Genomic DNA, 111,956 nt, shown 5'->3' with positions numbered 1-111,956 from the left:
AAATTGACGGCACCGGGGATATGCCCATCAGAATACTCCTTAAATGATCTAGTGTCAACTACAATCAAATCATCGTCATTCAAAATTTGTTGCAAGTCATTTGTTTGGATAAGCATACAAAATGGAGAATTACTCTGAAATTAATTTGTTATAGGAACAACACTAGACTTTGTTCCACGATTTCCAACAATAAACAAAGTCTTTGTGGGGACAGTATTTTTCATTGTTCGTTCTATCTGAATGGTTTTTGTGCCTTTTGAAGCAACAATTCTGAGGTTCTTTGGAGCTTGACGGATTACTGTTCGATATTTTCTGTTATTTGTACCAATTAGAAGCGATTTTACAGGTACGGACATAAATGAATTTGTGCCTCTAAATGAGGACATTTTGATTGTTGTCATGCTAGATGATTCATATTTGAATATATAATGATATACATAGAGTATGAAATACATATTATGTAAAAAATTAGAGCAGTATAGAACGGTCTCAGATTAGAAGGTGAATAATAAAAAGAAGAAAAGAAAAGGGTTTTTCCTATTCGTTTACGTATGCTCTTTCGCCGTGCTGTGCCAAATCGAGACCAATCTCCTCTTCTTTAGGAGTGACTCTGATTCCGCCAGGCCATACTGCATCCATTACTTTGAGGATTACAATTGTTACACCAAATGCATATCCAATTGAGACTGCTGCACCGATGATACTGATTGCTTGTTGTTCGTATCCTTGTGGTGTTCCAGTCCATGCTCCCCAACCATCACCTGTATCCCAGATGTGTGGACTTGCTAATGTACCTGTCAAAACTGCACCTGTAAGACCGCCCATTCCATGTACTCCCCATACATCTAGTGCGTCATCCCACTTTCTTGCATTCTTGAATGCTACAGAACCATAACAGATTGTACCTGCTGCGATACCGATGATAATAGCTGCCATTGGGCCAACCCAACCAGAAGCTGGTGTGATTGCTACCAATCCGGCTACTGCACCTGATGCAGCACCTACAATGCTTGGTTTACCTGTATGTGCCCAGGACATTAGTACCCAAGTAATAGTTGCCATGCCTGTAGCTGTATTTGTTACAACCCATGCACTGACAGTAATACCGTCAACCATTACTTCACTTCCTGCGTTGAAGCCGAACCATCCAAACCATAGAATTGATGCTCCGAGAACAACCATTGGAATATTGTGTGGTTCCATTGGAACTTTACCATATCCAAGTCTTCTACCTAGGACTAAGGCTCCTGCCAATGCAGAGAATCCTGAAGTAATGTGTACTACAGTACCACCAGCAAAGTCAAGCGCAAATGAGGCTTCTTCGATTTCTGGATTTAGATCGAGTCCACCGCCACCGATGAATCCGCCTCCCCATACCCAGTGGGCAACAGGGTCATACACGAATGTACCCCATAGGAGAACAAAGATTATCAATGCACTGAATTTGATTCTGTCAATCAAACCACCAATAATTAGAATTGGTGTAATGATTGCGAAAGTACCTTGGAATGCTGCGAATAATGCATGTGGAACTGTACTTGGCCAACTATCACCACAAGCTTCTTCAGCTTTCATCTGCTGCATTTGATACGCATTTGACCAAATGTCGCCGTCACAAGCTGTTGGAGCTCCTATAGGTGCATAGCTTGACACCATGTTGAATCCTGCATAATCAAGGCTTCCCATGAACATGTTGGCTCCTTCATCGGCGTTTGGAGCAAAGGCTAGTGAGTATCCCCAAAGAACCCATTGCACTGACATTAAACCCATAACAATCAGGGTCATTCCAAGAACATTTGTGATGTTCTTTGAACGTGCCAGACCACCGTAGAAGAATCCTACACCTGGACTCATGAAAAGGACCATTGATGTTGCCATTAACATCCATGCAGTATCACCTGTATCGATGTAACAAGCAGTAAAGGATCCATCACCGTTGTCAACCCAACACTCGTTTGGGTTGCCAGTGTAAATTCCGTGATCATAGTATCCGTCCATACCATCGGTAACTTGCTGTGCGAATGCCTGAGACATTGCACCAGTTGCTGTAATGGTAACTGCGGCCACAAGTAATAGAGCATACTTGTGGTTCCTAGAATTCATTACGTTTATCGAAATTGAAAATTATTTAAGGGTTGGAGACGTCAAAATCACTGAAAAAGTAAATTATTATATTTTAGTATATTCTGATACTATCATAAAAAATGAATATTATGTCAGGAGTAAGCATATGAAAGTAAAATCAGATACAAGATTATCAATTTTTGACACATTTAAGACAAAAGGAGAAGAGCTTACAGGAGAGGCTAATAGACAAAGAGCAATCATTACAATTTTAGCAAGTAATGCAAATCCTGCAGAAAGAACAAGGACTGGAATTTCTCAAAAGATTGCAAAGGGACAAGGAATTGTATGGAAAAACATCTACTCAGGAATATTCAGAGATCTGGATGAAATTTTGATCCCTATGGGAATTGCTGAGGAAGATGGAAGGCTTCCATTAAAGCGTGGGCCGAAAGCACTACAGGAAAAAGGGATTCCATATTATCATTTGACAAAAAAGGGATTATTGATTGCGCTATCCATATCAGAGGTAAAAAATAGGGAGAAGTTACTTGATGCATTTTTTGCTGAAGCAGAACCGGATGAAAAAAAATTCGAAAAAATTCTCTCAAATCTTCTAAAAACAAGCCCAAATTTTACGTATTCAATTTTTCAAAAATACGTAAAGGCATTTTGTGATAACAAAATAGAAGAATTACTGCCATTTGACCTTTCAAAAATTAAGGAGATATCTGATGAATCCCTAGTGATTCAAAAGGAGATTTTGGAGGCATTTTTGAAGTTATCAAAACAAGAAAAAGAGAATGCCTTAAAATTCCTTAATGAAATCACGTAAAAATTGAAGTTTTTAGAAACAGATCGCCAAACATTAAAATCCGTTGCCCATCAAGTTTTGTCGAAATGGGTGGCTCTAAAAACGTCTATGCTTCTGTAAAGTCATACAGTCAAAGAGGCAAATTACTCAAAAGGGCTGATTTTCAAACACTGGCCGAATCAAGAGATCTTGAAGAATTGATGACCAGAATTAAAAATACGATTTATGGAGATGCAGTATCTGATGTTCAAAAACCCTATACATCTCAAGGTGTTGAATCAGCACTGAGAGGCCACTTAGCTGATGTGCATTACTCAATTGCAAAAACGGCAGGTGACTCAGATATTTTAGATGCATATTATATGAAATTTATCGTTTCAAATTTGAAATTAATCCTAAAAGGAAAAGTTCTTGGGAAATCACAAGAGGAATTAGAAGCTCATATCAATTTACATGCTGAAGAATTAATCAAGCAACGAGATATTATCATCAAGGCTCTTGTTGCAAAAGATCTTGAAGAAGCAGTAGCAAGTTTGAATTCTGTTCAATTTGGAGAAGAAATTGCAAAAGCAGCTGCATTGTACAATGAAAGAAAGAATATTCAAATCTTCGATACATATTTTGATAAAATTTTGTATCAGCAATTAGGTCGCGCTCTAAAGAATACTAGGGATAGAGATGTCATCAAGCTTGTAGGAATGGATGTAGATTTTTACAACTTGCTTAGTGTAATTAGAGGAAAGTTTTGGGGATTAGAAGAAGCACAAATTCAAGATTTAATCGTAACACAAACTCCTACTGTTCCAAGAGAATTGTTGGGAAGAATGATGGCAGCTGCATCTGTCAGAGATGCATTAAATGAGCTCTCAAATACAAAATACAAGAATTTGATTCCTCAAGTAGAAAATGAATTAGATGCTGTAGCCGAATTTGAAAGAGCATTTGAGATGTCACTTTATCATTCATCATCTAGAGCATTTACAAAGATGTTTAGTTTTGCTACAATTATTGGAATTACAAAACTAACTGCATTTGAAGTAAGGAATTTGGCAGCAATAGCTTATGCTGTAGAGCAAAAAATTCCAACAGACGTTACCATGTCAAAGCTAATTCTTGAAGAAGAATAGACAAGAAAGATGATCAGATTTCCAAAGAAAAAAACTGATATTTCCACTGAAACTGTAATCAACACTATTTGGGTCAGTAGTTTTATGGCTATGGTTTTCTCAATTCCACCATTAGGTATTTTCCTAGGAATCTATTTTGGTACCGGTAATCTCATAATTGGTGCAATCTTAGGATTTGGGGTTCATTTTGTCACATTAGCATTTTCTAGCAAAATTTCAAAATTTTTGACAAATATTATGAGTTAACCTATTAGGATGGATTAGATAAGTGAAGTACAATGATGGGAGACAGGGATTTTCGAAGTATTATCAAAAATGCAGTAGACTCTATAGGACGAGAGTTAGATATTGAAATTGATTCTAAGGACATTAAGACAATCCATCTAAAAGAGGTAGTTCAGTGTCTCAGACGATCATATTATGACAGAATTGATCCAAAAGAAATTGAGAGGAAAGGATTTAGTGATCTTTTAGCAGGATTACTTCGGAAATTACAGTACGGTAGTGAGCCAAAACAATTTGCAATCGAAGACATTAGTCTAAAGGCACAAGCAGATATGATAGTCGATGATTCCATAATTTTATTCAGACCAGCTCATTCCACACCTGAATCACCTGAAGCAAATGATTTACTGTATCTCAATGCATGTCTCTGGATATATGACAAAAAAGATGGAATGATCATCTATATTTCAGGAGATAGAGAAGAGTCAAGTTTTTCATTAATTAGAGACAAGAAGATGTTTGAAGAAGTAGTTAGGAGGGTAAGAGTACTAAATGATCTTCTAAAGGAGCAAAAAACCCCAATTGTTGAGCCATCAAAAGATTGTATGGAATGTCAATATTATCAAAAATGTTTCATTGCAAAAAAAGAAACCAAACAGACATCTCTTGCTGAAATGCTTGGGTTAGGTAAAGACAATTAGAAAATTTGAAAAATATTGTAAAGGAATGAATTCCTTTGTTTAGTCTAGTGGTTCAGGGTGTCCTTTTCCACGAAGTGCAAAACATACAACTGCTAATGCAATTGCAACCCCTATTGCTGAGCCATATGCGGCCATTCCTGCTTCTGCCATTTGATCAAAACCCACTTTACGGGCTTTTATAATTTTGCCAATATTTTTTCTCTAAAAACATATTATCATAATTTTTTATTTTTATGATACACTGATAGTTACTAAGCTGTAAGTTCAAAATGAAGTTCATTTTCCTGTCCGCTAGTCATTGAACTTAGATTGTAAAAGACATCACCAGTAATTTTCCAATTTGCAGTGTTACTTTCAAGTGAAGACCACAGTTCTGGAATATTTCCATTATTTTTTAAGATCACCTTGTCTTTTAGAATCATTTCAGCCCCACCAAGAAGAGTATAATAATTTGAACCAAATTCTACCATTCCTTCAGGCCTGCTTCCAAGTTGACCACCGGAGATTTGTTTATTTTCAGAAAAATTAGTTTCATACAATTGGTAATCAACTACTTGAACAATCATAGAAGCAGGATTTGGATTTGTAAGTTTGAATTTAATCTCAATTGTAGCAGATCTTTCAGAAATATTAGTTACTGAAATATCATCTAATGCAACAGCTATTGGTTCAACCTTAATAATTTCTTTTTCGGGTTGTGAAGATGCCAGATTTTCTATTGTTGAACCAGATGTAAGAACTACAGCAATAATTGCACCTAGTCCAATTATGGCAGCTATTACAAAGATTTTGGGATTCATCGTATTTTCAAACTTCCTAGATATCTTAAATGTTAAGATGTAAAAGGAGTTCGTCTCAAAAACATAGTTATTTTAAGGTCAATAAGAAGATCAATGTAAAATGGTAGAACAAACTGTACACGGTTCAGGAGGATATGTTGTTGCTGAACTAACTGAAGACCAATTGAAAAAAGCGGATCTTGGAGTGGGTAAATTGTTTCTAGCACCAATTGGAAAATTAGAACAAGAAAAAATGAAAAAGCATTTTTGTAAAAATTGTGAATCAGAATTTGATAGCTCACCAAATATCAAGCTTGAAGAAAGTACAAACGAAGAAGTAGCAGATAATCTAATCCTAGTAGAAAGAGGTCAGTATACATGCCAAAAATGTGATTCAATAATTGGTGAATACAGAGTATTTCAAAAGAAAGATGAATCCAGTGAAGTTGGCAACGCAAAACCAATGGATTAGATCTAATCTGAAAATAGTTATTATATCATAAAAACGGGAAAAAAACATGCAATATTTCCAGGCAGTACAACAAGGAAAACAGAGAGCAAGTAAATCTCAAATGAAGATGTTTGATGCTGCAGGATTTGGAATGCTAACACTTACAACAAAAAAAGTAAATGGGCAATTTGTTCCAGTTGGAGAAGAAGACCTGACCGCTGTAATAAACTCCCTAGATGGATTTGTTGCAATTATTGTAGATAATGACGGGTTTACTAAAGCACAATCTAAGGCCGTAGAAAAAGAAGAGGCATTCAAAATATACAAAAAACTAAGAGATTCTGGAATGCCAGAATTTCCTGGAAAAGAAATTCAGATATGGTCTGAGACACGACCAACTATTCAAAACGAAATTTCAGAATAATCATTTTGATGCAAGAATTATTTCAGTTCCAACATCTGAGCCTTTGATTGCTTTTTCAATAATTTTTGGATCTGCCTTGAGAATTCTGGTTTTGATTTTTGAGCGTTCTATAATTTTCAATGCAACAATATCCATCAAATCATAACCACCTGCCACAGAATCCTCATGGACCAACATTGTTTTCAAATGTTTTAGATCAATTCTTTTGAATTTCTTTGCTTTTTTGAATTTGTTTGGATCCATATCATATACTCCATCAACATCAGTTGCATTAAGGAATTGTTCAGCTTTGACTTTTTCGGCAATTAGAGCTGCTGTTCCATTTGTGCTTTGTCCTGGATGTAGTCCTCCTGCAACCACAATCAGACCATCATCAACTGCATGTCTTACTTCTTGAAGTGTAGTTGGAGGATGGGAATACGCTTTGTTTTTTAAAGCGTAAATCAAGAGTTTTGCATTTAATCTAGAAATCTCAATACCTAATTCGTCAAGTGTAGATTCATCAGCGCCAGATGATCTTGCATGTGAAATATAGTGTCTTGCAATATTACCACCGCCTGCAATCACAATTGGTTGGCAAACTTTGCTGATTTTGACCAAAAATGATGCATAGTCTTTAAGCATTTTGACATTATCCATGCCAAAAACTCTACCAGATAGTTTGATTACAATTCTTTTTTTCATTATTTTAATCCATCAAGTATTGATTTTGCGGCAATTTCAACTTTGTTTCGATTCTTTTGGTGTGTGTAAATTCTCAAGATATTCATAAATCCAGATATTGCTGAAACTACAGGGATTTTTGAAATAGATAGTTCTTGAGCAGATGATTTTCCATTTTCTTGACTAATTAGAATAATTTGTTTTGATTCCTTCTTTGAAGGTGCAAGAGGTATAGATGGAGTAACAGAACTGTCAACAAAAATTTCAGTTTCATCAATTTTAGATTTTTTAGAAATTGAGGATCTTAATTCGTTTGTTTTGATCTTTCCCAAATTTCTTGTACTAGTTAGAATTCTTTCATAAACGCATTTGAGTAATTTCCTATTTTGATAATCTATTGCAAATTGTTTTGCTCTCTTTAATTTTGAAGATTTTGATGAGATTAGTTTTGATAATACATACTCGTCTGTTAATTTTACATATTCATCAAGATTAAAGGACGTAAAACCAAATTCATCATCAGATAAGCGTAATGCTTCCAAAAGCATTACTTCTGCTGCTCTAACTGTTTTATGAAAATAGACTGCCTTAAACATTTGATATCTAGAATGCATCATTGATTCAAATGAATACAAGGCAGAACGTTCTAAAGCAAGTTTTTGTTTGTATACATCTAATGATTGAGTTAATCGTTTGTGATCAATCTTTGCATGTTCTGCTCCTGTAAAATAACCATCTCTTAGCAAATAATCCATCATATCAGCGCTTAATGCTCCAGAAACAATTTCATTCAAATACTGAAATTTAGAATCGCCAAAGGCTATCTTTGTTACAAGTTTTTTATCAAATCCGTTTTTTGAAATACTATCACCAATTTCAGATTTTAGAATTATTTCCTTACCAAAATCCTCATGTGACACTTTCTTTTTTTGTATGATTTCTTCAAAAAGATGAGAGAATGGACCGTGTCCAATGTCATGTAAGAGTCCTGCAAGTCTCAAAATTTGAATATCCTCAGATTTTATAATCCCTTTTTCAAATAATGCATTTCCCGCCTGCCCAGAGATATGCATTACACCTAATGAATGCTCAAATCTTGTGTGTTGTGCCGCAGGATATGTCAGGTGAGCGCCAGATAATTGTCTAATTCTTCTTAGTCTTTGGAAAATTGGATTATCAATTAATTTGAGTTCATGATCATATACGCGAATAAAATCGTGAATGGGATCTATTATGTCTAGATAATTTTTTTTCATAATCCTATTTTTTTTGAAAATGTTTTTAGAATTTCTTCATGAACTTCTTGTTTTGATTTTGAGGCATCTATAATTTTCCAGTGTTTTTTCTTTGCAGTCTTTCTATAAAGAACTGAGATTTTTCTTAGGAATTCTTCATTTTTTTCAAATTTATCTCGGTTTGCCTTTTTTCTATTAAATGATTCAGTTTGAGTAACATCTAGTAAAACAACAAGATCAGCTTTTGGAAGTCCCGTATCTAGATTTTCTAGCCATTTTTGCTTCATGCCATTTGCCAGACCATATACTAAATTTGATTGATAGTACCGATTCATTATCAATACTGAATTTTTTGATTGTGCCTTGATAATTTCATCTAATTTTTCCCATCTATTTGCAGCAAGAAGGCAATGAATTACTTGTGGGGGAAATTTTCTTTTTCCTGCTAGATATTTTGCAATCTCTTTGCCAATTGGTGTTTTGTAATCAGGAAAGCTAAAGGTCTTTGTTTTGATCTTTCTTTTTGTAAGAGCCTTGGCAAGCATTGCAGTTTGAGTTTTTTTGCCTGCCTGATCTCCACCCTCAATAACAATAATCATAGTCAATTGAACAGAGAAATTGATTGATTAAAAATCTATCAAAGTTTATAACCAAAAATTAACCACATATCACAAAATGGGATTAGTGAAATCTATGGCTAAAGAAATGATGAAAGAAATAGGAAACAAATCAAGAGAATTTTATGAATTTGTTTTACCGCCTGTTGATATACACCTAGATGATGAAAAATTGACATTAATTGTAGATATGCCTGGATTTCAGAAAAAAGATATCAAATTATCGCTTGATGGAAATATTTTGTCAATTCAAGCATGTAAGGAAATTTCTGATGATAAAAAACACAACATGGTATGTAATCAAAGACCAAACATTATTGATAAAAAAATGAGATTGCCAATTGAACTTAAAGAAGAATCTGTAACTTCAGCAAAATACGAACAAGGTGTTTTAACAATTACTATTCCTGTTCAAAAGCGTGGAAAAGATATCAAAGTAGAATAACTAATGATTCCTAAAAACTGCAAAAATTCCCATTGTTATTAGTGAGCCAACCATTCCAATTGTACCAATTGATTCGTCAGATGAATACAAAAGAGCAGATCCAATAAACATAGAAGCTGAAAGTATACTACCAGAAAGTAGGATATTTGATTTAGGTTTTGCATTAAGCAATTGAAGAGATCTTTTTTCATCTAAGAATTTTTTTAATTCTGGTGCAATGGAAATAGTTGCATCTATGGATTTTGCAAATCTTTCAAATGAGTACTTCAGTTCTTCGATATACGCATCCTTTATCAAACTCTCTTCTTCCAAAATTTCTCTAACAACTTTGACAAATTTGAAATCAACTTTGTGTGTTTTGTAAATTCCCTCAATAATAGATGCCATTCTCATGTATAGTGCCAAGTTTTTTGGAAGAACAAATGGAAATTTGCTCATAGTTTTGTTTGCAAGTTCCATCAAGCTTTCAACTTCCATTTCATCAGGTTTTTTTCCATGCATTGCTCTAACTGTAAGCTCAATTCCTTTTTCAATTACTGAACGATTAAAATCTGGAGTAAGCATTCCAAGATCATTCATTGCATTTACTGTTCTAGGAGGATCTTTTTCTACAAGAGCAAGATAGAGACGAATTAGTCTGAGTCTAGTTTCATTATCAAGTCTTCCAACCATTCCATAGTCATACAAAATCAGTTTTCCATTATCAGTAACTGAGATATTTCCAGGGTGAGGGTCAGCATGAAAAACAGAATGTCTAAGGAGCATCGTAAAGAAGACTTTGTGTACATCAACGACTAGTTTCTGCCTATCAATCCCTTTTTCATTGAGTGCCTCAACATTTGTTACTTTGATTCCAGGCAGATATTCCATCGTAAGGACATTCTTAGAAGAATACTTGTCATATACCTCGGGAACAACAACTTTATCGTTTTTTTCCATGTCATGCTTTATTTTTTTTAGATTTGTGGATTCATTCGTATAATCCATTTCTTCATGAATGGTTTCAATAAATTGAGACAGCATAGCCTTTGCTGAAAAACGTAAATTTGGATCAACGAATCTTAATGCTAGGGGAAGAATTTTTTTTAGAACTTTAATGTCTTCTTTAACAACCGTTTCGATTCCAGGTCTTTTAACTTTTACAACAATCTCTTGTCCAGATAGTGTTCCACGATAAACTTGCCCTAAAGATGCACCAGAGACAGGATTTGGATCAATATTTTCAAATGTTTCATCGATTGGACCAATATCATTTTCAATTATTGGTTTTACCTGATCAAATGGCGCTGCAGGAACGTTATCCTGAAGTTTTGCAAGTTCTTCTAAGTATGGCTGTGGAAGTATATCAGCTCTCGAGGATAACCATTGTCCAAGTTTTATGTAAACAGGTCCCAATGAAATGAATGTGTTTAGAACTTTTCTTGCATTTTTTCTAAATCTTTCTAAATCAAGTTCTTTGCCTTCTTGATTAACCCATTTTTTTCTATCCTTCCTTAAGGCAAAAATAGATGGCAAAAGCTTTACCAATACATGTATAGTTCTAACAGTTGACATTTCTACTCCAAATAATTTTTAATTTTTTTAGTTGCAATATATCCCATGTATCCAGAAATTATAGAAGATGCCAATCCTGTTGTAATGGATGATTTTTTTGAATTGTTTTTGTTAGATAATGCTTTTCCAATTTGAGAGCCTCCAAATATAGCACAAGCTAATCCAATCAAAACTTCTGGTGCATCATGTACCAAGTGACCAAGAGGATCTATTCTTGGATCAATTTTATCAGTATGAACTAGAAATTTATCATCATATTCTCTAATGTGTAAATTTCCATAACGATATTGTTTGTTTGCACCATTTTTTTGGCCTAGAACTGTTTCTTCTGCTCCATCTAACATAAATTCACGAAGTTCTTTAGGAACTTCTATTTCATCAAACGACATGATCGCAAGATCTAGTAATTGCTTATAATCTTAAGGTCTTTTGGAGGTATCTGAGAAGAAAATTACTAATTTTTTGATTTTTCTTTAAATTTTCCTTTATTGACAATTGCAAGACTAGCTAAAAATACAACTATCATTGAAATTCCAGTAACATATGCAAAACTAAATTCATCTTGGGGTTTTTCCTCATCAAGATAAAATATTGCAATAGTGGCAATCAACAAAACAACGCCAAGAAGAGTAAGAAGCCTATGGGTTTCCAATAAAACTAATTTAAAAAATTAGTATATGAATTGAGTATTTTCAAATTCTACCTCATAGTAATGGTGTTGTGACAAATCCAACAACAGCACCAGCTAGAAATAGAAACAGAGTTTTTCCCATGCCCAATAATTATACTACAAAATATGATATAATGTTGGCGTTTTTTTCCCAAAAATGGAATTATGCGATCTAAGGAGTCGATTCCATTTTTGAGAGTTTTTGTATAACTTGATCTAGTTCTACCTTGTTTTCATCAATAACCCGTTTTAGAACTTGAATCTCTTGTTTTAGTTGTTCCAAGTTTTCATCATCAGAATCACTGATTTGTTGTTGAAGATCACTCAGAATTTTCTGATTGTACTGATTAATTTTTTCTAATTCTTCTTTGTAGTTTGTTAGTTTTTCATAGGGTGTAGATTTTTCTACAACTTCTATTGGTTGTTGATTAGTCAAATATCCATATGAAATAATTGAACCACCAATTACTAGTGCTGCAATCAGAATAATTAAAGTAAGTTTCATTTTAAAATTAGCACATAATTTCTATATTTCTAATTTTAGTTTGTATTGGTTTTGGTACTTTTACGCTTACGATACAAATAGAATCCAAGACCTGCAGCAATTATTAGAGGAATTATGAGCATTTGAGAAGTATTATCAGATTCTTCATCATTTGATGGTTTTTCAATAAAAATTGTTGTTTCATAAGGAAGAAAGATTTCATCTCTAGTATTATCTTTGTATCTAACAATAATTTTGATATCATGCGCACCATACTTTGGTTCACCATCAAATTCTAATGGAACATTAAATGGGACAGGTGCGTCAATTTCTATTTCATCAATAAACTGAGTTTTTGTTTTAATGTTTGAATCATTTAATCCTTCTAATGTAACAAACCCAAACAAACCATCTTCATTTCCTTCATTAATTATTTCACCAACAACCATTTGGGTTCCTGATAATTCAATTACTTTAACATCATATACTGATAAATCAATTAGACCTTTAATGTAAAAATCAACAATTTTAGAAATTGTTTGTTGATCACCATGTGCATTATAGTAGTTTATTGACAATGGGATTCTTAATGTATCTCCCTTTAGAGATTCTGGAACATATACTGTTGCAGTAAGATATCTGGAAGACTTTGGATTAATGTTACCAATATCCCAATTGGATTCCAAAATTACAACATTTTCAACATTTGTAGTTGATGATGCAGTTGATGCAATTTCAGTTTGAGTATTTGTTGCCACAATATCTACACTTGAAATTGGAGCAGTTCCATCATTTGATATTTCAATTATGACTTCATTTGTTCTCAATGATGTTAAAAATGGCTCAAGTGCCCTTACGTTGATAATACTATCACCTGTAACTTTGAAATCAAATTCAGAGAAGGAAGTTCTAACTCCCGACTCTCTTAATCTAGAATAATCTACCTTTACAGTTCCAGGATATTGTTGAATCTTTGCATTTTTGTCAATATTTACAAAAAATGTTAGATGAAAATTTTCTCCTGCAAGTGAATTGGAATCACTGTCAGCATAAATTGTAGAACTTGGACCATCTGCAGATGAAAATCCAAACGGTAATGATAATTGTCCTCTAATTCCTGTAATATCTTGTGTTCCTACATTTGCAAATACAACTGTAAATGGAACATTTAGATCACCGGGTTCAACTTCAATTTTGTTATTGATGGTTCCAAAATAGGCATCAAGAAACTTAACATCACCATAATCTCTTTCAAAAGGAGAATCACCAAATCCGCCTGATGAAATTTGAGCAAATGAGGACTCAATAAGTAAAGGTGATAAAAAAACCAATCCAAACAAGACTGTAATTTTTGAGATCATGCCACAACCTCCATTTGAGAAGGTAAGTCACCCTCAAATGCACGTCCATCTTTGATAGTAATTACCCTATCAACATCTCCAAAATGTTCTCTATCATGAGTTACAATTATGAAAGTTTGATTCAGTTTTTTTGCCATAGATTTTAGTAGATTAACAATTTTTTCTGAAGTCACTGAATCAAGATTTCCTGTGGGTTCATCAGCCAATACAATAGAGGGGTTATTTATCAAACCTCTCGCAATTGCTGCACGTTGAGCTTGACCACCAGAAATCTTATTTGCTCTTTTATTCATTTGAGATTCTAATCCCACTGCAGAAAGTAATTCGCTTGCATCTTTTTCTGATGTTTCATTGGTTCCAGCAATTTGCCTTGGAAGCAATACATTTTCAAGTACTGTAAGATCAGATAGAAGATTAGAAAATTGGAAAATGAATCCTAGTTTTTTATTTCTAAATGAAGAAACTTTTCCATCATCAAGAAGCGTGGTATCAGTTCCATCAATGAAAACTTTACCATTTGTTGGTTGGTCTAACAAACCAATCATGTTTAGCAAAGTGGATTTTCCTGAGCCAGAACTACCAACAATGAGAACAAATTCGCCTTTTTCAATTGAAAATGAAACATTATCAAGAGCTTTTACTTTATTTTCTCCTTCTCCGTAAATTTTACTTAGATTTTGGATTTCAAGTACCTTAGACAGTTCTCATCGCCTCCACAGGTAGAAGTTTTGTTGCTCTATACGACGGATATAATGATGCAATTATCGCTAGAATAAATGAAGTCAAGGCAGTTTGTGTAATTTTTACCCAATCATAACTTACTTCCAAAGGAAGACTATTGTTAAATGACATCTTTGTTTCTTTTGCATAAAATGTGTATCCCAAGCCTGCAGCAGTGCCTACACCAGCACCTATTGCACCAATAATCATTCCTTGGAAGATAAAGATAATCAAAATATCTTTTCTTTTTGCACCAATAGATCTCATAACACCTATTTCACGTGTTTTACCATTTACCAACATCATCTGAATTGTAACTATAGCAAATGCAGACGACATCATTCCAAAATATCCAATCATGTTGATCATTGCGATACCAGATCTAAATCCTGCAAGTTGTTCTTCAGCAGATTCTTCAATGGTTTCAGCTAAAAAATCATCATTAGGAAATGATCTCAAAAAGAATTCTTTTACTTCAAAAGCTTTGTTAGGATCATTTAGCTTTACCATAAAGGAGCCAGATTCGCCGTCTCGTTTCATCATATCACGTAATGTGTCAATATGTACAACTGCAGTATAATCAAATCCTTGTCCACCAGGAGATTTTGCAATTCCAGAAACTGTAAATCGTCTTATTTGATCTTCACCATATCTATCCACTACAAGAACTTTAACACTGTCTCCTACTTGTGCACCTCCCAGATCGTCTGCTATGTTTGAACCAAGCACAATGGAATTTCTTGAAAATACATAGCTTCCATCAGATATTGTTTCATGAACAGTAGATGCTCTAACATCTCTAAATGGATCAACCCCAACTATAGGTATTCGAGTTTCTTCAATTAATTTTCCATTTTTTGTCATGTTCATCTCGGCCGTTGATGAAAGCCGCGGAGTCGCAGCTTCAACATAAGGTATCCTTTCAAACCAATTGGCCAATGAAAGATCAGATTTATCGATATAGTCTGCCTCATCAGTAACAAGAATGTCACCGTTTCGATAGTTGCTAATGTCTCGGACTATTGCATCAAAAAGACCCTGAAAAATTACAAAGTTTACATGAATTACTAAAATGCCAATCGTAACTGCTAAGACAGCGCCGATTAGACTCCCTTTTTTGTTAAATAGCATTCTTTTTGCTAGAGTTAACCTATATTCCACAAAAATAATAAAATAGTCTATTATTTAATATCTATCATACATAGTGCTAACAGTATAGACAATTTTATATCAAATAGGTTTATTCCATATAGTAATAATGGTGTATAGGTGATAAATTGGACAATTTAGATATTAGAATTTTGGGTAGATTATTGAACAATTGTAGGGAATCAGACAGACAAATTGGAAAAGAATTAGGAATTTCAGGAGGAGCAGTTAGAGCAAGAATTCGAAAAATGCAAAATTCCAAAGTTATTGAAAAATTTACAATTCGAGTAGAGCCACCAGTATTAGGATATGGCGTTTTGTATTTTGTGGTGTCAGGCCAAAATACAAAAGAGATATTAGAGCAGGTAAGTCTAGTTGGTCAACCATTTTTTGTTGTACCATGTGTAGGTGGCGTTACAGTATGCAGCATTGTAGTTAAAGATAACATGGAGCAAAAAATTGAATTAGCAAAACAACTAATGAAAGATGTAAGAGTACTATCAATTTTTGAAGCTGAAAATCCTGGATATAGCACAAATCTTACAAAGACAGATTTAGAAATTATTGAAAAACTGTTGGACAATCCAAGAGAAAAGATTGAATCCATTGCAAAAAAAACTAACCTTTCTACAAAAACAGTCACAAGATGCTTAGAAAAATTGCAAGAAAATGACGGAATACAATTTACACTAATCTATGATCCTACGAAAATTGAAGGTTTTATTCCTCATGCAATACTGACATGGATTGAAAGAGACCTAAAAGAAACTTTAACTCAAATGAATGAAAAATTTTCTGATTCATATTTACAAATACCATTTATTTCAAAAAATCAAATTGTGTTATTTATGTATAGTAATGATATTTTTCAAATGGACGACATTACTCAAAAAGTAAGAAATGTAAATAATGTTAAAAGTGCTGATTTGTTTATTCCAAAGAAGATTACATTTTTAGAAAAGTGGCTTGAAGATAGCATTAAAGAAGCAAAAAAATCCCCTACTTTGCATTTATCATATCAAACAAATTAAATAATAACTGAATAAACGGATTGTGTGAAAAAGAAAAAGATCTATGAAGGAAAAATTTTAGGTCTTAGTGTTTATCATGGTATAATTGAAGGAAGAAAAGTAAAACGTGAAATGATAGAGCATAGAGGAGCTGCTGCTATGCTAGCGTTTGATGAAAAAGGCAAAGTGATTTTGGTAAAACAGCATAGATTTCCACATGGATACGTATTAGAAATTCCAGCAGGAACGTTGGAAAAAGGAGAAGAGCCAAAAAAATGTGCTTTTAGAGAATTAGAAGAGGAAACAGGCTATAGAGCCAAAAAAATGACACCTTTAATCTCATTTTATCCTTCAATTGGCTATAATTCTGAAATAATCTATTGTTATGTTGCTTCAGGTTTGAAAAAAATTGCAGAGTTGAAATTAGATGAAGATGAGATACTTTCTGTAGAAAAGATAGAACTACAAAAAGTTATGAGAATGATAAAGACTGGAAAAATCCAGGATTCAAAAACTATTTGTGCAGTAATGACTTATGCGGCAAAAAAGAAACTAAACTAGTCATTATAGATCGGTTTTACGAGATCAACTACATCAGCCCAAGATTTTGAAATTCTTTCAAAGCGATAAACAATATCAAGAAAATCAATTGGAATTTGTTTTTTATTTCCAAGTATAATTCTTAATTTGGCTAACTTTTCTTGAAATTCTTTATGTAATGAAATTGCTTCTATGGCTAACAATCTATCGGGTTTAGTAAATGCATCAATTGATTTTTCTGCAATAATATGAAAATTTTGAACAATACCATGTATTTTTTTGAGATTATCTTCAGATAATGATGAGTTGTAAATAAGATCAGATAGCTCTACAATTGTATCGCCAGCATTTTCTAAAAGATTTGCAGCGACTCTATAATCAAGTACATCAATATTTCCAAGATTAAATACATTTGCTAATTTTTTGTCAACAAGAGTACTTCTGATAAGTCTCACTAAAAGAAAATATTGTCTGTTAACTTCCACATCTCTATTTGATAATGTCTGTAGATTCGATTTGTCATTAGAAATTAATCCATTGCAAACATCTTCATACATACCAAGTGCAATTGAGCTCATTCTTTTGAGAATTTTTTCAGGGTTTAGTGTAGTGGAATCAAGTAAAAATTGCATGTTAATGTTTGATGCATCCTCTTCAACAATTTCCATACCAACCAAACGTCTCATAGAATTTCGAATTTTTTCTCTGTCTTCACCAGGAAGAATTGATTTTGAATTAATCTGAATAATATCATATCCTAGAAGATATGCACCGGTAATGTCTGCAACAATATTTTCTTCTTTAGGCAATGGATATGTAATTACTAATTCTTTAGTTGGTCTAGTCTCCTTATTTGCGGAAATGGAGATACTATCATGTCCTGTTTCAATCTCAACTTGGCTACTTTTATCCAAATTATTTGCATCAATCCATTCTTTTGGGAGTGAAACTAGAATGCTACTTCCAATTTTTTGTAGGCGTCGAATAAATTTAGTCAATTTATACTAATTTAATTAATTTAAGCCATATTCTTATATTTTGTGTAAAATTTAAACTCAGATCAATGGAGGCAACTGCATTTTGTCCAGCTCACATTACCGGATTCTTCAAAGCTTATCTTGATGAAGAATCAAGAATTTCAGAAAATCTTGGTTCGATGGGGGCAGGTTTTTCCATCAAACAGGGAGTAACAACGCATGTTACTATTACACCAAAGAAAAATGACTCAAGTTTCAAGATTTCTACTTACGGTTATAAGTCAGATAAAACCGATGTCTCTGAATTTGTCTTAAAAGAATTTTTGAAAATGGGAAATTTTGATGAATTATTCTTTGACATTATACATGAAATATCAATTCCAGTTGGATACGGATTAGGTTCTAGCAGTGCAGTTGCATTATCACTTGCTTATGCGCTTGATCAAGTTCTTCAAACAAAATTAGAACATGAGAAGATTGGAAAAATTGCACATAATGCAGAAGTAAATTGTAAAACAGGATTAGGTGATGTATTAGCATCATATCATGGTGGCTTTGAGATTAGAGTAAAACCTGGAGCTCCTGGAATAGGAATTGTTGAAAAAATTAACACAGAACCAATGTCAATCATAATGATTTGTTTTTCTCCAATTTCAACAAACAAATTTCTCAAAGAAAGACTTTCACAAATAAATGGTCTAGGTGGCAAAATGGTCAATAAATTATTAGAGTCAAGAAATTATGAGCATTTCCAAGACATGTCATTAGAATTTGCAAAATATGTTGATGTAATGACACCAAGAATGGAAAAACTGATCAAAGAATTAGAACTAAATGAAATCAAATGTGGGATTGCACTTTTTGGTGAGACGGTATTTTCAATGGTTTCAAAAGATAAAGAACAGAAAGTTTTAGATATATTTGAAAAATATGCTGAAGGAATTGTTTTAAAATCAGAATTAGATAAGCTAGGGGCCAGAGTTTTAGAAAATTAATTGAATTTTAATGACTGTAATTCCTAAATCTCATCCAAGAGCAAAATCACTTTTAATTAGAGAAAAGCTTGTCAATGGATTTGATAAAGGTCTAGTTGCAAAAGAAGGATTATTAGCACAAGGCAGAGGAGAAGCTTTTGATTATTTACTTGGTGAAAAAACGGGTAAAACAGCAAAGAAAGCAATTAAGGCTGCTGCAGCACAGATTATTTTAGCAAATACGCCTGTTATTTCAGTAAATGGAAACATTGCTGCATTATGCCCAAGAAAAATAGTAAAACTAGCAAAAACTACAGGTGCAAAAATTGAGGTAAATTTGTTTTATCATAATGAAAAAAGAAAGCAAAACATTGTAAATGCTCTAAAAAAGAATGGTGCAAGGGAAATTTTAGGCATAGATCAGAAATTCAAAGCAAAACTTCAGGGAATAGATTCTGCAAGAAGAATAGTAGACAAGAACGGGATTCTTGCAGCAGACGTGGTAGTTGTTCCTTTAGAGGATGGTGATAGAACATTGGCTTTAAGAAAATCAGGAAAAACAGTGATTACATTTGATCTTAATCCACTTTCAAGAACTTCACAAACTGCAAACATCACAATAGTAGATAATGTTACACGTGCAATTGATATCTTGATTAAAGAATGCAAGAAATTATCTGTAAAAAAACCTTCATCATTACAAAAGATGGTTGATGATTTCGATAACAAAAAAAATCTTTCAGAAAATATTATAGAAATTAAAAATAATCTTTCTAGGAGGTTAAAAATTGCATAAATTGGTTCAAGATATTATTAACATGAAAAAAGAAGGGAAAAAAATTTCAGTAATTACAAGTTATGATTATACGTTAGCTTCTCTTTGTGACAAAGCAGGAATTGATGTACTGTTAGTTGGAGATAGTGCAGGTATGGTAATGTTGGGATACGAAAATACCATTCCAGTTACAATGGAACAGATGTGTATGTTTACAGAAGCCGTAAGTCGTGCACGACACAATTCATTACTTGTTGCAGATTTACCATTCATGTCATATCAAGTCAGCATAGAAGATGCAATAAGAAATGCCGGAAAACTAATCAAGGCAGGAGCTGATGCAGTAAAACTAGAAGGGGGTTCTGTAATGGCTGAAACAATTAGTGCAATTGTGGATATAGGAATTCCAGTAATGGGTCATATTGGATTGCAACCACAAACAACAATGCTATCACAAGGTTACAAGGTTCAAGGAAAAACCAAAGATACAGCAATGAGGTTGATTCAAGACGCAAAAGAGCTCGAAGAAGCTGGTGTATTTAGCATTGCATTAGAAATGGTAAGCCATGAAGTTGCAGAAATCATATCAGATACTATCAACATTCCAACAATAGGCATTGGTTCAGGCGTTGGATGTAACGGACAAGTTTTGGTTGTTCAGGATTTGTTAGGCATGTATGACAAAATAAAGCCAAAATTTGCAAAAAGATACATGAATTTGTCTGAAGATATTGTAAAATCACTTGAAAATTACAGAAATGATGTACAAGCAGGTGTTTTTCCATCTGAGGAAAACTGGTTTTCTATGGAAAAAAAAGAGTTTGATAAATTAAGAGAGGAAATTGGTAGCTAAACGAAAAATTGCAAAAGAGGATCATCCATCATTAGATATTGTCTCCTCGTACGGCGTAGAACTGTCAGGCAAGAAAATTGTTCTTTGTGTTGCAGGAAGTGTTGCAGCGTACAAATCAATAGAACTAGCAAGGCTACTAATGAGACATGGTGCAGATGTAACGTGTGTTGCAAGTAATGCAGTAACAAAGCTAATCCAACCTGATTACTTCAAATGGGCTACAGGAAATGATGTCATTACAAAGCTTACAGGAGAACTAGAACACATCAGATTAGCAGACTATAATCAATCAGAACTTATGATTGTGTATCCAGCTACTGCAAATACATTAGGAAAACTTGCAAATGGAATTGATGATACACCAGTTTCTACAGTATTAACAGTTGGATTTGGCTCAAAAATCCCAATACTAATGTGTCTTGCAATGCACGAGTCAATGTACGAAAACTCTGCAGTTAAAAAAAATATTGAATTTTTAAAAAAGAAAATAGAGTTTCTTAGTCCACAAATGATAGAAGGTAAAGCAAAAGCTCCAGAGCCTGAAGATGTGTTAGAATACGTACTACAAAAATTTGGCTCATCACCAATTTTAAAAAATAAAAAAGTGTTAATGACAGCAGGTCCAACAATAGAATACATTGATCCAGTAAGGGTGATAACAAATCTTAGTTCTGGAAAAACTGGAGTGTTATTGGCATCAGAGTTAATTTCAGCAGGCGCAAAAGTTACCTTGGTGTATGGTCCTGGAAATGAAAAGCCGCCTAAGGGTTGTAAGTTAATTGATGTAAATACAAGCAAGGAGATGTATGATGCAACAAAAAAAGAACTGAAAAAGAAATTTGATATTGTAATTATGGCAGCAGCTGCATCAGACTACACACCAGAAAAATTTTCAAAATCTAAAATTAAAAGTGATAAAAAATCTATGACAGTTAGGCTCAAAAAGACACCAAAAATCATTGATCTTGTAAAAAAAATGCAAAACGATGTCATGTTAGTAGGATTTAAGGCAGAAACAAATCTTTCAAAAAATGCATTAGTTAAATCTGCTAAGAGAAAAATGAGAGACTCTAATGCAGACATAATAATTGCAAATGATATTGGTAGCAAATATCAAAAAAATACAAACAATAATGAGATACTGTTTATTGATTCAAGAAAAGTTGTTTCTTCTGGTAGAAAGAAAAAAGAATTAGTTGTAAAATTCATTAGAAAAGAATTAGAAAAAAGAATGAAATGAAAAACTCAGAACTTCGAAAATTAATTTCAGAGTACAGAGAAATTAAACAAAAAATAAAGAAGAAAAATGTAGATAGTATAAAATTATCTGAAAAGATAAAAGAAATAGAACACAGATACTTTCATGAAACAGGAAGAAGATTAAAATCAGATTTTACTCAGATTGGTTAAAGTGAATAAAGTAAGACACAGTGAATATAAAAAAAATAATATGGCAACTTGGAATGAAGTTGCACCTAGATATCACAAAAGATGGGCAAGCTCAAATTCAGGGCCGTTTCAAAGTACAAAAAAATTAGTTGATCTAGTCATGGTGGAAAAAGGAGACAAAGTTCTTGATGTTGCATGTGGAACAGGTGTCGTTACAAAGAGACTTGGTGAAAAGGTTGGAAAAACAGGATATGTAATTGGGGTTGATACTTCAATTACTGCAATAAAGATTGCAAAGAAGATCAACAATAAGCATAATCTACATTTTGTAAATGTAGATGCTGAAAAATTTTCATTTAAAGAAAAATTCGATGCAGTTACATGTCAGTATGGGTTGTTTTTCTTTCCAGATGCAAAAAGGGCACTCAAAAATATGAAAAATAGCCTCAAAGAAACAGGTACTTTGGGAATTTCTGTACATGGTCACAAGGACAGAGTACCATTTTTTGGAAACATCTTAGATGCAGTCACAAAGTATATTCCAGATTATATTCCTCCAGGTACGCCATCTCTTGACAGGTATGGAACAAAAAAGGCGTTAAGAGACGAGGTTAAAAATGCAGGATTTAAAAAAATTTCAGTGAGAGATTTTGTATTCAAGTTTACGCCAGGCAGTTTTGATGATTACTGGACAAATTATCTAAGATATGTTGCAAAGCCAATCAAAGAAAAACTAAACTCTCTTGAAAAATCTCAGAGAAAAGAGCTAAAAGAATCAGTTAGGGAAAATACCAAAAAACACACTAAAAGAAACGGAATTATTGAATTTCCTTGGGAAGTTTTAATTTTGACTGCAAAAAACTAAAGTAAGAAATGGTTCGAGACTCTAAAAAGAAAGAAGACAGACCAAAAGAATCAGAGTTTAAGAAATTTCTCAAAAAACGAGCTCCAGTGTATCTAGGTGTCATAACTTTAGTAATTGTCTTTATTGTACCTGAATTAACAAAAGGAGATCTACAAAGCAGTTTTCCAGAAGATCTTTCAGAACAAGAAAAACAAGCATTAGACAAAATAATGTCATATAGAGGTCCTAATGGGAAGGGATTAAGTGTACTTGATGCAATTTCAAATAAAATAGCAGAAGAATATCCAAATGAGAAGATCTATGACAACAAAAAGACAAACGTAGATGTTACAATAACAAATACAGATGTTGATGAGTTTCAGGTGATATTGGATTTTAAATCCTATAAAGGAGAATTAAATTATGATTGGAGTGTAAATGTAGAAACTAGTGATATTTCTGGAAATAATCAAAATGGAAAACACATTATTGATTTAGTAGATTTTTATGATTAGGCTCAAATTGTGACTAAATCTTTAGTAAATTTGTGCATGACTATTGGTCTTTCCTTTACTATCAACGAGTCTTCAATTCTAATTCCAAATTTGTTTTCGATGTAAATTCCTGGCTCTACAGTAATTGCCATATTTTTTTCCAATTTTGTATTACTTCTATATGAAACGGTTGGCAGTTCATGTACTTCAAGTCCTATTCCATGACCTGTTGAATGAATGAAATATTTTCCAAAGTTTTGATCTTCAATGTATTTTCTGCAAGCAAAATCTACATCTTTACAATTTACTGTCGGCGTTACTGCTTTTAACCCAAGTTTCTGTGATTCTTTAACAACATCATAAGCTTCGTTTGCTAATGGTGAAATTTTCCCCATTGCAAATGTTCTTGTTGCATCAGAAACATATCCTTTGTATCTTAATGTAAGATCAACAACCACAAGATCTCCTTTCTTGAATTTTCTTTGACTTACTTGTGCATGAGGTAATGCACCATTTGGACCACCTGCAATAATTAGAGGATTAAGTGTTGATTTGTAACCAGTGTCAAACATTTGCTGATTAATAGCATATGACATCAAAATTGCCTGAAGTTCAGATTCTTTTTGACCTACTTTCATCTTTTTTGAGCAAATTTCAAACATTTCATCAATAATTTTAGAAGCTTTTTTTAGAATTGCAATTTCATTGTCATCTTTTATAATTCGGGAATTGTAAAAGGGTTCAGTGGACGATTTTATTTTAGGAACAGATTTTTTGAGAGAAGTCATGATGGAGTAATTTTGACAATCAGTACAAACTTTGTTTTTCTTAATTCTAGATACAAGTGTGGATATCAGTCCAGTTCCTCTTTCTGCGGTTACCACATTGCAATCTATTGATTCTGCAGTGGCACGGCCAACTTCCAATTCGGGTGCAATTATTGTAGTTTTCCCATTTTTCTCCAATAATCCGATCGCCTCACCCCAAAATCCAGTCATATAGAACAGGTTCTCAGGCTCAAATGCAACTAGTGTATCACAGCCAATTTTGTGGGCAAATTTTAGAAGATTCTTCCTTCGTTGTCTCATGAAAAAACTTGCTGTTTTCTTAATTTATGTATGATGCAAAGTTTGTATATGCGAAATAAAATTTTTGAAATGTGACTGAAGAAAAGCAGAAGAAGAAAGTAGTTGCTCTGTTGTCAGGTGGACTAGATAGTCAACTTGCTGTTAGAATGATGCAAGAGCAAGGATTTGATGTTTCGGCAGTTGCAATAAAAACTCCATTTTGTGATTTTGATTGTGGAAGGGGGTGTGGATTTGAAATCAGGGAAAGAGCTGATGATCTTAATGTAAATTTGAAAACAGTGTATCTTGGTGATGAATATATTGAAATGTTAAAGCATCCAAAACACGGAATTGGTGCAGGGTTTAATCCTTGCATAGATTGCCGTTCAATGATGTTTGATGCTGCAAAGAAACACATGGATGAAATCGGTGCTGAGTTTATTATTTCAGGAGAGGTATTAGGACAAAGACCTATGAGTCAACATGCACCTGCATTAAGAACTATTGAAAAAGAATCAGGGCTTGTGGGAAAAATTGTTAGGCCACTATCTGCAGGATTACTTCCCGAAACAGATCCAGAAAAAGAAGGATTAATCAAAAGAGAAAATTTAGGAATGATTAGAGGAAGAACAAGAAAAAACCAATTGCAAATGGCAAAACAATATGGAATTGAAAATCCTCCAAATGCAGGTGGAGGATGTCTTTTAACAGACCCAGCTTTTGGGTTGAAAGCAAAAGATTTGTTTGAACATACAGAAAATCCAACAATAAATGATATTGATTTACTAAAGATTGGAAGGCATTTCAGATTAGATGAACAGACAAAATTAGTTGTTGGAAGAAACAAAGACGAAAATGAAATGATCAAAGCAATTGCATTACCTGGAGATATCTTACTTGAAGCTCGTGATCACGTAGGACCCATCTCAATATTACGTGGAAGGAATGCATCAGAACATACAAAATTTGCGGCATCTGTTACCCTAAGATATTCAGATGCACCAAAAGAAGAAGAGTTTTTTGTTGTTTCAAAAAGAGATGATTCATCAGAGGACATCTTAACAAAATGTGCCTCAGAAGAATCCTATATCAAGTTCAGAATCTAGGCGTGAAATTTTTAAAAAATTAGTTAAAACTAAGGAAGAGTTTTTGAGGGAGTAGATCGCATTTTCCTCAAGGATGCAAAAACAGGAAAATCCAACATATCTAAAGGCAATCACTATTCGTGATATTAGCGATGTTCACTCCATCAAGGAAGATATCAAAAAGGAAATGATTTTGATCCTTAGAGTAACTCCTTTGGCTCAAAAAGATGTTGAGCAATTACGAAAAGTAGTTGAAGAATTGTACTCTATTGCAAAAACTGCTGGTGCAGATATTGCAAGATTAGGCGAAGAGAGGATTATTGTAGCACCATCAAGCATTAAGATTTGGAAGCCAGAATACGATCTAAAATAATTTTATTGCTTCTTGAATTTGTGGATAATGAGCAGGGACTCTATACATTCTTCTAATATTCATTGCAAGATTTTCAGACTTCTTTCGTTCACCATGATTTACTAATACTCTACGTAATTTTGGCCTTAGTCTTTGAACAAATGACATTAATTGGTTATAATCACTATGTCCACTAAATCCATCTAATTTCTCAACACCACAGTTAATTGAAACTACTTCAACCTTGCCTTCTTTTCCCAACATAGAAACTTGTTTTGAACCATCTAGAACTCTTCTACCCAGTGTTCCATTTACTTGGTATGAAACAAAGAGAACTTTGTTCTTTTTATCAGGAGCAATATTTTTGAAATATTCTAGAACAGGGCCGCCTTCAAGCATACCAGATGTTGCTAAGATAATACATGGTGAATCATCCCTCATTGGTTCTTCTCTAGCATCAGCATGTTCAATATTCGTAAAGTATTCAGAATCAAATGGATTATCATCTGTTTCAAGTATTTTTTGTTTTAATTCTCGTGCAAGATATTCTGGATAAGCTTCATGAATTGCAGATGCTTCAGAAATCATTCCTTCAGTAAATACAGGAGCTTCAACCATTTCTCCAGATTTCATGTAATGATCAATTACCATCATAATTTCTTGTGCACGACCAACAGCTGGAATAGGAATAAGGACTTTGCCACCATCTGCAAGAGTATTATTTACTGCATTAATGAATGCAGATTCAACTTCTTGTCTTGATGGTTGAATGTCTTCTTTTGCTCCATAAGTGCTTTCTATCAACAAAGTTTCAACTCTAGGAAAATTCCAATTGGCTGCCTCAAATAGAATACTTTTTCCAAATTTGATGTCACCGGAATAAACAAAGTTATGATCACCGTTTCCAATATGAAAATGACATAATGCAGAACCTAAAATATGACCAGCGTTTGCAAGTACAAGTTTAATGTCTGGAGAGATATCTGTAACTGTTCCATAAGGCAATGTTATTGCCTGTTTCATAATTTGTTTAACATCTCTCTCAGAATACATTGGTGTTCTTCCTTGAGCAGCTGCTACTTTGATTGCATCTAATTGAATTAAATTCATCATTGGTAGTGTTGGTTCCGTACAATAGATTGGACCTTTGTATCCATATTTGCATAATGCTGGTAAAAATCCAGTATGATCAAGATGGGCATGACCAATAACTACAGCATCAATTTCATCAAGGGTCAAGTTTAACCAATCTAATCTTGGGAATGCATCCATCGGATGTTTAGCACCAGGATTTATTCCACAATCAACAAGGATTTTGCTTTCAGGTGTAGATAATAACATACATGATCTTCCAACTTGGCCAAATCCACCTAATGTCATCAGAGAAACTTCAGATTTTTGAGATAATCTAGGTCGGAAAATTTCATCCCCAATCTGTTTGAATTGTTTGCTTCTTTCAGCAGAAGATTGTTTTAGATTTGCATTGATTGTTTGAATAGTTCTTGAGGGAATTGTTGTAGCTTTTCTTATTCTTAATTTCCAGCCAATTTTTTCAGTTACTTCAGCATGATTGAACTCTTTTGCGTCTCTCTGAAGTAACCAAGGTCTTTTTGCTTCAATCGATACCTCACCTGTGGCAGTATCAAAGAAGGCTCCTTCAAATTTTGCATCTTTTGGGATACAGTCGTTTAGAATTTTTCTAGCATCTTCTTCGCTTTTTCTGATTGATTCATCTGTTCTAACAACAATTCTTTTTTTAATTACGTTAACAAGATTTGAAATTGTTTCATTATTTTCCATCAAATAACGAGGTGCATTAGTATACAGAGCTATTCGTGGTCCTTCATATTCAATTTTAGTTACATTAGCTTCTTTTGGAATACTTTGCAGTATGGTGGCCATTATGTTTTGGCTAGAAGGTATTTCTTTTTGTTGCTGTTTTCTTTGCATTAAATCACTAAAGTTCGATAATTGCTTTCTTTTGTTCACCAGTCAATAGACGGAATCCATCCTTATCCATTACGGCAATGTTAATTCCATCACCAGTACCAATGTTTCTTACAATTGCGGCTTTAACTGCACGAAGTGCAATTTTTTTTGCTTCTTCGACTGTTAGATCGGAGCGATATTCCTCTTCTAGTGTTCCGTATGCTACAGGAGAACCGCTACCTGTTGTAACATAGGTTTTTTCCTCTACTGAACCGAACATGTCAATATTAAACAATGCAGGGCCGTTTGAATCATATCCGCCTACTAAAATATCTGCCATAAACGGATAACCACGATTTTGATGGAAAATAAGAGAACATAATCTAGCAAGGGAATGAATTGCAATTGGTTCTTGTTTTTCAACTCGATGGATATTAGAATGATATCGGAGAATATCTACAATGTTTTGGGCATCAGCTACACCGCCTGCTAATGTTAAACCTGCATGATGATCAATTTTTTGAATTTTCATTGTGTTGTTATTTGCGATAAAATAACCTGCACTAGCTCTCATATCTGCACATAAAACAACACCATCTTTAGCCTTGATACCTACAGTGGTAGTCCCATGCAAAATTTTTTCTTCAACGTTATTCGACAAAAAATACACCTATAGAGATAACCTATGTGGCATGACACCCTTTTAAATAACTTTTTGATCCCTTGAAATGATAAATATTGAGAAAAAAGGAGGATCGCATGCAATCTCACACAATGGAATTACCACGGCTAATTGTTGTTGGTGAAAAGAATATTGGTGAATTTGGTGAATTTTTGCATACTTTAGGAAAACCAAAAAAAATATCGTTAATTTCTGGAATAAATGTCAAAAAAATTCTTCAGCAAAAAATTGAAAAATCATTAAAATCAAAAAAAACTTCCTTTGTTTGGCATGTAGCAAAAGATAACAAATTACAAAGTCTCAATAAAATCCAAAAAGATGTTAAAAAGGATCGTAGTGATATGGTTGCAGGTATTGGAGGAGGCCGCTCTGTAGATACTGCAAAAATGGTTTCTTTCAACTTGGATTTACCGTTTGTAAGTGTACCGACAGCGGCTTCACATGATGGGATGGCAAGTCCTTTTGTCTCAGTAAAAACAGATAAACCGCATTCAATTGTTGCAACGGCTCCCCTTGGTGTGTTTGTGGATATTGATATTATTAAAAAAGCACCAAAAAAACTTCTTGCAAGTGGTTGTGGAGACTTGATTGCGAATCTAATTGCAGTCAAAGACTGGCAATTAGGTCACAAAAAAACTGGGGAGTATTACGGAATGTATTCTGCAGAATTGGCAAAGATGAGTGCAAAGATAGTTTTTGAAAATTCAAAAAAGTTTGCAAAAACAGGGTTAGATGCAAGGGTTATAGTTGAAGCGTTGATCAGTGCAGGTGTTGCTTCATGTATTGCAGGGAGTAGTAGACCATGTTCTGGAGCAGAACATTTGTTTTCTCACGCATTAGACAAGATTGCTCCAGGAAGAGGATTACATGGTGAAAAATGTGGAATAGGCTCTATAATGATGGCAAAATTACAAGGACAAGATTGGAAAAAGATTGCAGGTGTATTAAAACAAGTTGGTGCACCAACAACTGCAAAACAAATAGGTTTGAAGAAAGAGGAAGTGGTAGATGCCTTGATTATTGCCCAAGAGTTAAGACCTGAAAGATATACAATTCTAAAACAAATTGAAATGACTGAAAAAATTGCATTTGATCTTGCTAAAAGTACTAAAGTAATTTAATTTATGCAGTCTTTTGTTCAGGAGCTTTTTCTTCTTTGTTCTCAGGCTTCTTTTGAGATTGTTTGTTGATGTGTGTTTCAACAAAATTAATTTTCTCTAAGGTTGGAACAAACTTGAAAACATCTAACTGAATAAAATGCTTCATAATTTGTAATCCATCAGCTCTCAGAATTTCTTCAGGGATTGTGATGTCAACTTCTTTGTCTTTTAATTCAAAATTAATTTTTGTGTTTTCTAGCGGTAATCTGTTTTGCAGTATTCCTTCAATTTTGTCATGTGGTGAATCAAGAGATTTTATAACATTTACATCATAAAGGATTGTTTTACCTGCATATTTGTGATTGTAATCAATTTGAACTCTTCCAGAACCAATGAATCTAATGATTCCTCTTTTGTTATCAATTTCTATTGTATCACCAACTGAAACTTTTTCTGCATCTTCACCAAGTTTCCTGATTGGAATCATTCTAACTTTGCTAGAATCTCTTTCGCCAAAGCCTTTATCAGGAGTAACTTCTACTGTGAGCTTATCTCCAACAGATGTTTTTGCTAATGCCTCATCAAGTCCTTTGAGAACTGGGTAAGATACTTCTCCAATTGAAACAAGTTTTGGTTGATATTTTACATTTGTTTCATGGATTGAGTGTTTTTTTGCTTCTTCTTCGATAGTGGTATCAAAAATTTCTTCACTGTCTTTTACCTTAGCAGTATAATCTACTAAAATTAGTGAACCTTTATCGAAAGTCAATGTGATCGGTCTCGAATTTCCTTATATTAAGTTAACAGGGTTTAGAGAGCTTTAAGTTTTTCTTCTGCAGTCTTGAGTCCTGCTTGAGAATCAATATCATAACCCATCATAGCTAATGTGGACGAAATTGCAGAAATAGTTCTCATTACATGGTATGGGCTAACTTCTCCCATACATCCAACTCGAAATACTTTGCCCTTAAGATTTCCAAATCCACCGGCCACCAATACTTTGAATTTGTTTGCTAATGTATTTCTAAATGTCTTGTCTTCAAGGCCATCTAGATAATTTAATGCAACAATAGAGATTGAACGATCTTCTTCTTTTGCAAATGGAGTAAGACCAATTGCGCTTAGTCCAGAGTATAATGCATCTGAACAAATTTTGTGACGGTTAAAGACATTCTGCAATCCTTCTTCAAGTAAAATTGAAAGGGCCTCTCTGTATGCATATAGCAAAGGCAATGCAGGAGTAAAAGGAGTGTGTTTTTCCTCATCATAATATTTGAAATATCTTGCTAAATTGAAATACATTGTAGGTGGTGGATTTTCAATCATATACTTTTTGGCTTTAGCACTAACTGAGATAGGTGAAATTCCTGGTGGTGCAGCAATTGCTTTTTGTGCACCAGTCATACATACATCAATATTCCATTTATCTACTGGAAGTGGTGCACCGCCTAACAAGGAAACTGAATCTACTACATAGAATGCATCGTTTCTAGAGGTCAGATCTGATACTTTATCAAGATAATTAACCATGGTTCCAGTCGAAGTTTCATTATGAACAACATAGAATGCTTTTACGTCTTTGTTATTGTCAAATGCTTCCTTTACTTGATCAAATGTTGCATTTTGTCCAGGAGGGGTTTCAAGCTTAACAACATTGGCGCCTTGTCCCTCAATAAGTTGTGATAATCTATTACTAAACTCTCCATTTACAGGAATAATGACTTTGTCTCCTTTTTTAATCAGGTTTACAACGCCAGCTTCAACTGCTCCAGTGCCGGATGCAGATAATGCTACGATATCATTTTGTGTTTCAAATACTTGTTGAGTTTTGTCAACTACATCTGTGTATAATTCAACAAAATCATCGCTTCTATGATTAATGATAGGTGCCAGCATAGCTCTCATTACTCGATTAGGAACATTTGTTGGTCCTGGAAGCATTGAAAGATATTCCATATTTATCTACCAACAGTACAATATGGGTTTTATTTATAATTAGAGATTTTTCAAACGTTCTTTGGCATTGGTTGATTTCAAAAAATTTTTTGTTCCGTCAGGTACAAGATGCTCCCATTTTTGATCGCTAATTATTAGATCCCTAATGTTAGTACCAGATAATTCGTCTCTTTTCAAAAATGGGATCGATATTACTTGAATATCTCGTTGTGAATACAAATGATTTGTCAATTCATCATTGGAAAATATAACATCAAACTTTGGAACAATTGTATCTATTTTTTCAATCCATTTTACATGATTATCTAAATCTGGAATAAAATAAATTGAAATTCTTTCTTTCATGTATTCGTCAATTGAAGAAAGGATCATTTCTTTGCGTTCCTCAGCTGAAAACGGGTTATTTTTTTCTCTAGGCTTGTTAGAACTGCCTAATCCAACCCATAATTTATCAACTTTTGATAAGGCGAATTTTAATGCATTAAGATGTCCTAAATGAAATGGTTGAAATCTTCCAATAAGTAAACCATTCATCAATTGTGTTAGAAAATTTCTTTTTAAAAAACTATCATAAAGAGTACAGTAAGGTTCAATGTATTGGATTTTTTAAAAATTGACGGTAATTTTGGGGAGGGAGGCGGACAAATTGTTAGAACAGCAGTTACTCTTTCATGTATTACAAAAACACCAATAATATTAGAAAACATTAGAAAGAATAGAAAAGATCCAGGATTAAAACATCAACATTTGACTGCAATTAAAATTCTCCAAAAAATTTGCAATGCTACAATAGAAGGAGCTAAAATAGGTTCAACAAATCTGAAATTTGCTCCAAAGGATGTAAAGGACGCAATATTAAGAGAAGATGTTAGAACAGCTGGAAGTATTCCTTTGATTCTTCAAGTGTTGATACCAATTTCTGCAATTAATCAAAGAAAACTAGAATTATCTATCAAGGGAGGAACAGATGTTGCATGGAGTCCAACAATTGATTATACCAATAATGTTCTAAGAGAAGCTTATGAAAGATTAGGAATAAATTTTTCAATTGAGTTAGTTAAACGTGGTTATTATCCTAAAGGAGGAGGAGAGATAAATCTCAAAGTTTTTCCATCAACAATAAAGCCAATATCTTTGACAAATAAAAAAACAAGAAAATTAAAAATTTTTTGTTCATATTCAAAATTACCTGAACAGCTAATCAAAGAAAAAATAGAAAAGATCAGATCAAATTTAATTGAAAAAAATTTTGATGTAAAAGTAGTAATTAAAAATCAAAATGCTATTGATTCAGGTTCTACTCTATTGATAGCAAGTGTTGATGAAGAATCAATTATGGGCATTGATAGTATTTTTGACAAAAGAACTAATGAATTTAGAATGGATTTGAAAAAAATTACAGAAAACGAGTTAGGTGTAGATGAAAATCTTGCAGATATGCTTGTAGTGCCTGCAAGTTTAGCTGAGGGTATGACTATTTTTAGAGTTCCAAAAATTTCAACACATTTAGAAACTAATCTCTACGTAACATCAAAAATTACTGGTTGCAAATACGGTGTAGGGAAATTGCCAAATGGTTTTGAGGTTAGAATAGAAGGTGTGTCAAACGCCAGCATCCAATAATGAGGCAAAAAATAGAATAGCTATAGAAATAACTACTGTGACTTCTCCTAAAATTATAATTTTCTTTCTCAATTTCTGAATTTGTTGTTCAGGCATTTGTTTTGACATAATTTTTTCTTCAACATCTTTTCTGATAACTCTAACATGTATGGCATAAGTGATTATCAATGAAATTACCAAAATTATTTTGATGATTAAGAATGTTCCATAACTTGTTGCAACTAGTAAATCAGGTTTACTTAGAAGTACATGTGAATTATACAATCCAGTTCCCATAAGAATTACCAAAGAAGGAATGGCAATTTTGTTGAATCTTTTTCCAACTTTAATCATTATTTGTAATCTTTCTTCAATTGAGTTGGACAGAGTTTTGAGTAATGGTGAAAAAACTACTCCAATGAATAATGAACCTCCAACCCATATTGCAGCTGAAATTAGATGAATCCATGTTAGAATAGCCTGTTCAATAGGTGTCACAATATCTTATTTCTAAGATCAAATATTATGTATTTGGATCTTGACAACCTTTTTTAGTTGTACAGAATTTGATACCAGTAAATTGGCACTACAAAGTAAGATGACAGTTTATGCTGCGATTGCAGGTCTCTTAGCATTAATGGGAGGGTTTGTATTTTATGCAAGTTTAGATAATCCACATTTAGAGCAAGTAGAAATCAAACTGGGCGAAGTTACTGTAAGAGATGTTAACAAAATTGAAAATACTGCAAAGTTAGAAGTTACATTTTACATTAGCAATCCAAGTGAAAAAACATTCACTGTTCCAGTAATTAGTTATCAATTATTTGCAGATGGTGTGTTATTGGGTTCTGGTCAATATTCTACTGAAGATATTGCAATGCCAGGAAGAGCAGTTTTTTATCCAGGAGCTGAAATTCCGTTGAAAAATACATTTGTTCTTGTAAAAGAAAATGTTGATTCCAACACATATGATTCAATTCTAAATGGAAATATCTCAAATTTTAGTGCGGAAGGAAGTATTACTAGTGAAACTTCTTGGAGTATAATTGAGAAGGATTTCACTACCAATCAAAACTAAAAAAAGTGGGCCGAGTGAGATTCGAACTCACGATCACCGCCGTGTCGAGGCGGTATCCTAACCAGCTAGACTACCGGCCCATTGAAGTACAAGACTAGTTACTGACATTATTAACGTTTAACAAAAGCATGAATAGAGATATCATAGGCTATAAGGAATGTCAGAATTTACAGATGAAGAAAAAAATGGCTTTTACAAGGCAATTTATTCAAGAAGAGACGTAAGATCTCATTTTACACCTAAGCCAATAGAGAATGAAATTTTATCAAAGATTCTAAATGCTGCTCATCATGCACCTTCTGTAGGGTTTTCTCAACCATGGAATTTTATTTTGATAAAGGATATGACTACAAAAAAGAAGATCAAAGAGTCTTTTGAAATTGAAAAGAATAGATCTTCACAATTAGTGGAGGAACCAAAAAGATCAAAATACCTATCTTTCAAACTAGAAGGGATTTTAGAATCACCTGTGAATCTTTGTGTAACTTACGATCCGTCAAAATTTGGTCCGTTTGTAATAGGAAGATCAAGTATTCCTGAGGCTGGATTGTATAGTGTTTGTTGTGCTATTCAGAATTTGTGGCTTTCAGCAAGAACAGAAGGTATTGGACTTGGTTGGGTTAGTATTTTATCAAATGATACACTCAAAGAAGTTTTAGAATTACCAGAACATGTAGTTCCAATTGCATATCTGTGTCTTGGATATGTAGATGAGTTTGCAGAAAAGCCAGATTTGGAAAAAGCTGGCTGGCTTCCTAGACTTGAACTTAGAGACGTAGTATTCTTTGAAAAGTGGAATGATAAAGGAAATTCCAATTGGAAAGAGATTCAAGAAATGATCAAAGAAAATCTTGATTACGCTTAAATAATTACAAAAGTGTTTTTTTCTGGGCTTGTGGCGCAGAGTCATTTTTTGACGCGAAACATGGATAGCGCGGTAGCCTCCTAAGTTACAGGTCGAGGGATCGAAGCCCTCCGAGCCCGTTTTAATTTTCATGGGAATTTAAATACAAAGCCAAGTAGCTGAAAATGTGAAAGTTGCAGTAATATCTGGAAGTCCAAGAAAGAAGGGAAATACTCAATTAATTATGAAATATGTTGTCAAATACGCAGAAACAAAAAATGTTGATGTGAAATTTGTTAATCTTTCAGAAGGTCAAGTAGAATGCTATAGAGGATCAGATGAAGGGTACAATGAAGCGACAAAAACTGCTGCAAATGATTTAATGGATGCAGATGTATGGCTTGTTGGCACACCAATCTATAATTCGTTTTTTAGTTCAGCATTAAAAAATCTGTTTGAATACTTGGATTATAAAAAAACACGAGGAAAAGTGGCAGGAATAACAATTATGGCCGCAGGAAATATTGGTTTTATTGATGTTCAAACACTTATCACACAATTATTATCATATTTTCAAATAATCACAAATCCTCAGGCTGTTTTTATTACTACAGAATCTATTTCTGAAGAAGAATTCTCAGACGAAAACGCCAAAGAAAAATTGAGAAATATGGTGGATAAAACATTAGAGATTGCATCAAAATTACAAAAATAATTTAGATTTTTGTAGAATTTAGTTTTGATATAATTGAAATAAAATTTTCTTATGAAGTTAAAAATTATACAATTTCATATAAAGTGTCATCAATGAAAGATGAAAAGGATTACTTTTTACAGTTAAAGCTCTGAAAAATTTGAAAAATAAATCAATAAGCAAAGATTACTTGTAAAAAGTCAAATATTAAGAATTTTTTATATTCTTATGAGCATAGAAAAGAAAGATCCTACAGAATTATGTTCATGTAAATGTCATTTTGGTGGGGCCGAAAGCTGTCCAGGTTGCAAAAATAATCATGGCATTGTTTGCTGCCATTGCAAGGATTGATCTTACTTTTTTTTTCCAGATGCAAGCATCTTTAAATTAGCAAGTTCGGTTTTTAGTGATTCAATCTGTACTAAAGTTTGAAGATTAGAAATTTCTTGATTTAGTCTTTCAATTTCGTCATCTTTTATTTTTACAGATTCTTTTAGCTGGTTTAATTCTCCAGTAAGTTGGTTTTGTGCCTCTTTAATTTCAGCATAACTTACTTGATTTGGATTTGATGCGTATACTTGTGTGGTTTGTGAGTTACTCAAGCTTTTTTTTTCGCTGTGTGTGTGACTAGCCTCAAATTTTTTCATGTAATCAGCACTTCTTTGTGATATCCAACATGTGAAAGTTAGGAACCAAGTGATTGGAACTGCCATGATGAATACGAAATGAAGTATTGGTGCAAAGTCTACAAAATAAGGCCAGAGTCCTGTCAAAACTGCTGCAAAGACTCCAGTTACCACTGTAGCAAGATGGTTTCCAAGATATCCCATAATTTATGGGAAAAATTCATTGTTTATAACAGTAATGCTGAAATCAAAAAATGAGATTAAAAAGAAAAAGGAGCCGAGTTTATTCGTCTTCTTCAGTAGTGTTTTTAGGCATATCAGATTGAAGGATCTGGATTTTTTGTAATAGCTCAGTTCTAAGATCTCTTGCAACTCTTCTGACTGTTGGTCTTGGAACACCTAGCTCATCAACAACTTTTGTGTAGATGTCTTGTTTGTCGGTAACACCCTTGTCAAGATAAGAATTAATTGCTTCTTTAATGATCGTGCTCTGATTTGTACGATTCAACGAATTCTAAATTTTAGTTGTTCTATATAAGACTATAACTTTTGGAAAAAGAAATTTTTGGATTTTAGAGTTTAGGAAATTTTAAGTAAATATTGATTCTTAATTCCGTAGAAAAAATATCTGAATGGAACGAAATGATGGATCTACGAAAACCGTACTCATAGTTATGGATTTTTCAAGATTCATTATAGAACTATGAGAATTTTAGGATTACAGAAAAAGACTCTTATGATGAGACGGTAAATGAGTTACATTGAGTACAGTAAAAATTGAAACCAATTTTGGGAATATCTCATTTAAGTTACTTCCAGAATTAGCTCCAGAAACTGTAAGAAATTTTGAAAAACTAGCTAAGGACGGATTTTATGATGGAACCCTATTTCACAGAGTCATTCCTGGATTTATGATTCAGGGAGGAGACCCAAACACGAAGGGAGGAGACAAGAGTACTTGGGGAATAGGCGGTCCTGGATATAATGTCAAAGCAGAATTCAATTCTAGATCTCATCTTCGTGGAATTGTCTCAATGGCTAGGGCACAAGATCCTGACAGTGCAGGCTCGCAATTCTTTATTGTGACTACGGACAGTACGTTTCTTGATAGACAATATACTGTTTTTGGAGAAGTGATTGAAGGAATGGATGTTGCAGACAAAATTGTTAATTTGCAACGTGACCAAAATGATTGTCCTCTAGAAGAGGCAAAAATGCTTCATGTTACAGTGGAATAAATGACAAGAAAGGTTTTTGGTTTTTTCCTAGTTTTATTATGTTTATCAGTAATACCACCAGCTTATAGCCAAGTTTCAGTTGGTGAATATGCAGTTCAAAGATATGTAGAAGTCGTCATAGGCTTAGAAGGAGAAATTCATGTCAAACACATTCTAGCATCTACAGGCATTCCAAAACAAGTAGAATTGATTAGCGGAACAGCTTCAAATGTAAAAGTAAGTAATGTTGATGGGCAGGAGCAGTTATTTTCCATGCTTGGAGATTATGGAGTTTTAGTAATGCCATCAAATGAAGAATTAGTTGTTGAGTATGATCTTGATGATGTACTTGTACAAAAAGATGGATTATGGACATGGGATTTTAGATATCTTCAAACAACATCTTTCATTTTTCCTAATGAAGTTGATTTGATCTTTTCTAACGGAAAGCCTGTATACTTGGCAGATAAAAAAGGAATTGCATGTCATGGCTGTCAAATGATTTTAGAATATTCTATAGATGAACCAACAAATCTTGAAAATGTAACTTGGGAAGACAAAGAATTTCATGTAGAGATGAGAAGTCATGCTGGTTTAGAAAATTTTGTTTTTGACCAACCATCCAAGAGAATAACATTTGATGTTAATCAAGAAAACAGAATTGTTACGACAATAATACCATTAGAATTATTGTGGGGACCATATGAAGTATTTTTAGAAGATGAAAAAATTTTTGTTTATGATCATATCAATAACGGAACACATTCTTGGGTGATTATGAAACCAGATATTTCCGGAGAGGTTTCAATTATAGGTACAACTGTTGTTCCTGAATTTCCAATTATTGCTCCTTTAGCAATAGGGTTTGTAATGATGATAATTTTGCCTATTATCAGAAAAGTCAATCTCCACTAGATCCACAAGAACAGAATCCATATTCGTCTATTCTCACATCACATACTGGGCATTTTTCTCCATAATCTACTTCCCATGGTTCTTTCCCATAGAGTTTGAAGTGATCATCTATTTCAAGAGGGATTTCACGTTTCTTTTCCAATGATTTGTATACATGATCAAACTATACATACATTGTCGAAAAATATGAAAGTCGAATGTGGATGTCACTGTATAAAATGCGGAAATACTGATTTAGAATCAAACAGAATTGGAGAAATAGAAAGTGACGGATATTTTGATATGCATCACACTTGCAAGAAATGCAACGCACATTTTGATCATCTAGAAGGAATAACTTTTGACAATTGTGAAAAGTGTAATTATAAAATCAATTTGTAATTATAGACTCTACGAAATAGTGGGTCCTATTATCATTTGAATTTCTATTAATCTCTCTATTTGATGCCATTTTTGCAAGAGATTTTGAAACATCTAATGGACTTGCAGCCCAACCATATTCTCTTAGTTGTTGCACAGTTTCAGTTACAGTTCTTGGAGAATTAAAAAATCCACTAGTTTCCAAAATTCTCAATTTTGATTTTACTTCATGAAAATCAATTGATTTAGGTTGTTCAAATTCAGATTCAAAGGCCTCTGCGTCATCCAAATATTCTAATCCATTTTGGATTGGTTCAGATGTAGAATGTTCTGTTTCTTGGGGAGTTTCTTGATAGATTATTTTTGCTTGATTTTCTTGCAAAAGATGTGAAACATTTTCAATTATTTGAGGCAAGCTGTCATTATCCACATAAAAGTCCCTAGACTCTATTTCAACTTCATTGTCGCCTAGTTTGAGCTTTATTCTTGCCATCTATCCATAATTTATGAAATTTTGATTTATTTTGTTAGCTCTAAGTAGGTTTAAGATTAGATCAAAACTTTTACACATATTATTTGGATTTTTTTCGTTTTTGGTTAAAAAGTAAATTTGGGATTTTAATGCATGGGAAAGGCAAAAAAGTTTGGAATTTTTGTATTTGTTATAGCATTAGGTATTTTTGGATTTTCTCAATACGCTTCAGCCTCACAAATTGGTGTAGAAATTACTCAAAGTGAGCTTGTTGAAAAAAAAGATGATGAGTCAAGATATAACGTAGAATTAAAATTTGAAAATCCATCATTTCTGGTCTTGACTGCAGGAGAAACTGAATTTTTTGTTATTGCCAATGATGACATTATTGGAAAAGGGAAGTTAGAACCGTTTATTCTTCCTTCATTAGGAAATAGTTTTGTGAAAGGAAGTTTTACAACAAATTATAATTCAGATTCAGAAGCACCAATTGTAAAAATTACAGGAATTACAAAATATGATATCATCATAACATCTATTGAAGTACCATTCGTATATTATCCAACAGAAGAGCAGGCAAGCGAATTTATACAGTAAAACTAATTTTTTTAAAAGAATGCTTACTGTTTTTGGTTCTACTGCATTAGATACTATTAGAACTCCAAAAAAAACATTAAAAGATGTTTTAGGTGGAGCAGCAACTTTTGCAGCTATCTCTGCAAGTAATTTTGTAGATACAGGACTAATTGCAGTTATTGGAAATGATTTTCCAAAACAACATCATAAAATTCTAGCAAAGCATCTAGATCTTAAAGGATTAACGATAAAACAAGGGAAAACATTTCGGTATGATGGAAGTTATGACAAAACACTAAGCACCAGAGAAACTTTGAAAACTGAATTGAATGTACTAGCTGATTTTAAACCTACAGTACCAGAAGAATACAAAAAATCTCAATTCGTATACCTTGCCAATAATGATCCTGATCAAAACATCGAATTGATTAAGGAATTTGATAAAGTAAAATTTTCAATGTGTGATACAATTGAGTTTTGGATTTCTACAAAGAGAGAGTCTGTAATTAATATGATAAAATCTGTTGATGCTGTTGTGATAAATGATGAAGAGGCAAAATTACTCACAAAGGAATTCAATTTGATAAAATGTGCAAAAAAGATGATGGAATGGGGAGCAAAATATGTAATTATTAAGAAGGGGGAGCATGGCTCGCTAATGTTTTTTGATGATGTAATTTTTCCATCTGCAGGATTTTCTCTAGAAGATGTAGTAGATCCCACAGGAGCAGGAGATTCATTTGCTGGTGCTATGATAGGATATCTAGCTAGTAAAAATTCAACTAGTTTATCAGAAATTAAAAAAGCTGTAGTATATGGAAATGTCTTGGGTTCTTTTGCGGTAGAAAAATATGGATTAGATGGATTGCTAAATTTGAAAAAAAATGACATTACAAAACGAGTAAAGTTATATGAAAAGATGATTCGCTTTTGAAAAAAACTTAAGTTCAATAATTTTTACTAAACATCAAGCATGTCTGAAAATAAAGATAGATTGGAAACAATTTTCAAATTACAAAAGGGATTATCAGAAATGATGAAACTTGATAGATATCCAAAAGATTCTGAAGGACGTGTCTCAGCATTGTGTACTGCAATTATGCATGAAGCAGTGGAGCTGCAGAGAACTACTAATTGGAAATGGTGGAAAACCCCTACTCCATTTAATGAAGATGAGGCCAGAGAAGAGCTTATTGACATATGGCATTTTGTTGTTCAAGCATCACTGGAATTGAATCTAAGTCCAGATGATATTGTTAAAGAATATAGAAAAAAGAATGAAATTAATCGAGAAAGACAAAGAAATGGGTATTAGAAGATTTTTTGTTTAATTTTTTCGAGATTTGTTTCATTAATCATATTTATCAATCTAATATTTTGTTGAAAATAGATTACTTCATCTTGTGATACACTAAGAAAAGGTTCAGGACTAGATGAACCAATTATTCGTCCATTAGAGTCAATTCCGTTTTGATGCAATTGGAACAATGAATGTCCTGCATTATGACCCCAAACTTCTTTTCCACATATGATAATAGTTTTGAGATTTTTATTTTGATTTGTATATCTTACAATTGAATCAATTCCCTTATTTTCAGAAAGAAGGCGTCCAACAATAGATACATTATTCAGAAAATCCGAATTTGCAATATTTTTTAGTAAATTAATACTAGAAAGAGTACATATAGCAATGCTTGATTGAATGTTTCCCATGTATGACTCCTCTGGAATAGGAAAAACTGCTTTGCAAATTTCACCAATAATATTTCCTATGCTATTCATTGAGGATTTCACGTAGGGATTTTGCTATAAATTCAATATTCTTTGAAGTTACTTTTGGATGTATTGGAAGGGATAAAACTCTAGATGCTGCCCATTCTGTAACATGCAATCGAGCTTTTTGTTTGTAATAAGGAGTTTTATGGACTGGAATTGGATAATATGATGCAGCTCCTATCCCTTTTTGATTTAATTTTTTTAAAATTTTATTTCTTTTTGAAGTTGCGATGGTATAAAGATACCAATTTACTTTTTCAAATGTTCTTTCTTGAGGAAGTTTAATTTGTAAATCAGAAATAAGATCTGACAAATGTTCTGCATTTTTTTTTCTTATTTTCAAAAAATGTGGCAGTTTTTTTATTTGAATGGAAGCGATTGCAGCACTAATTTCTGGCAAACGAAGATTTAATCCGAATGATTTTGTATCATAACCATGAACCATTCCGTGATTTCTAATCATTAGAAGTTTATCTCTAAGATTTTTGTTATTAGTAACAATAAATCCTCCTTCTCCTGCAGTCATTACTTTTGCAGGATACATACTGTAACAGCCTAAATCAAAAAAAGTTCCGGTATGTTTTTGTTTAAATGTGGAACCAAGTGACTGTGCAGCATCTTCAATTATTTTCAAATTATGTTTTTTTGCAACTTCCGAAATTTGTTTTAAAAATGCAACATTACCATAAAGATGAACAGGTATGATGGCTTTTGTTTTTTTGGTGACTTTCTTTTCAAGATCATTAGGATCCATCGTATAATTTTCTTCTAGAACATCAACAAAAACAGGTTTTGCTCCAGTAGATACAACTGCATTTGCTGTTGCAACAAATGTAAAGGATGGGATTAGTATCTCATCGCCTTCTTTGATACCAAGTGCATGAAGTGCTGCTTGTAAGGCAGCAGTTCCTGAATTTACTGCTATAGCATATTTTGATTTTACATATTTTGATGCTAATTTTTCAAATTCCTGAACATTTTTTCCTCCTTGGTTTGCAGCTGAAGTTAATGCACCATTCTTGAGGACAGATGTAACTGCACTAATCTCTTCTTTACCTACAAATGGTACATTGATTGCAATTTTCAATAATAGATTGTCCCTAAAACTAGTCTATAAATCTCTCATGTATACATGAATTTTTATATTTCAAAATTTGGCAAACGGCATAATGAAATCAAGACATCTAGAAATGACTGATCCGGCTTACAAAGTATATCTCTACATTTTCTATGTTTGTGGATTCATAATGGCTGCTTCATTGGTATATGGTGTTTATATTACAACATTAGAGTGGATTGAAAATGGAACATATGTTATGGGTGAAGCAATTCACAATACAGTAATTCCTTTTGAAAATTTTGCTAGATTATCAACGTGGATCTTCTTTTCAACGATAATTGGATGGTATTGTGTTTCTAGAATTGGATGGAGAAGAACAGCAGGAAACAAAATTGGCGGGTATAGAATGGCATTATTACAGTTAATGTTGTTAGGGTTTGTGATAATTACTTTCTATGAAGTTCTGTATAATTTTACAGTTCTTAATGCAACAATTGCAGCAAGTTATGTAGATGGTCAAGTACCTGACATTGATAGACTTTCAATTGCATATCCAGATCCTGACAGACCATGGAATCTAGTTTTTGCAACTAAAGTATTTCTTGCAGCATTTATCATAAGTGCTCATGCATTTTACCTTAGCACAAAACCAAGAAAAAGTCTTGATGAGTAAAGTTACAATTTTTTAATAAAAAGCTCAGAGAAATTAGAATAATTGCAAATTTGTTTTTTTATTAGATACAAGTAACTGTGTTATGGGATTATTTGGAAGTTCAAACAATACAAAGTGCAAACATTGTGGAACTGTTTTGCCAGACTCAGACAGATTAAAGAAACATCAAGAAAAAGCACATAATAAAAAAAATGAAAAATGTAGAGTGTGTGGAAAAGAATTTCATACTTCTGATGAATTAAGAAAACATAAGAAAAATTGCAAGTAAATTAATTCAAGCCAGATTCATATCTAGAAGGCCTTTTCAATGCCTTTTCAATTGCCTCAAGGTTTGCAATCTCATTTTTTGAATTCATTGTAAGTGTTTTGATCATTTCTGGGCCTAGTTGAACTGATTGTTCCGGTAATGTTTCCAGAAATTTTTGCAGACCTTTTTTGTAATTCTCAATAAGCTCAAGACCTTCTTCAAGTGTCATAATTCTTGTTAAATAATCTCCTATTCAAATCTTCCAAATTAGAATTTTCTTAATTTTCAAATAACTTTATAGGCATACATCTCAAAATTGTTTTGAATTGGATGTTACTGAAAAGGTTGATTTGATCGAAAGACCACCAACAGAAGAGATTGTTACTCGTGAGGAATTAATTGAATTGTTCAAAATCAATTCTTCACCTAATCACTATATTGGATTAGAAATTTCAGGTTTCTTACATCTTGGAAGCCTAATCAGTACGGGATTCAAAATTAATGACTTTGTAAAAGCAGGAGTTAATTGTACCATATTTCTTGCAGATTGGCACACACTAATCAATGATAAACTAGGTGGAGATTGGGAAACAATATCAAAAGTCTCAAAATATTATCAAGATGCTTTCAAACTAGTTTGTCCTGATGCAAAAATTGTCTTAGGTTCAGAAGTATATCAGGAAAAGAGAGAATATTGGTCTGAGCTTGTCAGATTTACAAAACACATGTCGATTGCTAGAACAATGAGAACGCTGACAATTATGGGGCGTTCTGAAGACGATAAAAAAATCGATGTTGCAAAATTACTATACCCTGCAATGCAAGCGGTGGATATTCATTCGTTGGATGTAGATATTGCTCATGCTGGAATGGATCAGAGAAAAATCCACATGTTAGTGAGAGAAATTTTTCCAAAAATGAAATGGAAAGTTCCTGTTGCTGTTCACCACAAACTTTTACCAGGACTCTCAAAACCAGCTGATGCAAATGTAGAAGTAACAAAAATGAGTAAATCTGATCCTAATTCAGGCATATTTATGCACAATTCTGATGAAGAAATTAAGAAAAAAATCAACAAGGCTTGGTGTGAAGAGGGAAATATTCAGAATAATCCATTATTAGAAATTTCAAAACATGTAATTTTCCATGAGTTCAAAGAAATGAGCATAGAAAGGCCTGAAAAATTTGGTGGTAATGTATCATATACAGATTATGAACAATTACACAAAGATTTTGAAAGTAAAAAACTACATCCAGGTGATTTAAAACAAACAGTTGGGAATTATCTTGTAAAGATTGTGTCTCCAATCAGAGACAAACTAAATCTTGATGAAGAATTATTCCAAGCAATAAAGAATAGTTATTAGATTTTTAGATTTGGATTAGTTTGTTCTTCTAAATTATATTTGGATTTGTAGCCTCTTGGATTTATCATCAAATCCTTGTAAGTATAAGTCGATGAGTTTCCAATTATTACAGTGCTAATCATTCCTAATTGTTCAGAATGGTTTGGCAGTTCTTCTAAATTTGTCATTACAATTGTTTGTGAATCTCTGTAAGCTCCTTTGATAATTGCAACAGGTGTAGTTGGTTTTCTGTATTTTAACAATATTTTTCTTGTATCTTGAAGCTGATGTATTCTTTTTTTGCTTGCTGGATTGTATATTACAATTACAAAATCACCTTGTGCTGCTGATTCTACTCTTTTTTCAATAATTTCCCATGGTACAAGCAGATCACTCATACTCACAACAGCAAAATCTGTCATTAGTGGCGAACCAATTATAGATGCACATGAATTCAGTGCAGAGACGCCTGGAATGATTTCAACTTTAAGATCATCTTGAGGTTTCCAACCACTTTCTGCAAGGGTTTCATAGATTAGCCCTGCCATTCCATAAATTCCAGGATCACCGCTTGAAACAAGAGAAACGATTTTGCCAGATTTTGCCAGATCAATACATTGATGAGCTCGCTCAACCTCTTGAGTCATAGCATAACGATATACAGTTTTTCCTTCAATTAGATCATTAACCAGATTAACGTAGGTTTCATAACCTACAATTGTATCACTTTCTGCAATTACTTCTTTAGCTCGAAATGTCATATGATCGTGATGTCCAGGACCAACACCAACAATGTAGAGTTTACCAGTCATTTTGCACTGAATTTAATTTTAAGTAATTTATCCCTTTAGTGAATTATTGAAATGGATCGATGAACGGACAGTTTACAATGTGTTCACTATTCATAGGACGTGCTATGCTTACTGTAATTTTGTCATCTTTTTTGAATGAATCAATATCAGACTTGGATTCTAGAATTTTTGCTGTTTCTGGATCATTCCATTCAACAATGTAGATACGCCACATAGGACTGTAATTGTCATCTCCGGGAGCAGCTGCTGCAATTCCAGGTTGGAATCCTAGTGGACCCGATCCGATAATACCGTTTTTGAATTGAAATAGATCAACTGCTGCAGAGTTTGAAATTAAGTTTGAGTATGTCGGGGAATGCAACACGCCCATGATTTCAGCAGGTGTTGAGGGGGTTGCATCAGTAACAATGTAATAGATTGTTTTTCCATCAGGGCCCCATCCGCGATGGGCAACAAAAGTGACAGTCATCTCTTCGGTATTAATTTCTGTAATTTGTCCTCCACCATATGGTAACTCATCTGTAATTTCTTTATCATCTCTAATTTTCATTTGTCCATCAGGCCAAACTATTTGTGGAGTGTTTAATACAATTCCAGTTTCATTAAATTCTATCCTACCGCTTTCATGTGCTTCAATCACATCATCTACGGATTCAAATGGAATCATGTTTTGGCCTTTCTTCCAAGTAACTTCAACAACTGAATTTAATGCACTGTATTCATATTCTTGATTTGGAGTACTTGTAAACAATTCTTCTTGAAATCCATAAATTCCATCTCCCTGAACGCCATTTTTGAAAACAAAGATTTTCTGTAAGGCTTCGTCGGGTGTTTTTGAAAGTGGTGGGGCAGTTTCTACCTTCCATTCTTGTAATTTTGAAAGTTTTTCTGCATATTCTTTATCACTTGAATCTGTAATAACGTAAAAAACAGGTTCAGTATTGTACAATCCTTTGTGCATCGGAATTGTTGCAGGTACATTTGTTCTTGATAGTAAAAGGGATGGCTCTTCAGGTTTTAACTCAATTTTTTGCATGATTACTTCAGTTGGTTGTCCTCTAATCCAACCATCAAGACTAACAGTTGCTGTAAATTCTTTAGAGTTGGGAGAATGCAATCCAAGCGCTGCGCCTGTAAACTCAAACGAATCAGATTTTTTGTTTACGTCGACAAGTGATAATCCGTAGAGTGTTTTTCCATCAATACTCCATGTAGGTTGTCCCTTGGCATCATTTTGGTTTATTTCATGTAAAACAACAATCTGAACTGGTTCGCTTGACGAAAATGTCATTGAACCATCATAAATGGTTCCTTGGTTAGGAGAAAGAATCATTGCCAGTTGATGACTTTCATGCCCCATTCCAGGATCTTGTGTAGATGTAATAGTTTGAGTAAAGTGTAATTTTTTTCTGGAACCTGCATCTACAAATTGATCAGAAATACTAGAAACAGTTAGCAATACAACAGAAATAATCCCTACAAGCAAAAAAATAAAGAACTTGTTCATTGTTAGCAATTATTTTTGTTCCTTTAAATTATTTTATTTAATTGATTTTATCTAGTTTGAACGCATCATGTATTGCTTTAACAGCTGAACTAGAATCTTGATCTTTAACTACAAATGCTAGATTCAACTCAGATGATCCTTGTGTAATCATTGCAACATTGATCTTATTTTTTTCAATAGCACTAAATACTCGTGATGCTACACCTACAGTACCACGCATTCCAGAACCTATCAAGGCAATTATAGCAACATCTGTTGTAACTTCCAATTTTTTGATAATTTTACCCAGCAATTCCATTTCTAATGCATTTACTGCTTTGTCTAGTACATCATTTTTTACAACAATAGTAATGCTTGATTCAGAAGGATTTTGTGAAATCATCATCACGTTAATTCCAGCCTTTGCTAACGTCTCAAATATTTTGGCTGCAGTACCAGGAGTCCCTACCATACTCCCTCCTCTAATATCGATTAGTCCATTATGACGAATATTGCTTACACATTTGACAGTATTTTTTACAGATGAAGATGGGGATGCAGTTACTAGTGTTCCTTCATTTTTTATGTTAAATGAGCTACGTATTTTCATCGGTATTTTTTTGGTTATCAACGGTTCAAAAGTTCTAGGATGAATCTGTTTTGCTCCAAATAATGCCATTTCAATTGCTTCTATGTAAGAGACTTCTTTGAGTAATTTTGCATTTTTTACAATTTTTGGATCAGCAGTCATTAAACCATCTACATCACTCATCAACCATATTTCATCAGCTTTAATGCATGAGCCGATAATTGTTGCAGTATAATCAGAGCCACCTCTACCAAATGTTGTTATGTGACCATGTTGATCTGCACCTGCAAATCCTCCTATTACAGGAACAGTATTTTTTGAGAATAAGAGATCTATGGTTTTAGAAACTCTTAGTCGAGTTGTATCCATTAGTGGTTTTGATTCGCCAAAGTTTGAATCAGTAACTATACCAACTTCTTTACCTGTTAATGATACTGATTTTTTTCCTGAATCGCTAATTGCTGCAGAGATTATTTTTATTGACAATCTTTCTCCAAAGGAATAAAGGTAATCAATGGATCTTGGAGTAATTTCTCCCAACAATACCATTCCATCTATTACTGCAACAAGTTCTTTAAAGTCGTCATCAAGTTTTTTGAGGAGTTTTTTTCGAAGTTCTTGTTTTTTTATGGCTTGTTTTGAAACTTGTTTGTGTCGATTAATAATTTTTGATGCTAATTGTTCAGCTTTTGCTTTGTTTTCTTTTTTGATTGATTGAGAGATTTCTATAAGATCATCAGTTGTTCCACTAATTGCAGAGCATACTACAGCAATTTTATTATTTTTAGATAAAGCATTTACATGTTTAGCAATTGATTGAATATCCTTTGCAGCAGATATGGATGTTCCACCATATTTTATTACTAGTCTCAATTCAAAATACCTGAATTATTTAATCTTTAAATGCTTTAACTTTCCACGCGTGGGGCCAAGTAAAAGTGAATTCTACCTATGTTAGCTACTTTAAATTCAATTCTCAAAGGTTTTGCACTAGAAAACTCGCATGTAATTTGGCCTGCAGTAGTCCCCACAGCTTTTACTACAGGGTTAAGATATTCTAGACTATAGGTACCAGTACTATCTTCTTTTGAAGAAATCTCATCAATTTCTTCAGTATCTTTTTCCAAGTCAATAATTACTTCTCCTGAATCACCTTTTCCTGAAAAATCTGCTTTTGAATCTGAGGTATGAATTGTCAGGTAATCAGAAACTACTTGAACATCACCTAAGATTTTGTCAAATTTTGATGAAGATAGTGTAATTTTTGAGTCATATGGGATTTTTGGAAGCGGAGTATCAGTTGCAGAACTTTCAATCAATCTCATTTTGTATTTTTTATTTTTTCCAACTGTAACAAGAAGCATGTTTTGTTCAGAAATACTAATTTCAATGCTATCTTTTTTCTCGGCTCTTTTGATAAGTTTGGAAAATTCATCAATTCTAACTCCAAATTTGATATCACTATCACATTCATATTTTTCAAATGCTGAATTTGGCCATGATATATCTATTAATGCAACATGAGACGGATCCATTCCTCTAAAAGTAATTCCTTCTGCAGTTGCAACAAAAGTAGCTTCTTCAACTAATGTTGATATTGCCGAAATGATAGCTTTAAGATCATCAGAACCACTAGTTTTTGCTTCGAAAGTCAAGCTAATACTGTTGAACTTAATGTTCCAGTTAAACGTTATGCGTAGTTACGCCATGTGTATCTACATTTTGTACATCTATAGAATTGGGTTGTAGGTTCATCTGCACTTCTAGTTTGCAACATCCACCATACTGCTTCATCGTTTCCACATTTTTCACATTCAATTTTAATTGTTGGTAGTGCTTCTTCTCCTTCATTTTCTGCTAATACATTAAATTCAGATTCTGTTTCTTCGATAACCTTTTTAGTTTTTTTAGATATTCCGCCTTCAACATAATCACATTTAGGGCATTGAAGTCCAGAATCACTTTTTTTTAATTTGACCTCACAGTTAGGGCAAAACTTCATCTATTTTACCTGAATTTTGGAATTAAATAATTGTTTAAACTCATCTGCCATTTTTATTGCTGAATCTGTTGCCTTTTTGATCTCACCCAGAGGTTTAGTACTCGAGCTAATTCGCATCCAGCATTCATTTGTCAATGGGTGTTTAACAATAACACCAGCAAAATCAATATTTGATTCCTTAAGAAGCTCATGCTGAATAATGTAAAGGATTCCAATATCAGTCTCCTTTATTGAAAGACTAATTTCTTTTGGTTCTGAACTAATTACTTGAGCTTGCATGTATTCGGAAAAAGCACTTATTGTGGATATAAATCATTATGAGCAGTCATGGCAGAAAGCAAGATTTCCAGCATAGAACTGGTAAAAAATAAGGATGAATATTCTATGGATGATACTGTAGAAATCACAGTCAATTTTTCAATAGAAGGAGATCTCAGAGATTCTTTTAATGAGACAAATTGGACTAATGCATATAACAAAAATGATGTTTCGTTTAAGCTAAAATACGGAATAAAACTCACATCAGGAGGTTTTAGGAAAAAAGAAGTTGGAAAAACTATTGATACGTATAGAAAAGCATCTATTTTTTGGACACGGAATCCAAAATTGGTAAACCCAATGAAAGATAGGCGAATTTGGGTTCAGGTAGCCAAAAATTTTGAGCCATTCATCAGACTTTCAGAAGAAGAAGTTAGACAGGAATTGTTTGATTTTAGTGAAAAAATCACATGTAAAGCATCAGAGTTAGGAAAAGGCAAACATAAGGTTTCAGCTGAGGTATTTGCATCTTGGCAAAAACATGAATATACAGAACCAGGAAACATCAAGAATAATTCCAAAGAGATTGAAATTACAATCAATTAGGGATATAAGGAACTTTTTTAGATAATCAGCATGGCAAAATACGATGGTCTATTAGGTCAACCAATACTTGAAGTCGAAGAACCTGACAAAGAAGGTGGGATCACTTTTATCTTTAAAGATAATAGGTTTTTGTTCATCAAGGTAGCTGACGGAAAAATAGAAACAGTTTCAATTCCAGAATAGGTGAAAATGAATGGGAAAATTTGATCAGATCAAAATGTTAGAACTTGTAAAAGTTGAAGATCCTAATTCTGAAGGCGGTTTGACTTTAGTATTTCAAGAAAATAAAACACTAAAGATCAAAATAGTAGATGGAAAACTAGTTTCAGAATTTATCTGAGTTTCAGCTTCCCACATGTTTTTCATAAAACCCAATAGCTAATTCTTGCACTTCTGACTGAATTGAACCGGGTCTTTCTTCTCTTACTTTTGTAATTGCATCTTGTGCTGAAAAGTTTTGATATTTTACCAAATAACATGCAAGAATAGTTCCTGCTCTCCCCATACCAGCAGCACAATGAACCATTACAGATTGATTTTCTGAAATTTGTTCATGTATAAAATCCACAGCCAAATCAATACGTTCCATATCTGGAGCGGTAAAATCAGGAGTTGGAACATGCAAGTAATCAATTTCTTTAACCCAGTTTTCTGGTAATGCGTTTTCTGTCATTGTTACAATGGATTTTACACCTTGGTTTAGAATCCATTCCAATTCATCATAGCTAGTAGGCATTCCAGAACCTGCTAATTTTTCTTCAATTAACCATGAGAAATTTGTTGGTTTTTTAGTAATTTTTCCGTGGACTTTTCTCCATAGATTACCTGGCTTGCTCATGTATCTACATGAACTTTCTATACTTTTAGGATTACGAATAAGGGATTCATCTTATATGCATAAAACGTGTATTGTTGATGATGGGCAAAGAAGCAATTCTATATGAAAAATTACCAGATAACAAGGTTCGTTGTACAGCATGTGCTAGATATTGTGAGATGAAAGAGGGGCAAATAGGATTGTGTGGAATTCGCGGAAATAAGAATGGAAAATTAGACTTGTTTGTATACGGAAAAGTAATTGCAGGACATGTTGATCCAATAGAGAAAAAGCCGGTTACACACTTTCGTCCAGGCTCAAAGGTATTTTCCATTGCAACTACTGGTTGTAATTGGCTTTGCAAGTATTGTCAAAATTATGACATCAGTCAAAGAAGAAAAATTGAAGGTGTGGATATGACTCCAGAACAGGTTGTTGAAACTGCGCTTAACAACAAGGCAGATGGAATAGCCTATACGTATAATGAGCCATCAATATTCATAGAATTTGCAAGAGATTGTGGTGTATTAGCTCACAAAAAAGATCTGTACAACGTATTTGTTTCAAATGGATATGATACGCCTGAATCTGTAAAAATGATGGGTGAATTCCTAGATTCAATTACGGTGGACTTTAAAGGAAATGCCGAACCAAGTTTTACTAGAAAGTATATTGGAGTTCCAGATGTAAAACCTGTTTTTGATACATTAATTGAGATTCGTGATAAGACAAAAATTCACGTAGAAATAACAGATTTGGTTGTTCCTGAAGTTGGAGACAGTTTAGAATATGCTGAAAAATTGTGTAAGTTCATTTACGATGAATTTGGTCCAGAAATGCCAATCCACTTTCTACGTTTCCATCCAGATTACAAAATGATGGAATTTGAATCAACTCCTGTCAAAACATTAGAAAAACATTATGAGATTGCAAAGAAAGTCGGATTAAAGTATGCATATATTGGAAACGTTGCAGGTCATCCATTAGAGCATACATATTGTTCAGAATGTAACAATATTGCAATCAAAAGATTTGGTTTTGATATTGAAGAATACAATCTTGATGAAGATAACAAATGTAAATCATGTGGAAACCAAATTCCTATAATTGGTAAACTATCAAAAAATTATAAGAGAAATAGATTTCATTATGCAAGTTAGATTGCCATAGCTCTTACCGGTGAACCTGTTGCATCCTTAATTTTCAATGGTAATATGACAAAATCAAAATTATTTTTTCTGATTTTATTTAGATTGGCAAGGTTTTCAACAATTAAGATGTTATACTTTGATAGAATTTTATGAACTATGAATTTTTTATTTTTTCCTAGATCTATACTTGGTGAATCAATTCCAACCAAATTAATTTTTTTTGAAGATAGATAATTTGCTGCTGATTCAGACAAACCTGGATTTTCTAAAAAATAAAAATCCTTTTTGATGTATTTTTGCCAACCTGTAAAGAATATTACTGATGAATTTTTTGGGATTTTTCCATTTTTCTTTTCAAATAAAAGAATATCATTTTTTGTAATGGCTTGGTTTTTTTTCTTTAGAATCTTTACAAGAACTGCATTTCCAAATAATCTACTTATTGGTATTTGGTGGATTTTAGTTCCATTTTGATCAAAATGATAAGGAGCGTCAAGATGTGTTCCTGTATGAGAACTCAAAAACAATAATTCAAGATTATAGCCATCTTCTTTGATAGAGGACCATGGTATGAATTGTGGTTTTGGGGAACCAGGAAAATTTGGAATAGATTTTGAAATAGTTAATGTAAGATCTAGTAATTTCATAATTGTCTATGTAGATAGTATTTTATCAGTTTTAGAGATCTGTGAAAGGTTAAATACTGTTCAATGAAAATCTGGAATGTGCCAACGGCTTATGTTCTTTTAAATTCTGATCTCGGTTCAGATGAATCCATCATAGATGAAGTAAAGAAAATTCTTTCTGATGAAGACATCAGATATGAAGTTCAAGGAGTTTATGGAGTATATGACATTGTTTTGAAGTTATCATCAGATGATGCTGAAAAGTTGAGAGCAATTATTACAAACAAGATAAGAAAAATCAGCAAAGTACAATCCACACTTACCATGATGGTAATTGAGGAACAAGAAAATCTATAGATTCTTTATTGCATCAACAACTGTCATAATTTCTGATTCTGAATTGTAAAAATGAGGTGAAGCTCGAACAATTTTTGTGTTAGAAATTTCCCTCACTGCAAGAATGATGTTCTGTTTTTCTAATTTTTCAACAATTTCTTGTGGTTGAGTTCCTTTGATATTAAATGATACAATACTTGTTCTGACTTCAGGATCATCTGGTCCATAAAGGATTATGTCATCAATTTTAGCAAGTTCATCTCGAAGGATTTTTGACAAGTAAAGATTCTTCTTTCGTATATTTTCAAAACCAAATTTTTCAAGATAATTTGCAGATGATTCCAGGCCTATTATTCCAACATAGTTTCTAAATCCTGTCTGAAATTTGTCGGGAAGATCTTTGAATGCAAGATTTTTTTCTTCATAAACCATAGCTGATTCTCCTCCGATAGAAGTAGGTTCAAGTAAATCACTAGATTTTCTACTGCAATAAAACAGACCAGTTCCCATAGGACCACAAAGCCATTTTGAACCATTAAAGGACATAAAATCACATTGGATTTTTTTTACATCAACATCACTAAGACATCCTACTGTTTGTGCACTATCAAGAAAAAATGGAGTTTTTTCTTGGGTAATTTTACCAATTTTTTCTACAGGCAAAATAGAACCAGTATTGTATAATGCATGACTTAAAGAAACAAGACTTGTATTTTCATCTAAAAAACTCTCAAATTCATTAAAATCAAAAAAGCCATTCTTATCTATAGATAGATTCCTAATTTCAGTTTTATTTTCAAGTCTTAGCCAAGGATACAAATTTGCATGATGTTCGTTAGAGAGACCTCTAATGATTAAATTTGAATTTTCATTAAATGAAAGTCCATTTGCTACAATATTAATTCCGTCAGTAGTGCTTTGTGTTAAAACTACTTCATCTGGTTGGGAGTTAATAATTTTTGAAATTATTTTTCTAACATTACTTAATTTTTCTGAAATAAATGGTTCAGAGTCAATAGAATCAGGACCAATAGAATTATAATCAATTAAAAAATCATGCATTGCCTGAATGCTCTGCATCGGCATTAATGAAACAGAAGCGTTGTTGAGGTAAATTTTTCCAGAATTTGGAAAATCTGATGAGATGTCTTTTGAGGCTAAATTCATTATTATATCTGTAATATGCTTAATTATTGTTGGATAAAAATCCTGAGCAGGTTTTAGATAATACTCTAGAAAAAATTTTCAGAGAATTTTCAAATAAAAATCCTAACATGGTTTTATCTTCTGAGCCATTTATGAAATCTCAATTTCTAAATTATCTTATAGAATCAACTGATCTTTCTGTAATTTTTTTGGATTTTGATTTACTCTATTCAGGATATGTTACTTCTAAAATGATTCCAAAAAATAACAAAGTGAAGATATATCAGCCAGTCAAAGAAAGTTTTAAGAGAATTTTTTCAGATGTTGCAAAAGAAATATCTAAAAAACAATGTTTAGTCATAATAGACTCTTTTAATGGATTAAACAACATGTTTGATGAAATTGAATCTGGAATTTTCATTAATGCAATTACAATGTTGTTATCATCGATTTCAAAACAAAAGAATTCCATAATTGTCGTATCTGCAATGGCAAGAAAGAAGGAAAATGAAGGGTGGGTATTATCACCTGGAGGAAGACACATTATTGAATCAAAAAATGCGGGAATCTTTTATCTAAATGGGGATGAAAAGGCATTGTTTCTCAAAATTTTGAATAAAAATCAAGGGAAAATTTTCAAGATTGAACAAAAGTGATTGCGATCAAAATTATAACACCGTTAAGAAATTGAAACGCCGTTATAATGACAATTTTTTGGGCAAATTATATTAAGATCAAAAGCGGACTTTATTTCGTTATGCCAGTAGGAATTATTCCAGACATCGGTGAACAAATGTGTATTGGATGTGCACTATGTGTAGAAATCTGTACTTCATTAGGACCAGATGTACTTAGAGTAAAACCAGTTGAAGGCTGGAAGAGAGGTAAAGCATTTGTCTTCTACCCAGAAAGATGTATTTCTGATGGTGCATGCATTGGTGTATGCCCAACAAAGGCAATCTTTTGGATGAGACCAATGGACTTTACTGTTGGACAACCAGTTCCACTCTACAAGAACTCAGTCTTCGTCAAAGGTTGGACCGAACTAATCGATTAGAAAAGTTCAATCATTTTTAATTTCTTTTTATTATTTTAGATTTTAACAGCACCAGGTTTGGTTTGTGTAGCATTTGGTTTCCTCTTTAACCAAAGTAATGCGCCGATAAACAATACACCCGGAACAAGAATAATGATTATCATTAATTCATAATAAAACTGGAGTCGTTGAGCAGGTTTGGTGTGATAAGTTTCATGACTGGTTTTTTCCGGATTATCATAAACTACAGCAGTAAAATCAACGGATCTTTGTGCCTTGTTTTCTATGACTCCAGAAACTGTAACACTTTCTTCAGCAAAAATCGAAGGAGAGTGAATTCCCTCTATTCGGATAATTATTGAACCAGATTCACTAAATACAAAATTTCGATAATCTCCACCAATTTGGTTTAATCCCTCATCATGAAAAACTTCTTTTCCATTCTGAAATATTATTATGTCATATTTCATTTTATCAAGATTAGAGTTTGTCATAGGATCGTAGAATTGATAGACAAATTGGATTTTTTCATGGGTTCTAATCACAGGGGGATCCCATGTAAGATTTACTTCAATGGCTCTGTCTGGAGTGTACATTAACAGTGGAAATGTTATTTCTTTTCCAGTTGCATCATGAGGATAATCAGGAATTTGTTCTTCAACAATTACAATTCCTGCCATCCATGGGTGTATTGTACAAAAATAAGAGAAAGAACCAGGTTTATCAAATGTATAAGACCATGATTCGCCTGGCATGAATCTATCACTATCAAAAAGACCGTCTGGAGTTCCAAAATTATCTCTCATCCACCCAAATCTTCCTGAATCTACTCCACTAGTTACAGTATGACCCTCTCTATCATCGTTATACCAAGTTACAGTATCACCTACTTTGACAAAAATTTGAGGGGGATTATACCACACTTCTGCTGGAGTGTTCAACTCAGGATTGTAAGCTCCAAATGGAATATCAATAACGTATTCTTCTGCAAATGCATAAGGAATTCCAATTAAGCCCATTATAGAAAGAATTAAGAGAATTTTCACTACAATTCTACAACTTTGGTTTTCATATAAATTAGATATGAATATCAAATTTGAAATTCAGTTTTGATATTTGAAAATATATAATGCATATTTTTAAATCGTCGATATTCAGATTCCAATTATGAAGCGAGTAGAAGCAATAGTTCAAAGTGAAATGTCAAAAAAAGTGGTAAATGCCATATCTAAAAAAGAAGGAGTAGGTGGTGTGACATTAATTCAATCTTTGGGACAAGGAGCTGGAGATAGACCTGAAATAGGAGGTCATCAAATTGAATTTAATTCAACTGATGTTATCGTGACTGTAGTACAAGATTCTGTAGTACAATCCGTGGTTTCTGCAATTATGGATACAGCACATACAGGAGCTAAAGGTGATGGGAAGATTTTTGTCACAAATGTGGAAGAATCATATGATATTTCTACAAAGGAAAAATCTACTGAATTAATCTAATTTTTGTTATTTTTTCTATTAACTAAATATCCTTTGTATCCATGTGCAATGGATACTTCATCAGTAACAATTTCTTTGAAATTGAATCCATCGATAGATTTTGCATTATTATAGAAATCTTGTCCAATTATTAATCCATTTGGAGGTGCAGCACGGTTAATTTTTGCACATTTGTTAACAGTAGTTCCAAAAATATCATTTACTGATGATGTTGAAGTTTTTGCAATTCTTACAATTCCATATGTGGCACTAATTCTATAATTAAACACAGGCAGTTTTGCTTTTTTTAATTGATTAGCAATATTATCATGAGATTCAGATATGGTCAAACAGCAATCCAGACATTTTTTCAAAGTATTTTTTTGTTCAGCGTAAATTACTGGGAAATAAAATAGTAATGCATCACCAATATTTTTTACAACTATCCCATCAAATTTTCTTACAATTATTGCTATAGAGTTAAGAAATATTTTGTAGAATTCACTGGTTTGGGTATCAGATAGATCTGAGGTGATCTTCGTAGAATTCATTATATCAACCATACATACGCAATAATTTTCACTATAATCCGAGAATTGTAAAAGAATGTCTTCTTGTTTCTTAATTACATCTTCTTTTTGTTTAATTTCAATTAACGAATCCTGTAATTTTTGTGCCATTGAATCAAATGCATGTGAAAGTTCTCCAATTTCATCACTAGTTGTAATATTTGTTCTGACATCAAAGTTTCCTTCTGCAACTTTGTTTGCTGCATTTTTTAGTTTGATTAGTGGTTTTGATAGTGTTCTTGAAATAACAAAAGCGATAATCGCCATTCCAGTTGTAATTAAAAGACCAGTTTGAAATATTCTATCTTGTAAAACCAATATTGGTTCTATTGTTTCAGCCTCATCAATTTCAGCCAACATTACAAATCCTAGGTCAGCTGCACAATATGATGAACCATAGATTCCTATTCCTCTATAATCTGGATAAAATCCAATATGATCCTCACCTTCTCTAAAGCATTTTTGAACGGGAACAGTATCGACTTTTTGTTTAAAGATTACATCATTAATAAATCGGGATTCAGATAACATCAAAAATCCATCATTTACCATGTAAACTTCGCCAGTTTCTCCTAGTCCGCTTCTGTTAAGTAAAATATTATCAATTGCCGTAGTACGCATTCTTGAAATAAGTACTCCTATGGGTTCATCACCTTTTTTATGATCTTCTGCAAAAATTGGAGAGACTACAATCATTTTTTTTCCTGTGGAAGTAGGTTCAAAATCAACAAACGACTTTTCTAATCCCTTTTTGAATAGTGGATCGTTTTGAAAATTAGTATTTGAAACTCTTCCAAGAGTAAACAATAATTTTCCGTCAGCAGACATAATCTTCACGTCTTCAAAACCAATAGAAAATCCTACAAGTTCCTGAAAAGCTTGAATTTGTGTAAGAAAAGCCCTACGACTAGATTCTTTTAGATTTTCAAATTCCTCGTCAGAAACTTGATTTAAATCACTGACAAGAATTTTTATCATTGGATCATTTGCAAGTATTTTATTTTGTTCAATTCTAGATTCAAGAAGTAATCTAAGTGTATCGCCTCTAACTCTTGACTCTCCAAAGAGTTGCTCTCCTTGTCTTTCTCGAAGAATTTGATCAGCATAATTGAAACTCAAATATGCAGTAATTGATAATGCAATTACTGAAACAACCATTACCAAAAGAATGAGTTTCTTATCAAGGCTAAATGAAATTGCCATTGATTTTTTGATATTTTTTATGAATATAATCTTCGTGGATTAAACTACTGTAATTGTGCCTGTTCTCCATGGATGAAGAGTGCACAAATAATCATATATTCCAGGTTTAGCAAATTCGTAATCAAATACATCTCCAGGTTGAAGAATATCACTATTAAACAAAGAAACAACATTTCCTTTACCATCTTGACTCTGAACAGTATGAGTTACAGAATCATGATTTACCCATGAGACAGTAGTTCCTCTAAACACGGTGGGTTTTTCAGGTATGTATGAAGAGGATTCTTTTTGATAGGCATTACCAGTTGGTATTACTATTGTAGATTTTAATTGTGGAGACGTTGATGAAAATCTGTCATCACCTGTGACAATAAATCTCAATGAATATTTCTCTCCATTTTCTCCTTGTAATTCACCAACTGATTCCCACATGGACCAGTTATTGGCAACAAATTTTCTATCTCCGGATATAGTCATATCATAATAGTTATTTTGTAAAGTTCTCACAGGGCCAGAACCAACAAAGCTTCCATCAGCATTGTATGAAATATGCCAATCATCAATCATCATTCTAGCTGCAAGAATATCTCCCTTAGATTTTAGAATGACAGAGCCCTTTGAAACTTCTGATAAACTAGTAAATTCTAATCGTAAACTAGATTTGTACAAGGTAGGATTATCAAGGTTTGAATCAAGAGAAATCCCAGTGCCTCTAAGCTCAAAAGTATCTACTGCATAAGAAGACATCGTAAACATTAGAGATACTACTATTACTCCTATGATAATTGAAAACATAATATTCATCTATTTTTTATTTACTTGATTTGCTAATATATAATGCGGTAATTCTTTAGTTTGAAAATTAAACCTGAGTAAGAGTTATGACTTTAGTTTCGTTATTTTTTTGAAAAACCAAATTTAGAACCCCAACCAGACTTTTGGGGTTTTGTTGGTTTTTTTGACAAATTATCAAGCATATCATATGTTATTGTAAATCCACCGCCAACCATAGTAGCATTCTTATCATAATTTTCTTTGTCAGGCACAAATTCATCAGCCAAATCCTTGATTTTTTTGGTCTTTATATCAAATAGAGGAATTACTTTTCCATTTTCAAGTTTAATCTTTGCATCATTACTAAGTCCTTGAACTGAAAATTTTTCAAAGAATCTAACAAAGCCGTCTTTCTTTAATTCGATTATTGAATCATAGGTAATCTTGCTACCATAAACTAGAATTTCACGTGCACGTATTATTACATCATCTTCCATATTCAAAATAATAATAGAGTCAGCATCAAGAAAAACTGTATTTACAGCATTTTCAGCAATAATTTTTCCGTTAGGAGCTATGATGCGTGTTCGATGTTCCCGAGTTTGAAAAACACCAACTTTTCCATCCGGATCTTGAACTTTGTATTTTCTTCCAAAAATATTTCCTATGACAACATTTCCGTTATCAACAATAATTTCTGCTCCATTTTCAATTTTATACTTATTTTCAAGAGGATCTATAAACTTGAAATCACCTTTTGTTAAGTGAATTTTTGTTCTAAACTCTTCAGTCCAAGATGGACTTGAAATATTTCCTTGCATAATAATTGGACCATCATAAGTTAAACTTCCTGCCATAAAATTTCCTTTAATTGATAATGCTCCATTGGCTTTTCTTTCTAATTCAATTTCTCCAAGTGTTTTTGAACCAAATAATCTTGATGCAGTTGAATTTGATCTATTTAGTGCAGCTGCCCATTCCTCAGCAGTTTGCATTTCTTTGGAAAGTTGTTGTCCAAGAATCTGGTTTTTTCTTTTAATATCTTCTTCAGATTCACTTGAATATACCCTAGAATTACGTAATTTGTCATAATCTGAATCAGGATATTTTTTGCCTATTTTGAGATCTTCGTATGCTTGTTTAATTTTGATAAATTGTTCATTTTCTCCACCTTTATCAGAGTGAAATTGAAGTGCCAATCTTCTAAACGCATCACGTATTTCCTTTTCTGTAGAACCGTCAACAATACCTAGAATATCATAATTACTTTCAACCATGTTAATCTCTCATTTTGTGATATTTTTTCATTTTTTTCCTATACTTCTAGGTTTTTACATAATAAAATATCAAGGATTCTTGTTTATTCATATCATATCTCTAAGAAATCCAGTAAATCCATCTGATGGAACTACTTCGACTGATCTAAGTTGTCCTAATAGTGACAATCTTTCTCGCTTGTCATAATAATTGAAAGTTCCTTCCTTATCTGGATAAATGGTGATTGTATCACTCTGTCCAGGTTCCAGTAGATCTGTTTGGACATTAAATCCATCAATATACAACCTATGATGTTGGTTTCCGTGATTTTCAACTGTCAGAATGTATGCAAAACTTGTTCTCATGATTAATGTGGGGTTATTATCCTCAGCAGTTCCCGAAATTCCTACAATCTTTACTTGTCCATCAATGTCTTTGAAGGCAACTGTTTGTTCAACTTTCTCTGGCCAAAAAATTGGAACATGTCTAACATTACCTTGACCAATAATTCCAATAAATGAAGCAAAACCTATCATACCAACTACAAGTCCAATAATTACAAAATGTCTATCTTTCAATTACAAAATAAATTACATTTCATAGTATTTTTACTAGACATATGATTTCCTTAGTTGCTAATGATATTAGAAAAATAAATGGGAAAATCCCAAATTTTTATTTGACCACTAATACAGGAACTTTTGATTTATGCATAACATAGTTTGAAGTACTGCCCATGAAGGTTTCTTTAGCAGCACCCATTCCTCTAGCACCAATCACTATCATGTCAAATTTGCCTTTTTCTGCAGCGTTGACAATTTCTTTTCCTGTGTGACCACCACCAGTTTTGTATTTGAAAGTGGCACCAGCCTTCTGAACTTTTTTCATAGCTGGTCCAATTGCTTTTACAGCCTTTTTTTGCGCTTCATCATGCATCTTTTTTGTATATTTTAGTCCTGCAACTAGTGGCAAATGAAATACGTAGAATCCAGTAATTTCTGCACCGCTTTCTTTTGCGATTTCGATAGCTCTATCTAAACCACGATTAGAATTTGCGGATCCATCAAGCGGAACAAGGATTTTTTTGAATTTTGCCATGTTTTCAGATAAAATTCTTCAAATATAAAAAAGATTGTGATTTCAAATTTTGAATTTGATGTTTGAGACTAAATTCAGATTCACTAATGAAAATTATACCGATTGCTTTTATAGAAAAATAATTTCGGTTAGATATTGTCTGTTTCAGATATTTCTAAAAAACCAATTTCCATTCTAAGTAGTTCAACAATTTCAGAAACAATTCAGAAATTATTAGAACATAATTTGAGTAGATTAATTGTTTCAGAAGGAGGAAAATCGATTGGAATAATTACAGAGAAAGACATTGGTTTGTTCTTATTTTCAGAAAAAACTAGGCAAGGATTGGATAATATTTCAATTACAAAAATAATGAAACCAATATTATTTGTAGATGAAACTCAATCACCTCAAAAATCAGCTAAAACTATGATTGAAAAAGGAGTAAGCTCTTTAGCATTAGGAAATAAAAATGAACTAAAAGGAATTTTTACAAAAAGCGATCTTGTGAAATACTATTTGGAAAACATTTCAAATGGAAAAAAAGTGGTAGACTATATGACTCATGATTATGTTTTTACACACACTGCTGCCCCATTGTATAAAGTTGTAAGAAAGATGTTTGAAAGTAAAGTTTCAAGAGTCATCGTAAAGGATCAAAATGAAAATCCTGTTGGCGTTATATCGTTTAGAGATTTATTTAGAATTTCAATAGAGTTAGGCAGTGAAGAAGACGATTCAGGATTTACTATTTCAGATCAAATTAGACAAGGGTTTCTTTCTGAGGAAGGATTTGGGAATATTTCATTAGCAAGAGATGTCATGACTAAGGGATTAATCACAATCAAATTTAATCAAAGTCTATCTGATGCGTGTAGTTTAATTTTAGAAAATAATGTAAGCGGACTAGTAGTTTTAGATGGAAATAGTTCAATAGCAGGAATAATTTCAAAAACTGACATTACAAAGGCCATATCTGAATAAATTTTTGAAAATACATTAAAACAACGTATTAAGGAAAATATTATGAAATGGCATTTTGATGATTTTATTTATGGTTCTATAGATGGGGCAGTTACAACTTTTGCAATTGTTGCAGGTGTAGTTGGTGCCTCACTGCCTTCTGGGATTATTTTGATTTTAGGGTTTGCAAATCTATTTGCTGATGGATTTTCAATGGCAGCTGCAAATTATCAAGCTTCAAAGGCAAAAAATGAATTTGTTGAAATGAAAAGAAGGCAAGAAGAATGGGAAATTGAAAATCTAGAAGAACAAGAAAAAGACGAGATCAGAGATATCTATAGAAAAAAAGGATTCAAAGAGGAATTGCTTGAAGAAATTGTTCGTATAATTACTTCAAGAAAAAAGATTTGGGTAGATACAATGATGAAAGAGGAATTAGGATTGATTGAAGATGAAAAAAATCCTACGGATAGTTCTCTAAGCACTTTTGTTGGATTTAATTTGATTGGATTAATTCCATTAATTCCATTTATGATCTTCATTTTGATTGGGGCTGAGCCAAATTCTGAGGCATTCATGTATTCAATAGTATTAGTCCTGATATCATTTTTCTTAGTAGGCATGATCAAGGGAAAGATTGTAAGAAGATCAATGATTCGAGACGGTTTCTACACTGTAATTATTGGCGGTACTGCAGCAGCTGTTGCATATATTGTAGGTTATGGATTACATTCACTAGTAATGTAAATTTAAACAGATTTTATATAATTTCTAATTGTTTGAGCAGATTTTTTTAGAGATTCTTTTTCAGAATCGTTTAGTTCTATTTCATAAATTTTTGAAATTCCATCTTTATCAATTATTACAGGAACTCCCATAGAAACATCTGTTTGAGAGAACTCACCTTCCAGCAATACTGAAGCTGGTATATTCAATTCTTTGTTTTTTAAGATCGAATAAATTACATCAAAGGTATTTTTAGCAATACCAAATTGTGAACGACTCTTATAGTTTCTTAGATACTTCCAGTACTCTCTCACATCCTTGGTAATTGCCTGTTGTTGACTCAAATCAAGAAGTTCTAGAGAGCTATTTCCATCAATTTTAGCATGTGAAAAGATTGGAACCATAGTATTGCCATGTTCACCTAAAACAATTGCATCTGAAATTTGTGATTGTTTTATATCAAATTTTTCTGAGAGAAAATATCTAAATCTACTAGTATCCAAACTAGATGCAATTCCAATCACTCTAGTTCTAGGAAATTTAGATTCTTTTTGAAAAAAATATGTTAAAACATCAAGTGGATTTGATACCATTAATACGATTGCATCAGGACAGTACTGTTTGATTTTACTTGCAATTTCTTTAATCATTTTTACTTGAGAACCGATCATCTCAGTTCTGTCTGTCAAATAAACACCTGTACTTGCAGTAATTACAACAATCTTTGAATCAACAATTTTAGAATAATCATCTGTTCCATGAATTGAAATATCAGAGTTTTCAGGAATTGCATTTGATATATCTAGTGCTTCTCCAACAGCCTTAGTTTTTGTTCTATTTACAAGAAGTATATCATCTATTGAATTTGATGCACATAGAAATGCAATTGACGCTCCAACTCTGCCTGAACCTATAATTGAGATCAGTTTAATCTCATCTCGTTATTTTACTAACAATACAGGACAACTAGCTTTTTGAGCAATACCATTTGCAACGCTACCTAAAATTAATTTATCAACACCAGTTCTACCATGAGAACCCATGACAATAAGATTGAATTTTCTAGATTTAGCAAAAGTTACTACATCTTTTACAACAGATTTTGATTTGATTATCTGTGATTTTGTTGTGACGCCAGATTTTTTTGCCAAGGCCTCAAGTTTTGCAATTTGAGTTTGAGAAACCTTTTTTTGTTTTTTAATCAATTCATTATCTGCTCTTGAATCATAAAACTTGTGATGCCATGCGTCTCCTTCTATACATGTCAAAAGAGTGATTTTTGAATTGTAATTTTTGGCAATATCCAAAGCAGTTTTGAATGCACGGATTGACTGATTTGATAAGTCAAAGGGCACCAAAATGTTTGAAAACATCATTTCTACACAAATTCAAATTTTGTCTAATTTAAATCTCATAGAAAACTTTCACGCCTAGATTAGGTGCAGTGCATTGCAGTGTGTTCTTAGTCATTATATGAAAAACCAGCTAAATGTAACTCATGCAAGCAATGATTTCAGGAAGAAAAGTTGAAGATGACTCAAGAAAGGACGCTATTCTTGAAGTTATGTCAGACAAGTATTGTCGGGCCATAATTGAAAATACAATGGAGAAACCAAAATCTGCTATGGAAATTAGTGCTGAAACAAAGATCCCTATCAGTACTGTATATAGAAGATTACAGACTTTGCATGATAACAAACTCCTTGGTATTTCAGGCTCCATTAGTGATGATGGCAAAAAATACTTTCTTTACAAAAGTAAGATAAAAGCGATTGCAACCTCATTTAATGGAAGCAATGTAGAAATCGAAATTGTGCCTAATACTTCGCAGTATTAGCCTATTTTCATTTTATACAATCATACTTGAGAATCAGAGTTTTGTTTTAAATCAATAAAAGTAAAATGAGAAATAATATGGGAGTAAGATATTCATCACCAGTAATAACAGTTCAACCAGAATCATCTATATTTGAAACATTATCACAAATGCAAAAAAATTTTGTAAAACATATTGTTGTTGCAGTAAAAAATAAACCAGTTGGAATTGTTACTGAGCGAGACATTAATCGGTTCTTAGGTGAAGATAAAACTGCAAGAGTTGTAGATGAGATTCCAATAAAACATGTTATGCAAAAAAATGTTATTTCAATTAATGATGGATTTGAAGATCATTTTGATCAGTGTTCATCAAGAATGGAGACTTTTAAAATTGGTTCAGTTGTTTTGGTAGATGATAATGGTGGATTGATAGGAATTGTTTCAAGAACAGATCTGACAAAAGCGTATGCTAGTGTCTTTGGTGGAAAGTATCTAGTAAAGGAGTTTATGAGTAAAAAGGTTGTAACTTGTAGAAAAACTGATTCGTTAAAGTTTGCACTAAACTTGATGAATAAAAATGAAATATCAAGGCTTGTGGTAACTGATGAAAATGGCTGTCCTTTAGGATTAATCACAACAAACACTCTCTTAGCACACAGTGACTATTTTACAAAGGGGAAGACACGTTCTCGTGATTATTTATTACCAATTGGCAAGGGAAAAGATCTTACAGTTGGGGATTTGTTAAATGAAAAGCTAATTACAGTTAGTGAAGAAGAAGATCTTGCCACTGCTGCTAGTTTAATGATAAAACATAATGTTAGTGGAGTTCCAGTTATAGACTCGAAGAAAAATTTGAGTGGAGTAATTAGTAAAACAGATGTTGTTAAGGCATTTTCTATGGTTGGCCCTCATGAAGAATTGAGGTCAAAATACAAAGAACTGTACTGAGTTAGTATTTCCTTTGTAAAGTAAACGTACCTTTTTTGAGTTGAAACAAGATTCTAAACAAAAAGAAAAACCAAATTATCATCATAAAAAAATATAGCATTCCAAAATTTGGCTCATCATCAATTTCCTTTGGCTGCACAGGCTCTTCAATTTGTGGTTCATCAAATGGTGAAACAGTCACAATTCCCAAAATAATCGGAATTAGGATTACAACTGCTAATTGAAACGCCATGGAGTTAATGTAACTTTTATCCATTTATACAAAATGGATATTCTCAGGTTTGGTGCCAAATTTTGTTTCTAAAATTGATAATGTAGATTTATGTTAAATCATCATTATTCATAATTAGGCTATGACTGTAGTTACTAGAATAATCAAAATTCAATCTGAAAATGAAAACGACATGATAGACATTACTGAAAATGTATCAAAAGCTGTTTTTGACTCAGATGTTTCAAATGGGAATGTGACAGTATTTGTAAAGGGGTCTACAGGTTCGATTACTACTATAGAGTATGAACCTGGATTAATCAAAGATTTTCCAAGAATGCTTTCTAGAATAGCTCCAAAGGATCTGAAATATGGGCATGAAGAGATGTGGCATGATGGAAATGGACATTCGCATGTAAAGGCATCACTTGTTGGTCCTTCACTTACTATTCCATTTAATGATAGAATGTTGTGTTTAGGAACATGGCAACAAATTGTTTTTGTTGAACTTGATACTAGAAAAAGAAATAGAGAAATTATTTTGCAAATTGTTGGTGAATAATAATGAGTGGACTTAGTCGCCATATCGGATTATTTCATCTAACAATGTATGGTGTTGGGTTGATTTTAGGTGCTGGAATCTATGTTTTGATTGGAGAAGCAGCAGGCTTTGCTGGAAATGCACTATGGATTTCCTTTATTCTTGGTGCAATAGTTGCTACATTTGCAGGGCTAAGTTATTCAGAATTAACTACATTATTTCCTAGAGCAGCTGCAGAATACGTTTTTGTTAAAGAAGGTTTCAAAAGTGATTTCATAGGTTTCCTAATTGGTTGGTTAACAATACTAACATCAATAATTGTTGCAGCTACTGTAGCGTTAGGGTTTGGAGGTTATGTACAAGAGCTTACCAATATTCCAATTCTAGTTTCGGCTATGGCGATTTTAGGTGTGTTATCTATTGTTAATTTTATTGGAATAAAGGAATCTGCTTGGGCAAATACAATTTTTGCAATTGTTACAATTGCTGGCTTGGGCATAATTATTTTCGTTGGATTTGCATTTCCAGTAGAACACGAGATAGATTACTTTGAGAATCCCTCAGGATTTAGTGGTATTATTCTAGCATTTGTTTTAGTGTTTTTTGCATTTATTGGATTTGAAGACATTGCAAATGTAGCCGAAGAAGTAAAGCGTCCAAAAAAGACCATGCCTAAAGGAATAATGCTCTCTGTTTTGATAACGACTATAATCTACATTCTAGTGTCTTTAGCCTCAATTAGAACAATAAGTTGGGAGCAATTAGCAGAATCTTCTGCTCCGCTTGCAATCGTAGCTGAAGTGAAGCTAGGCGAGCAAGGTCGATTAATTTTATCTCTTATTGCTTTGTTTGCTACTGCAAGTACAATTTTGATAACACTTGTTGCAGGTGCAAGAATATTTTATGGAATGGCAAGAGATGGCTCCTTACCTGCAAAACTTGGGATGGTTCATCATAAAACCAAGACTCCATGGATTGCTGTGATTCTCATTTTTGTAACAGCAGTTGGGTTTTCTTTTGTCGGAGACATTGTAATTGTTGCAAACATTGTTGTATTTGCTGTAGTTGTGACATTTGCAATGATCAACTTGTCAGTAATTCTTCTTAGATATGTAAGGCCAGAACTAGAAAGGCCATACAAAGTTCCTGTGAACATAGGAAAATTTCCCATATTGCCTTTGTTTGGATTAGGAGCAACAATATACATGGCAATACAATTTGAGGTTGAGATCATTTTATCAGGTTTGGCAATTATTGCTGCAGGAGCAATTTTTTTTGTTATTTACAAAAAATGGAAATAACTAGTTTTTCTTTGATTTAGATAATGCAAATGCTGCAATTACAATACCAATTATTCCCAAGGCAATTCCTGCATAACCAACATTTGTTTGTTGTTTTTCTTGCTCTAGTTGTGATACTGATTCTTTTAGATTATTGACATCACCAAGCAATGCAGTATGTCCATCAATTAGTTGTGATAATGTTATATCAGAGGGTTCAGGAAATTCAATCCAAGAGCGTTCTTCAACTTTTGGCGGATGCATAGATAAGCTCACAACTTTGTCACCAATATTTCCAAGAATATTTGCTTGATAGTAACCAGATATTGTAGGGTTTACAAATGAATAGTATTTTCCAGGTATGTTGTGATCAGCAACTAGAGGTAGCATAATTTTTTGATCCTTGTATACAAGTTGCATTTTCAATGTTTTTTCTAATCCAGATACACCGTTTTGAAATATTTGATATTCAGCACATTTCATTGCATCTGAAATATCTGGGCATGGGCGTAACGGACTGATATACAGTTCAATCCCATTGGTTTCTCCACTTACAACAGGTTCATTCATCCATCCAATTTCAATCCTATATCCGTCATCACCTACAGAATCAATCGTATGACCAAATGCTGTACCAATTAACGCAGGCATTATCAATGCCAATAATGAAATTTTTTTAAAGTACAATATTGAAAAAAATGTTTTTCTTTTTAAAAAGGTTATACCATTTTTTTAAAAAATGAATTAATTTGGTGATTGTACCATATTTTCAAGCATCAGCATACATTGAAACTTCCCATGCAGTAGGAGTTTGAGCAAATGCAGTATATTCTTTGTATTTGAGTTGGGAATATTTGTCAAGAAAGTCTTTTGTGAAAACTTCTTCTAAGAATGCTGAGTCACTTTGCAATGAGTCTAATGCACCTTTTAACGATACTGGAAGTGAACCAATCTTGTATTCCCGTTTCTTTTCAGGACTTAATTTGTAAACATTTTCTTCAACAGGATCGCCAGGATCAATTTTCTTTTTGATTCCATCTAATCCAGCTAATAGTAATGCAGCTTCAAGAAGATAGATGTTTGCAGTAGGATCTGGAACACGGTACTCTATTCTTTTGCTCTTTTCTTGATTTCTATAATACATCGGAACACGTATTGCTGCTGAACGATTTCCCATTCCCCAACAAACATTGACTGGTGCTTCAAATCCTGGAACAAGTCGTTTGTAGGAATTTGTTGTAGGGTTTGTAATTGCACATAATGCTGAAGCATGTTCCAGTATTCCGCCAATATAATAACGGCCAATTTGGCTCATTTGTGCAACGTCATCTTCAGGATCAAACATGACATTTACTTTATCATTCCATAGGCTTTGATGTGTGTGCATTGCAGATGCATTGTCTCCAAATATCGGTTTTGGCATAAATGTTGCAACTTTATTTTTCCGTTTTGCTTTAACTTTTACAATATTTTTTACAGCTACTACACTATCAGCCATTGCAACCATCTCATCATAAACTAGATTAATTTCACATTGACCAGATGTTGCAACTTCATGGTGTTCAGCCTCAATTTTGATTCCAAAATGGTTGTAAAGATCATCACAAATGTCTTTTCTAAAGGTTTCAAGCGTGTCTTTGGGCTGAGATGGATAGTAGCCTTCTTTGAGATTAATTGCAGTACTTACGTTGCCTTTTGCCCAAGGAGATTCTTTTGACTCTATTGAATATCCAGAACCGCCTGAAGATTGTGTTGCACCATAGGGTGATGGATAAACATTGATTGTATCAAATACAAAAAATTCTATTTCCGGTCCCCAGTTAGTATGAGTTAAGCCAAATTCTTTGAGCTTTTCAGCTGCTTTGTGAGCAATTCCCCTAGAATCACGATTGTATCTAACTTCTTGCGTCGTATTTCCTTCATATAGATCACAAAAGAAAATTGCATTTTTTCGATTTCCTTGATCATAATCACTTGGTAAAACTCTAAAAGAATTTGGATCTGGTTTTAGGATCATATCAGAATTGTTAACAGATTTGAATCCAACAATAGAGCTAGCGTCTAGTTTTTCCAATCCATTTTCAAAACTACTCTTGTCGATTGCATAGCTTGGCATTCCCAGTCTATGCAATTCACCAAAAATATCTACAAACCATAAATTAACAAATGTAATATTCTCATCTTGAATCTTTTTTAGTGCGTCATCTGCATTCATAGAATTACTAAAAAACCGCTTTACTAATAATAGTTAGTATTACAGAGTTGTCAATTTTGTCATGTAAAGTTTTAGATTCAAGATTATTGATTTTTGTTTTTTAATTGATTCATCTCTTCTTCAAAGAAGAATTTATCTGAAAATGCAGGTTTTAAGTCGTCTAACCAAATTGCATTTTCATCATACTTTGCAAAGAACGGAATCTGAACCCAATCAGGGTTTCTTCCTTGCAGAAATCTCAACAGAATTACTTTTTGATCATTTACTGAAGTGGTTCCTGTAACTACAACTTTTCCAGGCGTAGCTGACATACTAGGTCCTCTGACAGTTCTTGCCAATCCACTAACTGATGAATACGCATCCCTGAATATTTTAAATGCACGCACCAATGGTACGCCAAAATAGTGTTGGGCCCCAGTATCTCTAACAACAAACATGTAATATGGAATGCATCCAAGTTGAACCTGTTTAGTCCACATTTCTGCCCACATCTTAGAATCGTCATTGATATGAGATAGCAGAGGGGATTGTGTTCTGATTTGTGCTCCCGTATCCCTTACTTGTTTGATAGCCTGTTTTACCGCGTCGGTTGATAGTTCTGCCAAGTGGTTAAAGTGAGCCATAAATGCAAGGTGAATTCCATTGTCAGTAATTTTCCTAAAAACGTCAAGCATTTCTTGTGAATCAGAATCTGACAGAAACTTGTATGGCCAATATGAGAGAGACTTTGTTCCAATTCTAATTGTTTTGAGATTTGGAAGTTTTGCGTCAATTAAAGCATCAACATATTTTGAAAACATTTTAGCTTTCATTATCATCGGATCACCACCAGTGAACAATACATCAGAAATCTCAGGATGCTCCTTAACATACTGGACAAGTTGTTCGCCTTCCTTCATGGCAAATTTCATTTCATCCATTCCAACAAATTGTGGCCATCTAAAACAAAAGCTACAGTATGCATGACAAGTTTGGCTTTGACTTGGGAAAAACAAGCATGTCTCTTTGTACTTGTGCTGCATTCCATAAAGTTTAGTGCCATCTTTTAATGTCGGAACATTCAGTTCCATTTGTCCTGCTGGATGAGGGTTTAGTTGTAATCTAATATCATTTGCAATTTTTGCAATTTCATTTTTATCAAGATTGTTTGTCAGCGCATTTGACATTTTGTCATAGTGTTCAGGCTTTAACATTCCTTTTTGAGGAAAAGTAAGAACAAACATAGGATCATTTGGAATATTATCCCAATCAATCAGTTGTTCAACAACATAGTTGTTAGCCTTAAATGGCAAAACATTTCCTACAACTTCCATTTCAAATTGTTTCTCTTTGGAAAGTTTTTGGATTTGTGGAATATCACGGAAATTGGACAATGTGTAGGATTTTAACGTAGGAGTGCTATCCCATACAGTTTCTTGATAGGTCACCTAGTAATTAGCACATTCACCATTGTTAAAGGTTCCAATTAAAATTTAAATAGAAAAAAAATGGTGCAGAATTATCTATAATTTCTATATATTGTCTTAAAGTTTGTATTCTAGAAAATAATTGATGTAGATTATGGCTGAAGATGAAATAATTGATGCAGTTACAGGACAAGTAAGTCAATTTCAAGGCATTACTCAGTTACTTGCGTCAAATGAGTCTATTCAGATAGCATTTACAGTTCTAGTTATTGGAATAATTGGCATTGCGATTGTTTATAGAACATTCTCAAATTGGGTAAGACACCAAAAATTTCATTATGTTAGACCACATTTTTCTAGATTTGTTAGGGTTGTAGTTTTGCCATTTTTTGCCATAGCGTTGATTACTTCAATGAATGTATACATCCAATCCTTTGAATTATTTGAAGAAAGTGAAATTGTATTAGAAGATGAATTTTCAACTCCCAGCGAAACATTTGCAAAAATTCTCAATACAATCAATATCCTTGTAATCGGTTATACCATAGCACATCTGATTCCAATTGCTCTTAACAAGAGAGAGAAGTCAAATCTTGAAAGAGAAGATTATGAACGGTGGAAGGAGTTAAGAGGGTTTGCAGATGACGAAATTGATCTTTTTCATAAATGCTTCAAGTGGGTTCCCCCAAAACACACTCCAGAGGACATGACAGATGAAGAGTTTCAAAACAATCTAAGAACAGCAGAGGGCAAAAAATTTCTCGAAGAGTTTAGAACTACAAAGGGCATACCAATTGGAAGTTATGAACAACTAGTCAAAAATCCATTTGAGGAATGGAAAAAATCTGAGAGAGTAAAATATCAAAAGTATTACAATGATTGTGTAACTGGGAATAATCAGTCAGGGAAAAAACTAAAACCAGGACAAGACCCCGAGGAGATTTATCCAATAGACACATGGAGAGAAGAGAAGAGATTCTCCGGTTATGAGCCAATAATTTCAGGCACTAAACCACCAGGTTATGCAAAAAGAAAGAGAAAAGATCTACCAAAATCATTTTCTCAGATTTTGCCGTTGGGAATATTTGGTGCAGTTGTAATTGGAGTAATTAGTTGGTGGGGCATAGATTTGGTCTTGCTTGCAACTGCAACAGGAGGTTTAGCTATTGGAATTGGACTTGCGCTACAAGAAACTATGCAGAACTACTTTGCGTATATCTTAATTCGGAAAGACAAAATATTTGCTGAAGGGGAACGAGTAAAGCTAGATACTGGATACAACGGATATGTTCATAAAATTACATCAAGGGTCACGTACGTTCGTGATGCGTTAAATGAATCATATGCTGTTATCCCTACAAGGCAGCTAGTAAATGCACAGATAATCAATTACTCGAAAGAAATCAAAATGGTGCCTGCAATCGTAGATGTGGGCGTATCATATCTCAACAATCCAAGGCAGGTTGCTGCAATTTTGGTCAAGATCGGAAAACGTGCAATGAAAGAGGTAATTGATGAAAAAGGAAGACACCTAATAAGACAGCAAAGATGTCCTTACTTGCAAAAAAACAGACCAAGTTGTGGTTGTGATAAGGATATCCACATAGACATTAATCAGCCAGTTGTCAGATTTAACAAGTTTAATGATTCATCTCTTGATTTCTCTTTGTGGGTATATGTCAGAGATTATGGTGCACAGTTCAAAACTAAAACAGACATGAGAATGATCATGTACGAAGAATTCAAGAAATACGATATTAGAATTCCATGGCCAATTAGAACTGTTTACCAGGGAGATGAGAAACGTGAAGGAGAAGAGATCAGCAAGCTTGATGAAGAAAGAAACAAGGTTATTGATGAATATGGAATTGGGGATCTTGGAAGGGGTGGAGAGGAATAGCCTTCTCAAAACTTAAGAATCCCATTAATTCACAAATTCTTGTTGAGAAAAATTACTGTCATTGCTGGAAAATCATCAGAGGAATTAGCTAAAAGCATTTCAAAAAAACTCAAAGCTAATCTTGTGACCTCAGATGTAAGGGTTTTTCCTGATGGTGAAAGTAAAATTACACTTGATGGAAAGTTATCAAAAAATCGCATTATAGTTGTTCAGTCAGTTTATCCACCTGTTGATACTAATCTAGTGCATGCACTCTCACTTGTTTCTAAAGCAAAAGAAACATCTGATGATGTAATTGCAATAGTTCCTTACATGGGATATGCAAGGCAAGACAGAGAATTTTTGCCAGGAGAGATTGTAACAATGAAGGTTCTTGGGAGATTATTCAAAGGTGCTGGTGCCAAACAGATTATTGTTGTAGATATTCACAGTATGATCGGATTAAAACATTTTAAAATAAAAACAAAGAATGTTTCAGCGGTACCTGATCTTGCCAAATATTTTAAGAAAATGAGACTAAAAGAACCTCTTGTCATATCACCTGATCAAGGTGGAAAGAATAGAGCTGAAGAGTTTGCCAAAGAGTTTGGCTCTGATTGTATTGCACTAACCAAACATCGTGATAGGAAAACTGGAAAGGTCCAAATTAAAACATCAAAATTTGACGGAGTAAAAGATAGGGACCTGATAATTGTCGATGATATGATCAGTACCGGAGGAAGCATTATCAAGGCAACTGAATTTCTGAAAAAGCAAAGGTGTAGGCGTATTTTTGTTGCTTGTACGCATGCATTACTAATGAATAATGCTGAAAAAAAGATTAGAAATGCAGGGGTTACAAAAATTGTTAGTGCAAATACGATTCCTGGTAAAACATCAATAGTTGATATTTCAAATACTATTACACAAGCAATGAAGTAATGCCAGAAAGCTTTTTCATCCTTTCAAAAGACTATCCAGAAATCGCCAGAGATGAAATCATATCAATAGCAAAAATGTATGATCGTTTTTCTAAATTTAAAATTATTTCCAATCTTGTAATATTGCAGTCTAAAACAAATTGGGAAAAAATAACTAAACGTGCTACATTTGTAAAAGTATCAGGTCAAATTTTACGAAAAATGTCAGGGCTATTTTTAGATGAAGAACATATTGATGTGTTAAAAAGTGCAAATACATTTGTATGCAGAATAATTAATTTATCAAAGAATCAATTTAACATTCCAGAACTTGAAAGTTCTATGGGAGATATGATTTCAAAATTCTCTCAGGCAAAAGTTGCATTTGACAATCCAGACATAACGGTTTATCTCATTTTTACTGATAAAGAAAACTTTTTTGGTTTTTCAAAGAAAATTCCTAAACAAGTTAGACCAAAAAAGGTAAGAAAACACCCACATGAACTAGATTGGAAGTTAACAAGAGCAATGATAAATCTAGCAGGACTGCAAGAGGGTGAAACCGTTTGCGATCCATTTTGTGGGACAGGTACTACATTATTAGAAGCAGAATCCATGGGAATACATGCAATAGGTGTTGATTTTGATAAAAAAATGCATGAAATAGCTAAAGAGAATTTGAATGCAAATGGTTACAAGTCAAAACTTATCAAAGAAGATTTTACAGAATTTAAGAAAATCGTAGGGGAGTTTGATGGTATCGTTACAGATCTTCCATATGGTAGAGCATCAAAGTCATCTGAAGATCCAGGGAAAATTTTGAAAAAATTTGTGGCAAATTTACCTAGGAAAAAAAAGATTGCAATAATGTGTAAAAAAGACTTTGAGAAGAAATTGAAATTAAACCAAGTAAAGAGATATGAAATCTATAGGCATAAAAGCTTGACAAGGACAATTTTGATAAAATGAAACTAGTATTTCTGGGAACTTCTGCAGCACAACCAACAGAGCACAGAGGTTTATCATGTATTTGCCTTGAAAGAGAAGGTGAAGTTTTGATGTTTGACGCAGGAGAAGCAGCACAGATTGCATATATGAAGTCAGGTTTAGGATGGAATAAAAAAATGAAAATTTTTGTTACACATATGCACGGTGATCATTGTGTGGGAATTTTAGGAATTCTTCAAACAATGTCTATGCAACATAGAACAGAAATTTTGGAAATTTATGGGCCAAGTGGAATAGAGGAATTCATTGGCGCAAACATCAAGGTTCTAAATTTTGGTTTGTCATTTCCCATATTGATTTCTACAATAAAAGAAGGAATAGTGTTTGATTCAAAGCAATATTCAATATCAGCTTGTAAAGCAAATCATTCTATTACTGCATACTCTTATCTTTTTGAAGAAAAAGACAAGCCTGGAAGATTCAATCTTGAAAAAGCAAAACAATTGGGAATACCTGAAGGTAAATTGTGGAATCAATTACAGAATGGAGTCGTCATAGAGGTTGATGGAAAAACAATTAGGCCAGATCAAGTATTAGGAGAAAAAAGACCTGGTAAGAAAATTGGAATTTCTGGAGACACTATGCCAACAAAAGATTTGGAAAAATTTTTTGAAAACTGTGATTATGTTGTTTTTGATTCAACGTTTCTTGATGAAATAAAAGATAAAGCGGAGGAAACATGTCATTCAACTGCAAAACAAGCAGCTACATTAGCAAAAAATGCAAAAGTGAAGAATCTAATTTTGACTCACTTTTCTGCCAGATACAAAGATGAGTCAAGACATCTGGAAGAAGCAAAGATGATCCATGAATCAGTAATAACAGCAAAGGATCTATTAGAAATTGAAATTAAATAAGAAATATGTTTGAAGAGATTGCTGAGAAAATCAAAGATTCAAAGAAAATTGTTTTTGTGACTGGTGCAGGAATCTCACAAGAGAGTGGAATCCCAACTTTCAGAGGAAAAGATGGACTATGGGGAAAATATGATGCAATGCAATTAGCCACAATTAATGCTTTTTATGATAATCCTCAATTGGTGTGGGAATGGTATAATGAAAGAAGAAACAATATTTTTTCAGCTAAACCAAATCTTGGACACAAAGCAATTGCTGAACTTGAAAAATACGCCGAAGTTACAGTGTTAACACAAAACATTGACGGTTTACATCAAAGGGCAGGAAGTTCAAAAGTTTTGGAGTTACATGGTAGTATTATTAAGATAAAATGTACTGTTTGTGGTTTTAATGAAGAGATCCTAACAGAGTTTGAAGAAGTTCCTCCAATTTGTAAGTGTGGGAATATTTTGAGGCCAGATGTGGTTTGGTTTGGTGAACTACTACCACAAGATGTTTGGCAAGAAGCTATGATTCATTCAAATCAATGTGATATTATGGTAATTGTTGGAACATCACTAGTTGTATCACCTGCAAATACATTACCAATTTATGCAAAACAAAATAATGCATTTTTGATCGAAGTTAATCCGGAAGAAACTATAATGTCTGCTGATATGGATTTTTCTGTAAGAAGTTCTAGTGCAGTTTCATTGCCTGAACTTGTTTCAATTTTTAAAAAATCTAAATAAATAATTCAGAAATTTTCAAAATGAAAATTATGTTTTTCATTGAAAGATGTTTTTAACTGATTCAACAGGATTGAAATTGGTTAATTGGTTTGATATCAAATTACTTGAGGATTGTCTAACGTCATTTATTCCATCATTAATTTTTTCGTTTGTTTTATCAATAGCACTATCAAGAGATTTTTCAACTCTTTTTTCAACTGACTGAGTAGTTTTAATGCCAATATCACTGACATCGCTCTTTAGAGATTCAACTACTGATGTAGAGGTATTTGGAAATAATGTGTTAATTTCTGATGAGAAAATAAAACCTGAAGCAATCAAAATTGCTCCAATTATGCCTAGTTTTATGAACATATAGGCAAGTCTCAAAATGTTGTTTTTAGAATTAAGCTAAAAAAAATGACTAGCAATGATTGAATTTTCTTAGCTAAATTAGTCCTCAAATACTAAAAAATCAATAACTTTGTCAATAGTTGGAGAAGTTAAAATTACTTTTAATGGACCCAGGGGAGATTCGTCTGCTTCTTCACATAGGACAATTTTTTCAACAAATGCTGCCTGCTTATTAAGATAAAACCACGTAGTGTTCTTATCAGAATGCTTCACAAGTTGGCGTTGCAAAACTCTTTGTGATTGTCTGGAATGTATAGTTTCATAGATTTTTTCTAATGATTCTAAATTATCACTTTCTCCTTTTATTGAAAAATTTTCGAATGATATGGTAGAACCTGATAAAACATTTGAAATAGATTTTTTGATTTTTTCGGGATCCTCTGAAGGGTTTAACGGTGAGAATATTTGAATTTTGCAATTAAGATTTGGGAATCTCATTTAATCCATCCTTGGATTTTTTTGTAAGAGGCTTCAATAAGTTCCTCTTTGGTTTTATTATTATTTGTGATTGCATCATCAGATAATGCAATTGAATTGCTTATGCCTACTCCTAATTCACGGTTATCTCTTTCCTCAAAATTTTCTTTTGTTTGTGGATCATCGGAGCGTCCTCGTTCTTTTAAGAATTCAAATCTTTTATCAGTAGATGCATGAATTGCAAGTAGTTTTACAGTTCCAAATTTTCTTAGAACATCAATCTCTGCATTAGAACGTACTCCATCAATAATTATCACATTTGATTTTGAGTTTTCAATTTCTGGAATTACTAATTCAGCAACAGCACCAGGTCCATTTTTTTCACGAAGTTCAAGCATAAGTTTTCCTAGATTTTGTCCTGTAGGTTCTAAGTTTCGTCTTTTAGCCTCTTCTCTAACAGTATTACCCATGTTAATTGTGTCATATCCTTTTGATTTGAGACCTGTAGCAATTGTAGATTTTCCTGCTCCAGGCATTCCTGTTAAACATACAATAAGTTTTGTCAATAAACTATCAAAAAATTGCTTGTCTATGAAGGTACCGGAAATTATTATAGAGATGTCAAAATGAAAATCATAATGAGAACTTTTGTCGCTGTTGAAATTTCAGACAAAAAAGTTATTGATTCAATTTCAAAATTTCAATCAAATATTGGAATAAACGCAAAAGCAGTAAATCTAGACAATCTACATTTTACACTACAATTTTTGGGAGAAATCTCCGATGATAAAGCCAATGAAGTTAAAGATGCACTGGCAAAAATTGAATTTTCAGAATTTGTAGTGAATTTTCAGGGGATTGGCGTATTTCCCAAGCTAAAATTTCCAAGAGTAATATGGATTGGAACTGATAATGAAGGGGGAAACAAATTAGTCGAATTGGCCAAGAAAGTAGAAAATACATTGGCACCTCTTGGATTTACTAGTGATAAACCATTTAGGCCTCATGTTACAGTGTTTAGAATTAAAAACAAGATTGGGGACATTACAAGGGAAATGAAAAAGTTTGAAAATGCTGAATTTGGCTCACAAAAAATTATAAATTTTAAATTTAAACAAAGTACCCTTACACCAAATGGTCCACTATATTCTGATTTAGGGGAGGTAAAAAGCAAGTCATGAAAAAAATTGTTTCAGATGTAAAGAAATCAGTTGTGCCATCAAAAAGTTTGATAAATTCAAAAAGAAGCATTGCTGAAATTGCAATGCAATTTGTAAAAAAAGAAATTGAAAAGTTTTCTGATGTTATTGATGCTGAATTTGGTGGCTCTTATGCAAAGGGAACTTGGCTGTCAAAAGAGGCAGACATAGATATTTTTGTCAAGTTCAAAAAGTCAACTTCAGATGAAAGGTTTGAAGATATTGCAAAAAAGATTGGATTTGCATCAATGAAAAAATTCAAACCTTATGTTAGATATTCAGAGCATCCCTATGTAGAGGCTGAAATAAAGAAAACAAAGATCAACATAGTTCCATGTTATGATGTAAAGGAAGGTCAATGGAAAAGCTCTGCAGATAGGTCACCATTTCATACAAAATTTATGCAAAAAGCTCTGACATCAAAAATGAAAGACGAGGTAAGACTTCTTAAAACATTTCTGAAATCTATAGGGATTTATGGTGCTGAAATTGCAAAACAGGGATTTAGTGGATATGTAACTGAAGTGTTAATTCTTAATTTTGATACATTTGAAAATGTAATTAAAACAATTTCTAAAATTAAGGAAGGGCAGGTGATTGGAAAAACATCCAAGAAGTTTGAAACATCAATAGTAATAATTGATCCTATAGACGGTAACAGAAATCTTGCTGCTGCTATATCTAAGCAAAATATAGGGAAATTTGTTTTAGCATGTAGAGCATTTCAAGCAAAACCAAATACTAAATTTTTCAAGATTTCAAGAAGAAAACAAACGTCTAGTTGGGAGAATGTTTTAACTGTAAAATTTGATTTTAAGATGAGAAGTCCAGATATAATATGGGGGCAAATTAAAAGGGCAGCATCGTCGTTGTCTACGCAGTTAGAACTCGGAGGTTTTAGAGTTCTACGTAGTATGTCTTATACTGATGAGAAAAAGGAGGCATACCTGTTCTTTCTTCTAGAATCAAGTATTATTCCTAAAAAATATCTAAAAAAAGGTCCTGAATTTTTCAGAGAGGACGGATGTAAGAGCTTTATTGGGAAAAATATGAGCAAAACTGAGTTAATGTGGATTGATGATGACTCAAAAATTAATTCATTAGAAAAAAGAAATCATGATAATGCTATTACATTTATCAAAGAGATTTTGAGGAAAAACCTTCAAAATGGTATTCCAAAAGGATTACAAAGTGATCTTCGAAAAGGCTTCAAAGTTTACCTAGGAGGCAAGTCGCTAAGTAAATCAATTAAAGAGGCATCATTGGAAATAATTTCAACTGATGAAAAGATCTTTTGTTTCAATAAATAAACTCAATTTAGAACCTTATTCAGAAATAATTGGATATCCTAAGGCAAGTAAAATCCAAATAAAATCTAGAATAAATGAGCTAAGGAAGCTAAAAATAAAATCAGTTGCATTTTGGGGTCCAACTACTATTGGAAAATTAGCAATTCTAGGAAAAGGGTATGTTGGTGTTGTTGTTCTTGCAAAAAGAGGCAACAAGAATGTTGCAGTAAAAATTAGAAGGTCGGATTCTCAAAGAAATGAGATGAAAAGTGAAGCTGTATTGTTAAAGACCGTAAATGAAGTGAATGTTGGACCAAAATTGCTTGATGCTAGTAAAAATTTTGTCGTAATGGAATTTCTAGAAGGAGAAAAAATTGGTGATTGGATAAATAATCTATCTGGTAGAGGAGTTGTTAAAAAATTAAAAACAACAATAAAAATGATTTTAGAAGATTGTTATAGATTAGATCAGATTAGTTTTGATCATGGTGAATTGAGTAGTATTTCAAAACATGTGATAGTTGGAAAAACAAAACCAACTTTGATAGATTTTGAAAGCTCAAGTACTAAAAGAAAAGTTTCTAATGTAACATCAATTACACAGGCAATTTTTATTGGTTCAGGAATTTCCAAAAAAATTCAAAAAATGTATAAAATTCCATCCAAAGAAAAAATCATTCAATCGTTAAGAGAATACAAGCAGAAGCAAACTAGGGAAAGTTTTGATGGATTGTTGAAAATTCTAAAATTATAATGGGACCGGCAGGATTTGAACCTGCGACCACTAGTCCCCCAGACTAGTATCATACCAAGCTAGACGACGATCCCTTAGTGGACAGGCACAAAATGAAATTATTAAATCGTCGGATTAAGTATAGTAATTGTTGAAAATATGTTCGATTTGCCATAGAATTTCTGGGACAGGAGATGATCATCTTGATTGTGTTCAAAAAAGAAGAGTGGAATTAGAAGATGAGGATCTTAAAAACAAGATTCCAGAAAAGATTGATTTAGGAAAAAATTCTAATGATTTAGGTGTCGAGGTAAGAGCTATTTTGGAGCATTTGTCGAAAGAAAAAGATAGGCAGTCATAGCCAATTTGTTATTCTGTCTTTTTCAAATTGTAATTTTTCATCAAGATGTTCTTTTGATGATTCAGTTAATTTTGTAGTTGGTTTTGATTCTGAAAACATGTCTACTTCAATTAAGGAAGCTGTGTTTCTTCCTGATTCAATGAAGCATCCACCTATACCATCAAATAATGCTGAATCATCTTTTGATTGAATTTTTGAAACAATGTTTTTGGCTACGGTGATTCCTTCTCCTTCTGCAAATATTCCAGCTTTTGGAACTGCAAATTTTTCACCTACAGGAAGACTAGTGACATCTCCAACAGCAAACACATTTTCAAATGGGGTTTTACAATCTCTGTTAATTTTTATAAAACCTCCTTCTTTTGCAAGTCCGCATTTTATAATTACATCAGGTACAACATGAGGCGGAATGGCTAATAACAAATCAAAATTTGCCTTGTCATTTTCAAAAATGAGTTTGTTTTTTTCTACAGAGATTGTTTTTGAGGAATCGTGGAAAAATATTTTTTCAGAGTTTACCAAATCTAGAATCTGTTGACTGACTTCTGGTCCAGCAGCTGGTAATGTAATAGGAGCCGGACTATAGAAATGAATTTGGATTGATTGACGTTTTCCTAGTTGGTTAAGCATTGAATTAATGAGAAGAGCAGCCTCAAAAGGTGCAGGCGGGCACTTGTATGGCATTCCCATTATTGCAATTGCAATGTTTCCAGATTTGATTTCATTTAATTTTTGATTAATTTTTGATAATTCATTATGATCATAGAGATTCATTCCATATTGTGTTAAACCTGAGATTTTTTCTGGTGCAAGAGTTGCTCCCATTGCAATGATAAGGAAATCATAAGAAAGGTTTTGGGTAGAAGTTTTGACTGTTTTATTTTGCAAGTCGATCTGAAGAATTTCTTCTTTGATAAAGTCAATGTCTTTTTTTTCAAGTTCCTTTAAGAAACCAATAGAATTTTCAAATGTTCTAGTACCATTCATGATCCATAGTTTTGCAAATCCAACCATGAACCAATCTTTTTTGTCAATTACAGTAATTTTCACTTTAAAAGAGGGCAATGATTTTCTAATTTCGTTTGCTGCAGATAATCCGCCAAAACCCCCTCCAAGAATTAACACATGAGGAATGTTTTCTGACAATTTATCGTTCTTGGGTGGTAGGCCTAATCAAAATTTCGTTGACATTTACATGGTTAGGAGATTCAACTGCATAAAGAATGGCATTTGCAATGTCATCTGCTTGCAACGCTTCCATCTTTTTAGCATTTTCTACAAATCCTTGCAAAGATTCATCAGTAATTGTATTTGTTAGTTCAGTAGCAACCACTCCTGGTTCAATGCAAGTTACACGAATGTTTTTCCTAACACTCAGTTCCTCTCGCAAACCCTCACTAAATGCTGTAATTGCATGTTTGGTAGCACAATAAACACTTCCTGCTGGAAATACTATTCGTCCAGCTACGGATGAAATATTTACAATATGACCAGATTTTTTCTCAAGCATGTGTGACACAACAGCACCGGTACAGTACAAAACACCTTTGATGTTGACATCTACCATTTGATCCCATTCATCAATTTTGAGATTTTTTACAAAACTCAAGGGCATAAGACCAGCATTATTTACTAGTATATCTACAGAACCCCATTTGGATAAAACAGATTCTACAAACGAATTGCATTCCTCTTTTTTTGTAACATCCAATTTTTGAGAAAATACTTCGCCGCCATGTTCTTTAATTTTATTTTCCAATTCTGCAAGTCTATCAGTTCTTCTTGCACCAATAGCAACCTTTGCTCCTGCTTTTGAAAGTGCCAAAGCTGTTGCAAATCCAATTCCGCTGCTTGCGCCAGTTATTATTGCAACCTTATCTTGTATCATTAACACTCACTTGTTTGAAATCTATCTGCATGTCGTAAAAATGTTTAGTTGCTCAAGTAATTCATTTAAAATTTAGCAAGTTTAATAGAAGAAAAAAACTATGCAACAGTATGAAGCCTGAAAAATGTGCATATTGTGGTGATTTGACAGATATGCCCTTTCAGTGTAATTATTGCAAGGATCCATTTTGTTCTGAACATAGGCTTCCAGAGGATCATAGATGTGTAAAATTATCTGTGATTCGCGCTAAACGATTTGGAGAGAGAAAAGTTGTTCGAGATGGGGGACCAAACAAACCAAGTATTTTCAAAAGAATATTTGGCAGATTCAAATAAAATCAGTAAGGGCTTTTTTCTGGTGAAATTTTTGCTCGCCTACCTTGATAAATTAATGCAACAGCTAATGCAAACAATACGAGTGCTGTTAGTGGAAAATTCTTTGGTTCAGGTAAAATGAACCAATAATAAACACCAAAACCTATTGCAACAGCAGCTTGAATCCATAGTTTAGCCCATTTAGGAAATTTGGCTATTCTACTAATTCCCTCTATTGCAAATATTCCAATTACTGGATATATTGTGTAAAATAAAAAATCAATTACATCAACACCAGTATGTGTCATAAAACTAATTGTTCGAGGTATAATTTCTACCTAATCTTCCCATCTTACCTTGGTTGCAACATTCTTAGAGATTAATGCCTGAGCATTTTCATATGGAATTGTTGCAATGTCTTCTGTTTTAAATGGACCATATCTTTCAAGATCTGCACCTACAATTTCGTCTACTTCTTTAAGAAATCTAATGACCACAGTTTTTGTTTTATGATTCTGGGAAAGTGACTCAAGGAATTTTGATTTTCCATTAACTGTTGCTGATAAAATCATCTCTTTTCTTTCATTTTTTTCTTCTTCAGAATCAACAATGAATTTTTCTTCGTCCAATAGATTTTCAAATTCGATTTTTTCGGATTTTGAAATTTTATTTAATCTAATTTCAATCAATAGTGATGTTAGTTCTGTTGCCATCACAATTAATGCATCTTTAATTTTACTTTCAATACCATCAAATTCCTGTTTTTTTAAATTTCCAATAAACTCAGAAAGTTCTCTATAGAAGTTTGGTTCAATTTCTTGAATTGGATCATTTTCGGTTTCTCTAAGAACAATATGATGCAATTTGCTGATATCAATTTGATTTGATTCTGACATTTCTTACCTAATCCTTAAATGATGGATGTATTTGTGTTTGATTGAAGTACAAAATTGCCCTATAAAGTTAGTCATGGAAAAGCAATCCAAGTAACATATTCGCCAGACGAAGTGTTTTCTAGAATTCAGCATGAGGGCATTCAGTTTATAGATTTACAGTTTACTGGATTAACAGGTCGTTTTCATCACACTACAATCTCAGCTAATACATTTACTCCTGAGCAAATGCGAGATGGACTTCCAAAATTAGATGGTTCTTCAATTATTGGATTTACTAGTATTGATGATTCAGATCTTCTTTTGAAACCAGATCCTAATACATTTGCAATAATTCCCTGGATGACTGAAAACAAAACGGCTAGATTGTTATGTGATGTCTATTGGGGAGAAGGCAGAGGAAGACTATCAAGGGATCCTAGAGGAATTTCTCAAAAGGCTGAAGAGTATATCAAGACTCAAGGATTCGATAGTAGTGCATGGGGACCTGAAGTAGAATTTTTTGTTTTTGATAAAATTCATTGGGATGTATTAACACCTTACAAAGGACAATCATATTCAATTGAATCCAAAGAAGCACCGTGGAGTCAAGAAGGATCTGGATACCCAATGGGTCTTCAAGAAGGATACTATCCTAGTACTCCATCTGACACTTTGACACCATTTAGGAATGAATGTGTAAATATTTTGAATACAAATTTTGGTGTGTTATGTGATAATCACCATCATGAGGTAGCAACTGCAGGTCAATGTGAAATTGATATCAAATATGACTACATGACAAATGCTGCAGATGCGGCACAGTCATACAAGTATGTTATTAGAAATGTTGCTGAAAAATATGGTAAAGTTGCAACAATGATGCCAAAACCTATTGCAATGGATTCAGGTTCTGGAATGCACGTGAATGTTAGTTTGTGGAAAGGGAAAAGCAATGCATTCTATGACCCAGATGAAGAAGATGAATTAAGTCAGATTGGCAGATACTTTTGCGGTGGAATAATTAATCATGCAAAAGCATTATCTGCAATTTGTAATCCTACTACAAACTCTTATCACAGATTAGTTCCAGGATACGAAGCACCTGCGTATATTGCATGGAGTGCAGGAAATAGATCTGCAATCGTTAGAGTTCCAAAACACCTCAAAGGAAAAAATTATGCCCATCTAAAGAGACTAGAGTTCAGGGCTCCAGATCCTTCATCAAATCCATATCTGGTTTTTGCGGCAGTTACCGCAGCTGGAATGGATGGAATTAAGAAGAAAATGGATCCTGGGGAACAAGTTCTAGACGACATATTCAAAATGACCAAATCAGACAGAGCAAAAAGAGGAATAGGTGTCTTGCCAAAGAGTTTAGGTGAAGCGTTAGATGAGTTAGAAAGTGATAGAAAATTCCTAAATCCAATTTACACTAATGATGTAATTGATAAAATTATAGAATTAGAGAGAAGAGATCAACGTGAAATTTCAATCAGACCTCATCCTCATGAATTTTATCTATATTTTGATGTCTAAACTCTTCCAGTTAATTGAAAGATATAGAATAATGAGATGGCAATAAGGCCAAACCCCCCTCCAAGAAAAATTGTTTTTCTTTTTTCTGAAATTGCAGCCTTGTAAAGAAGGATCCCACCAGCAAGACCAACAAACAGAACAATCACTCCTATAACTACACTATCAAAACTAGTGTTTGTGATCAACGGATGAAAAAATCCTGCTAATAATGCAAAAAATGCAGTCAGATACACATACTTGAATCCAGTAATTACTTTGGATGTTGATTTACTCAATGTGAATCATAAAATTAGTAATCAAATAAACTTTTGAAAAATGGTTTTTGTAAAAATAATTACATCATGCCGCCCATATCAGGCATTCCACCCATTCCAGGCATTCCTCCAGGCATTCCACCCATTCCAGGCATTCCTCCAGGCATTCCACCTTCAGCACCAGGTGGTGGACCTGCAGATTTTTGAGTAGCAATTACATCATCAATTCTAAGAATCATACATGCAGCTTCTGATGATGCAGAAACAATTTGGAGTTTTACTGCAAGAGGTTCAATAATATCACTGGATTTCATATTTGCAATTTTTCCTTTCATAACATCAATTCCAGTCCATTTTTCTCCTTTTAGTTGTCTAGAACGTAAGGCAGTAAGAGTATCAATCGGATCCATACCTGCACTCTCTGCTAAAGTTAATGGTATAGATTCAAGAGCATCAGCGAATTTTTCAGCAGCTAATTGTTCTCTACCTTCAAGTGATTTTGCCCAACTTCTAAGTTTGGCTGCAGCATATGTTTCAGGAGCACCGCCACCAGCAACAATTGTTGGGTCAATAATGACATCTTTAACAACCATAATTGCGTCATGAACAGAACGTTCAACTTCATCAACAACACGTTGAGAGCCTCCACGAAGCAATAATGTAACAGATTTTGGATGTTTGCATCCTTCAACAAAAACCCATTTATCTTCTTCAATTTTTCTTTCCTCAACAGTTTCTGCATTTCCAAGATCTTTTTCAAATAGATCATCAAGGTTTGTTACAATTCTAGCACCAGTTGCTTTTGCTAGTTTTGTAAGATCACTTTCCTTAATTCTTCTAACTGCAATAATTCCTGCTTTTGCAAGATAATGTTGAGCCATATCATCAATACCTTTTTGGCACAACACTACATTTGCACCTGAACCAATTACTTTATCCACCATATTTTTTAGCATTCTATTTTCTTCATCAAGAAATGATTTCAATTGTTGAGGATTTGAGATGTTGATTTTGGCATCAGTTTCAGTTTTGTTAATTTCAAGTGCTGTGTTGATAAGTGCAATTTTTGCATCAGATATTTTTCGTGGCATTCCACCATGTACTATTTCTTTGTCAAGTACAATACCCTGAATAATCATTGAATCTTTGATTGAACCGCCTGCTTTCTTTTCTACTTTAATATCATCAATATCAACATCAAATTTTTCACCCTCTTTTTCTACTACGGCAAGAACTGATTTTACAATAATGTCAGCTAAAAGATCAGAATCTTTTCTTACAAGTTTTGTTTGCATTGATGTTTTTGCAATTTTATTAAGAATTGTTTTATCATTTGCAGATATTGTGTCAGCGATACTCTCAAGAAATTGTTTTGCTTTCTTTGCTGCCTTTCTATATCCATCTACAATAATTGTTGGATGAACATCTTGATCCAATAATGATTCCGCATTTTCAAGAAGAGCACCTGCCAAGACAACTGCAGAAGTTGTACCATCTCCTACCTCATTATCAGTGGTTTTTGAGATTTCAACTAGCATTTTTGCAGCTGGATGTTGAACATCAATTTCTTTTAAAATGGTTGCACCATCATTTGTAATTGTTACATCTCCTAGAGAATCAACTAGCATTTTATCCATGCCTCTAGGACCTAAACTGGTATGTACGATTTCAGCAATAATTTTAGCAGCAGCAATATTGTTTTTTTGTGCATCTCTGCCCTTAGTTTCAGAACCGCCTTCTTTTAGTAAAACAACAGGCATATTTCCTTTTGAAGTCGCTTGCATACCCATAGAAGGAAAAACTCCAGATTCCCCTTTTATACGTTGCAGATCAAATTCCGTAAGACAAAATCGGTGTTTTTAAATTGGGAAAATCAAGTTGCAAAATATGGCCACGTCTGCAAATAAAGAATCTTACAATAAAATTTTCTCAAAATTAAAAGAACATCACAAATGGTTTGAAAATTCAATTCCTTTGATAGCAAGTGAGAATATTCCTAGTCCCGCAGTCAGAGAGGCGATAATTTCAGATTTTGGAAATAGATATGCAGAAGGTTGGCCAGGAGACAGGGTTTATGCTGGATGTGTCTTCATTGATGACGTAGAATTTGAGTGTATGAAACTTGCAAAGAAGCTTTTCAAAGCAAAATTTGCTGATGTGAGACCTATTTCAGGAGTTGTAGCAAATCTGGCAGTTTATTCAGCATTTACAAACCCCGGTGATGTAATGCTTGCTCCATCAATTCCTGCAGGAGGTCATATTTCACATGGAAAAAGAGAGCATTCAGGAACTGCAGGGTTAGTTCATGGTTTGGAGATTGAATTCTATCCATTTGATGCCGAAGAGATGACAATTGATGTTGATAAGACAAAACAAAAGATAAAGGATTTAGAAAAAGAAAAACGCCTTCCTAAAATGGCAATGTTTGGAGGTTCATTGTTCTTATTTCCACACCCTGTAAAAGAATTATCTGATTTTCTAAAAAATTATGGAATGCACATCAATTATGACGCAGCTCATGTAGCAGGTCTAATTGCTGGAGGAAAATTCCAAGATCCATTAAGAGAAGGTGCAGATACAATGACTATGAGTACTCATAAGACTTTATTTGGCCCACAAGGCGGATTGGTTCTCGGTTCAAAAGAACATGAAGAACCAATCAAGAAAGCTACATTTCCAGGATTAACAAGCAGCCACCATATTCATCATATGGCAGGAAAAGCTGTAGCTTTTGCAGAAGCCTTAGAATTTGGAAAGGGTTATGCTAGTCAAGTAATCAAAAATGCAAAAAATTTTGCAGAAGCTCTTAGTTCTGTAGGTTTCAAAGTTTTAGGAGAGAGTAGAGGGTTTACACAATCACATCAAATTGCTGTAAATGTTCTTGATTATTCGGATGGTGGAAAAGTTGAAGCCGATTTAGAAAAAGCCAACATAATTGTAAACAGGCAACTGATTCCAGGCGATATTAAGGCTGGGCGTAATTATTTCCATCCAGGTGGAATTAGGTTAGGTGTTTCAGAAATCACACGATTAGGTATGAAGAAAAATGAGATGCAGGAAATTGCTGAGTTTATCAAACAAGTAGTAATTGACAAAAAGGATCCAAAGAAGATTCTTTCAAAAGTAAAGTCAATGAGAAAAAACTATCAGAAGGTAAAATATTGTTTTGACAATAAACTTGGTGCCTATGAATATGTCAAATTAAGATAGCACTAAGCGTAGTCTGTTAGAAGAGATTGATCACCTTGACTTTTTCCAAAAACCAGATCAATTTCATCAGAAAGTGCATGGATTCTTCCTTTTTGATAAGCGCCTACATCATATTTGTCAACTAGTCTTTTGGCAAGTTTCAAATATTTTTCAACAGAACCTCTTGTAATTGTAGGAATAAGCTTATGGCCGCATATACAAGTCTGTATTAACGGCATTCTTCGATATGATTTTCCACATCCTGTGCATCTGAAATTTTGTCTAGCATATGCTCGAAGGTTTCCCATTATGTCAGGAACTAGATGTGTTGAAATTACATTTGATACAATTTCTGTTGTGTTTACAGCATCTATCAATTCTGCATTCCTGATTTGCATATCAAATTTGTCCAACATTGAACCTAGTGTAGAATATGCACTTCTAGATTTTGAGGTGGTAAGAGATGATGTTGGATGGGTAAAATCATATCCATAGAATTGTTTTTCTGTCTCAAGACGATTTTTGATAATTTCTACACATGTAATATCAGATGCTTTTTTCTGGTCTATTGTATCATTAAAGAATTCTAGTGGGAAAGATTTTGTAACTTCTAGGTTGTGAGCTTGTGGTTGTGATTCATGTGGAAGGACTAAAGGTTGCACAAGAAGTGGTGCATCCATAAGGCCTCCAATCCTATCAGATAAAAATTGTCTTGAAAAATTCAATAAACTATCCATTAAGAGCATTATAGAATCTGCGTCACCATCTGCATCACGTCTTTTAGCAGAATGCCAGTTTGGTGTTGCAAAACAAACATGTGTTTCAGTATAACCAATAATTCTGCCTACAATTCCTACAGAAGTATGTGGTGCAAGACCAATTATGAGATGTCCAATAAGTTCATCAGTACTTTTTACGTTATAGAATGGTGATTTTCCATAAAAATTTCCCAACAGAATGTCAATGTATTTACAAATTGATACTAGATATCGTCCACTCTCATTTGGGATTATGACATCCTGCATTCGAAGCTCTACTGTTTGGTCGGGATCGGTGAGTGGATTTCCATCAACATCATGAGTGTATCCCAGAGTCTTGAGTTTATCTATTGAAGTGCCTATCCATGATGGTTTGAATTGTGTTAGTGGAGAGTTTGTTGCATCAAATCTTACTGTCCCATCTTTGAAAACAGTTAGGCCAAAGTTTTGACGAACTAATCCTTTTTCAAGAGGCTCAGCAATTCTGTCTTGGTTTATCAGTTCTTTTACTCCTTTGAAAGGTTCCTGAGCCCGAAGGCCCATTTTTTCTTGTGCAGTGACTAATCTTGCCTTTAAGGGAAATGCTTGGTGTGAGTGGGATGATGTTTTTCTTTTACATTTTTCACAAAACGGGCTATCTAGTGTTTCCCTACATTTTCCACATCTGTAATGAATCGTTGTTTTGTTGCCACATTTTGAACATTTGATCCCAATAGATGGTTCATTACATACTGTACAAGTTCTGTTAAAGATATTCGTAAAGAAATTAGGTTGTCTAGATGCCTTTAGAAGATCTCTGGTAGGTCCACCTTTGTCGCTGATGGGAAATAAGACATGAGTTGGAGGTTTCATCAATCTAGGAGCAGCCTTTTCAGGTCTACCAATTCTCACACCAATTGAAGTGGAAAATTTGTTTCTAATTTCAATCCCAGATGATTCTGAAATTATTTTTGGAACTGACAAATCAGAGATTTTTATTTGGTTTCTAAAAAGAAGATTGAAGAAAATTTTTGCTTCTTGATTTTCTAAAACAATTTTCTCACTACTAACCAAATGGGGAACTCCAAGAGTCTCCAGTATTTTTTTGACATCAAAACCATATTCGATTGAATCTTCATTCAATTTTGTTGGGTGTAGTAGCTGTTCTAATTCTTCTGCAGAAATATGATCCCAATAGTAAAGATATTTTGGATGTAATGGAATTTTAAAATCAATTGATAGTTTTAATGCGTCATCTAGTGATGGAGGTTTTTCTAGAAACATACCCAAAAAGTTGTCATCAGGCTCGTATTTTGCTAGTTTTTCTTTTAGATCCTCATTCCAGAATTCTTCTACATATCCTGAGGGGACTAGTTGGGAATTATTTTCTAAAAAATCTCCAAAGGAAATTAGGATGTCTCCAAGATGTAAGATTTTTTCAATGTCTTTTTTGATTTCAATTCCATGTTTTACATCTCTGACTTTAACGACATTTCCATTTCTTAGTCGTACGGTTGGGGTTTCTATTGAATCAACAAAAGCAACAGTTGCCCCCTTTCCTGGAATGTCAATTTTGATTTGAGTCCCTACAGCAATAGTATGGTCAAGAATCTCTGCTATGACAGGATGGATCCCTACAGCTGCAAATCCTGTATTACATGCTCGACCGTACCTTAATCGAAAGCCTCCAAGTTTGTTAGGCATTGATAACACTGATCTGCCAGTAATCACTTCACGCATTCTTTTAGCTGCAGCGTCTTCTTGATTTTCTCCTGTTTGAATTGCCCCTTTGAGATCGGCCAGCCATTCCCAACCATCCAGATTATACAGTTCGATTCTTTTGAGTAGTTTTTTAGATCTTCCAATCAGACCGTCATTAAGTACTCTCAAGGCACCGCCTCTTACTCTATCAGTTTTGATACGTGTCATTCCTTTGTGATTAACAACCTCAAATGGATCAGTATCTACTCCATCTAGTTCAACAGGGAGATTTGAGATAACACGTTCAATATCCTCATCTAGAATATGAAATTGAAAGCTGCTTGCTTCCCTTTCATAGATTCTTAATTCTTCGATAAATCGGCCAGTTTCATCATCAAATGAATTTGCTTGAAATTTTGATAAACCTACAGCCTTTCTAACATGATCAGCTATCAGCATAGTTACAGCTGATTCTGTTCCACCAGCAGAACGCATTGGTCCGGCAATAGAGACTGAGAGATACTCTGTTCCGTCCTTGTTTTTCTTGATTTTAACCTCACTAATTCCTTGTAATGGAGCAATTGTTACCCCTTCTGTAACAATGGCTAATCCTACTCTGACTGCCAGGTCTAGTTTTTCTTCCAATGTCGAGTCAGGTAGAGTATATTTTCCTAAGGCTATCTCTTTTGATAGAATTAATGCAGACAGTTCTTTTCCATTAATTTTTAACAGATTTCTCAATGGTTCAGCAATATCAATTTCGTGCATTTTAGCAACACGATCTGCTAAATCAAATGCTATTTTGGGTTCAATGATTCCTGATGAGTCTACAAGGCTAGATTTTGCTGCTGCTGCCTTCTCAAATATGGTGTAAGTATCACTAGATAGGTTTGAGTAATAGTTTTGATAATAATCTGGCATTTTAATACCACTAATACGTGATATTGCATCGTTTTCAGACATGTTATCTGTATAATCACTTGCTTCTTTGAATTGCTTTTGCTATTTCTTCGAGTTTTTTGATACTACCACCCTTTTCTAAAAAGGTGCCAATAACTAATGCGTCAGCTCCTGCCTTGACAATTCCAGTAGCAGTTTCTACATCTTTTATGCCTCCACCTACAATAAGAAAACCATTGAAAGTCTTACGTACTGTTTTGACCATTTCAGGCGTAACACTAGATTTTGCTCCAGAGCCTGCTTCTAAATACACAAATCTCATGCCTAAAAATTGGGCTGCTAGTGAGTAAGCAGCAGCTATTTTGGGTTTGTCAAATGGTATTCCTCTTGCAGAACCAACAAACCATGCAGATGTTCCATCACCAATTACCAAATATGCAGTAGGTAATGGTTCCAAACCAAATTTTAACACACTTGGGGCTCCTAATGCTTGGGCTTGAGTGATAAAATAAGGATTTTCAGAGTTCATTAGAGAGCTAAATAAGATTGCGTCTGCATCGGGCACAACACCAGTAACATTACCAGGAAAGAGGATTATTGGGATTTTGATTCCTTTTTTTATTCCCTTTACCACTTGAGACATCTCAATCTGATCAGTTGCAGATGAACCACCAACTAAAATGGCTGATGCACCAATTTTTTCAACATCTTTGGCCAATTTACTTGAAGATTCTAGATTTGATACCTCAGAGTCAATTAAAACGAAAAGTAATGCGTTTTTCTTTTTTAATTCGGATTTTAGAAATGATTCTACTTTATTTCCAGTCATAAACTTGGTTTGTAGATGACTCTTTAAAGTTTAATTGGAATACCGTTATACAGATTTGTATAGCTTTGGCAGACATTGAAGAATCTAATTTTAACAATATTATTAGGAAAATTATCAAAAAATCACTATTTACAGAGCGACAAATTGAAATTATTTTAAATCAGAAGGATCTTCTTGAATCTAAATTTACTATAACAAAAGGAGCCTATTACAGGCAAGTGGGGCAATCCAGAGATAAATTAATTGCATTATTTTACTCAATCATACTTTTGCGTGGTTTAGGCATACTTTTGCCTGATGATATTGATGTGATATCAAAACTTTCTGAACAAATTAGTGTGATAAATGAGAGTGATATTTTTCCCGAAAGGGAAGATGAAGTGATTAGTGTGATAGACAGGCTCATACGCCAGGCATGTAATATGTGATATTGAATGTGATCATTGTTGTTTGTATGCTTATGGATTTGTGATAATTAATGTGAGTTTGTTAATCTAAAGTGTGAATTAATGTTGGTCAATCACGATAAATCACAATATAGGCATAAAATTTGTGATGTTAATAGAAATTCCGGATCCTGAGGTGATTTTTAGTGTGATTTTGGCATTTGTGGTTGGTTTAGGAGGTTTGTATGTATTCTATAAAATACGTCCATACATCAAAACATCACAAATGGATGATTCATCACAATCTGAACGACTAGAATATTATGAAAGACAGTTAATTGATATGAAAATACGCCTGGATGCCTTAGAATTGCAAGGTATTGAGACAAAGACGGAGGATCCCAATATGGAATTAAAGCAATATCTCGAACAATTAACAAAGAAGCAAGAAACAGTAACAAAACCTGAAAGTAAAATTGAGCCTATTGAGACAAAAGAACAACCCCAAATATCTGAAAACACGCCTAATATTGATTCAAATGACATCACAGAGCATGTGTTACACCTAATCACGAATAAGGTTATGACGTCACGTGACATTCAAAAGGCATTAGACAGAAGTAGGGAGCACACTTCTAGATTAATGAAAAAAATGTATGAGGATGGATTGGTTGAGCGAAATACCAAAACTAAACCATATACATATTCAATTTCGGAGAAAGGATTGGAAAAAATTTCTGCCGTTCAACAAAGTCCTACAGTTGCATAGAAAAATAATTTTAAAAACCAAAATTCATTTAATGATTTTCATTAAGAAATTTCCCCAAAATAGGCATATTTTATTATACCATATAATCATTAGAATTTATTAAATTATATATATTATTAAATTATAGTAATTATGTGTCTGTACAAGAAAATGAAGTGTTAGTAAAAATTACCTCTGCTGGGACAATTTCAATTCCCAAACAATTCAGAAAATATATGGACATACAAAAAGGTGAATATGTCAAGTTAATTCTAGGTAAAGATAGACTTATTGTTCGTAAAATTATAATTTCTTGAGAATTTAACGTTGTTTTTGGCCAATTTTTAAGGTTTGATATGTCCATTCTCGACCTGTTCTAGTTCTATCAATCTTACCTTTAGTTGAAAATCGTGATAAGTATGTGGATATTATACTAAGTTTTATTGGTTCATTATACTCATCTTCATATTTTTCTAGAATGTTTGTAGAGGTAAATTTGCCCATTGGGAAGAATTTATCTACAATATTCCAAATTTTTGCGCCTACCGAATCCATGTTGGTAGTTTCCTGTTCCTCCTCAATATTCATCAAATCCATCATTTCAAATATTTTTAGAACTTTTTCTCTAGTAACATTACCCTCTAGTTTAATGTCATATTTGGCACCATCAGAGTCTTCCATATCTATTCTGATCCGTTTTTTGGCCATAGGATCTAGAGGATCTGAGTTTAACAGTTCAATAGATCCGAGAATTTTTGTTAACTAAGTGGTTTGTTAACATTGACTGCCTAACCCACGCCTAGGGTATTTTTTGTTATTAACAATATAATCAATAAAGTAATTTTATAATGGTTTTTTTTGTGCCTGGAGTGGAAATAAAGGGGTCAGTTTTAGGTGATTAACAATGTTAACACCAATCTTAACGCCTGGAATGGAAATAAAGGGGTCAAAATAGGCTTTTTTCTTTATTTCTTAACAAAAAATTAACAATTTGTTATCAAATAAGAATACCCACACACCAATATTTCCACTCTTCTTTTCTTCAATTTTTTTTTTGAGAAAATCTAATAATCTAACTAAAAATAATTAATTACAAACTAAACTAGAGTTACTATTCTATTCTATACTCTCCTAATTCAGATATGGTTATGTTATTGTTGAGGAGAAACACAGGTGTGTGAGTATGTCGGATCCGATAGATAGATTGTTAGATGCAGCAGAATCAGGAAAATCAATCATAAAAAACCGCGACATTCTTCATTTTACCTACATTCCTAAAACTATCCAACATAGAGATAATGAACAAGAACAAGTAACACAATCATTACTACCAATCCTTAAACAATCCCGACCATCAAATCTATTAGTTTATGGAAAACCTGGGACTGGTAAAACATTAGTAGTAAAAAAAATAATTTCTAAAATACAAGAAAGGGTTGAAAAATCAAATTTTCCAATAAAACTAATCTATTCTAATTCAAAAAAAGAGACGACACTTTATGGGTTATTGGTTAGTTTTGGGCGTCAATTAGGATTAATTGAGAAAGAGTTACCCTCAACTGGTTTGGCTATTAGTGAAGTCTTCAAACGAATACTATCTAAAATAAACACTGAAAAAATCAATGTTGTTTTTGTTATTGATGAAATTGACTATCTTGCTGAACTTGTGTCAAAAACTGGTAAAGATATTTTATATCAACTTACAAGGGCAAATGAGAGTCTCAATAACGGTTCTTTAACTCTAATTGGAATTTCTAACGATCTAACATTCAAAGAGAAACTTGACCCACGAGTTATCAGCAGTTTAGGGGAAGAAGAAATAGTCTTTACAAATTATAATGTTGAACAAATCAAAAAAATCCTTGAGGAGAGAATATCAGAGGCATTTGAAGCGGGCTCAGTTGAAGAATCAGCTCTAAATCTTTGTGCTGCTTTAGCAGGAGGAGAACACGGTGATGCTAGAAGAGCAATTGACCTAATCAGAGTTGCTGGTGAACTTGCCGAGAGACAGCAATCGGAAAAGGTTACAAAAGAACATGTTAGAGAAGCTTCACAAAAAATAGAAGAAAACAAAGAGGAAACCTCACTAAAATCATACCCACTACATGAAAAACTAGTAATTCTTGCAATTATGAAGGCATCGGGCTCATCTACAGGTGAGATTTACTCAACCTACAAGGCATTATGTAAGACAGTAGGACGGGATGAACTTACTCAGAGACGAATAACCCAAATGCTAAGTGAAATAGAATTATCAGGAATAATCACTGGAAGACTCGTGCATCAAGGAATTCATGGTAGGACAAAAAAATACAAACTCACAATATCTCCAGAAATGGTAAAAAAGACATTCAAAGATGATCTAACTTTGCAAGATGTTATTTGAATTGGAATTATAGTTTTCATGAAAAACCTGCAAAGTCTTCAAATTAACCAATAAAGCAATACCTGGATTTGGAGTCATGCCTACACTTGCTTGAAAAGGAGTCTGTTTTTGCCAGGAACCCGAGTTTACCAAAAGAACTCCCTTGTACATGTCCAATTGGGCTCTATGTACATGCCCAACATGAAAAATATCTGGAATGTCATCAATAACCATAAGATCTTCCATCTCAGGCGCAATGGGAGTCTGGCTACCATAAATTGGACTTAGGTGCCTAGCCCTTAGAAGATGCTTCATAACATTTACTGGATTATCATAACTTAATCCAGGCGTTGTCTTTACAATATCATCTATGCTTTGTCCATGAAACATCAGAACCTTTACCCCATTTAACGAGACCATAGCAGGATTTCCTACCATTACTACGTTTTCTCTTTCCCACAAACTATCATTGTATTTTTTTGGAATCGCAGGCTGTGGAAGTGCTCTTCTTCCAGGATCGTGGTTCCCTGGCATTATGATGATTTTGACATGTTTTGGAATCTTATCTAATAATCCTTCCATCTTCATTAGTTGCTCCTCAATTGTCTGACAAACCAACTCTTTGTCTTGATTAGGATATATTCCTACACCGTCTACGGCATCTCCCCCAATCAACACGAATCGAATTCGTTTTGCAACAGGATCCGGACTAGAGATCCAATCAACAAATTCTGTAAATTCCTCTTCCATGAAGTATTTACTTCCTATATGCAAATCTGAAAGAAATACGGCATATGCCTCACTTTCAGACCTGTTTGAGGCCTGATCTGGAATATCTGGAAGAATCAAATCTTTTATGATAAAACCTGCATTCTTTCCCATGCTTACTCTTGCCATAACAAATTGATCAATAAGCAAAGTACCTGCAGTTGTTTGCAGCTCCCCATCAAATACAATTCCTTCAAATGTGCCTGAGGGATCCTCTAATACTAATTTGGTAATGTTTCTTTCAGTACTTCTAATCGAGACCAGTCCACAGACATACATATCATCCTCGGATTTTGCAGTTTTTACAGATGCGATAGATTTGAGCATCCTTGATTCTGGTCTGTCTGAGATGATTCTCTTTAACTTGTTAAACCGACTAGAAAATAATGCATTATACCCTTTTACGCCCTCACCTGAGGTGATTTTTGGGGTAGGATCAGAGAGTACCTTTATTTCATTTTGTAAAGTTGGATCATCTTTGATTCCAAGATATGTCTCAAGATCATCCTGATTAATCTGAAACATTTTCTGTTTTGATTTTTCCCTGACAATCTCCCTAATTATTTTCTCGAGTTTTTTTACATCAATATCTTCGAGAATCTTAAATGCATTGGGATGAATCTGAAAGCCCTTGTTCAACGCATAATTCAAGGCAAAGGCAAGTTCCTTTTTCAACATCGAAGAATATTTTCTGGTTTAATTAAATCTCCCTGTACTCCGAACCCTCAAATATTCAACCATGAATAGTACAATGTGTCAAGAACCAGAATAATCCTCTTCTTTATTTTCATGGGTCTTTTTTCAGCAGCATATCAGATCGGTTCAATGTCTGAAGTATCTGATGAGGAAGCAAATACATTCATGGGTGAATTTGAAGAATTAGTAAAGGATATTGATGCTGTAGGAATCTTTGTACATAACACTACAATTTCATTGCCCATGTTTATTCCGGGATTTGGTGTTGCATGGGGTCTGTTTTCTGCATGGTCTACAGGATTTGCATTTTCTGCCATTGTTTCAATAACTCCTCAACTGGCTGAGATTCCTCCTCTTGCAATTCTATATCTCTCACCATTCGGATTAATGGAGCTTGTTGCCTACTCCATGGCAACATCAAGAAGTTTCATTTTGATTAGGGCAATAGGTAAAAAAACAAACTTGATTCCATTTATCAGACCTACTGGAATAGAGGTTGGAATAGTTATCGGATTGCTTCTAATTGGCGGATTTTTAGAAGATTATATGATTAAACTTGCTGGTGAGCAAGGTTTTGACATACTAGGATTCTAATTTTAGTAAACCCGTGGATTTGCCTAATCAGTCTAAAATAATTCAGTAGCAAATTATAAACCAAATTAACTGAAAAAACATACAGTGAAAGGACTTACAGTAGGATTAATTGTATTACTTACAATATCATTAGGATTTTCATTTTCAAATGTTTATGGACAGGTTGACCCAAACAACGCCTTGATTTTGGAAGGCTCTGGATTTGCAGTAACTGAAGAAATCATTAGAATCTCAGAAATTGATCTTGCGATATCCACACAACAACAAACTGGAAGTTCTATTAGATCTACCATAGAAGATGGATTCATTACACTAGATGACGAAGATTATCTTCCAACAGAACTAAAATCGACATTCCTGAGAGAAGGCAAGTATATCAGAATTAATGGAAACATTGAAAACGAATCAGGCAATGAAGCTTCAGTTAGATTTTTTGGAAGATTAGTTGAGGAAAGCACAACTGCATCTGTCTATTGGTTTACAGGAAGAATTACAGTAGGAGATGACTCTTACAAAATAATCTATGCTACAAAACTTTCTACTTTATCAAAAATTAAACCAACCCCAACAGAATCAACTACAAAAGAACAACTTACAATACAAATTATGAAAGGCGCATCATCTAAAGATCTTGGCACTAATTACATTGGACTTTCAGGTGCAGAAAGCTTGAGATATTTTTCACTAGATAGAATCTCAATAGAACCTGGAACATCAATTACAATCGTAAACAATGATGTTGTTTCTCATAGCATATTTAGTGGAAAGGAAAATTATGGAGATCGTCACAATCCATTCACAGCTGATGGACGAATAGCAACTGAAGACATCCAACCCGGAAAATCATTATCTATCACATTTGATGATGCCGGTTTTTACAGATTGTATGATCCTAATTACCCATGGATGAAAATTGTAGCATATGTTTTTCCAAACATTAACAATCTTGTAATAGGTCAGAGCCAGAATCTAGGCAATTAAAATATGTTAAAATATATTGGTTCTAGAAAATAAGATCATAAATGACTGAGGACATGTGTGATTTCTGCAAGGGTGTAGGGACAATCTCATCTAACATGTGCGTATACTGTAACGGTACTGGAGAATGGAACCAAGCTGCACAAGCATATGTAAAAAACCACATATGTCAGTGTATAGTGCTAGACAGAAAATTCTGTCCTGTATGCAACAAAGCATGTCATCATGACACATCATTAAATCCAAAACAAAGAATTGATCCTGGATATGGTGGAATGTCTTCTGAAATTTCCATTATTGTATAATTAACTTATTTAGTTTTTCCACTGCCACTTGTAATTCATGTAAGAATCCAAAACCGCTTGATCAAAAACCATAACAGACAAATCAGAAAATTTCCTTCCTTCTAACTCACTTACTTTGCCAACAAACCATGTCTCATTTTCAGTTGTTAGAGCCTCAAACACATGAACCTTCATATTTTTTGTATCAAATCCATTTTTTCTAAGGTATTCTGCAATCTCAGATGGCATAAAGTGTTTATCAGGTTGTTTTGGCCAAGGTCTTGGAACCAATATGACACTAAACCCATCAATTAACGCTTTTTGCAATTCTAGTTTTTTTTCTTCTATTGGAGTTGTAACATGCATAGTAATTACTTTGGATTTATCTAATGGGACTTTTGATTTTGCAGCAGCTACTTGAATAGAACTTATTCCTGGAACAATTTCTACATCACCAAAAATTTCAATTAATCTATCAACAACTTCAGATTCTGAAAAATTAACATCACCCGTAAATGGTATTACTAAGGTTCGATCTCCTAACTCTGGAAAAATTTGTTGGTATGATTCTTCTTGATTATTCATTGTAACTTCTACGACTTCCTTTCCTTGCAGCAAATGTTCAATTGTTTTGAGTGTATACTTGTATCCTATAACGACATGAGAATTTTGGACAATTTCTTTTACAATCTCAGTTACATATTTCGGTGATCCAGGTCCAACACCTACTGCATAGACTTTTCCCAATTTTACTCTACAAATTTCTGTCTGTCTTTAATATATTGCACAAAAGGAGCCCAATCAACCTTCATGTATTTTGTAGGCTCCTTGGCTGGATATTTCACCCAATCTTGAGCTATGGAGTATTGGAATTTTTCTTCCTTGCCGTTTTTATGATATTCTAATAACAAAACACTTCCCCATGGTTTTTCCTCATGATTTATGCTTGTAATATCATCAAATGAGATCTCAATATTTTTTTCATTTTCTAAATCTTCAATGAGATTTTTTTCATTATATCCGTCATGAATAATCATGGTATTTTTTGATTTGATAAAATTAACAACTTGTCTTTGGGTTATTGCCTGCCACCACTTTATTTTGGCTTCAGTTTTATGGATAAACATCAAATGCTTGTCTGTTAATACAAGCATTCCTTCTTTTCCCCCTATTGAAAAGAATTTTTTTGGTTCCCTCCACACAGAAACTAAATGTGCCTGAATTTTTTCATCAGGGTCCATATTTCATAACTATGATAACTTGTTAAAAACTAATACAATTGGCTTTTAAGTAAGCCATTTAGACAAAAAATATTGAAAACACTTTTAGTAATTTTCTCACTATCATTACTTTTCATCACTTTTAGTAACCACTCTTTTGCACAATCTGATGAACTTGTAGTATTACAGACAGAACTTGGAAACATCACAATTGAATTCTTTCCTGACGATGCCCCCAACCATGTCTCAAATTTCATTGAATTAGCTGATTCTGGATTTTATGATGGAACTTTATTTCATAGAATTATTCCAGGTTTTATGATACAAGGAGGAGATCCAAATACTATTTCAGGTGATGAGAGTACTTGGGGAACAGGAGGACCGGAGACCTCGGTCGATGCAGAATTTAATTCCATAAAACACAACAGAGGAATTGTTTCAATGGCACGAGCAGCTGATCCAAATAGTGCCGGCTCTCAATTTTTTATTGTTCATAAAAATTCCAATTTTCTTGATGGACAATATTCTGTATTTGGTAGAATTGTAACTCAAGAAAGTTTTGATACTCTTGATAAGATTGCCTCAGTTGAAACTAAATCACGTGATATTCCAGTTGATATTGAACAAGTTAGAATAACAAAAGCTGAAGTAGTAAATCGCTCTGAAGTATCTAATTTACTAGAACTAGGTAATCCAGAAAGAATCGAATCTTCTGGAGAAATGCCTACTGGAAATCAAATGTATCAAAGTGAGGGACTAGAGGTTACCTTTAGTGCTCCCCCTGGATGGTTATTACAAGAACCAGAAAAAGTTGATGAAAACACGCCTGATGTTGTTGCCGTTGGACCAAAAGTAGGTCCAATCAATCCAGTCATTTCATTAACAATTACTGACACAAATGGAAAAAGCTTGGATGAACTTATACTGGAAAAAGCAGAATTTCTTAAGGGCGCAACAGAATCTGGAAATCTTGAAATAATTTCACAAGAGAAATTTAAAATTAATGGAAAAGAATCGTATGTAACAAATGCCCAAGGTACATTTCAAAGTAATGGCGAATCATTTCAAGTAAAATTTAGAGAAATAATTATTTCAACACCAGAAAAATTCTACATCTTTGCATATAGTAATGGAATAGAAAATTTTGAGGATGAAATTTCAAGATTTGAAGAATCAGTCAATTCATTTTCAATTTTAGGTGAGGAAAACAATGATCAAACAAATGATGTTGAAATGACAAATGGAGATGAAGGCGGCGGATGTCTGATTGCAACTGCAACATACGGCTCTGAGATGGCACCACAGGTGCAGTTACTAAGAGAGATAAGAGACAGCAAAGTGATGAGCACAGAGTCAGGTGCGTCATTTATGGCAGGATTTAACCAGTTTTACTATTCATTCTCACCGTATGTGGCAGACTATGAAAGAGAAAACCCAGTATTCAAAGAGATGGTAAGGATCGGAATAACCCCGATGCTTTCAACACTATCAATAATGTCAATGGCAGATTCAGAGCAAGAGATTCTAGGATACGGCATTGCAGTAATCATGATGAATGTCGGAATGTATGTTGCAGCTCCGGCAATGATAGTTTACGGAATCAAAAAATAATTTACCAAACATCATCTACTTCATCAAGAACCTTGTATTCCTTTTCTGGTTCACGTCTCATGAATTTTAGTCTAGAAATATCTCTATCAAAAAAGATGTCTGCAGTCCAGTCTAAAAATACTCTAAATCGTTTATCCCATGTTGGAATTTTTGAAAGATACACATTTCTCCAAAGAAGCCATGCAAGCAAGCCATGAATATTCATTCCCAAAAATGATGCAATACCTGTTCGTTTACCAATAATTGCCATCTGACCCTTTGATTCATAGACAAACTTGGTTTTTTCCTCGTTTTTTATCAAAGCATACAGATTTTTTGCTGCAACCTTTGCCTGAGCCTCTGCTATTTGAGCAGTTGGAGCAAATGGTCTTTTTGTTTTTGGATCAAAAAATAAAGCACAATCCCCAATTGCAAAAACTCCTGGAAATTCTTTAACTTCCAAATTTTCATCAACAATAATTTTTCCTTTATCTGTTTTGAAAAGTGATCTTTTGATCGTATTTACGGGTGTAACACCTGCGGTCCAAATTACTGTCTTTGATTGAATAGAACTTATCACCGAATCATCTACGGCGTCTTTGTCAACATCTAATCTTTTGATCATTACCTCATCTCCATCAAAACTTGTTACTGCTGTTTGCAGTTTGATCTCTATTCCATGATTCGTTAATTTTTCTTGTGCAAATCTTGCCAGACTTTCACTGAAACCAGGAAGAATACTTGGTAAAGCTTCCAGTACAATTACACGAATGTCTTCTTTTTTGATATTGGGATAGTATTTTCTTACATCTAAAAGAAGATCTAATATTTCTCCTGCAGTTTCAATTCCTGCAAAACCGCCACCTACAACAACAAAAGTAAGAAGACTTTTTTTCAGAATCGGATTTGTCTCATTTTCAGCTTGTTCAAGCATATCTATCATTCTATTCCTAACTAGAACAGCATCGTTGAGAGTTTTCATTTGGTATGCATTCTTTTCAAGATCACTCATTCCAAAAAAGTTTGTTTCACTACCTAAAGCAACAACAAGAAAATCATAATGTAACGAAATTCCCCTCTTATTTCCTGTTCCCCATAAATTTACAATCTTACCATACGGATCAATGTTTTTGACTCTACCTTCATAAAACTTGGATCTAATTATTGTTCTAATTGGCATTACAATATGTCGTGTTTCAATCATTCCAGATGCCACTTGAGGAAGCATTGGGGTAAATAGCAGAAAGTTATCTTCGCTAACTAAAACTATCTCAATCTCTGACTCATTCTTGAAATATTCCTCTAATTTCCTTGTACATTCAAGTCCTGCAAAACCGCCTCCTAAAACAACGATTTTTTTCTTACTTCGAGCCATTTATCAATATCCTCAAAATTACTGAATATATCCTATGAGTTCATTTCTTAAAATAATGATAAAATAATAAAATTATCTAGCCTTGGCAATATCAGAATGTAATATTGCATATGCTCTGGAAGCATCATCACCACGAAGAATGATGGTAATACTATCCTGACTGAAAAATGCATTTACCAACTCGATTCCATTTGCATGCAAAACCTCAGCAACATACGAAACTACATCAGATTGATTTTGATGTGGTGGAATAGAAATTCTGATTTTTGCAAGTCCTGTGTTGAAAAACTCGTCTGGATTAGGAACATTTTCAAAAATTTGTCTAATATCGTCAATATCTTCAGTAAGGAATCTAAATGAATCAGATAATCTAAAGAATTCGTAATTGTTAGTAATTTTTGAGAATTTATCTAATATAGCCATTGGATCCATGCTTGGGTCATTTAATGAAAATTTGATATCCATAATACCATCTGTCAAAGCCAATCTGGCATTTTTCAGAACAGATTCATCCTTTACTTCGTCTTTTATCTCAAAGGAATCTGCATATCTCTTAATTGCAACAACAATTGTGTTTAGATTAACAGGATTTCCCAAAACTTTTTCCACCTCTGGTTGGATCTTTACTGCTAATGCTGTATAGTTGATCAAATCCATTTTCATACAATCATAAATTGAACGATTTCTTGTGATAATCTCCCTTACCGCCTCAGGAACAGAAACGTTTGAAAGTCTCATTAAATATTATTATATAATGTCAGTTATAATAGGATTTTGTAAGATATTGACATAATCTCAATAATCTTTATATAATGTAATACACATTACATAGCATAGGTGTATATGACAATGTTCTTTGATGATGAATTTGATAGGATCTTCAAGAGAATGTCACAGTCTTTTTTCAATGTAGATGACATTTTTGAGGAATCCAAAGGAAAGGATTCTGCTGGACCATTTTATTATGGTTATACAATGACTGTTGGTCCAGATGGAAAACCTGTAGTAAAGGAGTATGGAAATGTAAAACCAGGATTACTCCCAACAGCTGAAACAAGGGAACCAATTGTAGATACAATTGTTGATGAAAAAGAAAAACTGGTAAAACTTGTAGCTGAAATGCCTGGAGTAGAAAAAACCGATGTAAAAATTGTTGTACAAGACAAAATTGTAGATCTTTCTGCAGAGCACGGTGAAAAGAAATACCATGCAAAAATTCCTTTGAAATACAAAGTTGATGAGAATTCTGCAAAAGCTTCTTACAAAAATGGAATTCTTGAACTAGTATTCAAACTAGTTGAGGATGAAAAGCCAAAAGGCAAAACGGTGGAGGTAGAATAACCCCCCAATTATTTATGGTGAAAAAATGAGCGAAATTACTTTAAAAATCGATGAAATTCCAAAACAACATGTTGGAAAAGGTCGAGCAATAATTGATCCAAAGATTCTAGAGGACACTAAGTGGAATACTGGACAAATTCTAGAATTAACCTATAATAAAAAAACTCATGTGAAACTTTGGCCAGGTTCACCAGAGGAATATGGAACTGGTATTATTAGAATAGATGGAATAACTAGACAGAATATTGGTGCAGGTATTGGAGATAAAATTACAATAAAAGCTGTTGAAGCAGTAATTGCCGAACAAATAGTTTTGTCCCCGACTGAAAAAATTGCAGCTGAAGGATTACAAGAATACATGATCTACAATTATCTTAATCATGTTTTTACAACTGGAGATACCATTGCACTAAATACCCAAATGGGAGGTAGGGTTCAATTTATTGTAACTAGCACAAAACCTGCCAAACCAGTAATTGTAACAGAACAAACAATTTTCAAACTAGGTAATATGACTAAAGCTGTTGATGCAACTGTACCACGAATTACTTATGATGAACTAGGTGGTTTGAAAAACGAAGTTCAAAAAATTAGAGAAATGGTTGAACTTCCAATGCGTCATCCAGAATTGTTTGAAAAAATTGGTGTGGAAGCTCCAAAAGGCGTTTTATTATACGGCCCTCCAGGAACTGGTAAGACATTACTAGCAAAAGCAGTAGCAGGCGAAACTAATGCACATTTTATCTCTCTTAGTGGTCCTGAGATTATGGGCAAGTATTATGGAGAAAGTGAGGAAAGAATTCGTGAAATATTCAATCAGGCTGAAGAAAATTCTCCAAGCATAATATTCATTGATGAAATAGATTCTATTGCCCCAAAAAGGGATGAAGTTTCAGGAGAGGTTGAAAAGAGAATTGTGTCTCAATTATTGACATTAATGGATGGAATGAAAAGTAGAGGAAAGGTTGTAGTTATTGCTGCTACAAACAGACCAGACTCTATAGATCCTGCGCTAAGAAGGCCTGGAAGATTTGACAGAGAAATTGAAATTGGAATTCCAGATGAGGAAGGAAGAAGTGAAATTCTTTCAATTCATACAAGAGGAATGCCAATTGATGAGAAAGTAGATCTTAAACAAATCTCAAAAACAACTCATGGATTTGTAGGAGCTGACTTAGAAGTATTATCAAAAGAAGCTGCAATGAGATCTTTGAGAAGAATTCTTCCTGAAATCGATCTAGATGAAGATAAAATCTCAACAGAAATTCTACAGAAAATCCAAATCACTAATGAAGACTTTAGAGATGCACTAAAAGAAGTTAGACCTAGTGCATTAAGAGAAGTTCAAGTTCAAGTTCCAAATGTTAGCTGGGACGATGTTGGAGGTTTGGATGATCTTAAAGAAGAATTACGTGAAGCAATAGAATGGCCAGTTAAACACAAAGAAGCATTTGAGTATGTTGATGTAGAATCTCCAAAAGGCGTTTTATTATACGGCCCTCCAGGAACTGGTAAGACATTGATTGCAAAGGCCCTAGCAAAAATGACTGATTCTAATTTTATTAGTGTCAAAGGCCCTGAATTACTTTCAAAATGGGTTGGTGAATCAGAAAAAGGTGTTAGAGAGATCTTTAGAAAAGCACGACAAGCTGCACCATGTATAATCTTCTTTGATGAAATAGACGCTCTTGTTCCAAGAAGAAGTGGTAGTGACTCATCACATGTTTCTGAAAATGTTGTTTCGCAAATTCTTACAGAAATTGACGGACTAGAAGAACTTCACAATGTCTTGATTGTTGGTGCAACAAACAGACTAGATATTGTAGATGAGGCTTTGTTAAGGCCTGGAAGATTTGACAGAATTATTGAAGTTCCAAAACCAGATGAAAAAGGTCGTGAACATATCTTCAAGATTCACTCAAAAAAGAAACCACTAGCAGAGGATGTTGATCTTGCAAAAATTGTTGAATTGACAAAAGGTTTTAGTGGTGCTGAAATAGCCGCAGTAGCTAATAGGGCAGCTGTTGCCGCATTAAAGAGATATGTTGATGGAAAATCTGAAAATGTCAAAGACATCAAGATTTCTCAACAAGATATTCTTGATGCTATAGACAAAATCAAGCCTAGAGACAAAGAAGTTCCCATGACTCACTCTATAAAATAGTCTAAATACTAAGGATGATGAGAAAAAACATGAAGCTCTATCTAGACTTTGACCCATGCCAAGAATGCAATACGATGATGGCAGAGCTAAGCAGTCCTGAAATGTTGTTTGCAGATGAAAAAACCAGAGCAGATGAATCTGCAAAATTTCTTAGACATCTGACATACAATCACAACGAAGTAGTTCAAGCTGTGATGGAAGACCTTCCAAAACAAAAAAGAGATCAAGAACCTGATTTCTACAAATAACTTCTCATATTTTGTTTAAATCATTTTTAACAATCAATAATCATATTCTTATAGAAAAAACTTGTCTCACTAATGGAGCATGGAAAAATGAATAAGATACTATTTTTGTCACTTCTATTTTTTGGATTATTTGGTACTCAAACTACAATTGCACAAGAAGAACCAGAACCACCAGAAATTCCAGAACCTTCACCAGAACCCGAACCAATTCGACTGCCAGAACCCGAACCAGTACCAGAACCTTTTCCAGGCGAAACAAAATCTGAAAAAATTCAAAGACTCACAGAAGAAAACAACAAACTAAAGAATCAAAACTCAAAACTACAAGATCAAATAGTGGATTTGCAAAAACAGAAATCAAATCTTGAAATAGAAATTCATACACTAAAGGATCAAATTCAAAAACTACAAGAAATCACGATGGAACAAATTAGAGTCATTATGGATCTAGTAAACAAACTTAGAGAAGTGGTTTTTGAATCACCACTAACCTCTTTGAATAGATTTTAACTTTCTAAAAAATTGTTTAATGATTTAGAATTAACATTCAAATAATTATCTAAAGATCACTATTTTCATCTAAAATTTTCAAAGTTTTTTTGATTAAAACGGCTCTATTCCTAATTGTTACATCGCTGACCCCTGATTCTACTGAAAACTTCTTCTGACTAATTTTTTCACCATTCATTATACATGCAATGTATAAGGATGCAGCAGCCTGAGCGACTGGATGTTTGCCTGCAGTAATCATTTCTTTTTCACATCTCTGAAGAATCTTAAATGCGTCACGTTTTGTTTTCTCCTTTAGATTCATGTTGTTCGAAATTTTTGAAATAAAAGATGTGGTATCATATTGATTCAAACTTAATCCTAATTTTTTGATAATGGTTCTCAAATCTCTTGACAATATTCGTCTCTCTACATTTCCTGCTTTTGCAATATCATCCAAAGTTCTAGGAATATTGTTTTCTCTACATGAAGCATATAATGCAGCTGAAACCAATGAAGCCATAGTTCGTCCTCTAGTTAGTCTTGCAGAAACTACTTTTCTGTAAATATATGCAGCATTTTCAACTACGTTATCTGAAACTCCAAGTTTTGTTTTCATACCGTGTAATAAAGTAAATGCTTTGCTTAATGTTGCAGTTTTCCTTGATTTACTTCGCTGATCCCAAGTTCTGAGTCTATTAAATTCAAATTTTGTTTTACTTGATAATGCATTTCCTGAAGAATCTTTATTTGTGCCAATTACTGTTGACAAACCCTTGTCATGCATAGTCAAAGAAGTTGCAGGACCAGTTCTAGCTAATTTCATAAATTCTTCTTGACTGTAACCGTTGTTTTCATGTGAAGCATCTGCTATGTTTTGTATCAATACCAACCCGCATCCCCCACAAAACATTTCTCCTCTTTCAGAATCTGTAATGACAGGGTAGGTTTTGCAAGTATCAAGATGACACTTGACATCATAATCACTAGAATAATTTACTACCACTACTAACTTAGTATGGTGTTTATCAGATAAAAGCAAATTGTTGTAGGTAATTTTGTAATCAAAATGCAATTTTATAAACAGAAAATTCCTTAAAAATTTAGAACTTTTCTAAATTATGTACCACTTACTTTGTATTAAATGTTAAAAACAAAAAACAACTGAAAAGAATTAATCTTTTTTAATTGATTCTAATGAATGGCCACGATTCATAATCATCTGAGTAATTGCCTCAGTTGTATAATCAATTCCATGTTCATCTTCAAAATGTTTTCTTAACTGTTCAAGTAATCCAACACTTTTCTCTCCCTCTAGAACAAAATTGCACTCAAAACCGTAGTCTTCACATCGGAGTTTTATGGTCATCTAGTCTCAAAAAAATAACAAACCTATAAAAATCATAAGAAAAAAATCACAGTTGGCTATGACATTAGCCTTGGTATTGTATACCTAAACCGTGTTTAACTACACTGATAATGTCTACCAACAAAAAAAGGATGAAGGTAGACAATGAAAGGTTTAGAATTTGTGTTTTTGGCAGGAGGTTCTGTATTTGGAGCTTTTATTAGATACAAAATTACTGAATCGCCACTTTTGTTTAATACACTCCCACTAAATGTCTTAATTGTAAATGTGATTGGAGCATTTATTCTTGGAATGTTTGTAGTATTTTCAAATCAATGGAACCTTGATAGTAGATATTCGCTTTTTGCAGCCGTTGGATTTTGTGGCTCACTTACAACAATGTCTTCTTTTGCATTAGATTCTAGCAATCTAATAGACAATCATCATTATCTAACTATGGGATTGAATGTTTTAGCAAATGTGGGGTTATCAATTGGTACATTAATTGGAGGAAAAACTTTGATGAATGCTATAATTAATTGATGATCAGTTGTATGGACTATATTGTTTGTATACTTTGATAATTGATTCGTGAAACATTTTTTGAATATCTTCATCAGTTGAGACTGCAAGTTGATTTACAAGATCTGTTGCAGTTACCATTCCAATCACTTGATCATTTTCAATAACAGGTAGTTTTCTTACTCCTCTAGTATACATTAAATCAGAAATCATCCATACAGACTCATCTGGTCCAATAGTAATTAGAGGAGAAGACATTATTTGTTTTACAGAAGTTGAAATTTGGTATGCATGAGCAGCGACTTTGACAGCAAAGTCTCTATCAGTAACAATTCCGACAGGAGTGTTATTTTCCATAACTATTACTGAACCAACTTTTGCATCTTCCATCATTTTAGCCGCTTCATTAACAGTAGCTGTGGAATCAACTGCAATAACTGATTTTGTCATAATGTCTTTGACCGTAATCCCTTTTGCATCTTCGCTCATTTTCAATTATTTT

The 111,956-nt window shown here is 33.4% G+C and carries 141 protein-coding genes, 3 tRNA genes and 1 riboswitch (1 of these 145 running past the window's edge); of the genes, 71 read left to right on the top strand and 73 right to left on the bottom strand.

Annotation, left to right across the window (positions count from 1 at the left end):
• The 3 genes from NsoK4_RS09930 to NsoK4_RS09920 all read right to left on the bottom strand — a co-directional run.
• Positions 1-116, bottom strand: the start of a protein-coding gene (locus tag NsoK4_RS09930; protein ID WP_211687368.1) for a sulfurtransferase. 661 nt of this gene lie to the left of the window's left edge; 116 of the gene's 777 nt are visible here — the first part of the coding sequence; the start codon lies at positions 114-116; the stop codon falls past the left edge of the window.
• A gap of 24 nt (positions 117-140) precedes the next feature.
• Positions 141-401: a hypothetical protein gene (locus NsoK4_RS09925; protein ID WP_211687367.1), complete on the bottom strand. Its 261-nt coding sequence runs from the start codon at positions 399-401 to the stop codon at positions 141-143.
• Between the two features lie 136 nt (positions 402-537).
• A complete protein-coding gene (locus tag NsoK4_RS09920) occupies positions 538-2,103 on the bottom strand; it encodes an ammonium transporter (RefSeq protein ID WP_211687366.1) in 1,566 nt (521 codons plus the stop codon).
• A gap of 127 nt (positions 2,104-2,230) precedes the next feature.
• Between NsoK4_RS09920 and NsoK4_RS09915 the strand changes: the two genes are divergently transcribed.
• The 4 genes from NsoK4_RS09915 (at position 2,231) to NsoK4_RS09900 (ending at position 4,931) form a co-directional block, all read left to right on the top strand.
• On the top strand, positions 2,231-2,899 hold the full coding sequence (locus tag NsoK4_RS09915; protein ID WP_211687365.1) for a hypothetical protein: 669 nt from the start codon (positions 2,231-2,233) through the stop codon (positions 2,897-2,899).
• A 65-nt stretch (positions 2,900-2,964) separates the two neighbouring features.
• Positions 2,965-4,005: a V-type ATPase subunit gene (locus NsoK4_RS09910; RefSeq protein WP_211687364.1), complete on the top strand. Its 1,041-nt coding sequence runs from the start codon at positions 2,965-2,967 to the stop codon at positions 4,003-4,005.
• Positions 4,006-4,014: 9 nt separating this feature from the next.
• Positions 4,015-4,251, top strand: coding sequence for a hypothetical protein (locus NsoK4_RS09905; protein ID WP_211687363.1), 237 nt, complete (start codon positions 4,015-4,017; stop codon positions 4,249-4,251).
• Positions 4,252-4,283: 32 nt separating this feature from the next.
• Positions 4,284-4,931, top strand: coding sequence for a Dna2/Cas4 domain-containing protein (locus tag NsoK4_RS09900; RefSeq protein WP_211687362.1), 648 nt, complete (start codon positions 4,284-4,286; stop codon positions 4,929-4,931).
• Positions 4,932-4,970: 39 nt separating this feature from the next.
• On the opposite strand, the gene NsoK4_RS10155 is transcribed toward NsoK4_RS09900, so the two are convergent.
• Together NsoK4_RS10155 and NsoK4_RS09895 are read right to left on the bottom strand one after the other, a co-directional pair.
• The gene (locus NsoK4_RS10155) at positions 4,971-5,096 is read right to left on the bottom strand and encodes a hypothetical protein (protein ID WP_256438675.1); all 126 of its coding nucleotides are present in this window, start codon (positions 5,094-5,096) and stop codon (positions 4,971-4,973) included.
• A gap of 86 nt (positions 5,097-5,182) precedes the next feature.
• The gene (locus NsoK4_RS09895) at positions 5,183-5,731 is read right to left on the bottom strand and encodes a hypothetical protein (RefSeq protein WP_211687361.1); all 549 of its coding nucleotides are present in this window, start codon (positions 5,729-5,731) and stop codon (positions 5,183-5,185) included.
• A gap of 100 nt (positions 5,732-5,831) precedes the next feature.
• Between NsoK4_RS09895 and NsoK4_RS09890 the strand changes: the two genes are divergently transcribed.
• Positions 5,832-6,182, top strand: a complete 351-nt coding sequence (locus NsoK4_RS09890; protein WP_211687360.1) for a hypothetical protein — start codon at positions 5,832-5,834, stop codon at positions 6,180-6,182.
• Between the two features lie 46 nt (positions 6,183-6,228).
• On the top strand, positions 6,229-6,585 hold the full coding sequence (locus NsoK4_RS09885; RefSeq protein WP_211687359.1) for a hypothetical protein: 357 nt from the start codon (positions 6,229-6,231) through the stop codon (positions 6,583-6,585).
• On the opposite strand, the gene pyrH is transcribed toward NsoK4_RS09885, so the two are convergent.
• The 3 genes from pyrH to tmk are packed head-to-tail and all read right to left on the bottom strand — an operon-like array spanning position 6,586 to position 9,082.
• The gene (gene pyrH, locus NsoK4_RS09880; RefSeq protein WP_211687358.1) at positions 6,586-7,269 is read right to left on the bottom strand and encodes a UMP kinase; all 684 of its coding nucleotides are present in this window, start codon (positions 7,267-7,269) and stop codon (positions 6,586-6,588) included.
• Positions 7,269-8,504: an HD domain-containing protein gene (locus NsoK4_RS09875; RefSeq protein ID WP_211687357.1), complete on the bottom strand. Its 1,236-nt coding sequence runs from the start codon at positions 8,502-8,504 to the stop codon at positions 7,269-7,271. Before NsoK4_RS09875 ends, pyrH begins: the two co-directional genes overlap by 1 nt.
• Positions 8,501-9,082, bottom strand: coding sequence for a dTMP kinase (tmk, locus tag NsoK4_RS09870; protein WP_211687356.1), 582 nt, complete (start codon positions 9,080-9,082; stop codon positions 8,501-8,503). Before tmk ends, NsoK4_RS09875 begins: the two co-directional genes overlap by 4 nt.
• 76 nt (positions 9,083-9,158) lie before the next feature.
• Between tmk and hsp14 the strand changes: the two genes are divergently transcribed.
• On the top strand, positions 9,159-9,545 hold the full coding sequence (gene hsp14, locus NsoK4_RS09865; protein ID WP_211687355.1) for an archaeal heat shock protein Hsp14: 387 nt from the start codon (positions 9,159-9,161) through the stop codon (positions 9,543-9,545).
• Here the strand turns inward: hsp14 and NsoK4_RS09860 are convergent, their stop codons facing one another.
• The 7 genes from NsoK4_RS09860 to NsoK4_RS09830 form a co-directional block, all read right to left on the bottom strand.
• On the bottom strand, positions 9,546-11,099 hold the full coding sequence (locus NsoK4_RS09860) for an AarF/ABC1/UbiB kinase family protein (protein ID WP_211687354.1): 1,554 nt from the start codon (positions 11,097-11,099) through the stop codon (positions 9,546-9,548).
• A 2-nt stretch (positions 11,100-11,101) separates the two neighbouring features.
• On the bottom strand, positions 11,102-11,488 hold the full coding sequence (locus tag NsoK4_RS09855) for a hypothetical protein (protein ID WP_211687353.1): 387 nt from the start codon (positions 11,486-11,488) through the stop codon (positions 11,102-11,104).
• 65 nt (positions 11,489-11,553) lie between these two features.
• On the bottom strand, positions 11,554-11,751 hold the full coding sequence (locus NsoK4_RS09850; protein ID WP_211689073.1) for a hypothetical protein: 198 nt from the start codon (positions 11,749-11,751) through the stop codon (positions 11,554-11,556).
• 190 nt (positions 11,752-11,941) lie between these two features.
• A complete protein-coding gene (locus NsoK4_RS09845; RefSeq protein ID WP_211687352.1) occupies positions 11,942-12,274 on the bottom strand; it encodes a hypothetical protein in 333 nt (110 codons plus the stop codon).
• 35 nt (positions 12,275-12,309) lie between these two features.
• The gene (locus tag NsoK4_RS09840) at positions 12,310-13,614 is read right to left on the bottom strand and encodes a COG1361 S-layer family protein (RefSeq protein WP_211687351.1); all 1,305 of its coding nucleotides are present in this window, start codon (positions 13,612-13,614) and stop codon (positions 12,310-12,312) included.
• A complete protein-coding gene (locus NsoK4_RS09835) occupies positions 13,611-14,201 on the bottom strand; it encodes an ABC transporter ATP-binding protein (protein WP_249111199.1) in 591 nt (196 codons plus the stop codon). The genes NsoK4_RS09840 and NsoK4_RS09835 overlap by 4 nt, the downstream gene beginning before the upstream one ends.
• A gap of 106 nt (positions 14,202-14,307) precedes the next feature.
• Complete coding sequence (locus tag NsoK4_RS09830) at positions 14,308-15,465, bottom strand: ABC transporter permease (RefSeq protein WP_211689064.1); 1,158 nt, start codon at positions 15,463-15,465, stop codon at positions 14,308-14,310.
• A gap of 146 nt (positions 15,466-15,611) precedes the next feature.
• Between NsoK4_RS09830 and NsoK4_RS09825 the strand changes: the two genes are divergently transcribed.
• Positions 15,612-16,514 (top strand): AsnC family transcriptional regulator, encoded by a 903-nt coding sequence (locus NsoK4_RS09825; protein ID WP_211687350.1) that lies wholly within the window; start codon positions 15,612-15,614, stop codon positions 16,512-16,514.
• Between the two features lie 24 nt (positions 16,515-16,538).
• Positions 16,539-17,054, top strand: coding sequence for an NUDIX hydrolase (locus tag NsoK4_RS09820; protein ID WP_211687349.1), 516 nt, complete (start codon positions 16,539-16,541; stop codon positions 17,052-17,054).
• On the opposite strand, the gene NsoK4_RS09815 is transcribed toward NsoK4_RS09820, so the two are convergent.
• A complete protein-coding gene (locus NsoK4_RS09815; RefSeq protein WP_211687348.1) occupies positions 17,051-18,031 on the bottom strand; it encodes a phosphate uptake regulator PhoU in 981 nt (326 codons plus the stop codon). The two genes, NsoK4_RS09820 and NsoK4_RS09815, sit on opposite strands and share 4 nt — an antisense overlap.
• A gap of 65 nt (positions 18,032-18,096) precedes the next feature.
• Here NsoK4_RS09815 and NsoK4_RS09810 point away from each other — a divergent pair, with 65 nt between their 5' ends.
• The 7 genes from NsoK4_RS09810 to NsoK4_RS09780 are packed head-to-tail and all read left to right on the top strand — an operon-like array spanning position 18,097 to position 23,360.
• Entirely contained in the window at positions 18,097-19,005 is a 909-nt protein-coding gene (locus NsoK4_RS09810) for a pantoate kinase (protein ID WP_211687347.1), read from the top strand.
• Positions 19,006-19,015: 10 nt separating this feature from the next.
• On the top strand, positions 19,016-19,780 hold the full coding sequence (locus NsoK4_RS09805; RefSeq protein WP_211687346.1) for a 4-phosphopantoate--beta-alanine ligase: 765 nt from the start codon (positions 19,016-19,018) through the stop codon (positions 19,778-19,780).
• Positions 19,773-20,612, top strand: coding sequence for a 3-methyl-2-oxobutanoate hydroxymethyltransferase (panB, locus tag NsoK4_RS09800; RefSeq protein WP_211687345.1), 840 nt, complete (start codon positions 19,773-19,775; stop codon positions 20,610-20,612). The genes NsoK4_RS09805 and panB overlap by 8 nt, the downstream gene beginning before the upstream one ends.
• The gene (gene coaBC, locus NsoK4_RS09795; protein WP_211687344.1) at positions 20,602-21,852 is read left to right on the top strand and encodes a bifunctional phosphopantothenoylcysteine decarboxylase/phosphopantothenate--cysteine ligase CoaBC; all 1,251 of its coding nucleotides are present in this window, start codon (positions 20,602-20,604) and stop codon (positions 21,850-21,852) included. Before panB ends, coaBC begins: the two co-directional genes overlap by 11 nt.
• On the top strand, positions 21,849-22,022 hold the full coding sequence (locus NsoK4_RS09790; RefSeq protein WP_211687343.1) for a hypothetical protein: 174 nt from the start codon (positions 21,849-21,851) through the stop codon (positions 22,020-22,022). The genes coaBC and NsoK4_RS09790 overlap by 4 nt, the downstream gene beginning before the upstream one ends.
• Before the next feature lies 1 nt (position 22,023).
• Positions 22,024-22,866, top strand: coding sequence for a methyltransferase domain-containing protein (locus tag NsoK4_RS09785; RefSeq protein ID WP_249111061.1), 843 nt, complete (start codon positions 22,024-22,026; stop codon positions 22,864-22,866).
• Positions 22,867-22,874: 8 nt separating this feature from the next.
• Entirely contained in the window at positions 22,875-23,360 is a 486-nt protein-coding gene (locus tag NsoK4_RS09780; RefSeq protein WP_211687342.1) for a hypothetical protein, read from the top strand.
• Between the two features lie 2 nt (positions 23,361-23,362).
• Here the strand turns inward: NsoK4_RS09780 and NsoK4_RS09775 are convergent, their stop codons facing one another.
• A complete protein-coding gene (locus NsoK4_RS09775) occupies positions 23,363-24,427 on the bottom strand; it encodes a Xaa-Pro peptidase family protein (protein ID WP_211687341.1) in 1,065 nt (354 codons plus the stop codon).
• 71 nt (positions 24,428-24,498) lie between these two features.
• Between NsoK4_RS09775 and NsoK4_RS09770 the strand changes: the two genes are divergently transcribed.
• Together NsoK4_RS09770 and sepF are read left to right on the top strand one after the other, a co-directional pair.
• A complete protein-coding gene (locus NsoK4_RS09770) occupies positions 24,499-25,512 on the top strand; it encodes a tRNA (5-methylaminomethyl-2-thiouridylate)-methyltransferase (protein WP_211687340.1) in 1,014 nt (337 codons plus the stop codon).
• A 73-nt stretch (positions 25,513-25,585) separates the two neighbouring features.
• Positions 25,586-25,864, top strand: coding sequence for a cell division protein SepF (gene sepF, locus NsoK4_RS09765; protein WP_211687339.1), 279 nt, complete (start codon positions 25,586-25,588; stop codon positions 25,862-25,864).
• Here sepF and NsoK4_RS09760 read toward each other — a convergent pair.
• Together NsoK4_RS09760 and psmB are read right to left on the bottom strand one after the other, a co-directional pair.
• The gene (locus tag NsoK4_RS09760) at positions 25,856-27,793 is read right to left on the bottom strand and encodes a beta-CASP ribonuclease aCPSF1 (protein ID WP_211687338.1); all 1,938 of its coding nucleotides are present in this window, start codon (positions 27,791-27,793) and stop codon (positions 25,856-25,858) included. The genes sepF and NsoK4_RS09760 overlap by 9 nt on opposite strands.
• Positions 27,794-27,800: 7 nt before the next feature.
• Positions 27,801-28,442, bottom strand: a complete 642-nt coding sequence (gene psmB, locus NsoK4_RS09755; RefSeq protein ID WP_249111060.1) for an archaeal proteasome endopeptidase complex subunit beta — start codon at positions 28,440-28,442, stop codon at positions 27,801-27,803.
• A gap of 68 nt (positions 28,443-28,510) precedes the next feature.
• Between psmB and NsoK4_RS09750 the strand changes: the two genes are divergently transcribed.
• Positions 28,511-29,575 carry an NAD(P)-dependent glycerol-1-phosphate dehydrogenase gene (locus NsoK4_RS09750; RefSeq protein WP_211687336.1) on the top strand — a complete coding sequence of 355 codons (1,065 nt, stop codon included), beginning with the start codon at positions 28,511-28,513 and terminating at the stop codon, positions 29,573-29,575.
• Between the two features lies 1 nt (position 29,576).
• Here NsoK4_RS09750 and NsoK4_RS09745 read toward each other — a convergent pair whose 3' ends face one another.
• The 3 genes from NsoK4_RS09745 to NsoK4_RS09735 are packed head-to-tail and all read right to left on the bottom strand — an operon-like array spanning position 29,577 to position 32,044.
• Positions 29,577-30,323 carry an FKBP-type peptidyl-prolyl cis-trans isomerase gene (locus NsoK4_RS09745; RefSeq protein WP_211687335.1) on the bottom strand — a complete coding sequence of 249 codons (747 nt, stop codon included), beginning with the start codon at positions 30,321-30,323 and terminating at the stop codon, positions 29,577-29,579.
• A 41-nt stretch (positions 30,324-30,364) separates the two neighbouring features.
• Positions 30,365-31,510 carry an alanine--glyoxylate aminotransferase family protein gene (locus NsoK4_RS09740; RefSeq protein ID WP_211687334.1) on the bottom strand — a complete coding sequence of 382 codons (1,146 nt, stop codon included), beginning with the start codon at positions 31,508-31,510 and terminating at the stop codon, positions 30,365-30,367.
• Positions 31,511-31,549: 39 nt separating this feature from the next.
• The gene (locus NsoK4_RS09735; protein WP_211687333.1) at positions 31,550-32,044 is read right to left on the bottom strand and encodes a nicotinamide-nucleotide adenylyltransferase; all 495 of its coding nucleotides are present in this window, start codon (positions 32,042-32,044) and stop codon (positions 31,550-31,552) included.
• A gap of 63 nt (positions 32,045-32,107) precedes the next feature.
• Between NsoK4_RS09735 and rtcA the strand changes: the two genes are divergently transcribed.
• Positions 32,108-33,133, top strand: coding sequence for an RNA 3'-terminal phosphate cyclase (rtcA, locus tag NsoK4_RS09730; RefSeq protein WP_211687332.1), 1,026 nt, complete (start codon positions 32,108-32,110; stop codon positions 33,131-33,133).
• Here rtcA and NsoK4_RS09725 read toward each other — a convergent pair.
• Positions 33,113-33,610, bottom strand: coding sequence for a CopD family protein (locus tag NsoK4_RS09725; RefSeq protein ID WP_211687331.1), 498 nt, complete (start codon positions 33,608-33,610; stop codon positions 33,113-33,115). The genes rtcA and NsoK4_RS09725 overlap by 21 nt on opposite strands.
• Before the next feature lie 100 nt (positions 33,611-33,710).
• On the opposite strand from NsoK4_RS09725, the gene NsoK4_RS09720 reads away from it, so the two are divergent.
• Positions 33,711-34,190 (top strand): hypothetical protein, encoded by a 480-nt coding sequence (locus NsoK4_RS09720; protein WP_211689060.1) that lies wholly within the window; start codon positions 33,711-33,713, stop codon positions 34,188-34,190.
• A gap of 6 nt (positions 34,191-34,196) precedes the next feature.
• On the opposite strand, the gene NsoK4_RS09715 is transcribed toward NsoK4_RS09720, so the two are convergent.
• Positions 34,197-34,270: transfer RNA gene (locus tag NsoK4_RS09715), tRNA-Val, on the bottom strand.
• Positions 34,271-34,347: 77 nt separating this feature from the next.
• Here NsoK4_RS09715 and bluB point away from each other — a divergent pair.
• The 3 genes from bluB (at position 34,348) to NsoK4_RS09700 (ending at position 35,749) form a co-directional block, all read left to right on the top strand.
• Positions 34,348-35,055 (top strand): 5,6-dimethylbenzimidazole synthase, encoded by a 708-nt coding sequence (gene bluB / locus NsoK4_RS09710; protein WP_211687330.1) that lies wholly within the window; start codon positions 34,348-34,350, stop codon positions 35,053-35,055.
• A gap of 24 nt (positions 35,056-35,079) precedes the next feature.
• Positions 35,080-35,174, top strand: a tRNA-Arg gene (locus NsoK4_RS09705).
• A gap of 47 nt (positions 35,175-35,221) precedes the next feature.
• Positions 35,222-35,749 (top strand): NADPH-dependent FMN reductase, encoded by a 528-nt coding sequence (locus NsoK4_RS09700; protein WP_211687329.1) that lies wholly within the window; start codon positions 35,222-35,224, stop codon positions 35,747-35,749.
• Positions 35,750-36,081: 332 nt separating this feature from the next.
• Here NsoK4_RS09700 and NsoK4_RS09695 read toward each other — a convergent pair whose 3' ends face one another.
• Positions 36,082-36,558: a hypothetical protein gene (locus NsoK4_RS09695; RefSeq protein WP_211687328.1), complete on the bottom strand. Its 477-nt coding sequence runs from the start codon at positions 36,556-36,558 to the stop codon at positions 36,082-36,084.
• 79 nt (positions 36,559-36,637) lie between these two features.
• Entirely contained in the window at positions 36,638-36,862 is a 225-nt protein-coding gene (locus tag NsoK4_RS09690) for a hypothetical protein (protein WP_211687327.1), read from the bottom strand.
• Positions 36,863-37,115: 253 nt separating this feature from the next.
• Here NsoK4_RS09690 and NsoK4_RS09685 point away from each other — a divergent pair, with 253 nt between their 5' ends.
• Both NsoK4_RS09685 and NsoK4_RS09680 read left to right on the top strand, forming a co-directional pair.
• Positions 37,116-37,592 (top strand): peptidylprolyl isomerase, encoded by a 477-nt coding sequence (locus NsoK4_RS09685; RefSeq protein ID WP_211687326.1) that lies wholly within the window; start codon positions 37,116-37,118, stop codon positions 37,590-37,592.
• Positions 37,593-38,486: a hypothetical protein gene (locus NsoK4_RS09680; protein WP_211687325.1), complete on the top strand. Its 894-nt coding sequence runs from the start codon at positions 37,593-37,595 to the stop codon at positions 38,484-38,486.
• On the opposite strand, the gene NsoK4_RS09675 is transcribed toward NsoK4_RS09680, so the two are convergent.
• Together NsoK4_RS09675 and NsoK4_RS09670 are read right to left on the bottom strand one after the other, a co-directional pair.
• Positions 38,473-38,628, bottom strand: coding sequence for a hypothetical protein (locus NsoK4_RS09675; protein WP_211687324.1), 156 nt, complete (start codon positions 38,626-38,628; stop codon positions 38,473-38,475). The two genes, NsoK4_RS09680 and NsoK4_RS09675, sit on opposite strands and share 14 nt — an antisense overlap.
• Before the next feature lie 228 nt (positions 38,629-38,856).
• Entirely contained in the window at positions 38,857-39,339 is a 483-nt protein-coding gene (locus NsoK4_RS09670) for a hypothetical protein (protein ID WP_211687323.1), read from the bottom strand.
• Between the two features lie 132 nt (positions 39,340-39,471).
• Here NsoK4_RS09670 and NsoK4_RS09665 point away from each other — a divergent pair, with 132 nt between their 5' ends.
• From NsoK4_RS09665 to NsoK4_RS09655, 3 genes are read left to right on the top strand one after another with little or no spacing between them, the layout of a single operon-like run.
• Positions 39,472-39,915 carry a hypothetical protein gene (locus NsoK4_RS09665; RefSeq protein ID WP_211687322.1) on the top strand — a complete coding sequence of 148 codons (444 nt, stop codon included), beginning with the start codon at positions 39,472-39,474 and terminating at the stop codon, positions 39,913-39,915.
• A 19-nt stretch (positions 39,916-39,934) separates the two neighbouring features.
• Entirely contained in the window at positions 39,935-40,828 is an 894-nt protein-coding gene (locus tag NsoK4_RS09660) for a PfkB family carbohydrate kinase (protein ID WP_211687321.1), read from the top strand.
• 39 nt (positions 40,829-40,867) lie between these two features.
• Positions 40,868-41,209: a dUTPase gene (locus NsoK4_RS09655; RefSeq protein ID WP_211687320.1), complete on the top strand. Its 342-nt coding sequence runs from the start codon at positions 40,868-40,870 to the stop codon at positions 41,207-41,209.
• On the opposite strand, the gene NsoK4_RS09650 is transcribed toward NsoK4_RS09655, so the two are convergent.
• Positions 41,206-41,676 carry a tetrahydromethanopterin S-methyltransferase subunit A gene (locus NsoK4_RS09650; protein ID WP_211687319.1) on the bottom strand — a complete coding sequence of 157 codons (471 nt, stop codon included), beginning with the start codon at positions 41,674-41,676 and terminating at the stop codon, positions 41,206-41,208. The genes NsoK4_RS09655 and NsoK4_RS09650 overlap by 4 nt on opposite strands.
• Positions 41,669-42,757 (bottom strand): DegT/DnrJ/EryC1/StrS aminotransferase family protein, encoded by a 1,089-nt coding sequence (locus NsoK4_RS09645; protein ID WP_211687318.1) that lies wholly within the window; start codon positions 42,755-42,757, stop codon positions 41,669-41,671. Before NsoK4_RS09645 ends, NsoK4_RS09650 begins: the two co-directional genes overlap by 8 nt.
• A gap of 82 nt (positions 42,758-42,839) precedes the next feature.
• On the opposite strand from NsoK4_RS09645, the gene NsoK4_RS09640 reads away from it, so the two are divergent.
• Together NsoK4_RS09640 and NsoK4_RS09635 are read left to right on the top strand one after the other, a co-directional pair.
• Positions 42,840-43,403: a hypothetical protein gene (locus NsoK4_RS09640; protein ID WP_211687317.1), complete on the top strand. Its 564-nt coding sequence runs from the start codon at positions 42,840-42,842 to the stop codon at positions 43,401-43,403.
• A gap of 82 nt (positions 43,404-43,485) precedes the next feature.
• Positions 43,486-43,671, top strand: a complete 186-nt coding sequence (locus NsoK4_RS09635) for a C2H2-type zinc finger protein (RefSeq protein WP_211687316.1) — start codon at positions 43,486-43,488, stop codon at positions 43,669-43,671.
• A gap of 1 nt (position 43,672) precedes the next feature.
• Here the strand turns inward: NsoK4_RS09635 and NsoK4_RS09630 are convergent, their stop codons facing one another.
• On the bottom strand, positions 43,673-43,879 hold the full coding sequence (locus NsoK4_RS09630; protein ID WP_211687315.1) for a hypothetical protein: 207 nt from the start codon (positions 43,877-43,879) through the stop codon (positions 43,673-43,675).
• A 97-nt stretch (positions 43,880-43,976) separates the two neighbouring features.
• Between NsoK4_RS09630 and NsoK4_RS09625 the strand changes: the two genes are divergently transcribed.
• A complete protein-coding gene (locus tag NsoK4_RS09625) occupies positions 43,977-45,017 on the top strand; it encodes a tyrosine--tRNA ligase (protein ID WP_211687314.1) in 1,041 nt (346 codons plus the stop codon).
• Here NsoK4_RS09625 and cobJ read toward each other — a convergent pair.
• From cobJ to NsoK4_RS09595, 6 genes are read right to left on the bottom strand one after another with little or no spacing between them, the layout of a single operon-like run.
• Entirely contained in the window at positions 45,014-45,808 is a 795-nt protein-coding gene (gene cobJ, locus NsoK4_RS09620) for a precorrin-3B C(17)-methyltransferase (RefSeq protein WP_211687313.1), read from the bottom strand. The two genes, NsoK4_RS09625 and cobJ, sit on opposite strands and share 4 nt — an antisense overlap.
• A 43-nt stretch (positions 45,809-45,851) precedes the next feature.
• Entirely contained in the window at positions 45,852-47,315 is a 1,464-nt protein-coding gene (locus NsoK4_RS09615; protein WP_211687312.1) for a hypothetical protein, read from the bottom strand.
• A gap of 37 nt (positions 47,316-47,352) precedes the next feature.
• A complete protein-coding gene (locus tag NsoK4_RS09610) occupies positions 47,353-48,756 on the bottom strand; it encodes an aspartate kinase (RefSeq protein ID WP_211687311.1) in 1,404 nt (467 codons plus the stop codon).
• A gap of 35 nt (positions 48,757-48,791) precedes the next feature.
• On the bottom strand, positions 48,792-49,538 hold the full coding sequence (pcn, locus tag NsoK4_RS09605) for a proliferating cell nuclear antigen (pcna) (protein WP_211687310.1): 747 nt from the start codon (positions 49,536-49,538) through the stop codon (positions 48,792-48,794).
• A 35-nt stretch (positions 49,539-49,573) separates the two neighbouring features.
• Positions 49,574-49,885 carry a transcription factor S gene (locus NsoK4_RS09600; RefSeq protein ID WP_211687309.1) on the bottom strand — a complete coding sequence of 104 codons (312 nt, stop codon included), beginning with the start codon at positions 49,883-49,885 and terminating at the stop codon, positions 49,574-49,576.
• Positions 49,886-50,164, bottom strand: a complete 279-nt coding sequence (locus NsoK4_RS09595; protein WP_211687308.1) for an RpoL/Rpb11 RNA polymerase subunit family protein — start codon at positions 50,162-50,164, stop codon at positions 49,886-49,888. It lies immediately after the preceding gene.
• 48 nt (positions 50,165-50,212) lie between these two features.
• Between NsoK4_RS09595 and NsoK4_RS09590 the strand changes: the two genes are divergently transcribed.
• The 3 genes from NsoK4_RS09590 to NsoK4_RS09580 are packed head-to-tail and all read left to right on the top strand — an operon-like array spanning position 50,213 to position 51,089.
• The gene (locus tag NsoK4_RS09590) at positions 50,213-50,749 is read left to right on the top strand and encodes a hypothetical protein (RefSeq protein ID WP_211687307.1); all 537 of its coding nucleotides are present in this window, start codon (positions 50,213-50,215) and stop codon (positions 50,747-50,749) included.
• 30 nt (positions 50,750-50,779) lie between these two features.
• Positions 50,780-50,932: a hypothetical protein gene (locus tag NsoK4_RS09585; RefSeq protein ID WP_211687306.1), complete on the top strand. Its 153-nt coding sequence runs from the start codon at positions 50,780-50,782 to the stop codon at positions 50,930-50,932.
• Positions 50,933-50,942: 10 nt separating this feature from the next.
• The gene (locus NsoK4_RS09580) at positions 50,943-51,089 is read left to right on the top strand and encodes a hypothetical protein (protein ID WP_211687305.1); all 147 of its coding nucleotides are present in this window, start codon (positions 50,943-50,945) and stop codon (positions 51,087-51,089) included.
• A 3-nt stretch (positions 51,090-51,092) separates the two neighbouring features.
• Here the strand turns inward: NsoK4_RS09580 and NsoK4_RS09575 are convergent, their stop codons facing one another.
• Positions 51,093-51,587, bottom strand: a complete 495-nt coding sequence (locus NsoK4_RS09575; RefSeq protein ID WP_211687304.1) for a dual specificity protein phosphatase 23 — start codon at positions 51,585-51,587, stop codon at positions 51,093-51,095.
• Positions 51,588-51,667: 80 nt separating this feature from the next.
• Between NsoK4_RS09575 and amrS the strand changes: the two genes are divergently transcribed.
• Entirely contained in the window at positions 51,668-52,726 is a 1,059-nt protein-coding gene (gene amrS / locus NsoK4_RS09570; protein WP_211689058.1) for an AmmeMemoRadiSam system radical SAM enzyme, read from the top strand.
• On the opposite strand, the gene NsoK4_RS09565 is transcribed toward amrS, so the two are convergent.
• Positions 52,723-53,364 carry a cyclase family protein gene (locus NsoK4_RS09565; RefSeq protein ID WP_211687303.1) on the bottom strand — a complete coding sequence of 214 codons (642 nt, stop codon included), beginning with the start codon at positions 53,362-53,364 and terminating at the stop codon, positions 52,723-52,725. The genes amrS and NsoK4_RS09565 overlap by 4 nt on opposite strands.
• 78 nt (positions 53,365-53,442) lie before the next feature.
• Between NsoK4_RS09565 and NsoK4_RS09560 the strand changes: the two genes are divergently transcribed.
• Positions 53,443-53,700 (top strand): Lrp/AsnC ligand binding domain-containing protein, encoded by a 258-nt coding sequence (locus tag NsoK4_RS09560; protein ID WP_211687302.1) that lies wholly within the window; start codon positions 53,443-53,445, stop codon positions 53,698-53,700.
• On the opposite strand, the gene NsoK4_RS09555 is transcribed toward NsoK4_RS09560, so the two are convergent.
• Positions 53,695-54,846, bottom strand: a complete 1,152-nt coding sequence (locus tag NsoK4_RS09555) for an aminotransferase class V-fold PLP-dependent enzyme (RefSeq protein WP_211687301.1) — start codon at positions 54,844-54,846, stop codon at positions 53,695-53,697. The genes NsoK4_RS09560 and NsoK4_RS09555 overlap by 6 nt on opposite strands.
• A 29-nt stretch (positions 54,847-54,875) precedes the next feature.
• On the opposite strand from NsoK4_RS09555, the gene NsoK4_RS09550 reads away from it, so the two are divergent.
• Positions 54,876-55,481: an ELP5 family protein gene (locus NsoK4_RS09550; RefSeq protein WP_249111059.1), complete on the top strand. Its 606-nt coding sequence runs from the start codon at positions 54,876-54,878 to the stop codon at positions 55,479-55,481.
• Between the two features lie 101 nt (positions 55,482-55,582).
• The gene (locus NsoK4_RS09545) at positions 55,583-55,882 is read left to right on the top strand and encodes an NADH-quinone oxidoreductase subunit I (RefSeq protein WP_211687299.1); all 300 of its coding nucleotides are present in this window, start codon (positions 55,583-55,585) and stop codon (positions 55,880-55,882) included.
• A gap of 35 nt (positions 55,883-55,917) precedes the next feature.
• Here NsoK4_RS09545 and NsoK4_RS09540 read toward each other — a convergent pair whose 3' ends face one another.
• A complete protein-coding gene (locus tag NsoK4_RS09540) occupies positions 55,918-56,880 on the bottom strand; it encodes a plastocyanin/azurin family copper-binding protein (protein WP_211689056.1) in 963 nt (320 codons plus the stop codon).
• A 148-nt stretch (positions 56,881-57,028) separates the two neighbouring features.
• Between NsoK4_RS09540 and NsoK4_RS09535 the strand changes: the two genes are divergently transcribed.
• Positions 57,029-57,358 (top strand): P-II family nitrogen regulator, encoded by a 330-nt coding sequence (locus NsoK4_RS09535; protein ID WP_211687298.1) that lies wholly within the window; start codon positions 57,029-57,031, stop codon positions 57,356-57,358.
• Here the strand turns inward: NsoK4_RS09535 and NsoK4_RS09530 are convergent.
• The 5 genes from NsoK4_RS09530 to NsoK4_RS09510 form a co-directional block, all read right to left on the bottom strand.
• A complete protein-coding gene (locus NsoK4_RS09530) occupies positions 57,355-59,109 on the bottom strand; it encodes a HAMP domain-containing protein (protein WP_211687297.1) in 1,755 nt (584 codons plus the stop codon). The two genes, NsoK4_RS09535 and NsoK4_RS09530, sit on opposite strands and share 4 nt — an antisense overlap.
• 39 nt (positions 59,110-59,148) lie before the next feature.
• On the bottom strand, positions 59,149-59,913 hold the full coding sequence (locus tag NsoK4_RS09525; RefSeq protein WP_211687296.1) for a plastocyanin/azurin family copper-binding protein: 765 nt from the start codon (positions 59,911-59,913) through the stop codon (positions 59,149-59,151).
• Positions 59,914-60,005: 92 nt separating this feature from the next.
• On the bottom strand, positions 60,006-61,160 hold the full coding sequence (locus tag NsoK4_RS09520) for a J domain-containing protein (protein WP_211687295.1): 1,155 nt from the start codon (positions 61,158-61,160) through the stop codon (positions 60,006-60,008).
• 87 nt (positions 61,161-61,247) lie between these two features.
• The gene (locus NsoK4_RS09515) at positions 61,248-61,718 is read right to left on the bottom strand and encodes a hypothetical protein (protein WP_249111058.1); all 471 of its coding nucleotides are present in this window, start codon (positions 61,716-61,718) and stop codon (positions 61,248-61,250) included.
• 97 nt (positions 61,719-61,815) lie between these two features.
• On the bottom strand, positions 61,816-62,238 hold the full coding sequence (locus tag NsoK4_RS09510; protein WP_211687294.1) for a universal stress protein: 423 nt from the start codon (positions 62,236-62,238) through the stop codon (positions 61,816-61,818).
• Positions 62,239-62,373: 135 nt separating this feature from the next.
• Here NsoK4_RS09510 and NsoK4_RS09505 point away from each other — a divergent pair, with 135 nt between their 5' ends.
• Entirely contained in the window at positions 62,374-63,201 is an 828-nt protein-coding gene (locus NsoK4_RS09505) for a CBS domain-containing protein (protein ID WP_211687293.1), read from the top strand.
• Between the two features lie 42 nt (positions 63,202-63,243).
• Positions 63,244-63,927: a VIT1/CCC1 transporter family protein gene (locus tag NsoK4_RS09500; protein WP_211687292.1), complete on the top strand. Its 684-nt coding sequence runs from the start codon at positions 63,244-63,246 to the stop codon at positions 63,925-63,927.
• A gap of 2 nt (positions 63,928-63,929) precedes the next feature.
• Here NsoK4_RS09500 and NsoK4_RS09495 read toward each other — a convergent pair whose 3' ends face one another.
• Both NsoK4_RS09495 and NsoK4_RS09490 read right to left on the bottom strand, forming a co-directional pair.
• Positions 63,930-64,832, bottom strand: a complete 903-nt coding sequence (locus tag NsoK4_RS09495) for a malate dehydrogenase (protein ID WP_211689054.1) — start codon at positions 64,830-64,832, stop codon at positions 63,930-63,932.
• A 15-nt stretch (positions 64,833-64,847) separates the two neighbouring features.
• Complete coding sequence (locus NsoK4_RS09490) at positions 64,848-65,282, bottom strand: universal stress protein (protein WP_249111057.1); 435 nt, start codon at positions 65,280-65,282, stop codon at positions 64,848-64,850.
• Between the two features lie 122 nt (positions 65,283-65,404).
• Here NsoK4_RS09490 and NsoK4_RS09485 point away from each other — a divergent pair, with 122 nt between their 5' ends.
• The gene (locus tag NsoK4_RS09485; protein ID WP_211687291.1) at positions 65,405-65,743 is read left to right on the top strand and encodes a helix-turn-helix domain-containing protein; all 339 of its coding nucleotides are present in this window, start codon (positions 65,405-65,407) and stop codon (positions 65,741-65,743) included.
• A 77-nt stretch (positions 65,744-65,820) separates the two neighbouring features.
• The gene (locus NsoK4_RS09480; protein ID WP_211687290.1) at positions 65,821-66,675 is read left to right on the top strand and encodes a CBS domain-containing protein; all 855 of its coding nucleotides are present in this window, start codon (positions 65,821-65,823) and stop codon (positions 66,673-66,675) included.
• 1 nt (position 66,676) lies between these two features.
• Here NsoK4_RS09480 and NsoK4_RS09475 read toward each other — a convergent pair whose 3' ends face one another.
• Positions 66,677-66,907, bottom strand: a complete 231-nt coding sequence (locus tag NsoK4_RS09475; protein WP_211687289.1) for a hypothetical protein — start codon at positions 66,905-66,907, stop codon at positions 66,677-66,679.
• Positions 66,908-67,028: 121 nt separating this feature from the next.
• Between NsoK4_RS09475 and NsoK4_RS09470 the strand changes: the two genes are divergently transcribed.
• Positions 67,029-67,448 (top strand): secondary thiamine-phosphate synthase enzyme YjbQ, encoded by a 420-nt coding sequence (locus NsoK4_RS09470; protein WP_211687288.1) that lies wholly within the window; start codon positions 67,029-67,031, stop codon positions 67,446-67,448.
• A gap of 2 nt (positions 67,449-67,450) precedes the next feature.
• On the top strand, positions 67,451-68,728 hold the full coding sequence (locus tag NsoK4_RS09465) for an APC family permease (protein ID WP_211687287.1): 1,278 nt from the start codon (positions 67,451-67,453) through the stop codon (positions 68,726-68,728).
• Here the strand turns inward: NsoK4_RS09465 and NsoK4_RS09460 are convergent, their stop codons facing one another.
• The 3 genes from NsoK4_RS09460 to NsoK4_RS09450 form a co-directional block, all read right to left on the bottom strand.
• Entirely contained in the window at positions 68,729-69,394 is a 666-nt protein-coding gene (locus tag NsoK4_RS09460; protein WP_249111056.1) for a hypothetical protein, read from the bottom strand.
• Positions 69,395-69,476: 82 nt separating this feature from the next.
• Positions 69,477-70,922, bottom strand: a complete 1,446-nt coding sequence (gene glnA / locus NsoK4_RS09455) for a type I glutamate--ammonia ligase (protein WP_211687286.1) — start codon at positions 70,920-70,922, stop codon at positions 69,477-69,479.
• Positions 70,923-71,005: 83 nt separating this feature from the next.
• Positions 71,006-72,349, bottom strand: a complete 1,344-nt coding sequence (locus NsoK4_RS09450) for a KamA family radical SAM protein (protein WP_211687285.1) — start codon at positions 72,347-72,349, stop codon at positions 71,006-71,008.
• A 133-nt stretch (positions 72,350-72,482) separates the two neighbouring features.
• Here NsoK4_RS09450 and NsoK4_RS09445 point away from each other — a divergent pair, with 133 nt between their 5' ends.
• The 5 genes from NsoK4_RS09445 to NsoK4_RS09425 are packed head-to-tail and all read left to right on the top strand — an operon-like array spanning position 72,483 to position 77,723.
• The gene (locus NsoK4_RS09445) at positions 72,483-74,228 is read left to right on the top strand and encodes a mechanosensitive ion channel family protein (protein ID WP_211687284.1); all 1,746 of its coding nucleotides are present in this window, start codon (positions 72,483-72,485) and stop codon (positions 74,226-74,228) included.
• Between the two features lie 42 nt (positions 74,229-74,270).
• Entirely contained in the window at positions 74,271-75,149 is an 879-nt protein-coding gene (locus tag NsoK4_RS09440) for a ribose-phosphate pyrophosphokinase (protein ID WP_211687283.1), read from the top strand.
• Positions 75,149-76,096 carry a TRM11 family methyltransferase gene (locus NsoK4_RS09435; protein ID WP_211687282.1) on the top strand — a complete coding sequence of 316 codons (948 nt, stop codon included), beginning with the start codon at positions 75,149-75,151 and terminating at the stop codon, positions 76,094-76,096. The genes NsoK4_RS09440 and NsoK4_RS09435 overlap by 1 nt, the downstream gene beginning before the upstream one ends.
• Complete coding sequence (rnz, locus tag NsoK4_RS09430) at positions 76,093-76,992, top strand: ribonuclease Z (protein WP_211687281.1); 900 nt, start codon at positions 76,093-76,095, stop codon at positions 76,990-76,992. Before NsoK4_RS09435 ends, rnz begins: the two co-directional genes overlap by 4 nt.
• A gap of 5 nt (positions 76,993-76,997) precedes the next feature.
• Positions 76,998-77,723 (top strand): NAD-dependent deacylase, encoded by a 726-nt coding sequence (locus tag NsoK4_RS09425; protein ID WP_211687280.1) that lies wholly within the window; start codon positions 76,998-77,000, stop codon positions 77,721-77,723.
• A 36-nt stretch (positions 77,724-77,759) separates the two neighbouring features.
• Here the strand turns inward: NsoK4_RS09425 and NsoK4_RS09420 are convergent, their stop codons facing one another.
• From NsoK4_RS09420 to NsoK4_RS09410, 3 genes are all read right to left on the bottom strand, one after another.
• A complete protein-coding gene (locus NsoK4_RS09420) occupies positions 77,760-78,092 on the bottom strand; it encodes a hypothetical protein (protein WP_211687279.1) in 333 nt (110 codons plus the stop codon).
• A gap of 63 nt (positions 78,093-78,155) precedes the next feature.
• Entirely contained in the window at positions 78,156-78,554 is a 399-nt protein-coding gene (locus tag NsoK4_RS09415) for an RNA-binding domain-containing protein (protein ID WP_211687278.1), read from the bottom strand.
• Positions 78,551-79,099 (bottom strand): AAA family ATPase, encoded by a 549-nt coding sequence (locus NsoK4_RS09410; RefSeq protein WP_211687277.1) that lies wholly within the window; start codon positions 79,097-79,099, stop codon positions 78,551-78,553. Before NsoK4_RS09410 ends, NsoK4_RS09415 begins: the two co-directional genes overlap by 4 nt.
• 60 nt (positions 79,100-79,159) lie before the next feature.
• Between NsoK4_RS09410 and thpR the strand changes: the two genes are divergently transcribed.
• The 3 genes from thpR to NsoK4_RS09395 are packed head-to-tail and all read left to right on the top strand — an operon-like array spanning position 79,160 to position 81,775.
• Entirely contained in the window at positions 79,160-79,714 is a 555-nt protein-coding gene (gene thpR / locus NsoK4_RS09405; protein ID WP_371816005.1) for an RNA 2',3'-cyclic phosphodiesterase, read from the top strand.
• Positions 79,711-81,042 (top strand): CCA tRNA nucleotidyltransferase, encoded by a 1,332-nt coding sequence (gene cca, locus NsoK4_RS09400; protein ID WP_211687276.1) that lies wholly within the window; start codon positions 79,711-79,713, stop codon positions 81,040-81,042. Before thpR ends, cca begins: the two co-directional genes overlap by 4 nt.
• Positions 81,014-81,775: a serine/threonine protein kinase gene (locus tag NsoK4_RS09395; protein WP_211687275.1), complete on the top strand. Its 762-nt coding sequence runs from the start codon at positions 81,014-81,016 to the stop codon at positions 81,773-81,775. Before cca ends, NsoK4_RS09395 begins: the two co-directional genes overlap by 29 nt.
• Here NsoK4_RS09395 and NsoK4_RS09390 read toward each other — a convergent pair.
• Positions 81,776-81,849 (bottom strand) — tRNA-Pro (locus tag NsoK4_RS09390).
• Between the two features lie 56 nt (positions 81,850-81,905).
• Here NsoK4_RS09390 and NsoK4_RS09385 point away from each other — a divergent pair.
• A complete protein-coding gene (locus NsoK4_RS09385) occupies positions 81,906-82,115 on the top strand; it encodes a hypothetical protein (RefSeq protein ID WP_211687274.1) in 210 nt (69 codons plus the stop codon).
• On the opposite strand, the gene NsoK4_RS09380 is transcribed toward NsoK4_RS09385, so the two are convergent.
• Positions 82,110-83,261 (bottom strand): NAD(P)/FAD-dependent oxidoreductase, encoded by a 1,152-nt coding sequence (locus tag NsoK4_RS09380; protein WP_211687273.1) that lies wholly within the window; start codon positions 83,259-83,261, stop codon positions 82,110-82,112. The two genes, NsoK4_RS09385 and NsoK4_RS09380, sit on opposite strands and share 6 nt — an antisense overlap.
• Position 83,262: 1 nt before the next feature.
• Entirely contained in the window at positions 83,263-84,003 is a 741-nt protein-coding gene (locus NsoK4_RS09375) for an SDR family oxidoreductase (RefSeq protein ID WP_211687272.1), read from the bottom strand.
• 110 nt (positions 84,004-84,113) lie between these two features.
• On the opposite strand from NsoK4_RS09375, the gene NsoK4_RS09370 reads away from it, so the two are divergent.
• Positions 84,114-84,338 carry an AN1-type zinc finger domain-containing protein gene (locus tag NsoK4_RS09370; protein ID WP_211687271.1) on the top strand — a complete coding sequence of 75 codons (225 nt, stop codon included), beginning with the start codon at positions 84,114-84,116 and terminating at the stop codon, positions 84,336-84,338.
• A gap of 2 nt (positions 84,339-84,340) precedes the next feature.
• Here NsoK4_RS09370 and NsoK4_RS09365 read toward each other — a convergent pair whose 3' ends face one another.
• Entirely contained in the window at positions 84,341-84,625 is a 285-nt protein-coding gene (locus tag NsoK4_RS09365; RefSeq protein ID WP_211687270.1) for a hypothetical protein, read from the bottom strand.
• Between the two features lie 30 nt (positions 84,626-84,655).
• Positions 84,656-85,213: a DNA replication complex GINS family protein gene (locus tag NsoK4_RS09360; RefSeq protein WP_211687269.1), complete on the bottom strand. Its 558-nt coding sequence runs from the start codon at positions 85,211-85,213 to the stop codon at positions 84,656-84,658.
• A 54-nt stretch (positions 85,214-85,267) separates the two neighbouring features.
• Between NsoK4_RS09360 and glnA (NsoK4_RS09355) the strand changes: the two genes are divergently transcribed.
• Positions 85,268-86,728 (top strand): type I glutamate--ammonia ligase, encoded by a 1,461-nt coding sequence (gene glnA, locus NsoK4_RS09355; RefSeq protein ID WP_211687268.1) that lies wholly within the window; start codon positions 85,268-85,270, stop codon positions 86,726-86,728.
• Here glnA (NsoK4_RS09355) and NsoK4_RS09350 read toward each other — a convergent pair.
• Entirely contained in the window at positions 86,725-87,003 is a 279-nt protein-coding gene (locus NsoK4_RS09350) for a hypothetical protein (protein WP_211687267.1), read from the bottom strand. The genes glnA (NsoK4_RS09355) and NsoK4_RS09350 overlap by 4 nt on opposite strands.
• 59 nt (positions 87,004-87,062) lie before the next feature.
• A complete protein-coding gene (gene thsB, locus NsoK4_RS09345) occupies positions 87,063-88,772 on the bottom strand; it encodes a thermosome subunit beta (protein ID WP_211687266.1) in 1,710 nt (569 codons plus the stop codon).
• 97 nt (positions 88,773-88,869) lie between these two features.
• Here thsB and glyA point away from each other — a divergent pair, with 97 nt between their 5' ends.
• The gene (gene glyA, locus NsoK4_RS09340) at positions 88,870-90,192 is read left to right on the top strand and encodes a serine hydroxymethyltransferase (protein ID WP_211687265.1); all 1,323 of its coding nucleotides are present in this window, start codon (positions 88,870-88,872) and stop codon (positions 90,190-90,192) included.
• A 2-nt stretch (positions 90,193-90,194) separates the two neighbouring features.
• Here glyA and NsoK4_RS09335 read toward each other — a convergent pair whose 3' ends face one another.
• Both NsoK4_RS09335 and NsoK4_RS09330 read right to left on the bottom strand, forming a co-directional pair.
• Positions 90,195-93,572, bottom strand: a complete 3,378-nt coding sequence (locus NsoK4_RS09335; RefSeq protein ID WP_211687264.1) for a DNA polymerase II large subunit — start codon at positions 93,570-93,572, stop codon at positions 90,195-90,197.
• Between the two features lie 13 nt (positions 93,573-93,585).
• Complete coding sequence (locus NsoK4_RS09330; protein WP_211687263.1) at positions 93,586-94,338, bottom strand: geranylgeranylglyceryl/heptaprenylglyceryl phosphate synthase; 753 nt, start codon at positions 94,336-94,338, stop codon at positions 93,586-93,588.
• A gap of 65 nt (positions 94,339-94,403) precedes the next feature.
• Here NsoK4_RS09330 and NsoK4_RS09325 point away from each other — a divergent pair, with 65 nt between their 5' ends.
• The 3 genes from NsoK4_RS09325 to NsoK4_RS10210 all read left to right on the top strand — a co-directional run bounded on the left by NsoK4_RS09325 (position 94,404) and on the right by NsoK4_RS10210 (position 95,789).
• Positions 94,404-94,766, top strand: coding sequence for a hypothetical protein (locus NsoK4_RS09325; protein ID WP_211687262.1), 363 nt, complete (start codon positions 94,404-94,406; stop codon positions 94,764-94,766).
• Between the two features lie 127 nt (positions 94,767-94,893).
• Positions 94,894-95,493 carry a winged helix DNA-binding protein gene (locus tag NsoK4_RS09320; RefSeq protein WP_211689045.1) on the top strand — a complete coding sequence of 200 codons (600 nt, stop codon included), beginning with the start codon at positions 94,894-94,896 and terminating at the stop codon, positions 95,491-95,493.
• Between the two features lie 134 nt (positions 95,494-95,627).
• On the top strand, positions 95,628-95,789 hold the full coding sequence (locus NsoK4_RS10210; protein ID WP_007402644.1) for an AbrB/MazE/SpoVT family DNA-binding domain-containing protein: 162 nt from the start codon (positions 95,628-95,630) through the stop codon (positions 95,787-95,789).
• A 4-nt stretch (positions 95,790-95,793) separates the two neighbouring features.
• Here NsoK4_RS10210 and NsoK4_RS09310 read toward each other — a convergent pair whose 3' ends face one another.
• Positions 95,794-96,180, bottom strand: coding sequence for a hypothetical protein (locus NsoK4_RS09310; RefSeq protein WP_211687261.1), 387 nt, complete (start codon positions 96,178-96,180; stop codon positions 95,794-95,796).
• Positions 96,181-96,655: 475 nt separating this feature from the next.
• Here NsoK4_RS09310 and NsoK4_RS09305 point away from each other — a divergent pair, with 475 nt between their 5' ends.
• Positions 96,656-97,858 (top strand): Cdc6/Cdc18 family protein, encoded by a 1,203-nt coding sequence (locus tag NsoK4_RS09305; protein WP_211687260.1) that lies wholly within the window; start codon positions 96,656-96,658, stop codon positions 97,856-97,858.
• Here the strand turns inward: NsoK4_RS09305 and NsoK4_RS09300 are convergent.
• Positions 97,835-99,280, bottom strand: a complete 1,446-nt coding sequence (locus tag NsoK4_RS09300; RefSeq protein ID WP_211689043.1) for a DNA-directed DNA polymerase II small subunit — start codon at positions 99,278-99,280, stop codon at positions 97,835-97,837. The genes NsoK4_RS09305 and NsoK4_RS09300 overlap by 24 nt on opposite strands.
• A gap of 114 nt (positions 99,281-99,394) precedes the next feature.
• On the opposite strand from NsoK4_RS09300, the gene NsoK4_RS09295 reads away from it, so the two are divergent.
• The 3 genes from NsoK4_RS09295 (at position 99,395) to NsoK4_RS09285 (ending at position 101,178) form a co-directional block, all read left to right on the top strand.
• Complete coding sequence (locus NsoK4_RS09295; RefSeq protein ID WP_249111196.1) at positions 99,395-99,895, top strand: stage II sporulation protein M; 501 nt, start codon at positions 99,395-99,397, stop codon at positions 99,893-99,895.
• A gap of 84 nt (positions 99,896-99,979) precedes the next feature.
• Positions 99,980-100,876 carry a plastocyanin/azurin family copper-binding protein gene (locus NsoK4_RS09290; RefSeq protein ID WP_211687258.1) on the top strand — a complete coding sequence of 299 codons (897 nt, stop codon included), beginning with the start codon at positions 99,980-99,982 and terminating at the stop codon, positions 100,874-100,876.
• Between the two features lie 41 nt (positions 100,877-100,917).
• On the top strand, positions 100,918-101,178 hold the full coding sequence (locus NsoK4_RS09285) for a hypothetical protein (protein WP_211687257.1): 261 nt from the start codon (positions 100,918-100,920) through the stop codon (positions 101,176-101,178).
• A 9-nt stretch (positions 101,179-101,187) separates the two neighbouring features.
• Here NsoK4_RS09285 and cbiE read toward each other — a convergent pair whose 3' ends face one another.
• Both cbiE and NsoK4_RS09275 read right to left on the bottom strand, forming a co-directional pair.
• On the bottom strand, positions 101,188-101,904 hold the full coding sequence (cbiE, locus tag NsoK4_RS09280; protein WP_211687256.1) for a precorrin-6y C5,15-methyltransferase (decarboxylating) subunit CbiE: 717 nt from the start codon (positions 101,902-101,904) through the stop codon (positions 101,188-101,190).
• Between the two features lie 2 nt (positions 101,905-101,906).
• Positions 101,907-102,398, bottom strand: coding sequence for a hypothetical protein (locus NsoK4_RS09275; RefSeq protein WP_211687255.1), 492 nt, complete (start codon positions 102,396-102,398; stop codon positions 101,907-101,909).
• Between the two features lie 72 nt (positions 102,399-102,470).
• Here NsoK4_RS09275 and NsoK4_RS09270 point away from each other — a divergent pair, with 72 nt between their 5' ends.
• On the top strand, positions 102,471-103,988 hold the full coding sequence (locus tag NsoK4_RS09270) for a peptidylprolyl isomerase (RefSeq protein ID WP_211687254.1): 1,518 nt from the start codon (positions 102,471-102,473) through the stop codon (positions 103,986-103,988).
• 1 nt (position 103,989) lies between these two features.
• Here the strand turns inward: NsoK4_RS09270 and NsoK4_RS09265 are convergent, their stop codons facing one another.
• Positions 103,990-105,342 carry an NAD(P)/FAD-dependent oxidoreductase gene (locus tag NsoK4_RS09265; RefSeq protein WP_211687253.1) on the bottom strand — a complete coding sequence of 451 codons (1,353 nt, stop codon included), beginning with the start codon at positions 105,340-105,342 and terminating at the stop codon, positions 103,990-103,992.
• Positions 105,343-105,414: 72 nt separating this feature from the next.
• On the bottom strand, positions 105,415-106,080 hold the full coding sequence (locus NsoK4_RS09260; protein ID WP_211687252.1) for an ACT domain-containing protein: 666 nt from the start codon (positions 106,078-106,080) through the stop codon (positions 105,415-105,417).
• 105 nt (positions 106,081-106,185) lie between these two features.
• Here NsoK4_RS09260 and hsp20 point away from each other — a divergent pair, with 105 nt between their 5' ends.
• The 4 genes from hsp20 (at position 106,186) to NsoK4_RS09240 (ending at position 109,605) form a co-directional block, all read left to right on the top strand.
• The gene (gene hsp20 / locus NsoK4_RS09255) at positions 106,186-106,683 is read left to right on the top strand and encodes an archaeal heat shock protein Hsp20 (protein ID WP_211689041.1); all 498 of its coding nucleotides are present in this window, start codon (positions 106,186-106,188) and stop codon (positions 106,681-106,683) included.
• A 25-nt stretch (positions 106,684-106,708) separates the two neighbouring features.
• Positions 106,709-108,847: a CDC48 family AAA ATPase gene (locus tag NsoK4_RS09250; RefSeq protein ID WP_211687251.1), complete on the top strand. Its 2,139-nt coding sequence runs from the start codon at positions 106,709-106,711 to the stop codon at positions 108,845-108,847.
• A 29-nt stretch (positions 108,848-108,876) separates the two neighbouring features.
• Positions 108,877-109,095, top strand: a complete 219-nt coding sequence (locus tag NsoK4_RS09245; RefSeq protein WP_211687250.1) for a hypothetical protein — start codon at positions 108,877-108,879, stop codon at positions 109,093-109,095.
• An 87-nt stretch (positions 109,096-109,182) separates the two neighbouring features.
• Entirely contained in the window at positions 109,183-109,605 is a 423-nt protein-coding gene (locus tag NsoK4_RS09240; protein ID WP_249111053.1) for a hypothetical protein, read from the top strand.
• Positions 109,606-109,654: 49 nt separating this feature from the next.
• On the opposite strand, the gene NsoK4_RS09235 is transcribed toward NsoK4_RS09240, so the two are convergent.
• The gene (locus NsoK4_RS09235; RefSeq protein ID WP_211687248.1) at positions 109,655-110,590 is read right to left on the bottom strand and encodes a transcription initiation factor IIB family protein; all 936 of its coding nucleotides are present in this window, start codon (positions 110,588-110,590) and stop codon (positions 109,655-109,657) included.
• A 168-nt stretch (positions 110,591-110,758) separates the two neighbouring features.
• The gene (locus tag NsoK4_RS09230; protein WP_211687247.1) at positions 110,759-110,953 is read right to left on the bottom strand and encodes a DUF1059 domain-containing protein; all 195 of its coding nucleotides are present in this window, start codon (positions 110,951-110,953) and stop codon (positions 110,759-110,761) included.
• A 45-nt stretch (positions 110,954-110,998) separates the two neighbouring features.
• Positions 110,999-111,077, top strand: a riboswitch (Fluoride riboswitch).
• Positions 111,078-111,097: 20 nt separating this feature from the next.
• Here NsoK4_RS09230 and NsoK4_RS09225 point away from each other — a divergent pair.
• Positions 111,098-111,475 carry a CrcB family protein gene (locus NsoK4_RS09225; protein WP_211687246.1) on the top strand — a complete coding sequence of 126 codons (378 nt, stop codon included), beginning with the start codon at positions 111,098-111,100 and terminating at the stop codon, positions 111,473-111,475.
• Between the two features lie 3 nt (positions 111,476-111,478).
• On the opposite strand, the gene NsoK4_RS09220 is transcribed toward NsoK4_RS09225, so the two are convergent.
• A complete protein-coding gene (locus tag NsoK4_RS09220) occupies positions 111,479-111,943 on the bottom strand; it encodes a CBS domain-containing protein (RefSeq protein WP_211687245.1) in 465 nt (154 codons plus the stop codon).
• Positions 111,944-111,956: the final 13 nt, after the last annotated feature.

This window comes from Nitrosopumilus sp. K4 (assembly GCF_018128925.1).
GTDB lineage: Archaea > Thermoproteota > Nitrososphaeria > Nitrososphaerales > Nitrosopumilaceae > HKST03.
This window is presented reverse-complemented; position numbering and strand designations above follow the sequence as displayed.

Excerpts from the sequence above, each read along its gene's own strand:
- NsoK4_RS09925 (WP_211687367.1), bottom strand. The coding sequence starts at position 401 with ATGACAACAATCAAAATGTCCTCATTTAGAGGCACAAATTCATTTATG.
- NsoK4_RS09920 (WP_211687366.1), bottom strand. The coding sequence starts at position 2,103 with ATGAATTCTAGGAACCACAAGTATGCTCTATTACTTGTGGCCGCAGTT.
- NsoK4_RS09915 (WP_211687365.1), top strand. The coding sequence starts at position 2,231 with ATGAAAGTAAAATCAGATACAAGATTATCAATTTTTGACACATTTAAG.
- NsoK4_RS09910 (WP_211687364.1), top strand. The coding sequence starts at position 2,965 with ATGGGTGGCTCTAAAAACGTCTATGCTTCTGTAAAGTCATACAGTCAA.
- NsoK4_RS09905 (WP_211687363.1), top strand. The coding sequence starts at position 4,015 with ATGATCAGATTTCCAAAGAAAAAAACTGATATTTCCACTGAAACTGTA.
- NsoK4_RS09900 (WP_211687362.1), top strand. The coding sequence starts at position 4,284 with ATGATGGGAGACAGGGATTTTCGAAGTATTATCAAAAATGCAGTAGAC.
- NsoK4_RS09895 (WP_211687361.1), bottom strand. The coding sequence starts at position 5,731 with ATGAATCCCAAAATCTTTGTAATAGCTGCCATAATTGGACTAGGTGCA.
- NsoK4_RS09890 (WP_211687360.1), top strand. The coding sequence starts at position 5,832 with ATGGTAGAACAAACTGTACACGGTTCAGGAGGATATGTTGTTGCTGAA.
- NsoK4_RS09885 (WP_211687359.1), top strand. The coding sequence starts at position 6,229 with ATGCAATATTTCCAGGCAGTACAACAAGGAAAACAGAGAGCAAGTAAA.
- pyrH (WP_211687358.1), bottom strand. The coding sequence starts at position 7,269 with ATGAAAAAAAGAATTGTAATCAAACTATCTGGTAGAGTTTTTGGCATG.
- NsoK4_RS09875 (WP_211687357.1), bottom strand. The coding sequence starts at position 8,504 with ATGAAAAAAAATTATCTAGACATAATAGATCCCATTCACGATTTTATT.
- tmk (WP_211687356.1), bottom strand. The coding sequence starts at position 9,082 with ATGATTATTGTTATTGAGGGTGGAGATCAGGCAGGCAAAAAAACTCAA.
- hsp14 (WP_211687355.1), top strand. The coding sequence starts at position 9,159 with ATGGGATTAGTGAAATCTATGGCTAAAGAAATGATGAAAGAAATAGGA.
- NsoK4_RS09860 (WP_211687354.1), bottom strand. The coding sequence starts at position 11,099 with ATGTCAACTGTTAGAACTATACATGTATTGGTAAAGCTTTTGCCATCT.
- NsoK4_RS09855 (WP_211687353.1), bottom strand. The coding sequence starts at position 11,488 with ATGTCGTTTGATGAAATAGAAGTTCCTAAAGAACTTCGTGAATTTATG.
- NsoK4_RS09845 (WP_211687352.1), bottom strand. The coding sequence starts at position 12,274 with ATGAAACTTACTTTAATTATTCTGATTGCAGCACTAGTAATTGGTGGT.
- NsoK4_RS09840 (WP_211687351.1), bottom strand. The coding sequence starts at position 13,614 with ATGATCTCAAAAATTACAGTCTTGTTTGGATTGGTTTTTTTATCACCT.
- NsoK4_RS09830 (WP_211689064.1), bottom strand. The coding sequence starts at position 15,465 with ATGCTATTTAACAAAAAAGGGAGTCTAATCGGCGCTGTCTTAGCAGTT.
- NsoK4_RS09810 (WP_211687347.1), top strand. The coding sequence starts at position 18,097 with ATGGAGGCAACTGCATTTTGTCCAGCTCACATTACCGGATTCTTCAAA.
- NsoK4_RS09805 (WP_211687346.1), top strand. The coding sequence starts at position 19,016 with ATGACTGTAATTCCTAAATCTCATCCAAGAGCAAAATCACTTTTAATT.
- NsoK4_RS09790 (WP_211687343.1), top strand. The coding sequence starts at position 21,849 with ATGAAAAACTCAGAACTTCGAAAATTAATTTCAGAGTACAGAGAAATT.
- NsoK4_RS09780 (WP_211687342.1), top strand. The coding sequence starts at position 22,875 with ATGGTTCGAGACTCTAAAAAGAAAGAAGACAGACCAAAAGAATCAGAG.
- NsoK4_RS09775 (WP_211687341.1), bottom strand. The coding sequence starts at position 24,427 with ATGAGACAACGAAGGAAGAATCTTCTAAAATTTGCCCACAAAATTGGC.
- sepF (WP_211687339.1), top strand. The coding sequence starts at position 25,586 with ATGCAAAAACAGGAAAATCCAACATATCTAAAGGCAATCACTATTCGT.
- NsoK4_RS09760 (WP_211687338.1), bottom strand. The coding sequence starts at position 27,793 with ATGCAAAGAAAACAGCAACAAAAAGAAATACCTTCTAGCCAAAACATA.
- NsoK4_RS09740 (WP_211687334.1), bottom strand. The coding sequence starts at position 31,510 with ATGGAATATCTTTCAATGCTTCCAGGACCAACAAATGTTCCTAATCGA.
- NsoK4_RS09735 (WP_211687333.1), bottom strand. The coding sequence starts at position 32,044 with ATGAATGGTTTACTTATTGGAAGATTTCAACCATTTCATTTAGGACAT.
- NsoK4_RS09720 (WP_211689060.1), top strand. The coding sequence starts at position 33,711 with ATGACAGTTTATGCTGCGATTGCAGGTCTCTTAGCATTAATGGGAGGG.
- bluB (WP_211687330.1), top strand. The coding sequence starts at position 34,348 with ATGTCAGAATTTACAGATGAAGAAAAAAATGGCTTTTACAAGGCAATT.
- NsoK4_RS09695 (WP_211687328.1), bottom strand. The coding sequence starts at position 36,558 with ATGGGATATCTTGGAAACCATCTTGCTACAGTGGTAACTGGAGTCTTT.
- NsoK4_RS09680 (WP_211687325.1), top strand. The coding sequence starts at position 37,593 with ATGACAAGAAAGGTTTTTGGTTTTTTCCTAGTTTTATTATGTTTATCA.
- NsoK4_RS09670 (WP_211687323.1), bottom strand. The coding sequence starts at position 39,339 with ATGGCAAGAATAAAGCTCAAACTAGGCGACAATGAAGTTGAAATAGAG.
- NsoK4_RS09665 (WP_211687322.1), top strand. The coding sequence starts at position 39,472 with ATGGGAAAGGCAAAAAAGTTTGGAATTTTTGTATTTGTTATAGCATTA.
- NsoK4_RS09660 (WP_211687321.1), top strand. The coding sequence starts at position 39,935 with ATGCTTACTGTTTTTGGTTCTACTGCATTAGATACTATTAGAACTCCA.
- NsoK4_RS09655 (WP_211687320.1), top strand. The coding sequence starts at position 40,868 with ATGTCTGAAAATAAAGATAGATTGGAAACAATTTTCAAATTACAAAAG.
- NsoK4_RS09650 (WP_211687319.1), bottom strand. The coding sequence starts at position 41,676 with ATGAATAGCATAGGAAATATTATTGGTGAAATTTGCAAAGCAGTTTTT.
- NsoK4_RS09640 (WP_211687317.1), top strand. The coding sequence starts at position 42,840 with ATGAAATCAAGACATCTAGAAATGACTGATCCGGCTTACAAAGTATAT.
- NsoK4_RS09635 (WP_211687316.1), top strand. The coding sequence starts at position 43,486 with ATGGGATTATTTGGAAGTTCAAACAATACAAAGTGCAAACATTGTGGA.
- NsoK4_RS09630 (WP_211687315.1), bottom strand. The coding sequence starts at position 43,879 with ATGACACTTGAAGAAGGTCTTGAGCTTATTGAGAATTACAAAAAAGGT.
- cobJ (WP_211687313.1), bottom strand. The coding sequence starts at position 45,808 with ATGACTGGTAAACTCTACATTGTTGGTGTTGGTCCTGGACATCACGAT.
- NsoK4_RS09615 (WP_211687312.1), bottom strand. The coding sequence starts at position 47,315 with ATGAACAAGTTCTTTATTTTTTTGCTTGTAGGGATTATTTCTGTTGTA.
- NsoK4_RS09600 (WP_211687309.1), bottom strand. The coding sequence starts at position 49,885 with ATGAAGTTTTGCCCTAACTGTGAGGTCAAATTAAAAAAAAGTGATTCT.
- NsoK4_RS09595 (WP_211687308.1), bottom strand. The coding sequence starts at position 50,164 with ATGCAAGCTCAAGTAATTAGTTCAGAACCAAAAGAAATTAGTCTTTCA.
- NsoK4_RS09590 (WP_211687307.1), top strand. The coding sequence starts at position 50,213 with ATGGCAGAAAGCAAGATTTCCAGCATAGAACTGGTAAAAAATAAGGAT.
- NsoK4_RS09585 (WP_211687306.1), top strand. The coding sequence starts at position 50,780 with ATGGCAAAATACGATGGTCTATTAGGTCAACCAATACTTGAAGTCGAA.
- NsoK4_RS09580 (WP_211687305.1), top strand. The coding sequence starts at position 50,943 with ATGGGAAAATTTGATCAGATCAAAATGTTAGAACTTGTAAAAGTTGAA.
- NsoK4_RS09575 (WP_211687304.1), bottom strand. The coding sequence starts at position 51,587 with ATGAGCAAGCCAGGTAATCTATGGAGAAAAGTCCACGGAAAAATTACT.
- amrS (WP_211689058.1), top strand. The coding sequence starts at position 51,668 with ATGGGCAAAGAAGCAATTCTATATGAAAAATTACCAGATAACAAGGTT.
- NsoK4_RS09565 (WP_211687303.1), bottom strand. The coding sequence starts at position 53,364 with ATGAAATTACTAGATCTTACATTAACTATTTCAAAATCTATTCCAAAT.
- NsoK4_RS09555 (WP_211687301.1), bottom strand. The coding sequence starts at position 54,846 with ATGAATTTAGCCTCAAAAGACATCTCATCAGATTTTCCAAATTCTGGA.
- NsoK4_RS09545 (WP_211687299.1), top strand. The coding sequence starts at position 55,583 with ATGCCAGTAGGAATTATTCCAGACATCGGTGAACAAATGTGTATTGGA.
- NsoK4_RS09540 (WP_211689056.1), bottom strand. The coding sequence starts at position 56,880 with ATGGGCTTAATTGGAATTCCTTATGCATTTGCAGAAGAATACGTTATT.
- NsoK4_RS09535 (WP_211687298.1), top strand. The coding sequence starts at position 57,029 with ATGAAGCGAGTAGAAGCAATAGTTCAAAGTGAAATGTCAAAAAAAGTG.
- NsoK4_RS09530 (WP_211687297.1), bottom strand. The coding sequence starts at position 59,109 with ATGGCAATTTCATTTAGCCTTGATAAGAAACTCATTCTTTTGGTAATG.
- NsoK4_RS09525 (WP_211687296.1), bottom strand. The coding sequence starts at position 59,913 with ATGAATATTATGTTTTCAATTATCATAGGAGTAATAGTAGTATCTCTA.
- NsoK4_RS09520 (WP_211687295.1), bottom strand. The coding sequence starts at position 61,160 with ATGGTTGAAAGTAATTATGATATTCTAGGTATTGTTGACGGTTCTACA.
- NsoK4_RS09510 (WP_211687294.1), bottom strand. The coding sequence starts at position 62,238 with ATGGCAAAATTCAAAAAAATCCTTGTTCCGCTTGATGGATCCGCAAAT.
- NsoK4_RS09500 (WP_211687292.1), top strand. The coding sequence starts at position 63,244 with ATGAAATGGCATTTTGATGATTTTATTTATGGTTCTATAGATGGGGCA.
- NsoK4_RS09490 (WP_249111057.1), bottom strand. The coding sequence starts at position 65,282 with ATGATGTTTTCAAACATTTTGGTGCCCTTTGACTTATCAAATCAGTCA.
- NsoK4_RS09485 (WP_211687291.1), top strand. The coding sequence starts at position 65,405 with ATGCAAGCAATGATTTCAGGAAGAAAAGTTGAAGATGACTCAAGAAAG.
- NsoK4_RS09480 (WP_211687290.1), top strand. The coding sequence starts at position 65,821 with ATGGGAGTAAGATATTCATCACCAGTAATAACAGTTCAACCAGAATCA.
- NsoK4_RS09475 (WP_211687289.1), bottom strand. The coding sequence starts at position 66,907 with ATGGCGTTTCAATTAGCAGTTGTAATCCTAATTCCGATTATTTTGGGA.
- NsoK4_RS09470 (WP_211687288.1), top strand. The coding sequence starts at position 67,029 with ATGACTGTAGTTACTAGAATAATCAAAATTCAATCTGAAAATGAAAAC.
- NsoK4_RS09465 (WP_211687287.1), top strand. The coding sequence starts at position 67,451 with ATGAGTGGACTTAGTCGCCATATCGGATTATTTCATCTAACAATGTAT.
- glnA (WP_211687286.1), bottom strand. The coding sequence starts at position 70,922 with ATGAATGCAGATGACGCACTAAAAAAGATTCAAGATGAGAATATTACA.
- NsoK4_RS09445 (WP_211687284.1), top strand. The coding sequence starts at position 72,483 with ATGGCTGAAGATGAAATAATTGATGCAGTTACAGGACAAGTAAGTCAA.
- NsoK4_RS09435 (WP_211687282.1), top strand. The coding sequence starts at position 75,149 with ATGCCAGAAAGCTTTTTCATCCTTTCAAAAGACTATCCAGAAATCGCC.
- rnz (WP_211687281.1), top strand. The coding sequence starts at position 76,093 with ATGAAACTAGTATTTCTGGGAACTTCTGCAGCACAACCAACAGAGCAC.
- NsoK4_RS09425 (WP_211687280.1), top strand. The coding sequence starts at position 76,998 with ATGTTTGAAGAGATTGCTGAGAAAATCAAAGATTCAAAGAAAATTGTT.
- NsoK4_RS09415 (WP_211687278.1), bottom strand. The coding sequence starts at position 78,554 with ATGAGATTCCCAAATCTTAATTGCAAAATTCAAATATTCTCACCGTTA.
- thpR (WP_371816005.1), top strand. The coding sequence starts at position 79,160 with ATGAAAATCATAATGAGAACTTTTGTCGCTGTTGAAATTTCAGACAAA.
- cca (WP_211687276.1), top strand. The coding sequence starts at position 79,711 with ATGAAAAAAATTGTTTCAGATGTAAAGAAATCAGTTGTGCCATCAAAA.
- NsoK4_RS09395 (WP_211687275.1), top strand. The coding sequence starts at position 81,014 with ATGAAAAGATCTTTTGTTTCAATAAATAAACTCAATTTAGAACCTTAT.
- NsoK4_RS09375 (WP_211687272.1), bottom strand. The coding sequence starts at position 84,003 with ATGATACAAGATAAGGTTGCAATAATAACTGGCGCAAGCAGCGGAATT.
- NsoK4_RS09370 (WP_211687271.1), top strand. The coding sequence starts at position 84,114 with ATGAAGCCTGAAAAATGTGCATATTGTGGTGATTTGACAGATATGCCC.
- NsoK4_RS09365 (WP_211687270.1), bottom strand. The coding sequence starts at position 84,625 with ATGACACATACTGGTGTTGATGTAATTGATTTTTTATTTTACACAATA.
- NsoK4_RS09360 (WP_211687269.1), bottom strand. The coding sequence starts at position 85,213 with ATGTCAGAATCAAATCAAATTGATATCAGCAAATTGCATCATATTGTT.
- thsB (WP_211687266.1), bottom strand. The coding sequence starts at position 88,772 with ATGGGTATGCAAGCGACTTCAAAAGGAAATATGCCTGTTGTTTTACTA.
- glyA (WP_211687265.1), top strand. The coding sequence starts at position 88,870 with ATGGCCACGTCTGCAAATAAAGAATCTTACAATAAAATTTTCTCAAAA.
- NsoK4_RS09335 (WP_211687264.1), bottom strand. The coding sequence starts at position 93,572 with ATGTCTGAAAACGATGCAATATCACGTATTAGTGGTATTAAAATGCCA.
- NsoK4_RS09330 (WP_211687263.1), bottom strand. The coding sequence starts at position 94,338 with ATGACTGGAAATAAAGTAGAATCATTTCTAAAATCCGAATTAAAAAAG.
- NsoK4_RS09320 (WP_211689045.1), top strand. The coding sequence starts at position 94,894 with ATGTTAATAGAAATTCCGGATCCTGAGGTGATTTTTAGTGTGATTTTG.
- NsoK4_RS09310 (WP_211687261.1), bottom strand. The coding sequence starts at position 96,180 with ATGGCCAAAAAACGGATCAGAATAGATATGGAAGACTCTGATGGTGCC.
- NsoK4_RS09305 (WP_211687260.1), top strand. The coding sequence starts at position 96,656 with ATGTCGGATCCGATAGATAGATTGTTAGATGCAGCAGAATCAGGAAAA.
- NsoK4_RS09295 (WP_249111196.1), top strand. The coding sequence starts at position 99,395 with ATGGGTCTTTTTTCAGCAGCATATCAGATCGGTTCAATGTCTGAAGTA.
- NsoK4_RS09285 (WP_211687257.1), top strand. The coding sequence starts at position 100,918 with ATGACTGAGGACATGTGTGATTTCTGCAAGGGTGTAGGGACAATCTCA.
- NsoK4_RS09275 (WP_211687255.1), bottom strand. The coding sequence starts at position 102,398 with ATGGACCCTGATGAAAAAATTCAGGCACATTTAGTTTCTGTGTGGAGG.
- NsoK4_RS09265 (WP_211687253.1), bottom strand. The coding sequence starts at position 105,342 with ATGGCTCGAAGTAAGAAAAAAATCGTTGTTTTAGGAGGCGGTTTTGCA.
- NsoK4_RS09260 (WP_211687252.1), bottom strand. The coding sequence starts at position 106,080 with ATGAGACTTTCAAACGTTTCTGTTCCTGAGGCGGTAAGGGAGATTATC.
- hsp20 (WP_211689041.1), top strand. The coding sequence starts at position 106,186 with ATGACAATGTTCTTTGATGATGAATTTGATAGGATCTTCAAGAGAATG.
- NsoK4_RS09250 (WP_211687251.1), top strand. The coding sequence starts at position 106,709 with ATGAGCGAAATTACTTTAAAAATCGATGAAATTCCAAAACAACATGTT.
- NsoK4_RS09245 (WP_211687250.1), top strand. The coding sequence starts at position 108,877 with ATGAAGCTCTATCTAGACTTTGACCCATGCCAAGAATGCAATACGATG.
- NsoK4_RS09240 (WP_249111053.1), top strand. The coding sequence starts at position 109,183 with ATGAATAAGATACTATTTTTGTCACTTCTATTTTTTGGATTATTTGGT.
- NsoK4_RS09230 (WP_211687247.1), bottom strand. The coding sequence starts at position 110,953 with ATGACCATAAAACTCCGATGTGAAGACTACGGTTTTGAGTGCAATTTT.
- NsoK4_RS09225 (WP_211687246.1), top strand. The coding sequence starts at position 111,098 with ATGAAAGGTTTAGAATTTGTGTTTTTGGCAGGAGGTTCTGTATTTGGA.
- NsoK4_RS09220 (WP_211687245.1), bottom strand. The coding sequence starts at position 111,943 with ATGAGCGAAGATGCAAAAGGGATTACGGTCAAAGACATTATGACAAAA.